The sequence below is a fragment of the Falsibacillus albus genome, assembly GCF_003668575.1.
GTDB lineage: Bacteria > Bacillota > Bacilli > Bacillales > DSM-25281 > Falsibacillus > Falsibacillus albus.
In genome coordinates, this window is the sequence record NZ_RCVZ01000008.1 from 1 (window position 1) to 115,343 (window position 115,343).

The 115,343-nt window shown below is 41.1% G+C and carries 104 protein-coding genes, 2 pseudogenes and 1 riboswitch; of the genes and pseudogenes, 84 read left to right on the plus strand and 22 right to left on the minus strand.

The genetic code is table 11. The features are described 5' to 3' along the window. The 4 genes from D9X91_RS22890 to murA form a co-directional block, all read left to right on the plus strand. On the plus strand, window positions 1-226 hold a 226-nt coding region (locus D9X91_RS22890), incomplete at its 5' end, for a hypothetical protein (protein ID WP_233569783.1). An 85-nt stretch (window positions 227-311) separates the two neighbouring features. Then, window positions 312-563, plus strand: coding sequence for a DUF1146 family protein (locus D9X91_RS12180; RefSeq protein ID WP_121680910.1), 252 nt, complete (start codon window positions 312-314; stop codon window positions 561-563). Window positions 564-734: 171 nt separating this feature from the next. Continuing rightward, window positions 735-1,496 (plus strand): YwmB family TATA-box binding protein, encoded by a 762-nt coding sequence (locus D9X91_RS12185; RefSeq protein ID WP_158598301.1) that lies wholly within the window; start codon window positions 735-737, stop codon window positions 1,494-1,496. Window positions 1,497-1,528: 32 nt separating this feature from the next. Next, entirely contained in the window at window positions 1,529-2,833 is a 1,305-nt protein-coding gene (murA, locus tag D9X91_RS12190; RefSeq protein WP_121680912.1) for a UDP-N-acetylglucosamine 1-carboxyvinyltransferase, read from the plus strand. A gap of 236 nt (window positions 2,834-3,069) precedes the next feature. Here murA and D9X91_RS12195 read toward each other — a convergent pair whose 3' ends face one another. After that, complete coding sequence (locus D9X91_RS12195) at window positions 3,070-4,704, minus strand: M4 family metallopeptidase (protein ID WP_121680913.1); 1,635 nt, start codon at window positions 4,702-4,704, stop codon at window positions 3,070-3,072. A 534-nt stretch (window positions 4,705-5,238) separates the two neighbouring features. On the opposite strand from D9X91_RS12195, the gene spoIID reads away from it, so the two are divergent. The 17 genes and pseudogenes from spoIID (at window position 5,239) to D9X91_RS12275 (ending at window position 17,425) form a co-directional block, all read left to right on the plus strand. Then, the gene (gene spoIID / locus D9X91_RS12200; protein WP_121680914.1) at window positions 5,239-6,264 is read left to right on the plus strand and encodes a stage II sporulation protein D; all 1,026 of its coding nucleotides are present in this window, start codon (window positions 5,239-5,241) and stop codon (window positions 6,262-6,264) included. A 188-nt stretch (window positions 6,265-6,452) separates the two neighbouring features. Next, a complete protein-coding gene (locus D9X91_RS12205) occupies window positions 6,453-7,391 on the plus strand; it encodes a M23 family metallopeptidase (protein WP_121680915.1) in 939 nt (312 codons plus the stop codon). Between the two features lie 151 nt (window positions 7,392-7,542). After that, window positions 7,543-8,154: a pyroglutamyl-peptidase I gene (pcp, locus tag D9X91_RS12210; RefSeq protein WP_121680916.1), complete on the plus strand. Its 612-nt coding sequence runs from the start codon at window positions 7,543-7,545 to the stop codon at window positions 8,152-8,154. Between the two features lie 34 nt (window positions 8,155-8,188). After that, window positions 8,189-8,371 (plus strand): hypothetical protein, encoded by a 183-nt coding sequence (locus D9X91_RS12215; RefSeq protein WP_148709073.1) that lies wholly within the window; start codon window positions 8,189-8,191, stop codon window positions 8,369-8,371. A 131-nt stretch (window positions 8,372-8,502) separates the two neighbouring features. Then, window positions 8,503-8,646, plus strand: a complete 144-nt coding sequence (locus tag D9X91_RS22510) for a hypothetical protein (protein WP_158598302.1) — start codon at window positions 8,503-8,505, stop codon at window positions 8,644-8,646. A gap of 408 nt (window positions 8,647-9,054) precedes the next feature. Further along, window positions 9,055-9,270: a hypothetical protein gene (locus D9X91_RS12220; RefSeq protein WP_121680918.1), complete on the plus strand. Its 216-nt coding sequence runs from the start codon at window positions 9,055-9,057 to the stop codon at window positions 9,268-9,270. A gap of 23 nt (window positions 9,271-9,293) precedes the next feature. Further along, complete coding sequence (locus D9X91_RS12225; RefSeq protein ID WP_121680919.1) at window positions 9,294-10,295, plus strand: nuclease-related domain-containing protein; 1,002 nt, start codon at window positions 9,294-9,296, stop codon at window positions 10,293-10,295. 489 nt (window positions 10,296-10,784) lie between these two features. Beyond that, complete coding sequence (gene spoIIID, locus D9X91_RS12230; protein WP_121680920.1) at window positions 10,785-11,057, plus strand: sporulation transcriptional regulator SpoIIID; 273 nt, start codon at window positions 10,785-10,787, stop codon at window positions 11,055-11,057. 327 nt (window positions 11,058-11,384) lie between these two features. Next, window positions 11,385-12,386: a rod shape-determining protein gene (gene mreB, locus D9X91_RS12235; RefSeq protein ID WP_121680921.1), complete on the plus strand. Its 1,002-nt coding sequence runs from the start codon at window positions 11,385-11,387 to the stop codon at window positions 12,384-12,386. A 225-nt stretch (window positions 12,387-12,611) separates the two neighbouring features. After that, window positions 12,612-13,481 (plus strand): flagellar hook-basal body protein, encoded by an 870-nt coding sequence (locus D9X91_RS12240; RefSeq protein WP_121680922.1) that lies wholly within the window; start codon window positions 12,612-12,614, stop codon window positions 13,479-13,481. A gap of 27 nt (window positions 13,482-13,508) precedes the next feature. Continuing rightward, window positions 13,509-14,366 carry a flagellar hook-basal body protein gene (locus tag D9X91_RS12245; RefSeq protein ID WP_121680923.1) on the plus strand — a complete coding sequence of 286 codons (858 nt, stop codon included), beginning with the start codon at window positions 13,509-13,511 and terminating at the stop codon, window positions 14,364-14,366. A gap of 15 nt (window positions 14,367-14,381) precedes the next feature. After that, window positions 14,382-14,666: a DNA-directed RNA polymerase subunit beta gene (locus D9X91_RS12250; RefSeq protein ID WP_121680924.1), complete on the plus strand. Its 285-nt coding sequence runs from the start codon at window positions 14,382-14,384 to the stop codon at window positions 14,664-14,666. Between the two features lie 195 nt (window positions 14,667-14,861). Then, entirely contained in the window at window positions 14,862-15,296 is a 435-nt protein-coding gene (gene fabZ / locus D9X91_RS12255; RefSeq protein WP_121680925.1) for a 3-hydroxyacyl-ACP dehydratase FabZ, read from the plus strand. Between the two features lie 252 nt (window positions 15,297-15,548). Next, complete coding sequence (locus D9X91_RS12260; RefSeq protein ID WP_121680926.1) at window positions 15,549-15,947, plus strand: hypothetical protein; 399 nt, start codon at window positions 15,549-15,551, stop codon at window positions 15,945-15,947. Window positions 15,948-16,352: 405 nt separating this feature from the next. Then, a pseudogene (locus D9X91_RS23135) lies at window positions 16,353-16,487 on the plus strand (S-layer homology domain-containing protein); the annotation flags it as partial. Beyond that, window positions 16,475-16,765: an S-layer homology domain-containing protein gene (locus tag D9X91_RS12270; protein ID WP_267900815.1), complete on the plus strand. Its 291-nt coding sequence runs from the start codon at window positions 16,475-16,477 to the stop codon at window positions 16,763-16,765. The pseudogene D9X91_RS23135 and the gene D9X91_RS12270, both read left to right, overlap by 13 nt. Before the next feature lie 425 nt (window positions 16,766-17,190). After that, window positions 17,191-17,276, plus strand: a riboswitch (cyclic di-GMP riboswitch). Window positions 17,277-17,308: 32 nt separating this feature from the next. Continuing rightward, window positions 17,309-17,425: an anti-repressor SinI family protein gene (locus D9X91_RS12275; protein ID WP_121680929.1), complete on the plus strand. Its 117-nt coding sequence runs from the start codon at window positions 17,309-17,311 to the stop codon at window positions 17,423-17,425. A gap of 16 nt (window positions 17,426-17,441) precedes the next feature. Here D9X91_RS12275 and D9X91_RS12280 read toward each other — a convergent pair whose 3' ends face one another. Together D9X91_RS12280 and D9X91_RS12285 are read right to left on the minus strand one after the other, a co-directional pair. Continuing rightward, window positions 17,442-17,762, minus strand: coding sequence for a helix-turn-helix domain-containing protein (locus D9X91_RS12280; protein WP_121681067.1), 321 nt, complete (start codon window positions 17,760-17,762; stop codon window positions 17,442-17,444). 113 nt (window positions 17,763-17,875) lie between these two features. Then, window positions 17,876-18,310, minus strand: coding sequence for a YwpF-like family protein (locus D9X91_RS12285; protein WP_121680930.1), 435 nt, complete (start codon window positions 18,308-18,310; stop codon window positions 17,876-17,878). Between the two features lie 242 nt (window positions 18,311-18,552). Between D9X91_RS12285 and D9X91_RS12290 the strand changes: the two genes are divergently transcribed. From D9X91_RS12290 to D9X91_RS12310, 5 genes are all read left to right on the plus strand, one after another. Beyond that, window positions 18,553-18,921 carry a single-stranded DNA-binding protein gene (locus tag D9X91_RS12290; RefSeq protein WP_121680931.1) on the plus strand — a complete coding sequence of 123 codons (369 nt, stop codon included), beginning with the start codon at window positions 18,553-18,555 and terminating at the stop codon, window positions 18,919-18,921. Window positions 18,922-18,965: 44 nt separating this feature from the next. After that, window positions 18,966-19,172, plus strand: a complete 207-nt coding sequence (locus D9X91_RS12295; RefSeq protein ID WP_121680932.1) for a hypothetical protein — start codon at window positions 18,966-18,968, stop codon at window positions 19,170-19,172. A 385-nt stretch (window positions 19,173-19,557) separates the two neighbouring features. After that, window positions 19,558-21,084 carry a hypothetical protein gene (locus D9X91_RS12300; RefSeq protein WP_121680933.1) on the plus strand — a complete coding sequence of 509 codons (1,527 nt, stop codon included), beginning with the start codon at window positions 19,558-19,560 and terminating at the stop codon, window positions 21,082-21,084. Between the two features lie 103 nt (window positions 21,085-21,187). After that, complete coding sequence (locus tag D9X91_RS12305) at window positions 21,188-22,615, plus strand: hypothetical protein (protein ID WP_121680934.1); 1,428 nt, start codon at window positions 21,188-21,190, stop codon at window positions 22,613-22,615. A 140-nt stretch (window positions 22,616-22,755) separates the two neighbouring features. Then, window positions 22,756-23,346, plus strand: coding sequence for a hypothetical protein (locus tag D9X91_RS12310; protein ID WP_121680935.1), 591 nt, complete (start codon window positions 22,756-22,758; stop codon window positions 23,344-23,346). A 60-nt stretch (window positions 23,347-23,406) separates the two neighbouring features. Here the strand turns inward: D9X91_RS12310 and D9X91_RS12315 are convergent, their stop codons facing one another. Together D9X91_RS12315 and D9X91_RS12320 are read right to left on the minus strand one after the other, a co-directional pair. Then, a complete protein-coding gene (locus D9X91_RS12315; protein ID WP_121680936.1) occupies window positions 23,407-26,223 on the minus strand; it encodes a DEAD/DEAH box helicase in 2,817 nt (938 codons plus the stop codon). Beyond that, a complete protein-coding gene (locus tag D9X91_RS12320; protein ID WP_121680937.1) occupies window positions 26,216-27,805 on the minus strand; it encodes an SWIM zinc finger family protein in 1,590 nt (529 codons plus the stop codon). The genes D9X91_RS12315 and D9X91_RS12320 overlap by 8 nt, the downstream gene beginning before the upstream one ends. 469 nt (window positions 27,806-28,274) lie before the next feature. Here D9X91_RS12320 and D9X91_RS12325 point away from each other — a divergent pair, with 469 nt between their 5' ends. Next, window positions 28,275-29,447 (plus strand): polysaccharide deacetylase family protein, encoded by a 1,173-nt coding sequence (locus D9X91_RS12325; RefSeq protein ID WP_121680938.1) that lies wholly within the window; start codon window positions 28,275-28,277, stop codon window positions 29,445-29,447. Window positions 29,448-29,504: 57 nt separating this feature from the next. On the opposite strand, the gene D9X91_RS12330 is transcribed toward D9X91_RS12325, so the two are convergent. Then, on the minus strand, window positions 29,505-31,148 hold the full coding sequence (locus D9X91_RS12330; protein WP_121680939.1) for an alkaline phosphatase: 1,644 nt from the start codon (window positions 31,146-31,148) through the stop codon (window positions 29,505-29,507). Between the two features lie 135 nt (window positions 31,149-31,283). Between D9X91_RS12330 and D9X91_RS12335 the strand changes: the two genes are divergently transcribed. The 8 genes from D9X91_RS12335 to murQ all read left to right on the plus strand — a co-directional run bounded on the left by D9X91_RS12335 (window position 31,284) and on the right by murQ (window position 39,008). Beyond that, a complete protein-coding gene (locus tag D9X91_RS12335; RefSeq protein ID WP_407644190.1) occupies window positions 31,284-32,438 on the plus strand; it encodes an exo-beta-N-acetylmuramidase NamZ family protein in 1,155 nt (384 codons plus the stop codon). Between the two features lie 136 nt (window positions 32,439-32,574). After that, window positions 32,575-33,435 carry a MurR/RpiR family transcriptional regulator gene (locus tag D9X91_RS12340; RefSeq protein ID WP_233569784.1) on the plus strand — a complete coding sequence of 287 codons (861 nt, stop codon included), beginning with the start codon at window positions 32,575-32,577 and terminating at the stop codon, window positions 33,433-33,435. Between the two features lie 9 nt (window positions 33,436-33,444). Beyond that, a complete protein-coding gene (locus D9X91_RS12345) occupies window positions 33,445-34,506 on the plus strand; it encodes a serine hydrolase domain-containing protein (protein ID WP_121680942.1) in 1,062 nt (353 codons plus the stop codon). 89 nt (window positions 34,507-34,595) lie between these two features. Next, window positions 34,596-35,858 carry an ABC transporter substrate-binding protein gene (locus tag D9X91_RS12350; RefSeq protein ID WP_121680943.1) on the plus strand — a complete coding sequence of 421 codons (1,263 nt, stop codon included), beginning with the start codon at window positions 34,596-34,598 and terminating at the stop codon, window positions 35,856-35,858. Between the two features lie 105 nt (window positions 35,859-35,963). Continuing rightward, on the plus strand, window positions 35,964-36,149 hold the full coding sequence (locus D9X91_RS22365) for a hypothetical protein (RefSeq protein WP_148709074.1): 186 nt from the start codon (window positions 35,964-35,966) through the stop codon (window positions 36,147-36,149). A gap of 105 nt (window positions 36,150-36,254) precedes the next feature. Next, the gene (locus D9X91_RS12355; RefSeq protein WP_121680944.1) at window positions 36,255-37,235 is read left to right on the plus strand and encodes a carbohydrate ABC transporter permease; all 981 of its coding nucleotides are present in this window, start codon (window positions 36,255-36,257) and stop codon (window positions 37,233-37,235) included. A 10-nt stretch (window positions 37,236-37,245) separates the two neighbouring features. Beyond that, window positions 37,246-38,082: a carbohydrate ABC transporter permease gene (locus tag D9X91_RS12360; RefSeq protein ID WP_121680945.1), complete on the plus strand. Its 837-nt coding sequence runs from the start codon at window positions 37,246-37,248 to the stop codon at window positions 38,080-38,082. Between the two features lie 26 nt (window positions 38,083-38,108). Continuing rightward, on the plus strand, window positions 38,109-39,008 hold the full coding sequence (gene murQ / locus D9X91_RS12365) for an N-acetylmuramic acid 6-phosphate etherase (protein WP_121680946.1): 900 nt from the start codon (window positions 38,109-38,111) through the stop codon (window positions 39,006-39,008). 62 nt (window positions 39,009-39,070) lie between these two features. Here murQ and D9X91_RS12370 read toward each other — a convergent pair whose 3' ends face one another. The 10 genes from D9X91_RS12370 to D9X91_RS12415 form a co-directional block, all read right to left on the minus strand. Then, window positions 39,071-39,898 carry a creatininase family protein gene (locus D9X91_RS12370; RefSeq protein ID WP_121680947.1) on the minus strand — a complete coding sequence of 276 codons (828 nt, stop codon included), beginning with the start codon at window positions 39,896-39,898 and terminating at the stop codon, window positions 39,071-39,073. 42 nt (window positions 39,899-39,940) lie between these two features. Next, entirely contained in the window at window positions 39,941-41,116 is a 1,176-nt protein-coding gene (locus D9X91_RS12375) for a M20 family metallopeptidase (protein ID WP_121680948.1), read from the minus strand. After that, window positions 41,117-42,127, minus strand: a complete 1,011-nt coding sequence (locus tag D9X91_RS12380; RefSeq protein WP_121680949.1) for an ABC transporter ATP-binding protein — start codon at window positions 42,125-42,127, stop codon at window positions 41,117-41,119. Beyond that, the gene (locus tag D9X91_RS12385) at window positions 42,124-43,086 is read right to left on the minus strand and encodes an ABC transporter ATP-binding protein (protein ID WP_121680950.1); all 963 of its coding nucleotides are present in this window, start codon (window positions 43,084-43,086) and stop codon (window positions 42,124-42,126) included. The genes D9X91_RS12380 and D9X91_RS12385 overlap by 4 nt, the downstream gene beginning before the upstream one ends. Window positions 43,087-43,089: 3 nt before the next feature. After that, window positions 43,090-43,962 carry an ABC transporter permease gene (locus D9X91_RS12390; protein WP_121680951.1) on the minus strand — a complete coding sequence of 291 codons (873 nt, stop codon included), beginning with the start codon at window positions 43,960-43,962 and terminating at the stop codon, window positions 43,090-43,092. A 10-nt stretch (window positions 43,963-43,972) separates the two neighbouring features. Beyond that, entirely contained in the window at window positions 43,973-44,947 is a 975-nt protein-coding gene (locus D9X91_RS12395) for an ABC transporter permease (protein WP_121680952.1), read from the minus strand. 393 nt (window positions 44,948-45,340) lie between these two features. After that, window positions 45,341-47,137 carry an ABC transporter substrate-binding protein gene (locus D9X91_RS12400; RefSeq protein ID WP_158598303.1) on the minus strand — a complete coding sequence of 599 codons (1,797 nt, stop codon included), beginning with the start codon at window positions 47,135-47,137 and terminating at the stop codon, window positions 45,341-45,343. A 17-nt stretch (window positions 47,138-47,154) separates the two neighbouring features. After that, complete coding sequence (locus D9X91_RS12405; RefSeq protein WP_121680954.1) at window positions 47,155-48,105, minus strand: S66 peptidase family protein; 951 nt, start codon at window positions 48,103-48,105, stop codon at window positions 47,155-47,157. After that, the gene (locus tag D9X91_RS12410; RefSeq protein WP_121680955.1) at window positions 48,089-48,889 is read right to left on the minus strand and encodes an IclR family transcriptional regulator; all 801 of its coding nucleotides are present in this window, start codon (window positions 48,887-48,889) and stop codon (window positions 48,089-48,091) included. The genes D9X91_RS12405 and D9X91_RS12410 overlap by 17 nt, the downstream gene beginning before the upstream one ends. Window positions 48,890-49,103: 214 nt before the next feature. Continuing rightward, window positions 49,104-49,448 carry a hypothetical protein gene (locus D9X91_RS12415; RefSeq protein ID WP_121680956.1) on the minus strand — a complete coding sequence of 115 codons (345 nt, stop codon included), beginning with the start codon at window positions 49,446-49,448 and terminating at the stop codon, window positions 49,104-49,106. Window positions 49,449-49,733: 285 nt separating this feature from the next. On the opposite strand from D9X91_RS12415, the gene D9X91_RS12420 reads away from it, so the two are divergent. The 3 genes from D9X91_RS12420 (at window position 49,734) to D9X91_RS12430 (ending at window position 53,344) form a co-directional block, all read left to right on the plus strand. Further along, on the plus strand, window positions 49,734-50,306 hold the full coding sequence (locus tag D9X91_RS12420; protein WP_121680957.1) for a sigma-70 family RNA polymerase sigma factor: 573 nt from the start codon (window positions 49,734-49,736) through the stop codon (window positions 50,304-50,306). Further along, window positions 50,296-51,693, plus strand: a complete 1,398-nt coding sequence (locus tag D9X91_RS12425; protein WP_121680958.1) for a hypothetical protein — start codon at window positions 50,296-50,298, stop codon at window positions 51,691-51,693. Before D9X91_RS12420 ends, D9X91_RS12425 begins: the two co-directional genes overlap by 11 nt. Before the next feature lie 229 nt (window positions 51,694-51,922). Continuing rightward, entirely contained in the window at window positions 51,923-53,344 is a 1,422-nt protein-coding gene (locus tag D9X91_RS12430; protein WP_121680959.1) for a hypothetical protein, read from the plus strand. Window positions 53,345-53,412: 68 nt separating this feature from the next. On the opposite strand, the gene D9X91_RS12435 is transcribed toward D9X91_RS12430, so the two are convergent. Continuing rightward, a complete protein-coding gene (locus tag D9X91_RS12435) occupies window positions 53,413-54,210 on the minus strand; it encodes an SGNH/GDSL hydrolase family protein (protein ID WP_121680960.1) in 798 nt (265 codons plus the stop codon). A 196-nt stretch (window positions 54,211-54,406) separates the two neighbouring features. Here D9X91_RS12435 and D9X91_RS12440 point away from each other — a divergent pair, with 196 nt between their 5' ends. From D9X91_RS12440 to D9X91_RS12580, 29 genes and pseudogenes are all read left to right on the plus strand, one after another. Then, window positions 54,407-55,150 carry a YveK family protein gene (locus D9X91_RS12440; protein WP_121680961.1) on the plus strand — a complete coding sequence of 248 codons (744 nt, stop codon included), beginning with the start codon at window positions 54,407-54,409 and terminating at the stop codon, window positions 55,148-55,150. Next, window positions 55,140-55,841 carry a CpsD/CapB family tyrosine-protein kinase gene (locus D9X91_RS12445; protein WP_121680962.1) on the plus strand — a complete coding sequence of 234 codons (702 nt, stop codon included), beginning with the start codon at window positions 55,140-55,142 and terminating at the stop codon, window positions 55,839-55,841. The genes D9X91_RS12440 and D9X91_RS12445 overlap by 11 nt, the downstream gene beginning before the upstream one ends. A 105-nt stretch (window positions 55,842-55,946) precedes the next feature. After that, window positions 55,947-56,711 carry a tyrosine-protein phosphatase gene (locus tag D9X91_RS12450; RefSeq protein WP_121680963.1) on the plus strand — a complete coding sequence of 255 codons (765 nt, stop codon included), beginning with the start codon at window positions 55,947-55,949 and terminating at the stop codon, window positions 56,709-56,711. A 494-nt stretch (window positions 56,712-57,205) separates the two neighbouring features. Beyond that, the gene (locus D9X91_RS12455) at window positions 57,206-59,026 is read left to right on the plus strand and encodes a polysaccharide biosynthesis protein (RefSeq protein ID WP_121680964.1); all 1,821 of its coding nucleotides are present in this window, start codon (window positions 57,206-57,208) and stop codon (window positions 59,024-59,026) included. Window positions 59,027-59,041: 15 nt separating this feature from the next. After that, entirely contained in the window at window positions 59,042-59,935 is an 894-nt protein-coding gene (gene galU / locus D9X91_RS12460; protein WP_121680965.1) for a UTP--glucose-1-phosphate uridylyltransferase GalU, read from the plus strand. A 274-nt stretch (window positions 59,936-60,209) separates the two neighbouring features. Next, a complete protein-coding gene (locus D9X91_RS12465; RefSeq protein WP_121681068.1) occupies window positions 60,210-61,325 on the plus strand; it encodes a DegT/DnrJ/EryC1/StrS family aminotransferase in 1,116 nt (371 codons plus the stop codon). After that, a complete protein-coding gene (locus D9X91_RS12470; RefSeq protein ID WP_325050520.1) occupies window positions 61,325-61,972 on the plus strand; it encodes a sugar transferase in 648 nt (215 codons plus the stop codon). The genes D9X91_RS12465 and D9X91_RS12470 overlap by 1 nt, the downstream gene beginning before the upstream one ends. Continuing rightward, entirely contained in the window at window positions 61,969-62,592 is a 624-nt protein-coding gene (locus tag D9X91_RS12475) for an acetyltransferase (protein ID WP_121680966.1), read from the plus strand. The genes D9X91_RS12470 and D9X91_RS12475 overlap by 4 nt, the downstream gene beginning before the upstream one ends. A 30-nt stretch (window positions 62,593-62,622) precedes the next feature. Beyond that, a complete protein-coding gene (locus D9X91_RS12480; RefSeq protein ID WP_121680967.1) occupies window positions 62,623-63,882 on the plus strand; it encodes a glycosyltransferase family 4 protein in 1,260 nt (419 codons plus the stop codon). A 16-nt stretch (window positions 63,883-63,898) separates the two neighbouring features. After that, the gene (locus tag D9X91_RS12485; protein WP_121680968.1) at window positions 63,899-65,758 is read left to right on the plus strand and encodes a heparinase II/III domain-containing protein; all 1,860 of its coding nucleotides are present in this window, start codon (window positions 63,899-63,901) and stop codon (window positions 65,756-65,758) included. 6 nt (window positions 65,759-65,764) lie between these two features. Continuing rightward, on the plus strand, window positions 65,765-66,985 hold the full coding sequence (locus tag D9X91_RS12490; protein ID WP_121680969.1) for a nucleotide sugar dehydrogenase: 1,221 nt from the start codon (window positions 65,765-65,767) through the stop codon (window positions 66,983-66,985). Between the two features lie 12 nt (window positions 66,986-66,997). Beyond that, window positions 66,998-68,098 (plus strand): non-hydrolyzing UDP-N-acetylglucosamine 2-epimerase, encoded by a 1,101-nt coding sequence (gene wecB, locus D9X91_RS12495; protein ID WP_121680970.1) that lies wholly within the window; start codon window positions 66,998-67,000, stop codon window positions 68,096-68,098. Between the two features lie 40 nt (window positions 68,099-68,138). Beyond that, window positions 68,139-70,241, plus strand: coding sequence for a bi-domain-containing oxidoreductase (locus D9X91_RS12500; protein ID WP_121680971.1), 2,103 nt, complete (start codon window positions 68,139-68,141; stop codon window positions 70,239-70,241). A 21-nt stretch (window positions 70,242-70,262) separates the two neighbouring features. Next, window positions 70,263-71,390 (plus strand): N-acetyl sugar amidotransferase, encoded by a 1,128-nt coding sequence (locus D9X91_RS12505; RefSeq protein ID WP_121680972.1) that lies wholly within the window; start codon window positions 70,263-70,265, stop codon window positions 71,388-71,390. Window positions 71,391-71,411: 21 nt separating this feature from the next. After that, window positions 71,412-72,047, plus strand: coding sequence for an imidazole glycerol phosphate synthase subunit HisH (gene hisH, locus D9X91_RS12510; RefSeq protein ID WP_121680973.1), 636 nt, complete (start codon window positions 71,412-71,414; stop codon window positions 72,045-72,047). Then, a complete protein-coding gene (locus D9X91_RS12515) occupies window positions 72,029-72,817 on the plus strand; it encodes an AglZ/HisF2 family acetamidino modification protein (RefSeq protein WP_121680974.1) in 789 nt (262 codons plus the stop codon). Before hisH ends, D9X91_RS12515 begins: the two co-directional genes overlap by 19 nt. Before the next feature lie 181 nt (window positions 72,818-72,998). Beyond that, window positions 72,999-74,051, plus strand: coding sequence for a glycosyltransferase family protein (locus tag D9X91_RS12520; protein WP_121680975.1), 1,053 nt, complete (start codon window positions 72,999-73,001; stop codon window positions 74,049-74,051). Between the two features lie 96 nt (window positions 74,052-74,147). Continuing rightward, window positions 74,148-75,197, plus strand: coding sequence for a glycosyltransferase family protein (locus tag D9X91_RS12525; RefSeq protein ID WP_121680976.1), 1,050 nt, complete (start codon window positions 74,148-74,150; stop codon window positions 75,195-75,197). A gap of 2 nt (window positions 75,198-75,199) precedes the next feature. Then, window positions 75,200-76,732, plus strand: coding sequence for a hypothetical protein (locus D9X91_RS12530; RefSeq protein ID WP_121680977.1), 1,533 nt, complete (start codon window positions 75,200-75,202; stop codon window positions 76,730-76,732). A gap of 139 nt (window positions 76,733-76,871) precedes the next feature. After that, window positions 76,872-77,975 (plus strand): polysaccharide pyruvyl transferase family protein, encoded by a 1,104-nt coding sequence (locus D9X91_RS12535; protein ID WP_158598304.1) that lies wholly within the window; start codon window positions 76,872-76,874, stop codon window positions 77,973-77,975. Next, window positions 77,972-79,282 (plus strand): lipopolysaccharide biosynthesis protein, encoded by a 1,311-nt coding sequence (locus tag D9X91_RS12540; protein ID WP_121680979.1) that lies wholly within the window; start codon window positions 77,972-77,974, stop codon window positions 79,280-79,282. The genes D9X91_RS12535 and D9X91_RS12540 overlap by 4 nt, the downstream gene beginning before the upstream one ends. Before the next feature lie 162 nt (window positions 79,283-79,444). After that, on the plus strand, window positions 79,445-80,815 hold the full coding sequence (locus D9X91_RS12545) for a sugar phosphate nucleotidyltransferase (RefSeq protein WP_121680980.1): 1,371 nt from the start codon (window positions 79,445-79,447) through the stop codon (window positions 80,813-80,815). An 85-nt stretch (window positions 80,816-80,900) separates the two neighbouring features. After that, window positions 80,901-81,719, plus strand: a pseudogene (locus D9X91_RS12550) (phospho-sugar mutase); the annotation flags it as partial. A gap of 529 nt (window positions 81,720-82,248) precedes the next feature. After that, entirely contained in the window at window positions 82,249-82,554 is a 306-nt protein-coding gene (locus tag D9X91_RS12555; RefSeq protein ID WP_121680982.1) for a magnesium chelatase domain-containing protein, read from the plus strand. Window positions 82,555-82,681: 127 nt separating this feature from the next. Beyond that, window positions 82,682-84,232: an IS21 family transposase gene (istA, locus tag D9X91_RS12560; RefSeq protein WP_121681070.1), complete on the plus strand. Its 1,551-nt coding sequence runs from the start codon at window positions 82,682-82,684 to the stop codon at window positions 84,230-84,232. After that, entirely contained in the window at window positions 84,232-84,996 is a 765-nt protein-coding gene (gene istB / locus D9X91_RS12565; RefSeq protein ID WP_121681071.1) for an IS21-like element IS643 family helper ATPase IstB, read from the plus strand. The genes istA and istB overlap by 1 nt, the downstream gene beginning before the upstream one ends. Before the next feature lie 72 nt (window positions 84,997-85,068). Then, window positions 85,069-86,289, plus strand: coding sequence for a YifB family Mg chelatase-like AAA ATPase (locus D9X91_RS12570; protein WP_233569785.1), 1,221 nt, complete (start codon window positions 85,069-85,071; stop codon window positions 86,287-86,289). Between the two features lie 26 nt (window positions 86,290-86,315). Continuing rightward, the gene (locus D9X91_RS12575; protein WP_121680983.1) at window positions 86,316-87,101 is read left to right on the plus strand and encodes a transposase; all 786 of its coding nucleotides are present in this window, start codon (window positions 86,316-86,318) and stop codon (window positions 87,099-87,101) included. A gap of 1 nt (window position 87,102) precedes the next feature. Next, complete coding sequence (locus D9X91_RS12580) at window positions 87,103-87,291, plus strand: hypothetical protein (RefSeq protein WP_121680984.1); 189 nt, start codon at window positions 87,103-87,105, stop codon at window positions 87,289-87,291. A gap of 55 nt (window positions 87,292-87,346) precedes the next feature. Here the strand turns inward: D9X91_RS12580 and D9X91_RS12585 are convergent, their stop codons facing one another. From D9X91_RS12585 to D9X91_RS12595, 3 genes are read right to left on the minus strand one after another with little or no spacing between them, the layout of a single operon-like run. Further along, a complete protein-coding gene (locus D9X91_RS12585; protein WP_121680985.1) occupies window positions 87,347-88,156 on the minus strand; it encodes a hypothetical protein in 810 nt (269 codons plus the stop codon). Further along, the gene (locus tag D9X91_RS12590; protein ID WP_158598305.1) at window positions 88,140-89,966 is read right to left on the minus strand and encodes a dynamin family protein; all 1,827 of its coding nucleotides are present in this window, start codon (window positions 89,964-89,966) and stop codon (window positions 88,140-88,142) included. Before D9X91_RS12590 ends, D9X91_RS12585 begins: the two co-directional genes overlap by 17 nt. Before the next feature lie 49 nt (window positions 89,967-90,015). Next, window positions 90,016-92,064, minus strand: a complete 2,049-nt coding sequence (locus D9X91_RS12595; protein ID WP_121680987.1) for a hypothetical protein — start codon at window positions 92,062-92,064, stop codon at window positions 90,016-90,018. A 331-nt stretch (window positions 92,065-92,395) separates the two neighbouring features. On the opposite strand from D9X91_RS12595, the gene D9X91_RS12600 reads away from it, so the two are divergent. The 9 genes from D9X91_RS12600 to D9X91_RS12640 all read left to right on the plus strand — a co-directional run bounded on the left by D9X91_RS12600 (window position 92,396) and on the right by D9X91_RS12640 (window position 105,003). Further along, on the plus strand, window positions 92,396-93,361 hold the full coding sequence (locus D9X91_RS12600; protein WP_121680988.1) for a hypothetical protein: 966 nt from the start codon (window positions 92,396-92,398) through the stop codon (window positions 93,359-93,361). Window positions 93,362-93,394: 33 nt separating this feature from the next. Beyond that, on the plus strand, window positions 93,395-95,392 hold the full coding sequence (locus D9X91_RS12605; RefSeq protein WP_158598306.1) for a dynamin family protein: 1,998 nt from the start codon (window positions 93,395-93,397) through the stop codon (window positions 95,390-95,392). Between the two features lie 13 nt (window positions 95,393-95,405). Further along, window positions 95,406-97,202, plus strand: a complete 1,797-nt coding sequence (locus D9X91_RS12610; RefSeq protein WP_121680990.1) for a dynamin family protein — start codon at window positions 95,406-95,408, stop codon at window positions 97,200-97,202. Between the two features lie 255 nt (window positions 97,203-97,457). Further along, on the plus strand, window positions 97,458-98,000 hold the full coding sequence (locus tag D9X91_RS12615) for a helix-turn-helix domain-containing protein (protein ID WP_121680991.1): 543 nt from the start codon (window positions 97,458-97,460) through the stop codon (window positions 97,998-98,000). 107 nt (window positions 98,001-98,107) lie between these two features. Further along, window positions 98,108-100,153 carry a hydantoinase/oxoprolinase family protein gene (locus D9X91_RS12620; RefSeq protein WP_121680992.1) on the plus strand — a complete coding sequence of 682 codons (2,046 nt, stop codon included), beginning with the start codon at window positions 98,108-98,110 and terminating at the stop codon, window positions 100,151-100,153. Window positions 100,154-100,156: 3 nt separating this feature from the next. Further along, a complete protein-coding gene (locus D9X91_RS12625; protein WP_121680993.1) occupies window positions 100,157-101,902 on the plus strand; it encodes a hydantoinase B/oxoprolinase family protein in 1,746 nt (581 codons plus the stop codon). A gap of 1 nt (window position 101,903) precedes the next feature. After that, on the plus strand, window positions 101,904-102,236 hold the full coding sequence (locus tag D9X91_RS12630) for a cupin domain-containing protein (RefSeq protein WP_121680994.1): 333 nt from the start codon (window positions 101,904-101,906) through the stop codon (window positions 102,234-102,236). A 79-nt stretch (window positions 102,237-102,315) separates the two neighbouring features. Then, window positions 102,316-103,671 carry a purine-cytosine permease family protein gene (locus tag D9X91_RS12635; RefSeq protein WP_121680995.1) on the plus strand — a complete coding sequence of 452 codons (1,356 nt, stop codon included), beginning with the start codon at window positions 102,316-102,318 and terminating at the stop codon, window positions 103,669-103,671. Between the two features lie 366 nt (window positions 103,672-104,037). Then, the gene (locus D9X91_RS12640) at window positions 104,038-105,003 is read left to right on the plus strand and encodes a DUF2628 domain-containing protein (protein WP_158598307.1); all 966 of its coding nucleotides are present in this window, start codon (window positions 104,038-104,040) and stop codon (window positions 105,001-105,003) included. A 348-nt stretch (window positions 105,004-105,351) separates the two neighbouring features. On the opposite strand, the gene D9X91_RS12645 is transcribed toward D9X91_RS12640, so the two are convergent. After that, window positions 105,352-106,452: a ThiF family adenylyltransferase gene (locus tag D9X91_RS12645; protein ID WP_158598308.1), complete on the minus strand. Its 1,101-nt coding sequence runs from the start codon at window positions 106,450-106,452 to the stop codon at window positions 105,352-105,354. Between the two features lie 455 nt (window positions 106,453-106,907). Here D9X91_RS12645 and D9X91_RS12650 point away from each other — a divergent pair, with 455 nt between their 5' ends. The 8 genes from D9X91_RS12650 to D9X91_RS12685 all read left to right on the plus strand — a co-directional run bounded on the left by D9X91_RS12650 (window position 106,908) and on the right by D9X91_RS12685 (window position 114,122). Next, a complete protein-coding gene (locus tag D9X91_RS12650; RefSeq protein ID WP_158598309.1) occupies window positions 106,908-107,822 on the plus strand; it encodes an ABC transporter ATP-binding protein in 915 nt (304 codons plus the stop codon). A 15-nt stretch (window positions 107,823-107,837) separates the two neighbouring features. Beyond that, on the plus strand, window positions 107,838-108,614 hold the full coding sequence (locus tag D9X91_RS12655) for an ABC transporter permease (protein ID WP_121680998.1): 777 nt from the start codon (window positions 107,838-107,840) through the stop codon (window positions 108,612-108,614). A 94-nt stretch (window positions 108,615-108,708) separates the two neighbouring features. Then, window positions 108,709-108,957 carry an acyl carrier protein gene (locus D9X91_RS12660; protein ID WP_121680999.1) on the plus strand — a complete coding sequence of 83 codons (249 nt, stop codon included), beginning with the start codon at window positions 108,709-108,711 and terminating at the stop codon, window positions 108,955-108,957. A gap of 2 nt (window positions 108,958-108,959) precedes the next feature. Beyond that, window positions 108,960-109,949, plus strand: a complete 990-nt coding sequence (locus D9X91_RS12665; RefSeq protein ID WP_158598310.1) for a TOMM precursor leader peptide-binding protein — start codon at window positions 108,960-108,962, stop codon at window positions 109,947-109,949. Continuing rightward, window positions 109,942-111,228: a YcaO-like family protein gene (locus tag D9X91_RS12670; RefSeq protein WP_121681001.1), complete on the plus strand. Its 1,287-nt coding sequence runs from the start codon at window positions 109,942-109,944 to the stop codon at window positions 111,226-111,228. The genes D9X91_RS12665 and D9X91_RS12670 overlap by 8 nt, the downstream gene beginning before the upstream one ends. Window positions 111,229-111,252: 24 nt before the next feature. Further along, on the plus strand, window positions 111,253-111,999 hold the full coding sequence (locus tag D9X91_RS12675; protein ID WP_121681002.1) for a SagB/ThcOx family dehydrogenase: 747 nt from the start codon (window positions 111,253-111,255) through the stop codon (window positions 111,997-111,999). Between the two features lie 613 nt (window positions 112,000-112,612). Further along, the gene (locus D9X91_RS12680) at window positions 112,613-113,605 is read left to right on the plus strand and encodes a BtrH N-terminal domain-containing protein (protein WP_158598311.1); all 993 of its coding nucleotides are present in this window, start codon (window positions 112,613-112,615) and stop codon (window positions 113,603-113,605) included. A 4-nt stretch (window positions 113,606-113,609) separates the two neighbouring features. Next, on the plus strand, window positions 113,610-114,122 hold the full coding sequence (locus D9X91_RS12685; protein ID WP_148709075.1) for a M50 family metallopeptidase: 513 nt from the start codon (window positions 113,610-113,612) through the stop codon (window positions 114,120-114,122). Window positions 114,123-114,235: 113 nt separating this feature from the next. On the opposite strand, the gene D9X91_RS12690 is transcribed toward D9X91_RS12685, so the two are convergent. Next, window positions 114,236-115,126, minus strand: coding sequence for a helix-turn-helix domain-containing protein (locus tag D9X91_RS12690; RefSeq protein WP_158598312.1), 891 nt, complete (start codon window positions 115,124-115,126; stop codon window positions 114,236-114,238). Window positions 115,127-115,343: the final 217 nt, after the last annotated feature.

Sequence of the window (115,343 nt, forward strand, 5' to 3'; positions counted from 1 at the left end):
ATTATCGCCGGAAGTGATGGATAAAAAGCGATTAGTGATGGATAAATCGGCAAAAGTGATGGATAAATCCCCGGAAGTGTCGGAGAAACTCAGCTTAGTGATGGAAACACCGCAAATAGAGAAGAAATCCCTAATCCAGGGTGACATCCAGGGTGACAGGCACCATCCAGAAAATGGATGGTGCCTGTCACCCTTTCCACCCTTAAAAATTTTTCCCCCTGGTTGAAATCTTCTAATATTTTCAATTATTATGTGATACAATGAACAATGGGTCGAAATTTAGCGAATATTAGAGAAAAAGGAGGAGTAGGATGGTTTCGGATTTTGGTCAGCATGCATTGATCAGCATTATTTCGCACCTCGTGTTTATCGGTATTACGTTTTGGGCGCTTCAAGCATTGAATTTTGAGAAATTCATAAGGGCGAATCACGTTTTCCAAGCCCGTTTATTATATATATTATTGACCATTGCGATCGGGTCTACGGTAAGTAATTTTTTCCTTGATTACCTGCTATGGTCCCAGCAGCTTCCGTTGATGCTGCAACTTGTCACACTTCTGTAAAAAATAGGTCTTCCTGCATGTTCCCAACCGGAATATAATTGATTATGATTTGTTTTGCATTGATTTTTTAGACGTAAAAAACAGCCCGTTTACATATGTCTAAATGTGACGAGAATTCCCATGTATGCTCTGATTCTTAGTGGAAAGAATGGTACTAAGAGGGGGAGAAACATGTATAAAAAATGGAGAAAAGCAGTCATTATTCCTATAGCGGCAGTGACTTTAGGTTTTATATATTTTTTATTGGGGAATACAACAACCAATGCAGCAAAACAAGGCATAGATCTTTGGCGAATGGCAGAGGCGGTTCAACATGACAACGGGAAGGTCATTGAATGGTCTCTACATACAAGAGAAACGTTAAACATTGAGAACGCTGGGCAATTCCGTGCAAAAATGGAAAAGCTTCAGGAGACATTTCCTCAATGGGACTGGAAGCAAGATGAAAAGAAAGACCGCTTTGCGGCGGTGGGAACTTCAGTTTCAGCAAATTCCAACTTCCATGAAAAAATTCAATTGCTCTCGACCCTCAAAAATGGACAACGGTTTTCGTATATTCTCTATGAGGTCTCGGGTCAAAATTGGAGTAAAGAAGAAGCCCAATTGATCAAAGAAAAATTCCCGAAGCAATTGGCTCTAATTTACAAGGAAAAACCTGTGATTTTCTCTTGTATCAAAGGCGAATTCAATGATAAGATTGATCATGTTTTATCGAAATACGCCAGTGATATGCTCAAAGAATTCCATGCCGAAGAAAAAGAATCTTTGAAAGAAAAGGATTTCTATTCTGTTTCTGCATATTCACCAGATTTTACGCAAGCCGTTCCTTTAAGGAACACCGAGATGAATGTACAAATTGGCCTTAGGAAAAGTGGAATGGGCGCTAAGACGACCATCGTTATTGGCACACCCATCCTTACGATTGAATATTAATATATAGAAATTGGACGCGGAGGGGAATACTCTTGGAAAAGATCATCGTCCGCGGTGGTAATCAGTTGAACGGTACGGTAAAGGTTGAAGGAGCAAAAAATGCCGTATTGCCTGTTATTGCCGCAACATTATTAGCTAGTGAAGGTAAAAGCATTATACGTGATGTACCTACTCTCTCCGATGTATATACAATTAATGAAGTATTGCGCTCTTTGAATGCGGACGTTGCGTTCAAGGATGATTATATTGTTGTGGATGCATCAAGAGAGTTGAATATTGAAGCACGATTCGAATATGTACGCAAAATGCGCGCTTCCGTCTTGGTCATGGGTCCTCTTTTGGCCCGCCAAGGAAAAGCACGTGTGGCGCTGCCAGGCGGTTGTGCAATAGGATCACGTCCGATTGATTTACACTTAAAAGGCTTTGAAGCAATGGGAGCGAAAGTGAAAGTTGGAAATGGATTTATTGAAGCCGAAGTCGAAGACAGACTTCACGGGGCGAAAATCTATCTTGACTTCCCAAGTGTTGGAGCTACACAGAACATCATGATGGCTGCTGCTATGGCAAAAGGCACATCTACGATTGAAAACTGTGCAAAAGAACCTGAAATTGTTGATTTAGCTAACTATTTAAATAAAATGGGTGCCAAAGTGAAGGGCGCAGGTACGGGAACCATCCGTATCGAAGGTGTGGATCGTCTCGTTGGTGCCGATCATAACATTATACCTGACCGCATCGAAGCAGGAACGTTCATGGTAGCGGCAGCTGTGACAGGCGGAGATGTCCTTGTTCAAGGTGCAGTGCCTGAACATCTCTCTTCCCTTGTGGCAAAAATGGAAGAGATGGGTGTGACCATCATTGAAGAACAGGATGGATTGCGCGTCATCGGTCCGGATAAACTGAAGGCAGTCGATATCAAAACGATGCCTCACCCTGGATTCCCGACAGACATGCAGTCGCAAATGATGTCCCTTTTGCTATGTGCAGAAGGAACCGGCATGATTACAGAAACTGTATTTGAAAATCGTTTTATGCATGTGGAAGAATTCCGCCGCATGAACGCAGATATTAAAATCGAAGGCCGTTCCGTCATCATGAATGGTCCAAGTCAGTTGCAGGGTGCTGAAGTTGCCGCAACGGATCTTCGCGCAGCAGCGGCATTGATCATTGCAGGATTGAAAGCGGATGGCTACACACGTGTAACCGAATTGAAGCACTTAGACCGCGGTTATTTGAATTTCCATAATAAACTGGCTGCGCTTGGTGCAGACATCGAACGCATCAATGAAGCAGACGAAACGGTAAAAACCGATTATGTAAAAGACTTAAACGCATAAAGAGAAACATCTCAGAACTTCATCGACGATGGATATCTGAGGTGTTTTTTTATTGCTTGCAATCTATGAAACTATTGATTGAAACGAAAATCAATTATTCTACTAAAAATAAAAAAATCCGCTGTCGCCAGCGGATTCCACATCTATAGTATTTTTAGGGAGAATACTAGTTTTGAAGTCAAAATTGTAGGAAATTTATCAGAAAAAAATTACTTGTTATGCTTATCAATCAAGTCTTATTGAATACCGACCGCATCAAACGATTTATTGACGGCGTTCACTTCTGCAGATCCTGCACCGTATAAATCGGTCGCTGCTTGGACAGCCGCAGCACGTGCCTGGCTGAACGTCGCATTGGATGTTAAGTAGACGGTATTCATGCGGTAGTAGATCGCGCCAAGCTTGTCACGGCCGATTCCAGGTACCGTCACGCCGTATTGAGAGCCGCCTTCGCTAAGTAAATAAGCGGCTTTGTTGATAATGCTGCTGTTCGTATGAACACCGCCATTATCATCCGTACCCGTGTAGCGTTTGGAGTAATTGTCTGGATATCCATATTTCGCGGGATCGCTCATGGAACGAAGGGCATCGTTTGGAACACCCGGCGTATAAATATCCTCGCCAATCTCGAAATCTGGGTTTTTGCCATTATAGAACTCTATCAACGTACCAAACACATCGGATAATGCTTCGTTCAGTGCACCGGATTCGTTTTGATAGACAAGTCCGGAGCTGGATTCAGTCACAGCATGCGTAAGCTCATGACCGACAACATCGATTCCGCCGGAGAAGAAAGTAAAGTTCGTTCCGTCGCCATCACCGTAAACCATTTGCGAACCATTCCAGAACGCGTTGTTATAGTTGTTTCCATAATGGACGGATGATTTGATTGCAGCGCCGTGATTATCATAAGAATTGCGTCCAAATTTCTTTTTATAATAATCATACGTCACGCCAGCATAGTAGTGGGCATCCACAGCGGCCGCATCGGCTGACGCATTATAGACGTTGTCGCTATCTTTCCAAAGGGTGCCCGGCAGGAATAGATCAGGGAGCAGCCAATAGCTTGACATATCATACGTGAAAATGCCCGATCCCCTTGTGTTATCCTGCAAGTAATACATACCATTGGACAGTGTCGTATTCAGTGATTTTGTATCACCAAGCACACCTTTGCCTGTTCCGACGGCATTCGTGCCAGACACTTCATCCATATTATTGAACTTGTTTAAAATCGTTCCATCGTTTGCGTCAATGAAATAGTTCCAGTTCCCAGGTTCAGGTGAAAGGAAATTCAAGTTAACCAGGTAAGCATAGTGCGCCGAGTCATCCTTTGTATAGACAACAAGCTCACCTTTCGGCTCTTTCTCAAGCTTTGGCTCGAAGCCGAGATCTTTTTTGGCGATCTTCACGGCCTTTTTGGCGTTCACTTTTTTCGCTTCCGTCAAAGCATGCTTTTCCTCCAACTGCGGCTGAACCGTCCCGGAGACGACATTCAACACGCCTTGATCATCGACGACGCCAACTTGCGTCGATCCCCAAACAGGAACTCCGTTGTAAAGCTGCTGGAGACGGACAACCGTTTTACCGAGCGAATCCTTGGAGACATCCAATACTTTGAATGAATCCTTCGCTGCTTTGGTTCCAAAACGGAACTTGTCCTTATGCATGTCCAAATATTGAAGGACGACCTGCTTTGCATCCAAACTAGTCGGAGACGTCAGATCACCGGATATAAATTCAGGTGAACCGATATGCTGATTCATTTTTACTTTTTCAGCACCATTCTGAGCTGCAAAAGCATGTGGTGAAAAGCTGCTGGAAACAAGTCCTAAAGCCAGTCCAACTCCCAGCCATTTCTTTTTGTTCATTGGCTGCATCCACCCCTTTTCTGGAAAATATTTATATTCGAAAAAAATCATATCACGTCGAAATGATTATTCATATAATTCCGATAACAATTGATAGGATGGTAATGATTTGCCCTATGGTGGATGGTGGAAACTAGTGCAGCGGGCAGGGGACAAGCTTGAATTCAATGGGAGGATAGAATGGAAAAATATTCTTTTGATAATAAATAAAAGGGATAAAAGCGGAGAAAAAACGTGAAATAGGTCGTTTGATGGACGGGAAAATCGTCGAATCATAAAATTTTTTTGAAAAATATCTATTAAATGATTCGTTTTTCTGGCATAAAAGCTTGTCCGCAGCCATATGTTGAAATGAGGGTTGGGCAATGGATTTGCTTATACCCTTAAGGCTGTTTTCTTCATGATCATCGCTTTAATAAAAGGTGGTGCAGCAGCATCGACCGCAGCACGCGGCCGATTTGAACCTGTCCTTTTTTAAGGCGTCACATCAATGAAACCACGCCTACCTCAATATCTGTATTGGAGGCATCAAGCATGAAACAAAACAAATTTATCCTTTTAATCGTCGCGGTCTTACTCGTCCTAACATTTGCTGTTCCATCCCTGCTCGTTCTTCCTTTCTCAGATGGAAACGCGAATGGCAAGCTTGATGAACGTCTATCACTGAAATCAAAAAAAGCTGATAACAGCTGGATGACGAAGGGTCCGGCCGTAGCCGTATTTCGATCGGAACAGAAAAAGGTAGAGAAGCTGCCCATCGAAGAATATGTCATCGGGGTGGTGGCATCCGAAATGAGCGCTGAGTTCGATGAGGAAGCATTGAAGGCGCAAGCGCTTGCCGCCAGGACCTATATCATCAGCCATCTCATGAACAAGGATAGCGGCGGAGTCCCCGATGGCGCGGACGTCACGGATACCGTCCAACATCAAGTATACAAAAATTTGGATGACTTAAAACGAATTTGGGGCAGCGACTACGATTGGAAGCTGAAAAAAGTAACCTCAGCGGTCAAAGCCACTGCCGGACAAATCATTACGTATAAAGATGAGCCGATCAATGCAGCCTTTTTCTCGACGAGCAACGGCTATACAGAAAACTCGCAGGATTATTGGGAAAACACAGTACCTTATCTGCAAAGCGTAGCGAGCCCGTGGGATAAAGAATCTCCTAAATATACCGCACAGAAGACGATAAGCATCAGTGACTTTGAAAAGGAACTTGGCGTGAAGCTTGGTAACAGCGGATCCGTCGGCACCATCACTTCCAGAACACCAGGCAAACGCGTCGGCACCATCGAAATCGGTGGGAAGAAATTCACAGGACGCGAAGTCAGGGAGAAACTGGCATTGAACTCATCGGACTTCAGCTGGGTAAGAAAAGGCGATCACCTCATCATCACCACCAAAGGCTATGGCCACGGGGTCGGCATGAGCCAATACGGCGCCGACGGCATGGCCAAACAAGGAAAAAACTACAAACAAATCCTCGCCTACTACTATAAAGGCATCCAGATCACCTCAGACGACAAATACGTAACCAAAGTCACAGCCAGCAAATAACAAAACTAGGGTGACAGGCACCATCCATTTTCTGGATGGTGCCTGTCACCCTAAATCTTTTTTAGATTTTTTTCCGAGTTTATACATATATAAATGGGTTTTGTCGAAAACTAAGAACTAAAAAATTTTTTTGAAAAATGTATATAATTTCTCACACCTGTTCAGAATGATTGCTGAGGTGATGGAAAATGAGAGAGGAAGAAAAGAAACGATCTTCTCAAAGCTTCTTTAAAAAACGTTGGGTATTCCCAGCAATGTATCTTGTAAGTGCAGCGATCCTAATTACAGCAATCCTATGGTATCAAGCTGCCAATAATGATGTCGCTCAGCCAAAGGGTAACGGGGATGACCAGTTAGCAAACAATGAGTATAACAATCCATCGGTAGAAGTTAATAGTGCTTTAGAAAACTTCAAAATGCCAGTGGAAGATCAAGACGCAGCAGTCATCGAAAAGCAATTCTATGATTACAATGCATCTGAAGAAGATCAGGAAGCAGCACTCGTTGTCTACAACAATTCGTATCATCCAAACCGCGGAATCGATATCACAATGAAAGACAATAAAGGCTTCGATGTGGTAGCGGCCATGAGCGGTACAGTTACAAATGTTAAAGAAGATTCGTTATTAGGAAACGTCATAGAAATTGAGCATGAGAAAGGCGTAGTGACTCAATATCAATCCGTTAAGGACTTCAAAGTTCAGGTTGGCGACCAAGTGAAACAAGGCGATGTCATCGCGAGTGCAGGAGAAAGTTTATACAATGAAGAAGCAGGTACACACGTACACTTCGAAATCCGTAAAGACAACAATCCTGTGAACCCAATTGAATTCTTTGGCAAATCTCTTGCTGATTTAGACGCAAAAGTGAAAGAAGACGCTGAAAAAGCAAAAGCCAATGTAAAAGAAGACCAATCAACTGGAAGCCAAACATCTGACGACCAATCCGGCACTGATCAATCTTCAGATAAAAAATCAGATGATCAATCAGGCCAAACCGGAGATCAAAAATCAGATGACCAAAAGTCCGGTGATAACGCTGACCAATCTGGCACAGACAACTCTGGTTCAGACAATGCTGGCCAAGACAACGGCGCATCAGACGAAACACAAGACAGCGGCAACTAATAACATCAAAATTAAACTTACCTGATTCACCAGGGTGGCCCCCTGGTGACAGGCACCAAGGTAGATAGGTTAACCGAATGCGGTGGCTTATCTACCTTTTTTATTGTGAAAATATGGTATAGTGGTGGAAAAAGAGGGGGGAGAACTTTCAATGAAAACACTGCTATTAACGGGATTTGAACCATTTTTGGGCCATCCGATCAACCCAACAGAACAAATCGTGAAGGAGCTGGATGGAAAAGAAACCGGAGACTATCAGATTAAAGGCAAGCTGCTGCCGGTCGATTTTGCGGAGGCGCAGGGACAGTTTGTTTCTTATATGAATGATCTTCAGCATGACGCGGTGATCTCGCTTGGGCTGGCAGCGGGCCGCGAATGCATCACTCCAGAGCGAGTTGCCATCAACATTCGCGACGGCGAACCTGACAACAAAGGAAATGCGCATCAGGACGCTCTCATTGAAGAAAATGGACCGGCTGCCTATTTCTCCACGCTGCCAATTCGAGCAATGGTCGAAGAATTGAATGCTGCAGGACTTCCTGCCAAAATCTCCAATACAGCAGGCACCTACCTCTGCAACAACATCATGTACTCCATGCTCCATGAGTTAGAATCCCGCAATATGACCGTACCTGCAGGGTTCATCCATGTTCCGGCCTCACATGACCTTGTCGTCAAAGGCTCCAGGGCTATGCCAAGCTGGTCTCAGGCTGATTTGACGAAAGCGATTGAAATAATGATTGGTGTTTTAGCCGGTCCCTGAGGGGACTGGCTTTTTTATTTTGGAGAAAAATGAATTGGGGAAGGAGGTGATTGAAAAATTGCGGATAGTGATGGAAATATCGCCGGAAGTGATGGAGAAAATCCCGATTGTGATGGAGAAAATGGGTTCTGTGATGGAATTATGGCTGAAAGTGATGGAATCGACTCAAAATCGTCCCCGATCCGACGCAAATTCGCATAAATTTGTCTATTACTGAAGGTGGAGACTTGGGAAATTTCATTTAAGATGCAAATGGAGTCGATCCGGAAAGAGGTTTTCATCAAAATGCTTTTGGACAAATTGAGGTGTGCCTCCAGGAGAAGCGAAATCGGTGGAGTGATGGAATAAATGGCGGATAATGATAGAAATATCGCCGGAAGTGATGGAGAAATTCCCGATTGTGATGGAGAAAATCGGTTTTGTGATGGAATTATGGCTGAAAGTGATGGAATCGCCTCAGAATCGTCCCCGATCCGACGCAAATTCGCATAAATTTGTCTATTACTGAAGGTGGAGACTCGGGAAATTTCATTTAAGATGCAAATGGAGTCGATCCGGGAAGAGGTTTTCAACCAAAAAGTCCTTGGACAAAATGAGGTGTGCCTCCAGGAGAAGCGAAACCGGTGGAGTGATGGAATAAATGGCGGATAGTGATGGAAATATCGCCGGAAGTGATGGAGAAAATTGGTTTTGTGATGGAATTATGGCTAAAAGTGATGGAATCGCCTCAAAATCGTCCCCGATCTGACGCAAATTCGCATAAATTTGTCTATTACTGAAGGTGGAGACTCGGGAAATTTCATTTAAGATGAAAATAGAGTCTATCCGGGAAGTGGTTTACATCAAAAATGCCTTTGGACAAATCTGAGGTGTGCCTCCAGGAGAAGCGGAATCGGTAGAGTGATGAAAAAAAAGCGGATAGTGATGGAAATATCGCCGGAAGTGATGGAGAAATTCCCGATTGTGATGGAGAAAATCGGTTTTGTGATGGAATTATGGCTGAAAGTGATGGAATCGCCTCATCATTCATCACGGAATCCCCTTCCCCAACTTGTTCCTCTGGATTTTTTTGAGAGAAATAAAGGAATTTCATCAGCATTTAAAGAAAATAGATGAAAAACAATTAAAGGAGTGATGATTTGATTGTAAAAGAGCTGCAAATCCCACGGAAGGTGATCATACTTGAAGCCTTACTAAGAAGACTTCCAAAAACCCATCCCCAAAGGTTGAAAATCGAGGAAGAAAGAGCTCGGAGTATGGCTGGATACAAGGGGGAGCAGACAATTGACTATCATCTTAGAAGTTTGGAAGACCAGAAATACTATATTTTTCATGATGTTCGGCTAAAGGAACGTAAAGACTACTATTTTCAAATTGATATCCTCATCCTTTCCCCATATTTCATCCTCATTCTTGAGGTCAAAAACATTTCCGGCACATTGACGTTCAATCAAAATTTTAAACAACTCATCAGAACAACAAGCGATGGGGTGGAAGACTGTTTTCCAGATCCGATCCTTCAGGTATCCGAACAGGAATATCAGTTGAAACATTGGCTTGAACAATTTAACTTCGCCTCCATTCCCGTCCTATCCCTCATTGTCATCACCAACTCATCTTCCCAAATCAGAATGGAGCCTTTTGATAAAAAGGTGTTGAACAAAGTGGTCCGTAATAAAATGCTTCGGACGAAAATAAATGAATTTGAAAAGATTTATCGAGACGAAAAATTCTCAGGAAAAGAGATGAGAAAGATAAAAAAGTTAATCTTAAAGCACCATACAGAGTACGATTACCCGGCTTTGGAAAAGTTCAACATTTCGCCATCAGAGCTTATCACAGGTATACATTGTCCGCATTGTTCAACATTGCCGATGGTCAGGGAAATGAGATCATGGTCCTGCAGCCATTGCCATCATCAATCGAAGGTGGCATTTTTACCATCGATCATGGATTATGTGCTGCTCGTAAAACAGGAATTCACAAATAGAGATATCCGATATTTCCTCAATATCGCTTCAGAACAAACCTCCCTCAGACTATTGACCTCAAACGGACACATTAAACCCATCGGCGACACAAAAAACCGAAAATATCATATGAAAATCTCGCCAACTCTCGACACATTTCTCAGGAAATAAACATGAGCTATGCTCCTAGGTGCCTGTCACCAGAAGGGCATAGCTGCCAAATAACGACTTCAGCCCTGTACCAAAGTGACAGGCACCACCATTCAGCCCCACCACTTGGTGCCTGTCACCAAAGTGCCACCCTTAAGGCTATGATGAGAAAAAGATTAAAAATTTTCTAATAATCCTTGTCCTTATTGTGCTTTTCGTGCATATATCGTCAACCAAGCTAATAAACTGATACAAACCTGACAATAAAAAGAGAGTGTTTGAGGTGAAGAGTCGTTAATAAGCAGAGCTCATTGGGTCGCAGACATGTTTAATCCTTGTAATGACAGAAGGTTCGATCACTTCTGCCGCATACATATTTCGAAGTCGCTCCACCCCCATTTTTGATTGGGAGGGAGAAATGCTTCGTCAATGCGGGATACAGTACTCCGTCGAAGTGAAAGCGGGTCTCATTTCACACTTCTCACATCCAATTTAGGGAGGTAGAGTGGTGTGCACGATTACATCAAAGAGAGAACTATCAAGATTGGAAAGTATATCGTGGAGACGAGAAAAACAGTTCGCGTGATTGCGAAGGAGTTTGGCGTGTCCAAAAGTACTGTCCATAAAGACCTCACAGAACGGCTGCCGGAAATTAACCCGGAGCTTGCCAACGAAGTAAAAGTGATCCTCGATTATCATAAATCAATCCGTCATCTACGTGGAGGCGAAGCTACAAAACAGAAGTATGCAAAAGAAGAATTTGAAGGGGAAGCAGTAAAATGAGAAAAGGGAGGCAAACCGCGATTCGGCGGAATGCTCCCTTTTTTATTTATCATAGATTGTTGTTTTACAAGTTATTTCGATTGGTGAGGTATGTGCGAGGCTTCGAAAATCAACAACCTTAACCTCTCACTCATATCAATAAAAACTTCAAAGTAACACAATTGTGAACATATTGAAAAATATTTGTCAATTCATTCCTCTAAGACATAAATTTGTGATAAAATGTTCAATTAGGGAACTAAACTTCTTTCATTGAAACAGAACATTAAAAAACAAATCATACCCTATAGATAAAGCGTTGATATGATCAGGAAGGAGCACTTTTGGATGTTTGCAAAAGATATTGGAATTGACTTAGGAACTGCGAATGTTTTGATTCATGTAAAGGGCCGCGGAATTGTTTTAAATGAACCATCTGTCGTTGCAATCGACAAAAACACAAACAAAGTTTTGGCCGTCGGAGAAGAGGCGCGAAGAATGGTAGGGCGTACACCAGGGAACATTGTCGCCATCCGTCCATTGAAGGATGGGGTCATTGCAGACTTTGATGTAACCGAATCCATGTTGAAGCACTTCATTAACAAATTGAATGTAAAAGGATTTTTATCCAAGCCCCGCATTTTGATTTGCTGCCCGACGAACATCACAAGTGTTGAGCAAAAAGCAATCAGGGAAGCGGCTGAAAAAAGCGGCGGAAAGAAAATTTATTTGGAAGAAGAACCAAAAGTGGCTGCAATCGGTGCTGGAATGGACATTTTTCAGCCTAGCGGAAACATGGTCGTCGATATCGGCGGCGGAACGACGGATATCGCCGTTCTTTCCATGGGTGACATTGTCACATCGGCCTCCATCAAAATGGCCGGAGATAAATTCGACAGTGAAATCTTGAGCTATATTAAAAAACAGTACAAGCTTCTGATCGGTGAACGCACGGCAGAAGACATCAAGATGAAAATCGGTACGGTCTTCCCAGGCTCCCGTTCGGAAGAAATGGAAATCCGCGGCCGTGACATGGTGACAGGTTTGCCGCGCACGATCACAATCCATTCCGAGGAAATTGAAGGGGCTTTGCGTGAATCTGTAGCAATCATCGTTCAAGCCGCAAAGAATGTGCTTGAAAAAACTCCTCCTGAACTATCAGCGGACATCATTGACCGCGGCGTAATCGTAACTGGCGGCGGAGCACTGCTGCACGGCTTCGACCAGCTGTTGGCAGAAGAATTAAAAGTTCCAGTTCTAGTTGCAGAAAATCCGATGGACTGTGTCGCGATCGGAACAGGCGTCATGCTCGAAAACATGGACAAACTCCCAAGAAAATCATTGGCATAAACTTAAATGAACGGACAAGCAGGAAAACTGCCTGTTCGTTTTTTTGTTCAGCCCTACCCCTTTGGTGCCTGTCACCAACTCCGCTCCATCTTTCGATCGGAAACTTCACCTTTTCGCCAAAAAATGACAGAAGCAGTTGAAAAAAGGCAAATTTTCTGTGTCTTTGTCGACATCTATCCTTTATAATGGAAGGTAGGATATTTAGAACGTGTATGAGGTGAGAGGATGCTTCGAGGATTTTATACGGCAGCTTCAGGAATGATTGCGCAGCAGAGAAGGACCGAAATGTTGACGAATAATATGGCGAATGCAAACACCCCTGGATTCAAAGCAGATCAGTCATCGATGAGGGCTTTTCCGGAGATGCTTTTGAGCAGGATTGAAAATGCATCGATCCCGACTGAGAAGACATTGAATTTGATGACTTCCAATCGACTTGATACCGGCAAGGATGGAACGGGGTTGAATCTGGGAGTTTACATGCAGGAGGCGAATCCTTTATTCAGTCAAGGCGACCTGCAATCGACGGACCGCACTACCGATTTGGCCATTGAGGATATCAACATGCCAATGAATCAGGACACCGATAGACCTGGCAGTGTCTTTTTTGCCGTGCAAGATGCGGACGGACACCCCCGCTACACGCGAAACGGCAATTTTACAATTGATGCCAAGGGATTTTTGACGACGTCCAATGGGCTCTATGTCCTAAATGATCAAGGGAAGCCGATCCAGCTCGACAGCGATCAATTCACCATCAATGAAAACGGCCAAATTGCAGCAAACGGCAAGAGTTACGGCAGAATCGGCATTGGCTACTCAGATAACCCTGAAATGATGAATAAGCAGGGGGACGGACTATTTTATCTGGATAAAAATGCAGCGCTGCCTTCTGCCTACGATCCAAAGAAAGCACCGAATGTTGATTTTCAAATCAAGCAGGGCTTCATAGAGGGTTCGAATGTGGACTCATCGAAAACGATGACCGATCTACTGACGGCATACCGCGCTTTTGAAGCCAATCAAAAGGTGCTGCAGGCTTATGATAAAAGTATGGATAAGGCGGTCAATGAAGTGGGCCGCGTGAACGGATAATAGTTGAAATGAAGGGAGGCGATCGGTTTGAATAGACAAATGATCACCGCGACAAATACGCTTGGACAAATCCAGAAGCAGATGGACATCCTTTCCAACAATATGGCCAACCTCCAGACGAATGGCTATAAAAAACGGGAAGCATATTTTTCGGATATGCTGTTTCAACAATTTGATAATCAGCCGACTGAAAAAGATGAAGTTGAACAAGGCCAGAGCAAACGCCGGACTCCACTCCAAATCCGGCAGGGTACCGGTGCTAGACTGGGACAAGCGGAGATGAACATGTCGCAGGGAGCCCTGAAAGCAACCGATCGTCCGCTTGATATTGCTTTTACAAAAGCCGATCAGTTCTTGAAAGTACTGGTTCAAGACGATAAAGGGAGTAAGGTGCAGTTCACAAGGGATGGCGCACTGCAGCTTTCGCCGGTCAGTGGAAGCGAGACGATGCTGGTGAACAGTGACGGCAGACCGGTGCTTGATGAAAAGGAGCAGCCGATCATCATCAATGGCAGTGTTAAGGATACAAAGTTTACCGAGAATGGAGAGTTCATTGTCCATTTGGATTCGGGGCAAACGGAATCGTTCCAGCTTGGCGTGATTTCGGTGAAAAAACCGCAGTTCCTTGAGCAAAAGGGAAATAATTTAGTGGGGCTGCCGGAAAACATGAATTCATTAGGCGTAAAAGCAAATGATATATACACAGATATGACAGGTAACAATCGCGGGAGTATTGCGATTCAACAAGGCAGCCTCGAGCAGTCGAACGTTGATTTAAGCAAAGAAATGTCACAGCTGATCAGTTTACAGCGGTCCTATCAGTTCCAGGCAAGGGCGATCACGATGGCCGATCAAATGATGGGATTAGTGAATGGCATACGTTAGAAGGAGTTTTGCAATATGACAGTCAAGGATATCCAACCACAGCAAGAATCAAAAACAAGGGAAGAGCATAGAAAACAATCCAAAAATACAGAGAAAACCGAATCAGCGAACCGCCGGAAAAAAGTGCGGATCCGTTTGATTCCTATTTGGCTGCGGATCATCATTGTCATCCTTCTCATTCTTCTTAGCGTTGGATCAGGCGCCGTCGTCGGATATGGAGTGATAGGGGACGGCAATCCAAAGGACACATTTAAAAAATCCACATGGACTCATATATACGACCTAGTCAACAAAAGATAAAGGGAGGCCCGCCGCCTCTCTTTATTTATGGCGGCGGAATGGTTAAGGGGTGGCCCTTTGGTGACAGGCACCAAGGTACATAGCTACCTAAACCGTTTTTTGATACAATAAGATAAGTCGAATCTAGGGTGACAGGCACCATCCAATTTCTGGATGGTGCCTGTCACCCCCTTACAAAATCAGGAGGTTACATACATGCTAGATATTCAGCAGATAAAAGAGATTATCCCTCATCGTTATCCGTTTTTGTTAGTGGATCGCATTTTAGAGGTTGAAGAGGGGAAAAGGGCGATTGGCCTGAAAAATGTATCGGCCAATGAGGAGTTCTTTAATGGCCATTTTCCGAATTACCCTGTCATGCCGGGAGTACTGATCGTGGAAGCGTTGGCTCAGGTTGGTGCCGTTGCGATGCTTAAAAAAGAAGACAATCGCGGCCGATTGGCGTTTTTCACGGGCATTGACAACTGCCGCTTCAAAAAGCAAGTGAAGCCTGGCGACCAGCTTCGTTTAGAAGTGGAAATGGTGCGTGTCCGCGGACCGATTGGGAAAGGAAAAGCCGTGGCAACCGTTGACGGCGAAATCGTCTGCGAAACAGAGCTCATGTTTGCCCTCGGGGATAAGCAGGAATAATAAGCTATGCACCCGGGTGCCTGTCACCAGGGTGCAGGGCTGTTGAGTGCCTGTCACCAAAGTGCCAGGGTTGATATTTGTATTGCTCATTTTGTGAATTTACAGTAAAATTCAATAATGGATTAAAAATTCTATTCTTCCATAATTTTTATGGTTGCACTTCTGTCTGTTTATGCTCAGGCAGGTTTACATATATGATATAGTAATAATAAATTTGCGTGGATAATATTTTAATAGGGGGGTACTTTACAGATGTTTAAAGGTTTATCTCAGGGTGTTAAGATAAGTATCACTCGCTCAATTTCAACCGCGTTTGAACAATATATGTCGAGAATTGAATGGGCTGAAGATAGATTCAATCTACAGGATTTTATTCAGGACTGGAAAGAGTACATACATACAAATTCCTCATGGTACGGCAAAATTGATGAGCAAACCAAGAATGACCCTGTCTTTCATCAGGAATTAGCCAATAAAATCAACGAGACGATCGAAAAGATTCTTTCCGAAGAACCTACCAAGGAACAAATTGAAGAAATTGAAGAACTCCAATCGCAATCGGGGAAAGAATTTTCTTATTCCTGCAAAGCAGAAGCGAAATATGTGGCTGAGCAGTTGAATGAGGAATTAAAAAAAAAGCAGAACAGCTAGGGCCTGCCTCTGAAACGGATCTCGATTATGCGTCGCTTTTATATAATCTAATATACGGCGAAGAACTGCCTCAAAGAAATTATCAACAAAGAGATATCCAATATATTATTAAGATGCTTTTACACAATCATAAATTTAATGAGGATCAGTTGTATTCAAGTGTTGTTCATTAGATTTAAGCATGCAATATGTTAAACAGCTGTCATCAATCAAGAAGGCAGCTGTTTTTAGTTAGGCTTGATTTTTTGTGGTCTGGTTGGGAGCCTCCTTGGATAAGAGCTCCAGGTTTTCATGACTCTGCTTTTTCTCTACGACAATCACTCCAATAAACAGCGGAAACGGGCAAAATATCAACACCAAGCTTTAACATAGACTTAAATTAAAGGAATATACCAGTGGTCTTTAATGCAGGAACTGCCGTTTTCGGACGTAGATAATAGGGCAAACTGGGTGGAAGCATATATTGAGAAACTTGCTTCCAAAGGAATCGTCTTTGGAAAAACAGCATCCAACTATGCTCCATCAGTATCAATGACCAGAGGAGAACTCGCAGTCATCAGAAACTTTCTGATTATCAAGATCACAACAGCTTTCCTGCCTGGGCAACAAAGGATATTGAAAAAATGCTTCAATTTAATATCATGACAGGTCACGCAAATGGGACTTTTAGTCTTTATGAAAATACCGATCGCGCGCAAATGGCCAAAATCATTGCTCAATTCCTTGAATTCTGGAATACCTGCCGTCATTTACTAGATGGCAGGTATTTATTTATGATAGAATCAATAAAAATCAAAAAACAAATGGAAATTTTTTGATATTTTATAAGAAATAATTCATAATAGATAGTAATATGTAACCTGTTGAAATGAATTGATAAAAAGGAGGATTTCATTTTAAAGAATAAAAACCTGTGTGAAAATCCTGATTCAAAGATTGAATAAGTTGATTTCATTTTACATTTATTGAACAAGAAAATAGAAAGGGAGAATGCAGGCTGAATTGATTGAAGAGGATGATGTGAATTCCATAGGTAAAATATACTGAATATTTCGCCTTATTCCTCCAGTATTCTACAAAAAAAATTTCCCGTTAGTACAGTTGCCTCCACAAGTTACGTTTTAGATTGTTTTTTAAATGGTTATTGTCAAAAAATACAATAAAAAAATGTTTTTTGGATGACAAAAAAGAACAAAAATCGAACGCGTATTCTTTTATAATTAGTAAAAAAGTGGGACGAGATACCAGAAAAAGGCAAACTTATTGAAAAGTAAGGACGCAAAGCTACAGATCTAAGGTGGTAATCACTAGGATGGCTGAGCTGCCTGAAATACTATAAGTATTTTAGGAGGGGAAAACCTGTGGAGATAAAAGAACTGGATAAGGAATGGGTCGCATTGATTGATGAAGCATTGAAGATAGGTCTGACGGAGGAAGAAATTCGTTCTTTTTTACAAACAGCTGCATTAAAAAAGTGAGGGGGTGAAATGCCCCTCACTTTTGATTTTGCTTCCATTTATTGAATTCAATGAATTCCTTGAATTCCTGTTTGGAAATCCCAGATTTCATAGCATCCTCTACGAGTCTCATCCAATCAGAATCCAAATCCTTTTCGTTGACTGTCTCTTGGATAAGTGAATCGATTGGCACATATAAGGCTGCTGCCACTTTTTCTAAAAATTGAACAGAAGGATTCGTCTGCATATTCCGTTCAATAGAGCTAAGATAAGACTTCGCCACACCCGCTTTTTCAGCCAGTTCAGACATGGACATTTTTCTCTCTTTACGCAATTGGTTGATACGATCTCCAATCATCATGGTCCATCATCCTCATTCCCTTTTTTTGTTAACTTAAATTTTAGCATAGAAAACATAGTTGTTCTATATATTGAACGATAATTTTACAAAAATATTTCCAGAATCGAAAGTTATTGTTTGACCTTTTTAGGGATTTTTGGTTTTGAGATCATTTTTTCCTTGAATTCATGCAAAAGTTCGTCTCCACTATATCCCCTTTCCATGAGATCCCCCAAAAGCAGTTCAGCATATTCACTGCGCGGCTTCTTCAAATGACCTTCTAATAACACGCTGATATCGCCGTCCATTTTTTTGATGCATTGGATATGCATACTGAAAAAAGCCGGGTCGTTGGCTGGGTGTGTAATCACGACTTGAACATCGAGATCTTCGGGGTTTTCCTGAAGATCTCGAAAATAATCATAATGCTCCCCATCAAGGAAAGCCTCTGCAAGCCATGTATGATGCTCGTCCTCTTTATTGATGATCAAACCATCCTTGATCGGCAATTCCAAAAAATCTCCGTCCTCGGCTAATTGCAGCGTAATTAATTTAAAGGTTTTCATAGCGCTGAACCCCCAATGATTGATTTATAAAAATTATACCACACCGATTTCTCTAGAAAAAATTTTGTAAAACATGAAAATTGTATTATGAGTATTGTTTTGTCCATTATTTTTACTTTTTCCGTTCTAAAATGCAAGTATGTGCAGTTTTCCATATCCCAAAATTCAATTATCGCAATTTTACGAGGAAGTCCAAACTCGGTAAGCTAGTCTTACATTCTGAGAAAGGAGTTGAACCGAGTTTGATTAACCAAGTGACGTTAGTGGGAAGGTTAACCAAAAAGCCGGATCTTAGGTACACCTCGGAAGGGAAGGCGGTTTTGAATGTAACGCTAGCGGTCAACCGGCCATACCGGAATAGCCAAGGGACTTCAGACGCGGACTTTGTGTTATGTACGTTGTGGAACCGTACAGCAGAGAACACGGCCAAGTACTGCAATAAAGGCTCTGTCCTGGGTGTGACCGGAAGAATACACACGAGGCACTATGAAAATTCACAGGGAAAACGGGTTTATGTGACAGAGGTGCAAGCGGATTCGGTTAAGTTTCTGGGAGGGAGACCCGCCGAAGACCGCGAGCTGCAGTCAGTGATGACGGATGTGAAGAGGTGAATAAGATAAAAGCTTGGCTTCAAGAGCATATAGGAGGTGGCTGGTTGGATAATCGACAGTATCAGCAAATAGCCAGAATCGAACATTTAATTGAGGAACTCATCAGAATCATCGGCAATTCCAATCAACAAATTCATCAATTAACCTGCAAAACTCAGCTTCTGGAACAGGAGCTGCTTCACTTGAAACAAAACCCCATGAACCACAAACAATCATTTATGATGAAACCACGTCAAGCGCGAAAAATTTAGTAAAGGAGTAAGCTTTACCGCCATTTGTCCACGGCGTTAAAAGGACACCCCGCATTACAAACCAATCAACGAGACCCCCGACATAAAATTGCTGTACCCCCAAACCAACCTCAACCATTTAGCCGGTAATCGTGCCCGGCTATTTTTTTGTGTTATTTTGGGGTAAAAAAAGGTGACAGGCACCATCCAGAAAATGGGTATTAGAACGATTTATTGAAAATTAAAAAAGTGTGAGAAATTACGATTGTTCTTGATTAAGAACGAAAAAATAGATAAAACGAACGAAATTCGCCTGATTTGGGATTTTGATATTTATGAAAACGAGAATATACTATTTTTCGGAAGTGTATTCCATATATTATATCGATTCCTGGAGGTATGAAGTATGAAAAAAAAGGTTGGCAGTATTGTAGGTGTTAGTGTTTTAGCGATTTCCATGATGGGAACTTCTGTGTTTGCAAATGAATTGGATTTAGTAAAACAAAACCAAAATTCAAATTATGGCTACGATATTTCATCACATTTCAATGGATTGAATGTTCACCAAAAGCAAGATGGATACAGCCAGGTAGAGGAAAATCAACATGTAAGCGGCTTGGTATTTGGTTCACAAAATCAAAAGTCAACAGATTATTCAGTTGGTTCTCAAAATGCTGACTCCAAAAATCAGGAAGATAGCGAAATAACACAAAGTCAGAAATCACAAAGCTATAAATCCCAATCGGAAAGTACAGAAGGTTTCTTATTTGCATCAAGGCAAAATCAACAGAGCGAGAATACTTCTTTTGCAGATCAATATGCTAAAGGAAAAGCTGATAATCAAAAACAAACAGCATTCCATGATACAATGCAAAATGCTGCAAACTTTGGAATGTTTGGCATGGCTGATCAAAGGCAATCATCGATAAATGTTATGTTGGGTGAAGATGGCCAACCTGGACAAAAACAAATTGCTAGAGGTTCGCACGATAACCAGGCACAATCCAACGTCAATTTAACTTCACAGGAAGCTTTAGCTGCATCAGGTTTAGGCATCACAAAGCAAAACCAAGGGTCATATAATGAATCGTCTGAAACGCAAAAGGCAAAAGGAAAATATAATTCACAAAAACAAAACACTCTAAATGTGACTTCTCAATCTGCAGCTGGAGCGGGAATCATATTTGGCGGCTCAAATCAAAGCCAGCAGTCTAGCAATTTTACGAAACTTAAACAAACTGCGAATGGCATGAATAATAATCAAAAACAAAATACCATGAATGGAACCAGCCAAACGGCATTAGGGGCGGGAGGACTGTTAGGGCTAAATGAGCAATCCCAATCTTCGATGAATGCAGGGCAACAGAAGCAAAAGGCAAAAGGAAATAATATTAATCAAAAACAAACTGGCATTAACGAAACATCCCAAACAGTACTAGGGGCGGGAGGTTTATTCGGGGCTAGTAAGCAATCCCAATCCTCAATGAATTTAGGAGGACAAAAACAGTATGCAAATGGTTCTAACATCAATCAAAAACAAACTGGCATTAATGAAACTTCTCAAACTGCAATGGGAGCAGGAGGATTAGTTGGTGCTAACAAACAAAATCAATCCGCAGCCAATGTTGAATGGGATAAGCAAACAGCTACTGGAGTCGGGAATAAACAAAATCAAAATAGTTGGAATAATACTGAACAAAATCAAGTAGATTTAGCTATCGGTGGCTTAAATAAACAAAACCAAAATGTTGATAACTATGCTGAGAAAAAACAAAAAGCGGATGGAATGGGAATTAATCAAAATCAAGGTTCAATGGTTTATAATTCTCAGTCCCAATCCGGGGTAGGCGCTGGAAGCACTCAATCACAAAATTCCAGTTCAGTGGTAATCCAGAATCAATCCGCATCCAATACAGGGCTAATATTAGAATAACTCTGGAAATCCCCTGATAGGGAAAAAATTTTTAGACGAATCGTTCTTATTAAAGAATGATTCGTCCTCAATAAAGACAAATTATAAGAGATAGGTGAAAAATTTGATCAAACGTTTGCTGGCAATCTTATTCTCATTTCAAATCGTTTTTTATGGAGCAATATCTGCTTCAGCTGCCGAACCACCAGGAAATTCACAATCACAAGAGAAGGATGCAGTCTCTGCTCAAAATACGAGCACCACGCTAGACAATGGCAGTCAAGTCAATCAGGGTCAAGATACAAGTTTAAATGCCTCCCAAAACCAATCATCTAATTCAAGTGATCAAGGAAACTCACAAAATCAAACTGTGAACAGTGGGATAATACAGGATCAGCAAAGTGATGGAAGCCAGGCTGGCCAGGGGCAATCCACTGGAGTTGTTGCCGGGCAAGAGCAGATGATCCACTCAAATGATAGTACAGATGCAGATCAAAACCAAAACGTTGAAACCAACTCTACACAAAACCAGGAAGTTTCGAATGCAACTCTTGATTCTGAAGGACAACAAACATCCATTAAGACTGGCCAGGGCCAGAATGTCACTACTGAACAGGGTGCGAGTATTGGTCAGATGCAGGTAACTGGGATCAATAATACTCAAATTCAAAATACAAACGGGAGTCAAGCGAATCAAAATCAAGAAAGCAATGCGGTTCTGTTCGAGCAGCAATATACTGCTACTGATGGAGCGGCATCGCTGGAGCAGAAGCAGTCATTGGAAGCCGCTTCAGAAAATGGCACAAGCACATCTTCCAAAAAGGCATCAGCTGAGATCAAAGCTGAAACAGAAAATAAATTGGATATTGTAAAATCTGCTGTCGACACAACGATTAAAGTTTTACAAGCGATAAAAATCAATGGTTCCGTGACCAAATGGTTTGAAAAGGAGTTCACACTTGGAGGCGATGAACAAAATTTTCAGCAGGAATATCGCCAAAACTATAATTGGGGATATTTATTGATTAGAAATATTGCTTCTGTGAAAAAGTTAGAAGATGATGCGATAGAAGCCCTTATGGAAAGTCTAATTGTGTTAGAACGATTCAAACCAGTTTCCCCAAGAGCAGTAGATAAATGCAGTATGGATAATGACAATGACTTATTAAATAATTGCTTGGAAGAGACTTATGGAACTGATCCAAATAAAGCTGATTCGGATGGGGATGGTTTGACTGATGGTATGGAGATATTGATCTATAAAACAAATGCATTGAAAAAGGATACAGATGATGACGGCTTAACAGATTACTTTGAAGTTCAATACTATTTGCAATGGAATGGAAGCTTTGACAAAGAGAAAGGGTTCTTGCCAAATGCCCCATTCAATCCATTAAAAGTTGATGCAAATAATAATGGAATAGCCGATGGAAAAGACGATGCAGATGGGGATGGAGTCCAAAACTCGCTAGAACAAAAATTCAAAACCAACCCATTGAAAACTGACTCAGACAACGACGGAATCACGGACTATGATGAAATATTTATTTGAGTAAAGAGGGGTAGAAAAGGCGACAGGCGCCATCCAGAAAATGGATGGCGCCTGTCGCCTTTATCAGAAATAGTTCTTTATAACGAGACGGACAAATAGTAAAATATTATTAAATAACTAGAATTAGGTGGAATTAGGGTATGCATGGAATAATCATTGGGAAGGCAAAGGAGTTGCTCGTCCGCTCCTTTAGATCGTCTTTTATTCGGTATATGGCAGGGAAAGATTGGGTCAAAGAAAACTATCGGTTTGAAGAGTTTTTTCTGCAATGGAAGGAAGAAAGCTTGAAGAATGACAAATGGCATAAGTTGATTGCAGAAGAACTTAAGACACAGGCCACTTTTTTTGCAGAAGTTATCGGCGCCTATGAAGAGACGGTATCGGGCATCTTTACAGAACAGCCTACAAAAAGGCAGGAAAGGACAATAAGCAGTTTGTCTGAAAAATTAAGGCAGGAGCCCACGTCATGCTTTTGCATGGAGCACGCTTCTTACATGATCGCCAAATTGAAAAAGAAGCTGTTTGAATTGGAAAAAACGAAGCCTGCTGACAAAAAAGACTTGGAATATGCTTCAAAGCTATATCGCTATGTCTATAATCAAGGGTTGCCGAAGAGGAATTATCGAAACGAAGATATTCAATTCATAACAGATGAGCTGAAGAAAATCATTTTCCGCACAATCGACGTCCATTTCAACGACCCGTTCAAAAACTACGAAACCGTTCATTAGGTTTAAAAAAGGTGCCAGGCACCATCCAGAAAATGGATGGTGCCTGGCACCTTTATATTGTCATCCCAACGAAAGCAGATCCCGCAAATCGTGGTCGGAGAGTTCGGTGATCCATTGGTCGCTTTGGATGATTTCGTCGTTGAGCGCCTGCTTTTTCTCGAGCATGGCGTCGATTTTTTCTTCAAGTGTACCAGTGGTGATCAGCTTGTGCACATGGACAAAGCGTTTCTGGCCGATCCGGTACGCACGGTCGGTCGCCTGGTTCTCGACGGCTGGATTCCACCAGCGGTCGTAGTGGATGACGTGGTTCGCTGCGGTCAGGTTCAACCCGGTCCCGCCGGCCTTCAGCGACAACAGGAAGATCGGAAATTCGCCGTCCTGGAAACGCTGGACATAGTCGTCGCGCTGTGCTTTCGGCATGCTTCCATTCAAGAATGGGATCTTCACCTTCAGGCGCTTCTCCAATATCCCGCGGATCATTTCGCCCATCGCCAAATATTGTGTGAAGATCAGGCAAGCTTCCCCGGCGTCGCGGAGGGCATCGACGAGATCGACCAATTTATCGAGCTTCTCGGATCGCTCGAGCACCATCCGGGGATCCTCTTCCTTCAAATAAAGGGAAGGATGGTTGCAAAGCTGCTTCAACCGATTGAGCATCTGCAAGATCAAGCCCTTGCGCTCAAAGCCGTTCAGCTTCTCGAGCTGAGCGAACGTATCCTGCACAAGCTGCTGATAAAGCGAAGCCTGCTCAGCGGTCAACGGCACATATTCCTTCTGCTCCAATTTATCCGGCAGATTCAATTCCACATCAGGATCCTTTTTCGTCCTGCGCAGCAGGAACGGACGGATCATCCCTTGGAGCTGCTTGATTTTCCCTTTTGCTTCATCCTTTTCAATCGGCAGGATAAAGCGCTTCTGGAACTGGCCGAATGTCCCTAAATATCCGTGGTTGGTAAAATCAAAGATCGACCAAAGCTCGCTCAAACGGTTTTCCATCGGCGTCCCGGTGAGCGCGATATGGTGCCGGCCGTGCAGCTTCCGGATCGCGCCAGACTGCTTCGTCTGCGAATTCTTGATGTTCTGCGCTTCATCAAGCGAAATCGATGACCATTCGACCTCGGATAATTCCTCGAAATCCAAATGAGAGATGCCGTAGCTCGTCAAAACGACATCCATCCCATCAATCGCCCCGGCAAAAGCTTCGCCTTTCGCACGATTTCCTCCGTAATGGAGCATGACCTTCAAGGTCGGAGCAAAGCGTTCGATTTCTTTTTGCCAGTTTCCGAGCACCGACGTAGGCGCTATGATCAGCGCTGGTGCTTCCGGCCTTTCGTGCTCCTTCACATGCAGCAGGTACGTGATCAGCTGCACCGTTTTTCCAAGTCCCATATCGTCGGCCAAAATCGACCCGAATCCGAATTCGCGCAAGAACAGCATCCAGCTCATCCCTTGCTGCTGATATGGCCTCAATGTCCCTTCAAAATAAGGGGAGACCATGACAGACGGAATCTCGGAAAAATCGCTGAGCTGGGTCATCATTTTCCGCATCGAACGGTTCAACTCGATCTGGACCTGTGCAAACGCACGCGGATCGAACTCTTCGTCCTCAGCACCATCCAGTTCACCCATCTCCTGCTGAAAAAGATCTTGAACGCGCAATCCTTCCTGTTTTGCCCGCTTCATCAAATCCTGGATACGCTTGATCATATCGGGATCGAGCTTCATCCACTCACCGTTGATCTTCACAAGCCGGCGCTGCTGTGCGACCATGTCGTGAAAATCATCCTCTGTCAGCTCGGCGCCGTTCATCGACAACCGCCAATCAAAATCCAGCATTGCATTCAGCCCGACAAATGATGGACGGTAGCTCGTATTCGTCGAGCGGATTTTCGCCTTCAAGGTCAGCTTCTCATCCTGCATCGCCTGCCACCATGCAGGGAGGAGGATTTCCACCCCAACCTGCAGCAGCTTTTCGCTTGCATCCGTCAAGAAATCCCATGCTTCCATCTCGTTCAGCTCACGGCGGATCATGCCATCCTCACCAAGCCATGGAATCAAACGGATCCAGCGTTCTTCTTCATCTTCGACTTCTGCCAAATATAGACGCCAGCTTTTCGGAAACGGACCTTCTTCCTCTACACCGATCAAAATCGTCGGATCCTTCACGTCGCGCAGCACCGTTTCGAGCGTCCACGGCTCCTCGTCGACTTCAGGCTCAGTCAGGCGCAGCCCGATTGTGAATGGAATGGTTCTTTCCGCGAATCCACTCCATTCGCTGAAGCGCTCTTCATCAAAATACGCGGCAAGCTCCGCATTCGTCAGCGGCCCATTTTGCAGCCGCTCAAGCTTCTCTTTCAAATCCGCCCCCTCGACGCTGTTGCCGATATAATGGGAAACAGCATGGTGAAAGAAGTCTTCGATCATGTCGGAAGCGGTCATCCCATCGACATGCTGCTCCCAGAAATCCGCGCCGAACTCATCCATCACCATCTGGGGCACTCGCCAGCGAATGGCCTTTTCGACATCTTCCATAAAGCTTGGCTGCCATTTTCCTTCGACAACCGCTTCATACATGATAGGGGCAGCAGCCAATAGCACCTCGGCTTTTTCATCCCATTCCCAAGTGAACAGCGAATTAAATCCTTCTTTTCCTAAAAGGGAAAGGAGGCACCAGCTGTCGATGCGCAGCCCAGGCACATGCTGCTCGGTCCCCATTTCCAATGTCGTCCCGTAATAGGACTCCTCATGCCACATGAATAATTGCCTGCGCCAATTGGCTGGGTCCTGCACGAGGCCGTTTTCATCCAGCAGCGAAAGATGATGGTACCCATTATCCAATTTTTCAAGGTTCACCGAAAGTGTACGAGTCTTAAGCATTAATCAATTTACCCTTTCTGCACTCCTCGTGAAAGGCACGAAGACGTTTCGTTTTGTCCAGCAGCGAATCCATGAAGTACTCCCATTGCTCCATCTTTTTCTCTTTCCGGTACAAAGCACGCAGCTTTTTCAGGTGCTTCACGGCTTTTTTATAAGACTGGCGGTTCCGTTCCTCCAGCGCGCGGTCGATCGTCTCGTGGTACATCGGCATCAACAGCCGCGGCGCCTCGGTCGAAATCACCTTAATATCGCTTTTATCCAGGTCCTCAATGGAATTGCCGATATACTGCTCAAGTTCCATCCATTTTTTAAAATCCTTTTTGATGAGCAAAAATTCACTGTAATAGCGATAGCTATATGGCAGCAGCTGCAAATACAGCTTCTCCAAAAATCCGGAATCTTCTTTTTCCAAAAAACCTTCATCTATTGTATCCAAGAAGAACCTTGTGAAAGAAATCCGGTTATAGTCCGTTTCAAACCCGCCAAAGAAAGCGGGGATCAAGTCGATGCTGAATTGAAGCAATTGTTTATAGCGGCGCGCCTGCCCCAATCCGCCGAGCCATTTCAGCCAGAAGGGGACATACGGCATCGATTCTGCCCCGATTTCCTTCAGCAATGCCATAGCCTGATCATCTTCGCGCGACAATATATAATGATGGGAAAGCGCGACTTTTTCCTCAAAAGTCGTCAGATTCAGCTCGTCAAGCCGCTCCAGTTCTTGTTTTCGCCAGGAAGCCTTCTTGAACAGAGATGTCCACATCACCCGGTAAAGTTCAAGCGTCTCAAAAGGGAAGACCGCTTGATCGTCAATGAGCGTCGCCGTGTCGTCCTTCAAAAATTCGATATACTCATCAAACGCAAACGGCATCGTCGTCACCGTCAGCCTGTAGACGGCGTCCTCCGCCTCGTCGAGCATATATTGGAAGAAGGAAAGAAGGTGGGAAAGGTCCGAACGATCCTCGACCTCCAAACCAAGTGCGATCTCATTCAATTTTTTAAATGAAAAATAAGAAGTGAACAGCTGATACAGCGGTTTCCATTCCCGTTCCACCGGCTCTTTCCGCATCAAATTCCGGTAGGTGTTCTGGGCATGGAGCTCGATCAAATAAAGGTTGCGGGTATCCAAGGACTTGAACGCTTCCTCGTAATGAGAGATCCATTTTTGATAACCGGTCAGCTGCGTCTGCTTCAGTAAATCCGATCCACGCTTCAGCCCTTTGATCATTTCGAGGGCCTGGGCCGATTTCCAGCGGTCCATCCATTGGGACACGCTATGAAATTGCGCAAACACAGCAAAAAAGACCGCCATCTGATGCCGGCACATTCCTTCTTGTGGGCAAGAGCACGTGTTCAAAACAGGAAATGTCAAATCAAGCGTGACCTCGACGGGGGTAACGTCCTGTACCCGGCCGTCGATGCGGCTGTCCGAAGGCTTGATCTGATACACAAGCTGCTGGCGGTATAAGTTCAGCCCTTTTTTGACAGTCTTTTGCATCTCATCCTTGGATGAATCAAGGAAATCCAATAGCTGTTCACTGTAGTGCTCCACCTGGTGTTTGATCTCTTCAAGCTCGACAGGCATAGCGAAACCTCCTAAATAAACAATCCGTACAGGTAAAAAACCATATTCTTTTATTATATCGCAAATCGGTGTTTTTTAGGACCGTGGAGAAAAAAATGTGAGGATTTGGATTAGCGGGGAGTTTAAATAGTAAAGGAGATACTGTTTAAAAAGGACCGCAGCCTGAATACACTTCGATTTCCGTGGGAGCCCTGTGAGCCTCCTCGGCTTCGGGGTCTCATCTTGCCCGCTGATCCACCCAGAGTCTCGCACCTTCCGCTCCAATTAAAAACATATGAACCAAAATCATTGAAGAAATAGAATTTTAACAGGCAACCCTGCGTGGAAACCAGGTCTTCCATCATGCAGGTTTTTTGTCCACGTTTATGACAGGTGAAGCATTTCCGAAAATTGTCGAGAGGTCATGCCTCATTTCGAGTACTTTTTCAAAGAAAATTTCATAGAGTAGATTTAGGGGGCGGATCTATCTATGAAAAAGATAAAAAAGATATTAGCAGCAGCATTATTATTCGTCATTGCAGGCACATTGTTGTGGTCGAAAGCAAGTGCATTGGAGCCGGTCAAAATGATCGCGGTAGGTGTGAATGATAGGATGGCAGCATTCCCGGATGCAAAGCCATACATAAAAGGTTCCACTGCGTACGTGCCCATCAGGTTTTTGGGAGAAGCATTTGGAGGCAATGTTACATATGATGCCAAAACGAATTCGGTTATCTATCAAAATAAAGAACAGAAAATGATTTTTGATATAAGGGGACAAAAAATCATCTATGGCCAAAAAATCATTTCGTGCAAGATTTTCGATCAAAATGGAAGAACGTATGCGGAACTGAGGCTAATGGGAGAAACTCTAGGTTACAAAGTTGATTATTTGTCGAAGCATCGTGTTGTACGACTCTACAATAGCGAGCCTCACCTCAGCCATCCAGGTTTCATATCCCAATGGGGAAGCCGTATTCATGATTACATATATTCAAAAGGGCCGGTGGTGGTGCCACCGAGCAAACCAGCCAGCCAAAAGACCGTCTATTTAACCTTTGATGACGGTCCGAGTAAATTTACGAGTGAGCTGATTGCGATTTTGAATCACAATGATATACATGCAACGTTTTTTCAAATCGGCCAAAATGTAAAGGAATATCCTTCTGCAGCCAAAAAAGTCGCCGATAACGGCAACTATATCGGGATCCATACGTATACCCATGATGCATCCAAACTTTATCATGGAACGGCTGGGTTTATGAATGAAGTCTCCATGACCCAAAAGCTGATCAAACAAACGACAGGGGTGGCGACATCGTTAGTCCGGGCGCCGTATGGCAGCAAGCCATACCTGACCCAGGCTTATCGGGATCAATTGGCGGCAGGTCATTATAAATTATGGGATTGGGACATCGATACGCGGGACTGGGAAGTAAGGGACAGAAGTGACCTTGTCCTAAATAATGTAAAATCAGGCGTGGTCAGCATCCAGCACAGGAGCACGAAAGAACCTATGGTCATCCTGATGCACGAAAAATCCGTCACCGTTTCGATCCTGCAAAAAGTCATCGACTATTTGAAAACACAGGGCTACACCTTCGAAAAATACGACCCGGCCCACCACATCGTCAAAAACTTCTGGAACGACAAACGCCTTTGACAAGCCCACCCCTTTTGGTGACAGGCACTTCGGTGCCTGTCACCAAAAGTACATAGCCTAATCCATCGGAACGAAGAAGTCCCGGCCGTTATAGACATTGACGCCGTTTAGTTTTTTTATTTTGCCGTTTTTGATCATGATGTTTTTGTTTTCGGGGTATTCGATTTTCAACTTTCTTTTCTTGGCCATGAATACCGGATTCTCTTCGTCCGAGCGCTCGATTTTTATCATGAATCCTTTCCTCCGATAATACTCGGCTGCATTGACAAAGCGTTTTTTCGTTGTCATTGCTAAGTCGATCTGCAAATATTTGGCCATATACTTCGAAATGTCGATGTTATTGACGAGTCCCGTTGGCTTCCCTGGGCCGTAAGAATAAAGGAAGACGTCCTCGCCGGTGTGGCCATGGGTCGTGAATCCGAGGTGCGCACGTGCGGCAAGGAGCTTCACCATTTCGCCTTCTACATCAACTGAACTTTCCACTTTCTTCATTTCCCCATTGGTTAGATCGTCCAACCCATATTCCTTCAATACCCCTTCAAGGTTGCTGCGGTCCTTCTTCAGCTGGGAGACGGCGCCGCTGACTGTAAGCTTTGCCTTTTTCAATGGGTTGATCACTTTGTCAATCGGCGTGTATGCATACGTTTTGTTGGTCGTTTTGGCCCCGATCGTCAGGCCGCTGTTCCCATGGTCGGTCACGGCGACGACCATCGTTTGCTTGTCTTGCTTGGCAAACTTCATCGCTTCGCCGACTGCGTGATCAAAGGACAGCACTTCACTGATCATCCCGACCGGGTCGTTTTTATGCGCAGCCCAGTCGATTTTGCTTCCTTCAATAAAGAGGAAGAATCCTTTGTTCTTTTGTGACAGGACATCGATGGCTTTCTTCGTCATATCAGAGAGGGATGGCTGGTCCGGTGCAAGCTTTTTCCGATCGAAGTCATAGGCGATATCGCCGTAAGCGAAGCTTCCCCACATTTTATCCCCCGGCATCCGCTCCATGTCCCATTTATTCTCCACATACGTGTATCCGTGCTTTTTGATGACATCGATCAGGTTTTCGTGATCCTGGCGTGCCTCCTTCACACCAAAAGGAACTTTTTTGAGCTTGTCATCCTTTAAAATCGAAGCCGGGGCGAGCGATTGCTTACCGCCGCCGAGCACGACGTCCATCCCTTGATACACCTGCTGCTCGCCGATGTCGTCGAAGTCATTCCGCTTCACGGCATGGGCAGAGAATGCGGCGGGTGTCGCATGTTGGATAGGGGAGGTGGACACGATCCCCGTCGCCAGTCCTTTCTCCTGCGCGGCTTCCAATAAATTCGCCACAGGTTTGAATGTCCTTGGTGCTTTTTCACCGCTTGGCGGAAGGGCAGGATTTACCTCATTCGGCACCATTCCGATCGCATCCGTCACGGTTTTCTGGCCAGTCGCAAGCGCCGTACCGGCAGCCGCAGAGTCCGTGATGGATGATTCCAGCGAATACGTTTTCACCCCGCCGTTGATCAAATGGTCCATATTGAGCGACCTCCCGTTATACCAGCGGGCAAGCGTCACCACATCCGAATTCGTCCCGTCCATGACAAGGAAAATCACATTGCGGGGAACCGCCTTCGCCCCCTTGACCCCGACATCCGTCTTATGCGCCGTCAACGAAAAAATCAATATCACACACACCACACTGCTCAAAATCCATCTCATTGCCAAAATCCCCTTCAAAATAAGTTACCCTCAGTTTTTGAAGAAAAAGGGAAAATATGTAGGGTGACAGGCACCATCCAAAAATTGGATGGTGCCTGTCACCCTAAAGGTGTATATTGATTGTGAGAGGAGTGGATGGATTTGAAGCTTGGGTTGGAGAATTTTTTGGAGCATCATGTCAATGAGTATAAGGGGAAGCGGATCGGGCTGGTGACGAACATGACAGGAGTGGATCATCGGTTGACGCCCACAATTGATTTGTTTCATCAGCACCCTGACATTCGATTGACCGCTCTGTTTGGCCCGGAGCATGGTCTGCGCGGAGATGCGAAAGAGGGAGCGAAGGTCGGGAATGAAGTCGATCCGAAAACGGGCCTCCCTGTCTACAGCTTGTACAGCGAAACACGCATCCCCTCAAAGGAAATGCTCGAAGATGTCGATGTGGTATTTTTTGACCTGCAGGATATCGGCGCCCGCTACTACACATTCATTTACACGATGGCCAACGTGATGGAGGCATGCGGGACATGCGGCAAGGAATTTGTCGTCCTCGACCGTCCGAATCCCATCAACGGAGTACAAGTCGAAGGGAATCTGGTGGAATCCGGTTTTACTTCCTTTGTCGGTCAATATCCATTGCCGAATCGGCATGGCCTTACGATCGGGGAGCTTGCCCATTGGTTCAAGCATGAAGGCCATATTTCATGTGATCTAAGGGTCATCGAAATGACGGGCTGGAAGCGGGAGCAATATTTTGACCAAACCGATCTGTTCTGGGTGCAGCCGACGCCGAATACGACGACGATGGACATGATGCTTCTGTATCCAGGCACATGTTTAATCGAAGGGACAACGCTATCGGAGGGAAGAGGGACGACGAAGCCGTTTGAATACATCGGGGCGCCTTGTATCGATGGGTATGATCTGGCAAAAAGGATCAATCAAACGAACATCCCATCGATCATTGCCAGACCGGTTTCTTTCGTACCAACTTACCAAAAGCATATGAACGAAAGATGTGAAGGCGTGCAGCTTCATATCACGGACCGCCGCCGATTGAAATCTTTTTCAACGGGTCTTAAAGTCATCGAAACCATCGCAGAACTCTATCCGAAAGAGTTTGCATTCCGTGAGAAAAACGAGGAAGGCTTGGATTTCTTTAACCTGCTTGCCGGTACGGACCGGCTGAAAGACATGATCACCAACGGTAAAGTGGATGATTTTTTGGAAGAATGTGAAGAACTGTCTGCCGCCTTCAACAAAGAAGCAATAAAATATCATTGTTATTAAAAAGGGCAAAAGTTATGCCTATTTTGAAACAAAAGTTTAAAATTTTCAAAATATATTGACATAAAATTTCAACTTCTTGTATGATTAGTTATAAATAATTATCGGAAAATTCTATCAAAAAGATAAAAGGAATGAAATGATGATCAACGGTGGATTATCCCTGATCAGGGAATCAATTTCAACATTAAACAAACCAGAACAGCGGGCAGCCCAATATATTTTGGAGCAGCCACAGGAAATCGTGCGCCTTTCCATCCAGGAATTGGCGAAGCGAAGCGATTCAAGCTCGTCTGCCATCATCCGGCTTTGCAAAAACCTTGGCATGGATGGCTTCCGTGAATTGAAGCTCAGGGTGACAGGGGATCTGCAGCAGTCCGGAAACGGTGGGGAGGAATTCAAGGAAATCCAGCCGAACGATGATATCCCGACGCTGATTGAAACGATCACCAACAACAATATGTACTCCTTGAAGGAAACGATGAAGGTGCTCGATTCCTTGAAGGTCGAAAAAGCAGTGGAGGCGCTGTACAACGCGAAGAGAATCGACTTTTACGCAGCGGGTGCATCCCAATTGGCGGCATTGGATGGACAGCATAAATTCATGCGGATCAACAAGCACTGCACGGCCTATGCCGATACGCATCTGCAGCTGACGTCCGCTGTGACATTGGGGCAGCAGGATGTGGCGATCGGGATTTCCTACTCCGGTGAGACCGTCCATGTCATTGACGCGATAAAAGAAGCGAAAAGCAACGGGGCCATCACCATCGGCATCACGAAATGCGGGGCCAACGGGCTTTCCAAAGAAGTCGACATCCATCTCGAGACGATTTCATCCGAATCGGACATGCGAAGCGCCGCGACTTCCTCCAGGATCGTTCAGCTCAATGTGGTCGACATTTTATTCATCGGGGTTGCCGGCAAAAACTTCGACGATTCGATCGCTTATTTACGAAAATCAAGGCAATCGCTGCAGCAAACATATCGAAAAAAGTGAGGTGAGACCATGAAGCTCATTCCGGAGCGGGTGGAAAAATTAAACGCTTTTATCCAGCAACAGATTGACGAAAAGCAGATTCCCGGAGCGGCCGTGGCCATTTTGACAAAAGATCAAGTTTTAATGGAAAACTATTATGGACTGGCCCATGTGGATCAAAAGCTTCCAGTTCAGCGGGACACGATCTTTGACCTTGCATCACTGACGAAGGTGTGCGCCACACTTCCTGCGATTCTATCATTAATCGAATCTGGGAATCTCGATATACATGACCGGCTATCGCGATATCTTCCGGAGTTTGCCGATCAGCCAATCACGATCAAACATTTATTGACCCACACGAGCGGACTGCCCGCCTCGCTGAACTTTTATCGAAAAAACTACACGATTGAGGAAGCCGTCAGTGATATCGCGGAGCTGCACAAATCGATTGGCCCGGATGAAAAGGTGATTTACAGCGACTTGAACTTCATCCTGCTCGGGCATCTCGTCAAGGTGATCACATCGATGAAACTCGATGCCTTCACGCAAAAATATGTGTTTGATCCATTGGAAATGAAGGATACATATTTCAATCCGCCGGACCACCTTCAAAACCGGATTGCTGCCACCGAGTATCGCGATCATCTGCAGGATTATCAATGGGGCACCGTCCATGACGAGAATGCCAAAGCGTTCGGCGGCGTCAGCGGACATGCCGGCTTGTTCTCGACACTCGGCGATTTAGCCAACTATGCCAGCTGCCTGTTGAACAATGGCACCTTCAAAGGGAAGGAGATCTTTTCTTCGGCCACACTTCAGGCAAGCTACCGCAATTATACGAAAGGGCTGGAGCTGAACCGCGGGCTTGGCTGGCAGCTCGTGGATGAAGATGTATCTCCGGTCGGCGCCATTTTCCCGCAGGACAGCGTCGGCCACACCGGGTTCACGGGGACGTCCCTCTGGTTCAATCCTGAGCGGGAATTTGCCGTCATCCTGCTGACGAATCGCGTCCACTTTGGCCGTCAGACCGATATCATCCGATTTCGAAAGATCGTCCATTCATTAGCGGCGATGTCCATAGCTTATTGATCAAAGCCACTTGAAAGGGGTGATGGTTCAAGGGGGAAGGGCTTCACAAAGTTCCAAGATGACAAGATTCAAAACAAGGGGGAAATAGGATGAAGAAATGGCTCACACTTATGCTTGCAGCAATTCTGGTCATGGCATCGATTGCCGGCTGCTCCAGCAAATCTTCGGGGGAAAAAGACGGCAAAACGGTTACGGTATGGAGCTGGCGTAAACAGGACAAAGACTTATGGGCAAAGGTACAGGAAAACTTGAAGAAAGATGGAAAAGATATCACGATCAAATTCCGCGGCGTCACACCTACTCAATACGACGCAACGCTGCAGACAGCCATGAACGGCGGGAAAGGACCTGACATCCTGACACTTCGCGCAGGAAGCGGCATCACGAAGTATTCCGATGCGAAGCAAATCGTCGCACTCGATGAAATCGACGGCTTGAAGGATTTTTCAAAAGGGATCATCTCCCAGGTTCAATCCAATGGCAAAACCTATGCAGTACCGTTCGCGGTGCAAACCTCACAATTTTTCTACAACAAAGACATCTTCGACAAATACAATCTATCAGAACCAAAAACATGGGATGAACTCGTAAGCGATTTTAAAACGTTGAAAGAAAATGGCGTTACACCGATGGCGGTTTCCGGACGTGAAGGCTGGGCGCTTAATTTGATCGTCGATGCCGTCGGAGCAACTTCTTTAGGCGACGACTGGGTCAAGGATTTGATCGCAGGTAAGAACAAGTTCAACGATCCTAAATTCGTCGACGTCCTCAAGCGGATCAATGATTTGAAGCCGTACTTCCAGGACGGATATTCCGCTTCAAGCTATGAAGATATGAAAACGTTATTCACGCAAGGGCAAGTCGCTGTCATTTTGGATGGAATCTGGTCGGCTGGTGAATATACGAAGCAAAATCCTGATTTGAAATTCGGCAGCTTCATGGCGCCGCCGGTGAATGCAGGGGATGAACCGCATATCTATGCCTTCCTCGATGGCGGATACGGCTTGAATGCGAAAGCCAACAACAAGGATAAAGCCATGGAAGTATTAAAATATGCAGCAACAAAAGATTTCGGCCAGCTTTACACGAACACATTCGGTGAAATCTCTGCCTATCCGGGCGTGAAAGCGGAGAATGCTTCAGAAGCGTTGACGCAGGCAATGGACCGATTCGAGAACAACTCGATCAACCAGCTTTTCCGAATCCGTTCACCATTTGACACAGGAGATCCAGGAATCGCGACGATCCTTTCAGCAGGCATGCAGTCCATGCTCGCGGGCAAACAAACGCCGCAGCAGCTGGGCGACAAAGTGCAGAAGGATCTATCCAAGTGGTATAAGCCATTTAAATAATCGCTCTTTTCGTAATTGTTGCTATTCATCAAAGGTTGTGTAAGGTTGATTTTCGCTGCAGGATGCTCGCTTTCCGAGGGGCCTCACACGAAGTGAGGTCGTTCGATGTTGGCACACGACGTGCCGAACTTAATCGAACATCCGCCTGATATCTCCTCGCTTCGCTGCGGGGTCTCACTTGGCCCGCTGTTCCCTCCGGAGTCTCGCACCTTCCGCTACAATCAACAACATATGATGAGTTATTTTAAAGAAAAACTGTTAAAAACAACAATCTTTGAGAAAAGAGCCTAAATAATTTCAGTTAAAATCAATAACTAACCTTGCAATCTTAACGAGGCTGGTCCATCGGGATCATCCTCGTTCTCTTCTATATATTCACCGAAAGGAGGAAAGGAAATGGCAAATCCGGTTGAAGTGAATACGAGCCGACAGGTGAAGACGAAGCCGAAAGCAAAGCGGTCGTTTGGCGCCTTTATCAAAAACTATGCGTTTTTGCTCATGCTGCTGCCGGCCCTCGTCCTTTACGGGCTGTTTATCATTTATCCCTTCGTAAGCAGCATCATCATGAGCTTTTTCCAATGGAGCGGGATCGGCCCGATGAATGATTTCGTCGGCTTTGACAACTACGTGAAATGGCTGACGGAGGAACCGTTCTCGACGATGTTCTACCGCGCGCTCGGGCACAACATCATTGTCTTTATCATCAATATCATCATCAGCATCTTTTTCGGGATGTTCATTGCCTATTTACTTTCTCAAAAAATCAGAGGGGCAGGCATTTATAAAACATTGTTCTTCATGCCGCACACCCTATCATTGGCGGTTGTCGCGTTCCTATGGGGCCTCATGCTGAATCCGCAGTGGGGCGTCATCAACAAATTATTGAAAGCAGTCGGCTTGAACGATTTGGCCCTGCCATGGCTTGGCGGAGAGCATACTGCGCTGCCGGTGATCATCTTGATCGGTCTTTGGCACAGCCTTGGATTCCCGATTCTCGTTTTCCTGGCTGCGATGATCAGCATTCCACGTTCCTTGATCGAAGCTGCGATCGTTGACGGGGCTTCATCGTTTAAAATTTTCACCAAAATTGTCTTCCCATTATTGATGCCGCCATTATTGACGATTGCCGTGCTGACGTTCATCGGCAGCTTCGGGACATTTGAACTCATCTTCCTTCTTGAAGGGGCAGAGGCTGGCCCGTTTTATTCGACGGACGTATTGGGGACGTTGTTCTACCGGACGGCATTCGGCGGGATGGGCAGCACCGGGACCGGAATGGGGCTGGGCGCTTCATTGGCGACGATGATGTTCGTCATGGTCGTTCCTGTATCACTGCTGGCCGTGTATCTTCAACGAAAATACGATGTGAAATATTAGGGGTGGTTAGATGAATAGCTTATCTAAGAAAATCAAATTCAATTGGATCGTCGTCCACCTCTTATTGATCGCGTATTCATTGACGGTGGTCTATCCAGCGATCCTGGTCATATTCAACTCATTCAAATCGACGAGTGAAATCTTTGCGTCACCATACGGCCTGCCAAAATCATTTTCTTTCACCAACTATATCAATGCCTGGAATGAAGCCAATTTTGGTGTTTATTTTAAAAACAGCATTTTCGTCACGGCGATATCCGTATTTCTGGTCCTGTTGATCGCTTCGTTGGCAGCGTATGTATTGGCCCGCTTCAAATTCAAAGGGAGCTTCGTCATTTACTTCCTATTCCTATTGGGCTTGATGCTGCCGATCAGGCTGGCGATCATTCCGCTTTATATTTTGATCCGCGACCTTGGACTGCTCGATACGTATACCGGGCTGATTCTGGTGTATGTCGCAAGCGGGCTTTCCTTCTCCATTTTCATTTTGTACACCTTTTTCAAAAGCATCCCGGATGAAATGGTGGAGGCGGCTCGGATCGAAGGGGCGAATTCCTTCCAGATCTATTATAAAATCATGCTTCCGTTAGTCCGGCCAGCATTGTCGACGGTAGCCATTTTCAATTTCATGTCCTATTGGAACGACTTTTTCTTCCCGTACATCTTGATCAAGGATGAAAGTCTATACACCGTCCCGGTCGGGATATCGAATTTCTTCGGCGAGTATACAACGGACTGGAGCTTGTTGTTTGCGGCACTTGCGCTATCCATCATACCGGTCGTGATCGTCTTCTTCGTGATGTCGAAGCAATTCATTGAAGGCTTGACGGCAGGAGCGATGAAATAAAATTTCAGGGAGAGAGAGCATATGTTATGGAAGTGTTGAATCGATTAGCGACAGAAAGAAGAGATAACGAAACCAAATATATCGATCGGCAAACAACCGAAAATATACTTTACTCCATCAATAAGCACGATGAAACGGTGGCAGCGAAGGTGAAGGAAGAGATCCCAAAAATTTCGATGGTGGTCGATGCCATCGTCGGCGCCTTCCAAAAAGGGGGCAGGCTCCTATATGTCGGGGCTGGGACGAGCGGCCGACTCGGGATCCTGGATGCTTCGGAGTGTCCGCCGACGTTCGGGACCGGACCCGATATGGTCCAGGGCCTGATCGCCGGCGGGCCACCCGCCATTTTGACGGCAGTCGAAGGGGCAGAGGATAACGAGGAGCTTGGAAGAAAGGACATTGCGGCAAAAGAAGTAGACAGCCGTGACATCATCGTCGGGATCGCGGCGAGCGGCAGGACGCCTTATGTGATCGGGGCGCTGAAGGAAGCAGGGGAACGAGGGGCTAAAACCGTTTCCTTTTCCTGCAACCGGAATGCAGCGATGAACGAATACAGCGACCACCAAATCAATGTCGAGGTCGGGCCAGAGGTCATCATGGGTTCGACGCGCATGAAGGCCGGGACCGCGCAAAAGCTCGTCCTTAACATGCTCACGACCGCCTCGATGATCAAAATGGGCAAAGTATACGAAAATCTCATGGTCGATGTCCAGCCCACCAACCAGAAGCTGGTCGACCGCGCCAAACGCATCATCCAATTGGCATCAGGATGCACCCCGGACGAAGCCAAAGAACTATTCGATCGGGCAGGAGGCAACCTGAAAGCCGCCATCATCATGCACAAAACGAAATGCAGCAAACCAACAGCAGAATCCCTCCTCCGCGAAGCAAACGGCTTTGTCTACCACGCGCTTGAAGGAATCTAAAAGGTTTTTAAAAGGTGACAGGCACCATCCATTTTCTGGATGGTGCCTGTCACCTTTTTTCTTCATTCGTGGTGGTTGACTCTTGGCGGGTTGGGTTCTCGTTCTTTGTAGATTTGGATGAATTCGATGAGGCCGTCGACGGCTGCGTCCATTAGTTTTTCGCCTTTTTCTTTGGTGGAGGAGGTAGGGTCGCCGAGTGTGCCGGTTTCGGAGATGGAGCTCCAATAAGGGACCATGACGACCGGTCTGCCTTCCCCGGTGCCGACGAGGTCAAGCCAAAAGTATTTGGACATTTGATATTTATCGATGTCGCGGACGGCTTTATCCATTTGCACCAAGTCCTCATGGATGGCCAAGTACATGGATGTTTCGAGCTCGCAGGCATGGTTGATGCCGCCGGGGTTCTCCGACTCGCGGATTTCAGCCGACAGCTTGACGACAGGCTCGAGATCCCAGTGTGAGATCGAAGCGCACTGCACATCAGGATAGTCCAGGATGGTCTGCCGTGCCGCGACCTTCAGCAAGGAAACGTTGCTGCCGTGCCCATTGAACAGGAGAATCTTTTTGAACCCTTGATGGGCGAGGCTGTTGCATACATCCACGACATATCTGATGAACGTGTCGCTGCTGATGGAAATCACCCCTGGAAAGTCCATTTGATGGGGGGCATACCCATGATTGATGGCGGGAACGACCACCATTTCATAGGGGATTTTCCTGCCTGCGCGTTCACAGATTTCATTGGCTAATACTAGATCTGTATCTACGGGAAGGTGATGCCCGTGTTCTTCGATCATCGCGACAGGAACGACGGCAACCCGTTCTTCCTTCACGACCTGCTTGATTTCCGGCCAAGTCATTTCACCAAATCGATATTTATCCGTCTTCATTTTAAAACAACCTTCCCTTAAGAAATTTCCTCTTGGATTGGATTATGCGTGTGCAAAAGAATGAGCAAATTCATCTTTGATCTTTTTCTGAAGCTTCGGGTCCTGCAAAACGTGCCATGTCGTCAAGGCCATCGCTTCGCCAGCGAGCAGCATCGTTTCATAGGCTTTATCGGAATTGCATAAATCAGCAAATTCCTTTGTATGGCCCGGAACCAATTGATCGGTAAGCGATAAGACAGGATGGATCGAAGGGACGACCCTGCTGACATTCCCCATGTCGATCGAGCCCATGCCTTCTTTATGCTTGGCAAGGTTGACGAAGTCCAGGTCGTCCAGAGATTGTTTGAACAACTCGACCAATGCCTGATTGCTGACCATCGCGTCATACGGATGACCGACTTGCTGGATTTCGAGCTCTGTCCCGCTCGAGATCGCGGCACCCTTCGCACAATCGATGACTCGATCGACGACTTCCTGGAGATACACATTATCCTCTGAACGGATACAAAATTCCGCCACGGCCCGGTGGGGGACGACATTGGTCACCTTTCCGCCTTCTTTGATGATCCCGTGTATCCTCACATCCGGTTTGACATGCTGCCGCAGACAATTGACGGCATGGAAGGTGAGCGAAACCCCGTCCAGTGCGTTCCGTCCGAGCCATGGCTCCGATGCGGCGTGTGCGTTCTGTCCGTGGAAGATAAAATCAAAGCTTTTAAAAGCCAACGACTTTACGTCAATGATCGTGTCGTAGCCAGGGTGGAACATCATCGCCATGTCCACCTTGTCAAAGATGCCTTCATTGATCAAATCGATCTTCCCGCCGATGCCTTCTTCATCATGTGTGCCGATCACGGTGATTTTACAAGGGAGATCGATGTCCACCTTGGAGAGGGCGACACCGGCCGCAACGCTCGCCACCCCGATCAAATTGTGTCCGCACGCATGGCCGACATCCGGAAGGGCATCGTACTCTGCGCAAAAAGCAGCGTGAAAGCCACCTTCACCACGTTGATAAGAGGCAACGAATGCCGTCTCGAATTCACCCACACCGCGCTGTACGTCAAATCCTTGTTCCTCTAAATAATCACACAGCAGCTTGGACGCGAAATATTCGCTGCCTCCCAGTTCGGGGTTCTGCTGGATGCTTTTGCTTAAACGGATCAAATTCTCCTTTTCCTCTGCAATCGCAAATCTTAATTGCTCCAATATCTTCATTCAACTAACCTCCTCTTTCAGTTCCTCGACAAAGTGGCAGGCCACATGGTGTCCATCGCCGAAGTCGCGGATCGATGGCTCGGATTGCTTGCACTTTTCCTGTGCAAATGGACAGCGCGGATGGAAGCGGCACCCCGAAGGAACATTGGATGGATCGGGTGTCTCGCCTGTCAGAGTGAGGCGCTTTTCCCTTTTCTTCTTCACTTCCAATCGCGGCATCACGTTGATGAGCGCCTTTGTATACGGGTGCAGGCTCGCGTTCATGATCTTGTCATAGCTCCCGACCTCGACGATTTTACCCAAATACATGATGGCAATCCGGTCGGAGATGAGCCAGGCAAGGGAAAGGTCATGGGTGATGAACAAATAAGATATGTCCTTATGATCGCGCAATTGGATCAATACCCGCAGGATGTCGGAGCGGACGGACATATCCAGCATCGAAACCGGCTCGTCGGCGATGATCAATTTTGGATTCAAGATCAAGGCTGCCGCGATGGCAACGCGCTGCCTTTGACCGCCGCTCAGCTCATGGGGATATTTGGCCAAATATTTTTCAGCCGGCTTCAAACCCGACGATTCAAGCGCTGTCTTCACCTTTTCTTCCTTTTCTTGTTCAGAGCGGGCCATCTTGTTGACGACCAAAGGTTCTGCAACAATATCAAAAACGCGGTCTTTCGGATTCAAAGATTGATAGGGATCCTGATAGATCATTTGTGCATCCTGGCGAAATCCCTTTAACACCTTTTTCTCTTTCGTCGGAAGGGAAGTGCCGTTAAACTCGATATCGCCCTCCACGTTATCCAAAAGCTGCAGGATCGCTTTGCCGGTGGTCGTCTTTCCGCTCCCGCTTTCACCGACAAGTGTCAGGATTTCACCTTTATGAATCGTGAAGTCTACGCCATCGACCGCTTTGACATAGCTTTTTTCCTTGCTGAACAGCTCCTTGAACCAGCTTTGATGGAGATCATATTTCACTTTCAGATTTTTGACGGTCAATAGCTCGTTCATGCTAACTCTTCCTTTCTATGACAGGCTGCAAAATGACCTGCTCCCACCATTTCCAGCTTCGGAATCGCAGATCTGCACCTTTCTTCAGCGAATGCACAGCGATCGTGGAAATAACAGCCGGAGGGAGGTTCTGATAAATCAGGCGGGGTGCCGGGGATCGATTCAGGCAGCACTCTTTTGCCTTTCATATTGGGAAAAGAGCTGATCAATTTTTTCGTATAAGGATGGGTGCCATTCTCGATGATCTGCTGAACGCTGCCGATTTCGACAATCTTCCCACCATACATGACGGCCGCTTTGTCGCACGTGTCGCTCATCACCGAGAGATCATGGGTGATCAAAATCATCGCCATCTTCAGCTCCTTGCGCAAACGTTCCAGCAAATCGAGAATCTGTGCCTGAACCATGACATCCAGTGCGGTCGTCGGTTCATCCCCGATCAAGATTTTCGGGTCGCATGCCAGCGACATCGCAATCATGGCACGCTGCTTCATCCCGCCGCTGAATTCGTGAGGGTATTGGTCAATCCGCTTTGGATCGATTTCGACCAGTTCAAATAATTCCTTTGTCCTTTTCCGTGCGGCGGCATAGGACTTCCCGTGGTGATACATGATCGATTCGATGACTTGATCGCCAACTTTCATGACGGGATTCAAGGCATTCATCGCCCCTTGAAAGGCGATGGCGATATCGTTCCATCGATGGCGCCGCATTTGATTTTCGCTTAATGACAGAAGATCTTTCCCGTCCATCCGGACCGAACCGCCGATGACCCGGCCGTTGTCGGGCAGAAGTCTTGTGATCGATAAGGCCGTCGTGGTTTTGCCGCACCCCGATTCACCGACCAGCCCGATCGCTTCGCCTTCTTCAAGCTCGAAGCTGACCCCGTCGACGGCTGTTACGACGCCTTTTTTTGTCTGGAATTGTGTGGTTAGATCTTGCACTTCTAATAGACTCATCGTTTATCTCCTCTGTAGTTTTGGGTTGAATATTTCATCAAAGGCGTAGCCGATAAAAGTGAACCCGAGAACGGTCAGCACGACGCAAAGCCCAGGCGGGATCAAGTACCAATAGGCACCGAGGCTTGCTGCACCCGATTCGAATGCGTAGTGGAGCATCATGCCCCAGCTCGGCGTCGTCGTATCCCCCATTCCTAAAAAGCTCAATGTCGTCTCCGATAAAATCGCAATCGCTGATACAAGCACCGTATTGGCAAAAATCAGCGGGAACACATTCGGCAGGATATGCTTCCGCATGATATACCCTGGGCTCGATCCGATCGCTTTCGCCCGTTCGACGAATTGCCGTTCACGCAATGTCAACGTTTGTGAACGGACAATGCGGGCAGTCCCAGGCCAGCTCGTCAAGCCGATGACGAGGATGATGTTCCACAAACTCGCGCCTAAAATGGCTGTCAGTACCAATGCGAGCGGGAGCCATGGGATGACGAGAAAAATATCCGTCAATCTCATCAATACGGAATCCGCCCGTCCCCCGTAATAGCCCGATGCAATCCCGACGAGCGTCCCGATGATCATGGAGAGAAGGGTGGAGAGCACGCCGACGAGAATCGAAATCCTCGCACCGGAAATGACTGCTCCCAGCACGTCCCTCCCCATATCATCCGTTCCGAGCCAAAAGGAATGGGCAGGGGGGCTGAAAATGGGGCCGACCCCGTAATTCTTCGGATCGTATGGGTATAATAAGGGGCCGAAAATGGCCATCAGGACAAAGAATCCCAACAAACAAAGCCCTGCCAATCCCATTTTATTTGTGATAAACGTCTTGAATAATCGACTGGTTTGTTTGATAAAATTTGTTTTTTTATAATCCATCATCATTCTCCTACGTACTGCTTTTTATCCGTGGATCTAAGAAACCATAAATGATATCAGCGATGAAATTGGCCAGAACGACACAGATGCTGACGATCAAAAAGATTCCTTGAAGCAATGGGTAGTCGCGGTTGTTCAACGCTTCGTACATGAGCCTGCCGAGTCCCGGCCAGGAAAAGACCGTTTCGATTTGAATCGCGCCGGCAATCATGAATCCGATATTGATGGCGATGATCGTCACCATCGGAAGCATCGCATTCGGCACCGCATGTTTCCTTGTCACAAGCTTTTCAGAAAATCCCTTCGCACGGGCCGTCGTGATATAGTCTTCGGTAAACACATCAAGCAATGAATTCCGCATGATCAACACGAATTGCCCGACCAGCACCAAGCTGAGCGTCAATGCCGGCAAGAAGAGGTGCTTGGCGACATCCAGCATATGGCCGAACGAGCTCGAAAACACTTTGCCCGGCGTCGCCATCCCGCTTGTCGGGAATAGATTCAAGGAGACGCTTAAAAAGATGATCAGGACGATCCCGAGCCAAAATGTCGGCATCGAATAAGTGAAAAGGGAGAGTGTCAGCGAAATGACATCGATTTTCTGTCCCCGGCGGGAAGCGGCCACGATTCCGATGTAAATCCCGACGACGATCGCGAGGATCGTTGCCACGCCGACCAATAGAATCGTAGGGAAGAGCTTTTCCCCGATCACCTGGATGACGGGCTGCTTGAACATGAAGGACATCCCGAGGTCGCCGTGAAAGAGCTGCTTGAAGTAAAGGTACAGCTGCACATACATCGGCTGGTCGATCCCGAACAGCTTTTTGATTTTCTCGATCGCCTGTTCCGAGGCGTTCGGGTTCCTCATGATGGTTGAGAGGGGATTCCCCGGCATGACCCTGAATAAAAAGAAGTTGAATATGATCACGACAAAGATCGTAAACAAGGACTGAATGAACTTCTTGAGCATATAAAGTTTTTGCATGATCTTGTTATCACCCTTTGTTTGTGGACTCTATTTCCTTGCTGGTCGATGGGGCAGGGGACCGCTCTTGATCCCCTTGCCGCCATGAACCAAATTTTTAATAGAGTATTTTTTGAAGGCGTATTTTGCATAAATAAAAATAGAGTGCAGGTTGATTTCCGCAGAAGGATGCTCGCTTTCCGGGGGGCCTCACACGATGTGAGGTCGTTCGATGTTGGCACATGGACGTGCCGAACTTTATCGAACATCCACCTATTATCTCCTCGGCTTCGCTGCGGGGTCTCAACTGTCCCGCTGATCCCCCTGGAGTCTCGCACCTTCTGCTCCAATCAACCTATTGTAAGCTGGTGATTCCCTCTAGAGATCTCACCGAGCCCCTAATTCTTTCAGTGATTACATATCATCATCAATCGTCGTACCTTTTCTCCGTCTTGCGAATAAGAAGACAATGAGTCCGATGACGATGACGCCTACAATGATGGATACGACTGCGGTTGTTGAGCTGCTGCTGTCTTTGCTTGTGCTTGAGGAAGATGAGCTTGCTTTCGTGTCTTCCTTGGCAGCGGCGCTTTCGGTTTTTGGTTTGACGTTTAAATAGTTGCTGTTATTGAAGGAATAGAAATAGGTGCCCCTTACTTTTGTCCATCCGTCCCATTTGTCGGTGCGGACGGCTTGAAGGGCGTTGTCATATGTCAAGATGATATAAGGTGCTTCGTCATAAAGGATCTCCTGCATGCGATCGACGACTTCCTGCCGCTTTTGGCGGTCGAGAATGGTCGCCTGCTGTTCGAGCAGTTTGTCGTATTCGCTGTTGGAATAATAGGAATCACTTAAATTACCGATTTGCGAAGTAGACATAACCCGCAAAATTGTGGTCGGATCTGCATCCGTTCCCCAGCCCCAGATGAACATATCGAAATTGGCATTGTCGTAGATCTTATCCGAGAGCAAGCCGTCATCGACTGTGTCGATATCGATGGCGATGCCGACATTCTTCAGCATGCTTTGGATCATTTGCCCTGCGCGGACTTCTTCCGCTGTATCAGCCCTTAAATATAAACGGAACTTCAGTTTCTTCCCGTCGGAGCTTTCGCGGATCCCGTCATTGTCGGTATCTTTGTAGCCGGCATCATCGAGCATTTTTTTCGCTCTATCGGCATCGAATTCTCTCAATTCGTCCTTGGTCGGCTTGTAATGCCAGAAGTCCAGGCTTGGAGGGATCAGCGTGGTGCCCGGAGTCCCTTGCCCGGAGTACGCGACATCGATGATTTTCTTTTTATCCAGCGCGTAGCTGATGGCTTGGCGGATGCTTTTGTCTTTTAAAAGTGGATTTCCTTTCGACTTTGGATCCCCCCAAGTATTGATGGCAAGCTCCGTGAATCCATGTGTGGATGCTGTGGCAACGTCGATGGAATCATCCGCTGAAAGGGGCTTCACTTGATTGGCATTGATGTTGATCGATGCATCGATTTCGCCTTTTTTCAGTGATTGAACCATCGTGTCATTGTTGGCATAAAGAACGAAAACGAGTTCGTCGATGTGAGGTTTTTGATAAAAATAATCTTCATTTTTTGATAGCTTGATATATTCGCCTTTCTTGAACTCTTCAAATTTGAAAGGACCGGTCCCGATCGGCTTGTCATTCGGCCATTTTTCCAAATCCTTCATCGATACATCTTTCCAAATGTGTTCCGGCAGGATCGGGGTCGTCATTTGCAGCATGTTCGCCTTTGGATCCTTCGTCTTGATGACGACCGTATAATCATCAGGCGTTTCAATGGACGTGATGCCATCCAAATAGCCGGCATATAGACCCAATCCGCTCTTCTGGATCGTTTCGTAGGTGAACTTGACATCCTTGGAAGTGAATGGGACGCCGTCATGCCATTTCACATCTTTTTGCAGATGGAAGGTCCACGTCAGGTGATCGTCGCTGACGTCCCAGCTTTTCGCGAGTCTTCCTTCCGGCTCGACCTTGTCGTTGAAGGCAACCAATGGGTCATAAATCAGCTTGAAAATTTCCGTGGACGAAATGCTGTAGGCGATGAACGGGCTGATGCTGTCCGGCTCTGCCGTCCAACCGACCTTCAAGGTGACGGGATCTGCGGCTTTCGTCGTCATGCTCGCGAATGAGCTGAAAGTTGAAAAAAGTAGTAAACACATAATCATAATGGCAATCTTATTTTTCATCCTCATTTTCCCCCTCATTAAGATACCCCTGTTTCCGTGACAAAGAGTTTTCCATTTGTTGCTTCAAGCCGTGCACCGACGCCGATTGGCAAGGTCGCCAAATCTTTCGTATGGCCGATCGGCAGTCCGTGGATGGCAGGGATCTTCAACGGCTCTAAAAATTCGTAAAGAATATCCTCTAGACTGAACGTGACATGGAACCCTGGATTATGCTTGAATGGCTCACAGTTGGTGCATTCCCCGATGACAATGCCGGCCGCTTCCTGCAATTTTCCGGCATTCAGGAGATGTGTGAAGGAATGGTCGAGGATCCAAGGCTCCGTCCAAACCTCCTCAAGGAACAAAATTTTCCCCTTTGTATCGATTTCGAATGGGGTTCCCAAAGAGGCACATACAAGAGAAAGATTACCGCCGACAAGTTCTCCTTCTGCGTCCCCCTTGTTGATGATATTGATCCACTTTTTCTTGTCGGAAAGCGAGATTTCCCCGATGGGTTCTTCCTTTGTCAACGCCTTGAATAGGTGGTCCTTGCGGTATTCAGAAAGATCTTCCGGATTGAATCCAGCCATTCCGGGTCCGTGGAAGGTAACAAGATTTGTGAATTTATGAATGGCCAAGTGAAGGGAAGTGATGTCACTATAGCCAATGAAGATTTTGGGGTTTTGGCGGACGAGCTCGAAATCGATATACCTCATCATCCTGGCGGAACCATATCCGCCTTGGGTGACGAATATCGCATCGACTTCGGGATCGGCGAACATCTCATTGAAATCATGGGCACGCTCTTGATCGGTACCTGCCAAGTATTCGTATTTGTTGTTCACATTTTTCCCGACTTTGACACGGAATCCCCACTCTTCAAGGGTTTGGATTCCTCTCGTCAAATCGCTGCGGTTATACAAGGGGCTTGCGGGGGCGATAATGCCCACTGTCTGTCCTTTTTCCAGTTTCTTAGGCTTTATTTTCATTATCTGCTCCATTCCATTCTAGAATTTTTTGCTTCCCTCCAAGGCTGTTGGAAATATCATGCGCGGCCATCAGGAGAAGCTCCAGGAATTCCGCTTTCTTTTCTTCGGTAAAATAGTGCTTCGGTCCGGAAATGGCGATGCCGGCGACCATTTTATCTTCATAGTTGAAGACCGGCGCCGCGAAGGCCAGCACCCCAAGGGCAAGCTCTCCTTCTGATTTTGAATAGCCTTTTTCCCTGATGTCGTTCAAGTCCTGTAAAAGTTCTTCTTTTTGGGAAATGGTGATCGGTGTGTATGTTTTGAGGTCTGTCGTTAAGATGTCGATTTCTCTTTGGGGTAGGTAAGCAAGGATCACCTTGGATAAAGCGCCGGCATAGATCGGGATCTTTTGTCCGACCTTGATTTCATAGCCGAAATGATGAAAGGATTCAAAGTTGATGAGGCAAAGCGCTTCTCCTTCGTCATAAATGCTCAGGTTGATGTTCATTTCCGTCTGGCTCGATAATTTCTGCAGATGCGGGGTGGCCTTTTGGATCAGGTTGTACCCTTGGATGACGACCCCGGCGATGCGGACAAATTGTATGCCCAATCGATACTTGCCGGTGCTGCTGTCCTGCTCCAAATACCTCCGCGCCGTCAAGGTCTGCAGATTCCGGTGCACAACCGCGAGCGCCAGGTCCGTCCGGGTCGAGATCTCCTTAAGGGAGAGCTCCTGATCACGATTCGTGAAGCATTCAATGATGTCGAATGCCCGCTCGACCGCTCGAATTCGATTCTCTGTCACTGTTTCACCTGCCTTTCGATATCAGTGTTTCCGTACAGCGGAAACACGTTTTCATTTTTAGCATATTAACCTACTTCAACAAAAATGCAGACAATCCTCTAAATTTTCTGAATTTATTTGATATTTAAGTGAAAAGATCATGAAAAGGTGACAGGCACCATCCAATTTTTGGATGGTGCCTGTCACCTTTTTAGTTATCTTTTTATTCAACATATTAATCTTCCAATGGCCGCCATATTAGCCTGTTTAATAAATTGAGATTGAAATAGATGATGGCTAACAAGCATATAAGAAGAAGCAGCTGAAATCCAATGAGATAGAATAGTCGTTTTGGTGCCAAACGCATCCTGTGGAATACGTACGTCACTGGTACAGCGACAATCAAGCTGATAAGGATCACCCATACATCAAGGTTTGAGAAAAGATGAAAATAAAAATCCGGAAAAGCGCTTTGCAATTGTTGAGCGAAAAAGGAAAATAACAGCACAACTAAAGCAAACACAATTAAGGCATTAATGATGAATATAAGAAAATAAACAGGTAAAGAGTTTCTTTTCATGTTCCATCCTCCCTAGTCGATATTATTGAAGCCACCTTGTTACAGATATTACCACAAACAAAATCTCTTCCATATACTTACACGCATTGTAATACTTGATAAGATTGAAAAGAATGGAAATTTATAGGGTGACAGGCACCATCCACTTTCTGGATGGTGCCTGTCACCCTATACAACCCGATACATACCACGTGACCTACGAAACTTTAAAAAATTCCCTTTTTTGAGACGGTTTTCTTGGATGATGCGTCTAAGGGTCAGAGATCAAAAAAGGAAGTGAAGGGATTGTTCAGCGCTATGCAAAGCAGCGGGTTAAGCAAGGGGGCAGATGTGGAGCTGGATGCAGCAGCGATGCTGGAAAGCTTGATTGACCAGTACGAACGGGCAGTGACACAATTCGCTTATACGTATGTGAAGGATTGGGGAGCGGCCCAGGATATCTCACAAGAGGTCTTCATTAAAATCTATGAGAAATTGGATTCGTTCCAACATCGTTCGTCCATGAAAACATGGATTTTCAGCATCACGGCCAACCAATGCAAAGATTACTTAAGAAGTCTAGAGGGGAAAAAGAGGAAGCTTTCCTCTTTCGTTCAAAATATATTTACACAAAATGATGAAAAAACGCCAGAGCAAATCATAGAAGAGAAACAATCAAACGACAGCCTGGCGCAGGACGTTTTATCACTCCCGGTGAAATATAGGGAAATCATCATTCTATACTATTATGAAGAACTCAATACGAATGAAATCGCAAGCCTGCTAGACATCAGCGGATCCACCGTCAGGACAAGGCTGGACCGGGCACGAAAGCAGCTAAAGGACCTGAACGAAGGGAGAGAAGGTAATGGAAGATAAACTTCAGAGGTTAAAAGAAGAACTATATGCAGAAGTATTCGCGAAAATGCCGAACGAATCGCAAAAACGGCAAATCATCAATAAAATTCAACGAAAACAAAAAAAGAAGTCCTTCCTGAATAATAAATGGCTTTATCCGGTCCTGGCAGTAGCAGCGATTTTTATCGCCGTCATCATGGCTTATCCGATGCTGAAGGAGCAGACCCCGAATTCTGCAAAGCAAACACCCAAGCCAAACCCGAATCCGGATCATCATGTGATCCTCCCTGATAAAGAAATGCCAAAAGAACATAAGGACGAACCGAAGCAGGAACAAAAACCGCCGGTGAAGCATGAAAAAACAGCAGAAGAGTGGAAGCAGGAGTTCAGGCAAATTTGGACATCCGAGCGTGAGCCATTTGATAAATTATTGATCAAATATAATCGGGATCGTCTAAATTACGGCGAGCATTACTTCCACGAAATGCAAGTGAAAAGCGAATTGCGGAATGGTGATATATTTGCGAGAGTAGAAGGCTATAACAAAAATGTAGGAAATATTAAAGATCCCTTTGGAAGTATTATTAAAAATGACACTTTATATGACCTCAATCCACATGCTGAGACAAAGACATATGAGGTGATCAAGTTGGAAGGATCGGCAAAAGACATTTTCAACTCACCGGAGTTCTCAAGTCCATACCCGCTCTTTCCTTCAGGAGCTGACTTGACCAGTGAAAGGTTCAAATGGACTGTTGATCGATACAATGAAAAGGAACATTGGATAAAAATTTCAGCAGAAAATACCAAGCCCAAAGAAGGACAATCCGAATTTGCGGATGAAGCCCGCTTCACAGCAGAGGTTGATACAACTTACGGAATCCTGATGGATTTGAAAATGTACGATGAGCAAAATCAGCTCATTGATAATGTAAATGTGACGGAACTGAAAGTAAACAATGAAGTGCGAAACTTGAATCTTGATCTCAACATCCCAGCAGGGTATAAGAATATAGAAGAAGCCATGAAAGAAAGAGTAAAAATTAATGACAATTGGGTCCAATCTGCCAAAGCGAAAATCCAAAAAAATCACCCTGAAGTCAATGATGTCACCTATTATGGTGAAGGAGGTGCACTCGTCTTTGCCATAAATTTTAAAGACAATACCGATTTAGACAAGGAAAAAACCATTGCGCAGGAATTCTCGGACCAATTCACGATCAATGCCAATGCCTCCGAAGAATATAAATCACGCAACAACACCGTTTGGGGAAAAGGACAATATGGTCTGAATGTCATGATCAGTAACAGCCTTATACGATGCCAAGGAATGGGAAGCGGAAAAGAAGACGCATCTGGCACACCTCTTTTGAAATGGGAAGAACCAGATAAAATAATAAGCCATTAAGAAAAAGGTGACAGGCACCATCCAGAAAATGGATGGTGCCTGTCACCTTTTTAAATTTATTACAATTTCACCCATTTTTATGAGACGCTTTTCACCCCCGCTTCGTCTAAGGGGTGAAAGATATAAAGCAAAAAAAGGGATTGGTCGATTTTATGCATGACATCTTTCACTTACACAGGAACATACAAATATACAGTCACGGAAACAAGGATCTAAAGGGGATGAAATCATGAAAGAAAAGAACAAAATGAGCAGATCAGAACGAAAGCAGAAATCTCCATACAAGAAATGGGGATATCCCTTCGCGGGAGCAGCCGTGCTGGCGATCGGGGCCATCACCGCTTATCCAATGATCCATACCGACAAACCGACAACAGCAACGAAGTCGGCCTATGAAAATAGAGTGGTGTCGAATCTTATGCAGCCCATCGAGGCAGCACCTTCAAACAACGCCGCACCGAAACCGGAACCAACAACTGAGAAACCAGCCGGATCCGGGCAAGAAAATATCTCAAAACCCGAAGGAAAAACGGCACCTGACAAAGCCGTAAAGGAACAACCGAAAAAAGAAACACCCGACCAAACAGAAGCGCCCTCGATGACAGCGGATCAATGGAAGAATAAATTCAAAGAGCTATGGTCATCCCCGCGTGAGCCGTTTGAGAAGCTGATATTGGCATACGATAAGGACACCCTTGCCCAAGGGCATCACTATCTATTTCAGGGAGAATTCAAATCGGAAATGAAAAATGGCCAATTACAAGCGGTATCCGAATACCAACATAATAAGGAAGGTGTAATGACGAATCCTTCCCGCCTCATCTTAAAGGATCAGACGCTCCTACACTTGCATCCTAATATTAAAAAATATGACAAACAACAGGTGAAGGGAATGGCCAAGCAAATCTACAATTCAGCTGATTACTTTCATCCCGTACCGATTTTCCCTGGAAACTATGCACTGGCGAATGATAACTTCCACTGGACGGTCGTCGAAAATAACGAAAATGAGCATTGGGTCAAAATCACTGCCAAAAACACCGAGCCTAATAAAGCGCCCGATGCTCCTTTTGCCTATAAGGATCATTTTACCGCCACAATTGATACGGACAATGGAATATTGCTCGACCTGAAAATGTACGATGACCATAACCAAATCATCGAAAGCCTCAATGTGACCGAATTGAAAATCAATGATGAAGTGCAGAATTTAGATATGGACTTCACCATTCCATCCGACTATATGAATATGGAAGACTATTGGAACAACCTGGTCGAGTTTGATGACAACTGGTTTGGCACTGCAAAACAAGCAATCATGAAAGAATACCCTGTAGTCGAAGACGCATTCTATTCCGGTGAAGATGGAAATATCAGCTTTGTTCTATCCTTAAAAGACGGAATAGACCCTGAAAAAGGAAAAGCCATCGCAAAAGAATTTATGGAAAAAGTGACTGAGAATGCCAACACTTCCGAAGGATATCAAAAACGAGGCATCACCATCTGGTCCAAAAACCAATACACATTCGATGTCCGGATCGATGTAGATCAACAAAGCTATGACGCCTATATCACGGAACACAACGATCAAACCGGTCTTCCGCCAATGAAATGGAACAAACCAACCAAGCGGCTATCCCCGAAAATATAAAAAAAGGTAACAAAAAAGGTGACAGGCACCATCCAGAAAATGGATGGTGCCTGTCACCCTTTTCAATATCATTCAGCAATAAAATACTTTTCCAAATACTCCGCCCACAGTTTGTGCCCTTTTTCGTTCGGGGCGCTTTGCGAAGGTGTCAAATCTTCCTTCACGGCCGCAGTCGCCGGATCTGGCCAGGCTGTCCAATGATCTAAGTACGTAATAGATTTCGACTCGGCGAATTTCTTAATCGCCGCGACTTGCCTAGGGTAGTAAGTAGATTGATAGATCGGATGAGGCGGCTGCAGAATCATCACGGCATCACCTAGCGCTGCCTGGAACTTCTCAAAATTTTTCTCTTCACTCTCCACCGGCACATACCCATTATCATTCAACGTGAATGGCTCAAACAGCACCATATCCGGTTTGAAATCGGCAACCTCTTGATAATCGCTATACTTAATAAACTTGCTGGACCGAATACTATCATACTCAAAGATCTTCACCTGCAGTACATCGCTTCCAAAGGCCTGCTCCATTTTCGTCTTCAATTGCACCGACCATCCGTTAACATCCTTCCCCAATGACTGTGAACCCACAATACCCATCAAAAAGGGCTGATTGCTTTTCATCTTCGACTTCAAAGCTTCCTGTGCTTTCAATGACCAATTTTTAGCCAACATGATAGCCCGTTTCTCTTGTTCAGACAATTCGAATTTATTAGGACTATCATCCGGAAGAGAGGGGGTGGTTCTATCATCATCATTTTCTGATCCGGCTGCAGCCACACTCTCATTCCAATGAAGTGTCCCTAGCGCCAAGACTCCAACAAAAATGATGAGCAGCACACTGATTAGTAATATCTTCAATCGCATAAATATCCACCTCATTTGAAATTTATTCCATGACGTAAAAAGGCATCCTAAATTATAAAAATTTGTTATTATTAATAAATAAAGGACATTTTGTAACAAATCTATTAAAATTATGACAAGGTTACACGAAAAATACAATGTAATATGGTATAATTCATCAATAATTTCCAATTTATTCATAGTTTAGGAGGCACTTATGGAAGAGACGATCAGTTTAAAAGAATTGATGCAGACATTAAGAAAGAGATTGGCTCTTATCACAACGATCACGCTTGTGGCAGCAATCGTCAGCGCAGTTGTCAGCTTCTTTGTATTAACCCCGATCTACCAAGCGTCCACACAGATTTTGGTGAATAAGACGAACGACCAAAATGCAATGTACAACACGAATGAAGTGCAGACAAATCTCCAATTGATTAATACATACAATGTCATCATGAAAAGTCCCGCCATCTTAGATAAAGTCATCGACCAATTACATCTAGACATGACCGCTGCCCAGTTAAATGGAAAAATCACGGTCCAAAGCGAAAAGGATTCGCAGGTGGTCAACGTTTCCGTGCAGGATCCAGATCCGAAAAAAGCTGCAACAATCGCGAATAAAATCGCAGACGTATTCCAAACAGACATCGTACACATCATGAATGTCGACAATGTCAGCATCCTTGCCAAAGCAGATGCGAAAGGGAAATCCCCCATCAAACCGAAGCCGCTGCTGAATGTTGCGATTGCGATTGTCGTCGGCCTGATGGCAGGTGTCGGACTCGCCTTCCTATTAGAGTACTTGGATAACACAATCAAGACCGAGCAGGATATCGAAAGGGGATTGGAGCTCCCTGTATTGGGAGTCATTGCGAACATTCCGGATACCGACTCCACGCACGAATTGTCGCGTTCCGAGCGCAAGTCGAAAGTAAGGGGTGAAAGTTTTGGCGCCTAAGAAATCAAAGAAAGACGTGCTGAACAATAAGCGGAAGCTGATCACGAAGAACGAACCAAAATCTCCTGTATCGGAGCAATATAAAACAATCCGGACGAATATTCAGTTCTCTGCTGTGGATCAGGAAATGAGATCGATCATGGTCACATCTGCAGGGCCTGGGGACGGGAAATCGACAACGGTCGCGAACCTTGCCGTCGTCTTTGCCCAGCAAGGAAACAAAGTCCTGCTCGTCGATGCGGATTTACGAAAGCCAACTGTGCACTACACATTTGGGGTGACGAATGTCCGCGGCTTGACGAACGTGCTTTCGAATCAGTTGGAAATCGAAGATGCCGCAGTTTCCACGGAAGTGGATGATCTTTTCATCCTGACGAGCGGTCCGATCCCGCCGAACCCTGCAGAACTGATGGGCTCAAGGCTGATGAAGAATTTCTTGGAAAAAGCCTATGAGCAATTTGATATCGTCCTCTTCGACACTCCGCCTGTCCTGGTCGTAACGGATGGTCAGGTGTTGTCCAACCATTGTGATGGAACGGTGTTGGTCGTTTCAAGCGGACGGACAGAAATGGAAGCAGCGGGAAAAGCGAAGGATATACTCGAAAATACGAAAAGCAAGCTGCTTGGTGTCGTATTGAATAACAAAAAAGCTAAAGATACGTCATATTATTACTATTATGCTACCAAATAGGCAAAAATCGACAAAATACACCCGTTTACAAAAAAAGTAAACTTGATAGTATTAGATTATAGGAACTTAAGACTATTGATTTGGAAATAAAAAGGAGGGGTTCGTATGATTGATTTGCACTGCCATATCTTATCAAACGTTGACGATGGCGCCCAGAACATGTCTGAAAGCATCGAAATGGCGAAAGAGGCTGTTCGGGAAGGGATCCATACCATCGTTGCAACCCCTCATCATAAAAATGGAAGAGACGAGAATGCCGGTGGAGATATTTCGGCAGCAGTCAGACAGCTGAACGAAGTCCTTTCCGAGCAGCGGATTCCATTGACGGTGCTGCCAGGCCAAGAAGTGCGCATCTACGGCGAGCTCCTTGATGATCTTCATGACAGTGTCATCCCGTTGAATATCACCTCACAATACATATTTATTGAATTGCCTTCCAACCATGTTCCGCGCTATACGGAGCAGCTCTTCTATGACATTCAGATGCAAGGACTTGTACCGGTGATCGTTCATCCGGAGAGAAACGCAGAAATCATCGAGAACCCGGACAAACTTTATAAACTTGTCAAAAAGGGATCGTGCACCCAAGTGACAGCTTCAAGCGTCGTAGGGAGATTCGGGAAAAAGATCCAAAGATTCACCCATCATTTAATCGAAGCAAACTTGACTCATTTTGTCGCTTCCGATGCCCACAACGTTACGACCAGAAGCTTTCATATGAGAAAAGCCTATGACCTGATTGACAAAGAATTTGGGACACAGATAAAGTTTATGCTTATGGACAACGCGCAGCTTTTGATTGATGGGCACAACATTTATAGGGATGTGCCGGAACGCATCAAGAGAAAGAAATTTTTAGGAATCTTTTAATGTGACAATAAGGGATTCTTTTTGTTTTGAATCTTTTTATATACGACCAAGGGTATAGAAAATATTGGTAATGCCTCCTCACCACTATCAATGGAGGCACTCGGCCATGCTGTGGGCCACAGCAGACCTTAGACGCGAGTCGTCGAGAGTATGGCGTGAGGGAGGGTTGGATGCCCTGAATTTTCAATATTCCGAAATGAATATTTAATGAAGCTACCTGTCAAGACGCATGTCGTTTCATTAGATATTTATTTTTGAATGTCGATTTTATTTTAGTAGAGCAATAAAGAATGCTGTTTTTAAAAAAAATGTTTTTTTATGAAAAATGTGCATTGTTGATTTACGCGGAGAGGTGCTCGCTTTCCGCGGGAGTCTCGCACCTTCCGCTCCAATCAGCCAACAAAACTAGTACCTATCCATGTTAAAACACATAAAACAACATTCTTTTAAAAAATGTTATAAAGAAAAACTTTTTAGAAAAGAAGGGATATTAGTTGAGCTATGAAAAGCGATTATCATTGTTGATCCTTTTGGATTCGATTATCGTGCTGACGGCCATATACATTGGCTATTTTACTCTTCACCCCTATTTAAGCTTTTATACATTCCCGGTGCTGGTGATGAGTTCGATTACCCTATTGATTTCTCATCATGTATTTGCCTTTATTTATCGTTTATATCAAAAAGCATGGGAGTATGCGAGTGTGGGGGAAATGATGGCGATCATCCGGGCGGTCACGCTCTCGATCATTGCTACCGGCATCGTTCAATACTTGCTGAATGGGGATATTTATATCCGTGTCCTGGGCATCACGTGGATGCTGCATGTCATCCTGATTGGGGGATCAAGATTTTCTTGGCGGATGTACCGGGATCACTACATAAAACAAAAAACAGACAAAAAACGATCACTGATCATCGGGGCAGGGGCGGCAGGGACGATGCTTGTCCGTCAGCTGTTAAAAAGCAATGATACCGACATGCTGCCAGTAGGATTTGTCGATGATGATCCGATGAAGCAGAAACTGCAATTCTACGGTGTAACGGTTTATGGGAAAACAAAGGAAATCCCTATGATCGTTGAAAAACATAATATAGAGAATATTGTTATCGCCATTCCTTCGATGGGGCGAAAAGAGATTCAAAGAATATATCAGGAATGCAGCAAGACGAATGCAAAGACACAGATTATGCCGATGATCGAAGATATCGCCTCTGGGAAAGTGTCCGTCAATCAATTCCGCGATGTACAGGTTGAGGACTTGCTTGGCCGTGAGCCGGTGGAATTGGACATACAGAGCATATCCAAGAGACTGGCGGGAAAGACGATTCTGGTCACTGGGGCAGGTGGTTCGATCGGTTCGGAAATCTGCCGCCAGGTAAGCAGATTCAAACCGAAGAAACTGCTCCTATTAGGTCACGGAGAATATTCCATCTATCAAATCGATATGGAGCTCAAACAAAAACATCAATCCGAATTTGAAATCATACCTATTATAGCTGATGTACAAGATAGAGCCCGTATTTTTGAAGTGATGGAATACCACTCCCCGGATGTTGTCTACCACGCAGCTGCCCATAAGCATGTACCGCTAATGGAATTCAATCCGAAGGAAGCCGTCAAGAACAACGTAATCGGAACGAAAAACGTGGCAGAAGCGGCAGATACGTTCGGTGTAAATACATTTGTCCTTGTGTCATCTGATAAAGCCGTAAACCCGACAAACGTAATGGGTTCGACGAAGAGGATCGCGGAAATGGTCATCCAAAACCTGGACAAACAAAGTCAGACGAACTTTGTCGCCGTCCGATTCGGGAATGTCCTAGGCAGCCGGGGCAGCGTCATCCCACTATTCAAAAAGCAAATCCAGACGGGCGGTCCCGTGACGGTCACCCATCCGGAAATGACGCGATACTTTATGACGATACCGGAAGCATCCAGACTTGTCATCCAGGCAGGCGCACTGGCGAAAGGCGGCGAGATCTTCGTCTTGGATATGGGAGAACCGGTAAAGATTGTAGATCTTGCCGAAAACCTGATCAAATTATCGGGATATACAATGGACGAAATCCCGATCAAGTTTGCCGGCATCCGTCCCGGGGAGAAGATGTTCGAGGAGCTGCTCGGTTCTGAGGAAGTCCATCCGCAAGAAATCTTCCCGAAAATTTTTGTCGGGAAAACGGTGGAGTTCGATTATTCCAGAGTCGATCATTTAATAGAGAAATATGCAGGGGAAAGTTCTGCTGCGATTAAGGAATATGTACTGGGGCTGGCGAATAAGAATGAAAAGCTGCTTGTCAAATATGTAAATTAAAGGAGGATTGGTGAAATGCAAAAAATTAAAAAAGCAATCATTCCGGCAGCCGGCTTAGGGACGCGCTTCCTCCCGGCGACCAAGGCACAGCCGAAGGAAATGCTGCCAATCGTCGATAAACCGACGATCCAATATATCATCGAAGAAGCCGTTGCGTCCGGCATCGAAGACATCATCATCGTCACGGGCCGCGGCAAACGGGCGATCGAGGATCACTTTGATAAATCGTATGAATTGGAAGAAACGCTTGCCAAGAAGGGGAAGCTTGAGCAGCTGGAAGAGGTCCAGGGCATATCGAAGATGGCCAATATCCATTACATACGCCAGAAGGAACCGCTGGGCCTCGGCCATGCCATCGCCTGCGCTAGCCGCTTCATTGGGGACGAACCTTTTGCCGTTCTTTTAGGGGATGATATCGTCCACTCACCGGATAACCCGTGCTTGAAGCAATTGATCGATGTGTATAGCCGTTATAATTCGACGGTCATCGGTGTCAAAGAGGTGCCGGAAGAAGAAGTATCCAAATATGGCGTCATCTCGATTGCAAACAGCGGAAGCAATCAAGGTGTGTTCCACATTAATGATCTTGTAGAAAAACCTAAACAGGAAGAAGCACCATCCAACTACGCCATCATGGGCCGTTACATCCTAAGACCGGAAATCTTTGACCTCCTTGATAATTTAACCCCGGGGGCAGGCAGCGAAATCCAACTGACCGATGCGCTCAAGAAGTTGAACGAAATGCAGATGGTCGTCGGCTGTGAGTTTGAGGGTCAGCGTTATGACGTCGGGGATAAGCTCGGCTTCATTAAAGCGACGGTAGAATTTGCCCTGCAGCGGGATGATTTGAAGGACGATGTGCTGGATTATTTTAAGAGTATTTTGAGTAAGGAGCAGGTGCAAAAGTAGGTTCTACACTTTAAATAGGTTGAGCTAAGAGAATGAGGCTGGAGCTTTGAGGGGATTCGGCCTTTTTTCTTTATTTGATGCTGCACATAAAGAAGGCGTTGATTGAATTGGTATATATAATAGGAAGAAACTCGGATAAAAGTGCTTATAGAGTTAATCGGATTTGTGGATTAGTAGTTGGTTGGATTAGAAGTTTGAAGATTCCAATCAAGTACTAATCTACTAAATAATGATCCATATGAGGAAGGAAGACATGAAGATGGAAACGACAAAATTGAATGAAAGAATATTTCTTTCATCTCCACATATGAGTGATGAAGGTTATGAAATGAAATATGTCAAAGAAGCTTTTGATACAAATTGGATTGCTCCTCTTGGAGAAAACGTGAATGAATTTGAAAAAGAACTGGCGGCTAAGGTTGGTTCGAAAGCGGCTGCTGCTCTATCTTCTGGTACGGCAGCAATTCATTTAGCATTAAAAGGAGCAGGAGTTGGAGAAGGGGATGTTGTTTTCTGTCCGACCCTCACTTTTTCCGCAACTGCCAATCCGATCATCTATCAAAATGCTAAACCGGTTTTCATCGATAGCAATCATGAAACATGGAATATGTGTCCAAAGGCTTTAGAAGAAGCGTTCGAGAGATATCCAGAAGTGAAAGCTGTCATCGTTGTTCATCTTTACGGTTTATCTGCTGACATGGATAAGATAATGGAAATTTGTAAGAAACATAATGTAGTGGTAATAGAGGATGCTGCAGAGTCACTTGGAGGGTATTATAAAGGTCAGCACACGGGGACATTTGGTGATTATGGTATCTTCTCTTTTAATGGAAACAAGATCATTACTACTTCCGGTGGTGGTATGCTGGTTTCAAATGATGAAAAGAAGGTGGCAAAAGCAAGATTCTGGGCTACTCAGTCGAGAGATCAAGCTAGGCATTATCAACACTCTGAATTAGGGTTTAATTACCGTATGAGCAATATTGTTGCAGGGATTGGTAGAGGGCAGCTAAAGGTATTAGATCAGAGAGTGGAGAAGAAAAAATATATTTTTGAGTTTTATAAGAGAGAGCTTAGTGACATAGAAGGAGTGCAATTCATGCCTGTTAATGATTGGGATGAACCGAACTATTGGTTAAGTTCCATGACATTAAATGGCCAGGTTAGGCCGAATGATGTTATGGAGGCTCTTGAAAAAGAGAATATCGAATCGAGGCCAATTTGGAAGCCGATGCATATGCAGCCGTTTTTTATAGAGTATGATTTCGTTGGAACGGATGTTGCTGAAGAGTTATTCGAGAATGGTATATGTTTACCCTCTGATACTAAGATGACGGATGTAGATTTGAAAAGGATCGTTAAGATCATAAAAGGGTTGTGGTTAGATTAATGAATAATACAAAAGTTGGGATCTATAGAAGATTTTTAAAAAGGCCAATAGATTTCATTTTATCTTTAATTGCTATCATTTTTCTTATTGTCATTCCAGTACTTCCTACAATAGCAATCCTAGTGAGAGTGAAGTTAGGGAGCCCCATATTATTTAAGCAAAGTCGGCCAGGACTTAATGAAAAGACTTTCATGATGTATAAATTTAGGACGATGACAGATGAAAGAGATAAGGATGGGGAATTACTTCCTGATCATATTCGTTTGACGAGGTTTGGAAGTTTTTTACGTTCTACATCACTTGATGAGCTTCCAGAACTTTTTAATATTCTCAAGGGGGATATGTCGATTATAGGACCAAGACCATTATTGGTTCAGTACCTTCCACTTTACAATAAACATCAAAAAAGACGACATGAAGTTAGACCGGGTTTGTCCGGTTTAGCTCAGGTGAGCGGAAGGAATGCAATTAGTTGGGAAGATAAATTCTATTATGATGTCGAATACGTGGATAATATAAGTTTCAGAAACGACTGTAACATTATTTTATTGACCATTAAGAAGGCTTTTGTAAGAGAAGGTATCAACTCCGAAACTGCAGCTACGATGGAAAACTTTAAAGGGACAAAGAAGGAAATGAAAATATGAAAAACAAACTTTTGATAATTGGGGCCAGTGGACATGGGAAAGTTGTTGCCGACATTGCAATAAAAATGAATAAATGGAAAGAGATTTTCTTTCTTGATGATAATGAAAGCATCACTTCCTCAATGGGGATAGAAGTGATCGGAACCTCAGATAAAGCATTCGATTACATAGACGAGTTTGAAATTTTCGTCGGTATAGGTAATAACTCTACTAGAGAGAACGTTCAAGAGAAGCTGGAAACAGCTGGTGCCAGCATCCCTATTTTAATTCATCCAAGTTCAGTGGTCGGAGAACAAGTGGAAATCGGGAACGGGACAGCTGTAATGGCAGGGGCCGTTATTAACTGCTGCACTAAAATAGGGAATGGCTGCATTGTTAATACAGGTTCTACAATTGATCATGATAATTGTATCGAGGATTTTGTACATATTTCACCAGGATCACATTTGGCAGGGACGGTCAAAGTTGGAAAAGGATCTTGGTTAGGAATTGGAAGTATTATAAGTAATAACCTTAACATTACTAGTGATTGCCAAGTGGGAGCTGGTTCTGTTGTTATTCAGGATATTACTGAAACAGGGGTTTATGTTGGTGCACCAGTAAGAAAAATAGGCTCTTAATCATAATTGTTGTAACTGAGGTGTAAAGAATTGAAGAAAAAAATATGGTTGTGGAATCATTACGCGACTGATATGTACAAAAATCGTGGAGGAAGGCACTATTGGTTTGCAGAGAACCTAATTAAACAAGGTTACGAACCAACGGTTTTTTGTGCAAATACTTTTCATAATAAATCAGATTTTATCGATACAAAAAATAAAAAATATACTATAGATATCCTAGATAATATCCCCTTTGTTTTTGTTAGGACGACTACCGCATTAGGTAATGGCATTGATCGAGTGAAAAATATGGGGTTATTTTATTTAAACTTATTTTCTGTAGTAAAAGAATTTGTAAAGCTTAACGGTAAGCCGGATGTAATTCTTGCCTCTAGTGTACACCCATTAACTATGGTTGCAGGAATAAAAATTGCTAAAAAACTTGGTGTTCCTTGTATTTGTGAGATTAGGGACTTATGGCCAGAGGCTATCTTTTCATTTAACAAAGCAAAGGAAAGAAGTCTATTAGGACGAGTCCTTACGGCTGGTGAACATTGGATTTATAGAAATGCAGCTGCTCTGGTCTTTACTAAAGAGGGAGATACTGATTATATTCTTGAAAAAAATTGGGATACCGCACAAGGTGGAAAAATAAATCTTTCAAAATGCCATTATATTAACAATGGTGTAGATATAAATGCATTTGAGATTGCTTCTTCAGAAAATAAAGTTGATGATGAAGATTTATGTGCAGATAAGTTCAATGTTGTCTATGTAGGAACAATTCGACCTGTTAATAATGTAGGGAACCTACTAGATGCTGCCGCACTACTAAAAGATGAAAACAATATTCAATTTTTAATATACGGTGACGGTAATCAAAGAGAAATGTTAGAAAAAAGAATTGCTGATGAAAATCTAACTAATGTAAAAATGAAAGGCTTTGTAAATAAACGTTCCATACCATATATATTGAGCAAATCATCGGTGAACATCCTTAATTATTCACATACACAATACAACTGGGCAAGAGGTAATAGCTCTAACAAATTATTTGAATATATGGCATCAGGAAAACCTATTATTTCAACTGTGAAAATGGGGTATTCAATATTAGAAAAGTATAAGTGTGGAATAGAACTCGAAAATAGTAATCCCCAAGAACTAGCAAAGGCAATTTTAAATATAAAAAATATGTCCAAAGAAGAATATAACGTTATAGGTTCAAATGCTAAGAGGGGTGCAAATGATTTCGATTTCCAAAAGTTAACTAAAAAATTGATAGATGTTGTTGAAGAAGTAGACTAAAAAATGAGGTATTGCAATGATTAAATCTCTAATATCTGAATATGGATTGCCGTGGATTATTAACCGCTCACTATACTCAGCAAAACTGAAGATGATGAGAACAATGCCCAGCAGTGAAAAATTGTTTGAAAAAAGTACCGATGTTAAAAGAGTAGATATTTATAATATAGATGTACAGTTAGTTGAGGACTTTTTAAATGAATTACCTGATGAAAAGAAAAAGGCAATATTATTAACAGCTGATGAGGCAATAGAAGGAAAGATAATGGGTTTTTCATCAATTAAACTAGATTATGGAAACCCGATTAAATGGCATTATAACCCTATTACTAAAGCGGAAACAGATAGCAAAATTAAATGGTATAAAATTTCTGATTTTGATCCTAAACGAGGGGATATTAAGGCTATTTGGGAAGTGTCTAGATTTACGCACTTTTTCTATTTTATAAGAGCTTATATGCTTACTAAGGATAGAAAGTATTATCATGCTTTTTCCAATCAGTTAAATAGTTGGTTTCAAGAGAATCCATATCCTTATGGTGCTAATTATAAATGCGGACAAGAAGCAACTTTAAGAATGATTAATTCATTAATGGCTTATTCAGCATTTAACTCATATGGTTTGACAACTTCCCAGGATGAAGAAAATGTTCGAAATTTAATAGACGGCAGCTATAAAAAAGTTTTGTCAAATTTCTTCTATGCTCATAAGTGTATTAAAAATAACCATACCCTTTCTGAGATAACAGGGCTTATTATTGGAGCTTGGGCCAGCAAAAATGAGAGAAGATTAAGAAAAGCATATAATTTGCTGAATAAAGAAATTGAGAAACAGTTCTTTCTTGATGGTGGATATATACAATACTCATTTAATTATCAGAGGTTTGCACTTCAATTAATGGAATTTGTAATAAAAATAAGTGACAGAACAAATATCCAAATATCAGATAAAAGTAAAGAATTAATAAAGAATAGTGCCCTACTTATATATCAAATGCAAGATGAAACGGGAGATGTGCCTAATTATGGTTCAAATGATGGTGCATTGATATTCCCTGTCACTTCTTGCGGATACCGAGATTTTAGGCCAGTAGTAAATACGGTTTTCTACCTTATTGATGGTAAAAGAATTTATGAACCTGGTCAATATGATGAAGAGCTAATTTGGTTTGGGAATAAAAGAGTAAGTAATATACCAGTTTCTAAGATTCAAAAAGGCAATTCTTCATTTAATAGCTCAGGTTATTATTCGTTAAGACATAATTCAGGGTTTATGATGACTGTTTTACAAGATTTTAAAACTCGTCCATTTCAAATGGATCAGCTTCATATCGATTTATGGCATAAAGGTATAAATGTCTTTTGTGATAGTGGCACATACTCCTATGCAGCTGATATCGGTAAAAAGATGGCATTAACTTCAGCTCATAATACCGTATTGGTGGATAAGAAAGAGCAGATGAAAAAACGCGAACCATTTCTGGTATATGATTGGACTAGGCGTAAAAATGTCAATCTTGTGGATGATAGTTTTACAGGGACAATGCTTTCCAAAAATGGCTATGAACATACAAGAAATATCCAAAAAACAGAGTCAGGATATTTAATCACTGAAAATGTTATCGGAGATGGTGAATACTGCGTTTTCTATTTTCATACACCATGTGAAGTAAGAAAAGGTGAGGAAGGCTTTACATTATACAATGATGGACAAGTCATTGGCAATGTGAAAACTAAAGGGGAAATAGAAATTAAAAAGGCTATCAGAAGCCTGTATTACTTAAAGAAAGAGGAAATTAACGTCGTTAGTATTAGGGTTAGAATGCAAGACAAGAAATGTAATATTAAATTTGGTGTAGAACTAATGGGAAGGTAGGATTGTATGATTAATATAGTTGGATTGGGATACATTGGTTTACCAACTGCCCTTATGTTTGCAAAAAGTGGACTTAAAGTAGTCGGGACCGACTATAATTCTGAGCTTGTTAATTCTTTAACAGAAGGTAGACTTACTTTTGAAGAGAAAGGATTAGAGGAACTATTTCAAGAAGCACTTTCTAATGGTATCGAATTTTCAACAGAATATCAGAAGACACATACTTATATTCTTGCAGTTCCAACTCCATATATAAAAGAGAGTAAAAAGTTGGATCCGAAGTATGTCATTTCTGCCTTAAATAGCGTGCTCGATGTTTGTGAAAGAGGAGCAGTAATAGTAATTGAATCAACAATCTCACCAGGGACAACTGATAGATATATACGCCCAGAAATAGAAAAAAGAGGGTTTGTAATAGGGGAAGATGTACATTTACTACATGCTCCTGAAAGAATTATTCCTGGAAATATGATTTATGAGCTTGAGAATAACTCTAGAACAATTGGTGCAGATGATAGAGAAGTTGGAGAGAAGGTTAAAGGGTTATATTTAAATTTCTGTAAAGAAGAGATAGTTGTAACAGATATAAGGTCTGCAGAGATGTCAAAGGTTGTTGAAAATACTTACAGAGACATCAATATTGCTTTTGCTAATGAGTTATCGAAAATTTGCCGTACAGATAATATGGATGTTTACGAGATTATTAGAATTGCAAATAAACATCCGCGAGTGAATATATTACAACCAGGGCCAGGTGTTGGTGGACATTGTATCTCCGTAGATCCATGGTTCTTGGTTGGAGATTATCCAGATCTAACTAATCTCATTCTAACTGCTAGAAAAATAAATGACTCGATGCCAAGACATGTACTGGGTCGAATACGAGATATTATGAGAGAGCACGGCATTAAGGATATATCAAAAGTAGGTTTATATGGATTAGCATATAAGGAAAATGTTGATGACACAAGAGAAAGCCCAACACTTCAATTATTAGAACGTATGGATGAACACTTAGCTTTTGGCGTCAAAGTTTTCGATCCTCATGTAAAAAAGAGAATTGTAGATCATCAATTTATGAACTTTGAAGACTTTTTAAATGAGATAGAAATTCTTGTTATTATGGTGGGACATAATCATATAAAAGATAATATGAATCTTATCAAGAATAAGTTTGTGCTAGATACTAAAAATATCTGTTCTATCCAAGGTTCATACAAACTATAAAAAGGTAGGGATATGGTGAATAAAAAAGTAATGGTGGTCTTCGGGACACGTCCAGAGGCTATAAAAATGTGCCCTTTGGTAAAAGAGTTGAAAACTCGAAATAAATTAGAAACGGTTGTTTGTGTCACAGGGCAGCATAGAGAAATGTTAGATCAAGTACTAAGTGCGTTTGATGTTCGACCAGATTATGATTTATCTATTATGAAGGCAAAACAAACATTATTTGATGTTACAGTGAATATTCTTGAGAAGATGAAGAATGTATTAGAGGATGTAAAGCCAGATGTGGTATTGGTACATGGTGATACTTCAACTACATTTGTGACAGCTTTAGCTTGTTTTTACTTACAAATCCCAGTTGGTCATGTAGAGGCTGGACTTAGAACTTATAACGTTTATTCTCCTTATCCTGAGGAATTTAATCGACAAGCGGTAGGTATAGTATCAAAATATAATTTCGCTCCTACTGATGTGTCAAAAGAAAATTTATTAAATGAAGGGAAAGATCCTTCATCTATATATGTAACTGGTAATACTGCAATAGATGCACTTAAGACTACTGTTAATGACCATTATTCTCATGCCCAACTTGATTGGGTTGGCGATAATAGGTTAATTATGATAACTGCTCATAGAAGAGAAAATCTAGGTGAACCTATGAGAAATATGTTTAAAGCTATCAAAAGGATAATGGATGAGTATCCTGATATAAAAGCTATATACCCTATTCATATGAACCCTGTAGTTAGAGAAGCAGCTAATGAAATTTTAGGAAACAATGACAAAGTAAGGATTATAGAGCCATTAGAGGTATTAGATTTCCATAATTTCCTCTCGCAATCTTATTTAATACTAACAGACAGTGGTGGAATTCAAGAAGAAGCACCAAGTTTAGGAAAACCAGTTCTTGTTATGCGTGATACGACAGAGCGCCCTGAAGGTGTAGCAGCAGGGACACTAAAATTAGTCGGAACAGATGAGCGAAACATTTATAAAACTTTTAAACTACTTTTAGAAGATAAAGAAGAGTATAAAAAAATGAGCCAAGCTAGTAATCCTTACGGTGATGGATTTGCTAGTAAGAGAATAGCAGATATATTAGAAAATCAATGAGTATTTGGGCTTTATTTGTAGATGAAAAGAGGATGTTTAAATGAAACAATTATTTTTGATGGTAAGCGATGGCTCAGTTAAATTAATAGATACTCCCCCTCCAACAGTAAAAGAAAATCATGTCATTGTTGAAACACATTATTCAATAGTAAGTGCTGGAACAGAAAGAAGTCTTACATCATTTGGTGGAAAGAACTTAATTCAAAAGGCATTAGAGAGACCAGACCAAGTAAAAAAAGTAACAGAAAAGATGTCAACAGATGGAATATTAACTACAATAGACTCTGCGTTTAATCGCTTAAAGGAGCCAATGCCAATGGGTTATTCTGGTGTTGGAAAAATAATTGCTTGTGGCAGAGGAGTAACAGAGGTAGAGGTAGGCGATACTGTAGCAATGGCAGGCCAAGCCTACCATAGTGAAGTAAATCGTGTAAATAGAAACCTAATTGCAAAAATACCAGAAGGGTTCGAAGATTATCGCCAAGGGGCTTTATGTGCTTTAGGAGGTATCGCATTGCAAGGAATTCATCAAGCAAATGTAGTACCAGGTGAAACAGTTGCTGTCATTGGACTTGGATTATTAGGACATATTGTATCACGTATATTAAACGCTTATGGTTGTGACGTAATTGGTTATGACGTAGTAGATAAATCACTACAGGGTACAAACCTAAAAGCTTTTGTAAACTCAAATGATGAAAATGCAGAAGATATAACAAAATCACTTACAAAAGGTAGGGGCGTTGATAAAGTAATTATTACAGCCGCTGCAAATAGTAACGGACCAATGGATTTAGCTGCAGCAATTGCTCGTGATCGAGGAACGATCTGCATGATCGGTGTAACACAAATGCATATTGATAGACGTCCATATTATGAAAAAGAGTTAACATTTACGATTGCCCGTTCATATGGTCCGGGAAGATATGATTCCAATTATGAAGAAAAAGGTATTGATTATCCAATTGGACATGTTCGATTTACTGAAGGACGCAATATCGAGGAATTTATCCGTTTAATAGTAGAAAAGAGAGCAGACTTCTCAGATTTAATCACTCATGAAATAGCCTTTGAAAAAGCTGATGACGCTTATGAAATTATCACAACAAATACTAATAAAGTGAAGTATATTGGTATTTTATTAAAATATGCACACAATGATGCGAAATGGAAAGGTACTGTAGGTTCTATTTCTAAAAAGGTAGTAGAAAAAGATGCCATTTCTGTTGGTTTAATAGGTGCGGGAAATTTTGCAAAAAATACTCTTTTGCCAATTATGAAAGAAACTGGGCTTTATCGTTTTAAGGGACTAGCAACCACAGGTGGTGTAGGGGCTGCACAGGCTAATCAAGTTTTTTCATTTGATTATGCTTCAAATGATTATACAAAATTATTAGATGATGATGAAATTGATTTGATAGTAGTTTCAACCCAACATAATAGCCATGCTAAGTTCATAATAGAAGCACTTGAAGCCGGTAAAAATGTGTATTGTGAGAAACCATTATGTTTAACGCTTGATGAACTTGAAAAAATAGAATCAACTTATAAAAGTTCAAAGGGTGAGTTATTCTGTGGTATGAACAGAAGACATGCACCAATTATCCAGCAAATCAAAAAAAACCTTTCTACAGATAAAATTCCAGCAATTTATAATTATATTTGTAATGCTGGGTACATTCCTGAAGAACACTGGACGCAAAATGAAAGTGTTGGAGGTGGGAGAATTATAGGTGAGGCATGTCATTTTATAGATGTAATTCAGTATTTAGATTCAAGTCAGTTATTATCCGTGGATGTATCTTTTGCCGCCAATAAAGCTTACTCGAAGAAAGACAATGCAATTATAACATTAAAGTTCCAATCAGGTGCCATTGCTAATATTGTATACACTTCTATGGGTTCAAAAAAGTATCCAAAAGAGCAACTCAGAGTATTCTCAAATGGATCTGTTTGCGAAATGGATAATTATATTAAGTTAAACCAGTATGGAAGTGTAAAGAAAACAAAAATGAAACTTAGACAAGATAAGGGTATAAAAAATGAGTATGAATATATTTACGATGTACTTAAAGGTAAACATGAAAATACAATAATTCAAGATGTACTTTTAAATCATAAATTATTGATTAAGAGTAAATAGGAACTAGGAAGAGGGAATAGGATGTCCAGAGAATTTCAAGTTTGTAGAAATTGTGTAATGGATACTACAGATCCAGATATAACATTTGATGAAAATGGTATCTGTGATTTTTGTAATGGATACAAAAAAAATATTTTGCCAGCTGTTGAACGAAATACTTTTGAAGATTTGGAAGAGATCGCTAAAAAAATCAGAGAAACGGGCAAAAACAACGATTATGACTGTGTAATTGGAATTAGTGGTGGTGTGGATAGTTCTTATTTAACGTATATTGCTAAAGAAAAGCTAGGACTACGCCCGCTAATTCTTACTGTTGATACTGGATGGAATTTAAATGTTGCAAATGAAAATGTATATAGATTAATTAGGAGTATGAATTTAGATTTGGAGACTGTAGTTGTTGATTGGGAAGAAATGAAAGATTTACAGTTAGCATTCTTAAAATCACAAGTTCCTTATCAAGATTTACCACAAGATCATGCTATATTTGCCGGTCTTTATAACTATGCCATGAAACATGGAATAAAATATGTATTAACAGGTGCTAACTTCTCTACTGAAGGAGTTAAGCCACCACAAGAGTGGACTTATGTAAATGATATTAGATTTATGAAAGATATTCATAAAAAGTTCGGTAAAACACCACTAAAAACATTTCCGTTATGTGGAATGATGAAAAACAGAGTTTACTATAGAATGCTTAGAGGGATGAAGGTTGTTCATCCATTAAACTATATAGAGTATGATAAAGATAAAGCAACAAGCGAATTAAGCGAAAAATTCGGGTGGCAAAAGTATGAAAATAAGCATTATGAGAATGTCTTTACTAGGTTTTATGAAGGATATTACTTACCAATAAAGTTTGGATATGATAAAAGAAAATGTTATTTCTCAAGCGAGATTCTAGCTGGGCAAATGTCTAGGAAAGAAGCATTAAATTTACTGTCAAGTCAACCGTATGATGAAAAAATTGCAATGGAAGACCTAGAGTATATAGCTGGCAAATTGGAGGTCAGTAAAGAAGAATTAATTAAAATAATACATGGTGAAAATAAAACATTTAGAGATTATAAAAATAGTAATACAATTTTAAAGTCAGCAATAAAACTTGCTATGCGTTTGGGAATGGAAAAGAGAAACTTTAGATAAATTGAAAAGAGGATAGCTTTTATGATAGTAATAATAGATTACAATATGGGAAATGTAGCATCTGTTAAAAATATGATAAAAAAAATTGGTTATGAAGCAATAGTTTCTAATGACATTTCAATAATAAAAAAAGCAACTAAATTAATATTACCTGGAGTTGGTTCATTCGACCATGGTGTTAAATCACTCAAAGAATTAAAGTTATTTGATGTAATTAAAGAAAAGATTTTGTTAGAAAGTACCCCTATTCTTGGTATATGTTTAGGAATGCAGCTTCTTACAAAGGGGAGTGAGGAAGGTGAACTTGGAGGGTTAGGGTTAATTGATGGCTTTACTAAAAGGTTTTCTAAACAAATTTTAGAAAAAAACCTCAAAATACCACACATGGGATGGAATTTTATAAAGTCTGAAAATGAAACCTTACTATTAAGTGATATGGAATTAAATAGCCGTTTTTATTTTGTACATTCTTATCATGTAGTTTGTGAAAATCCTATGAATAGTACTGCGATAACTCATTATGGATATGATTTTACATGTATGATTGAAAAAGAAAATGTGTATGGAGTTCAATTTCATCCTGAAAAGAGCCATAAATTTGGGATGAAGATTATAAAGAATTTTTTGGAGTTGGTAAAATGTACAGAAGTAGAGTGATACCTTGTCTTCTTCTAAAAGGTAAGGGCCTATATAAAACTACTCGTTTTAAAGAACCCCGTTATTTAGGAGATCCAATAAATACTCTTAGATTATTTAATGATAAAGAGGTTGATGAAGTAGTCTTGTTAGATATTTCTGCCACTGTTGATAATAATGGGCCAAATATTAATTATCTTAGAGGTATGGTAGCAGAATGTTTTATGCCTGTTTGTTATGGGGGGGGGATTTCTACTCTAAACCAGGTTGAAGCACTATACAAAATTGGAATAGAGAAGGTTTCTTTTAATACAGCACTATACAACAATCCAGAACTGGTAAAGGAAGCGGCAAAAACTTTTGGATCACAAAGTATAGTGGCATCATTAGACGTAAAAAAAAGTTTGTTTGGACCAAAGTCTATTTATATAAAGGGTGGAAGTCAAAAAATTAAAGAAAATCCTTTAGAATATGCTAAAAGAGTTGAGGAACTAGGGGTAGGTGAGATACTTCTAACATCAATTGATTACGAGGGAAAGATGAATGGGTATGACTATGAGTTAATTGAAAAAATTAGTTCAGCAGTATCTATACCAGTTATCGCCAATGGAGGAGCTGGTAATTTATCAAATTGTGTTGACGCTATAAGTGCAGGGGCATCAGCTGCAGCTGCTGGAAGTTTATTTGTTTATTACGGTAGTAGGAAAGCTGTCCTAGTTAATTATCCTACTCAAGAGGAATTAACAGAAGCATTTAAAAAAATTAAAACATATACTTCTATCCTAAGTTAATATTTAGGGGAATCAAAGATGTTATCTAAATAAGTACATTAGTTTTATAGAAATACTACCAACATTATTACCAATATTTAAGAGTTGCCTTTATTAAAGGTTAGATCTATTAAGTTTGTTTGAAAGTAGAATGTTCGAAATTAGTAGGTTTGTATATTATCTATATTAGGAAGGGATTATTATGAAAAAAATTGCATTGATTGGTGACTCTTCTATGCTGTATATGCCTTATGTTAGTAATTATGAAAAAGTTTTAGTGGATAATAATGCAGATTATTCCATTATTAACTGGGATAGATTCCAAATGGAAAATTTCGATAAGGAAAATAAATATAGAGATCAAAAAATTGGTCATAGAAGAAATTTTATAGACTATTATAAATATAGTAGATTTGTAATAAAAAAGTTGAGTAAAACTAAGTATGATAAGGTAATAGTATTTGGGATACCATTATCTTTTTTTTTAAAAGGATTTTTACTAAAAAATTATAAAAGACGTTATATTATAGATATAAGAGACTACCACAAGATTTTAAAAGTATTTAATACCTCGAAACTTATTGAAAATTCATTATTTACGGTGATTTCATCTCCAAAATATAAGGAATGGTTACCGAAAAATGATAGATATGAAATTAATTATAATACAAAAATAAAAAACAAAGAATCTTTAAAACCTGCAATTGTTAACTATAAAAAAAATACATTTAATATATCTTATATTGGGGCAACACGTGATTATGATATAAACACTGAGTTTATAAAAAATTTAAAAAACAAAGAAAAGTACAATATCTATTTTCACGGAGAAGGTGATATAAATAAGGATATTAAGAATTATTTAATTACCAATAATATTAAAAATGTAAAATTAACGGGAAGATACTACCGAGAAGACGAAGATAAATTATACCATACTAGTGATTTAATAAATGTACTTAGGTATAATGATGGAATTAATAATAAAACTGCATTGCCTAATAGATTGTATAACACGGTATTACACGGTAAACCAATGCTAGCTTTTAAGGGAACTTTTCTTGCTGAAATCATAAATGATTATAATCTTGGACTAGTTGTTGAGTCATTTGATGAAATCGATAAGGATATTGAAAATTATTTTAAAGGTTTCAATATAGACGAATACAATTTGGGTAGATGTAACCTTATTCAAGATATTATAAGAGAGAATCATAAGTTTATAAGAAACCTGGAGGAGTTTATATATATTTAGATAGAAATAAAATTCCATATACCTTTATTTAAAATTAATTACTGGATTTAAATCAAAGTCTCGATTACAAGTGTTATTTAGTTGGAGGAACTGAATTTGAATGTACTGTTTTTAGATTTTCTTTACCCTAAAGGGCACCAAAGGTTTAGTAAAGATCTTATTAAGTATTTATCCGATATATATGATGTTAATGTGATTGCCAAACAAGGGTATTATATTGATTTTACGGATGATTTACAAAAAGTGAATAAACTAGAAGAACATAACTTTAAAATCGGAGATAACTGGTTATTATCTAGAATAAGTTCCTTAAATGTCATGCTCAAGTCCGCTATTTTTATTAAAAAAAATAAATCTGATTATATTCTAGTATCTTCATTTGATACAATTACATTTGCAATTGGAAAAATATTTTTTAGAAATAAAGATAAGATGTATATAGTTCATCACAATAATGTTGATGAATTGGATAACAAGTATAAACTTAAAATATTTAAAAGTTATATGAACAATGTAAATCATATTGTCTTAGAGGGATTTATAAAGGATTATCTCGTTAATGAAATAGGTGTAAATAAAAAAAATGTTTTTGTTTTACCACATCCATTGTATATAAATGAAACATGTAAAGAACAACGTGAAAAATATTTATGTATTGGATTAAGTAATAGTAATGATGAATATTTTATAGAACAAATTATTAAAACAGAAAAAGAAAACAAGAAATTTTTAAATTCGAGAAAAAAAGTTATATTGAAGTCTAAAAAATATGAATTTGACAATGGTTATCTTAAAGTTGTTAAAGGATATTTAAAAAAAGAAAAATATGATGAATATGTATCCAATAGTGAATATATATTTATGCCATTTCCTGATACCTTTTGTTATAGAATGAGCGGAACTCTTATGGACGCACTTTCTAATAAAAAAATTGTTCTGGGAAGTGATATTCCACTAATGCGATACTATACAAGAAAATACCCTTCTATTTGCAAGATCATTAAAGATGCTTCTGCATTTTTTTATTTCTTACTTAACTCTGAACAAAACGCAACTAGAAATGCAAAGGAATTCCATTCTTTTAATAAATTTCATTCTAAGGAAAACATTACAAGGGTTCTATCTGATATTTTAAAGGAGAGATGATTATGTATAATGATACATTACAAAATAAAAATACTTCTTTAAAATATTCCAATAATAATCATTTTTTTAAGAGTAATATAATAAATATAAGACACGTATTACTTGCAGCAATTGTAGCTTCTTTTAATATTTTGTTTTACGATAATTTATTTGCTTCACTAATATATGTTCTTTTAGAATTAATTATCTTAGGGTATTATTTCACCAAGGGTGAGATAACAAAATATATTGGCAGTTATTTGATTTTTATGTGTTTAAGCCTTGAATTTGATGTGTTAGTAGGTACGGGTCATTTTTATGGCTTTAAAAATTTTCGAATATTTGGTTTTAACCTTGGTATTATTACTTTAGTTCCAATAGTATTATTAACGTTAAAAAAGGGAATAAATATAAAAAAAATAAAGGAAAATTATCCTTTAATTTTTAAGTTTGCAAGTATAATTTTTATAATGAATTTTACTGGTATTTTATTTGGATTGATTAACTTATTAGTTAATGATAACAATATACAAAATATTTCCAACTCACTTACAAGTTTTATTGGTAAGAGCTACTCTATGATTTCTTTTCCCCTTTTAATAATAATAGCCTTTGGATATTTGCTCACTTGGGAAAGCGATAGAGTTAAGGAATTAAATAGTTATTTGGTAGCTGTATTAATAGGTGTTGTTGTTTCAATGATGGTATCCTATGTAAGTGGGAATTTTGGTTATTATGATTTAAAAACGTTGTTGGTTACTAATGTAATACAATACCTTCCCTTTACATTATTAATTCCCTTTTATAAACACTTCAAATCTTCAAAAGTTATTGTTATTGCTGCAATAATTGGAACAGTTTTATCTTTGATGTATAATGCTCAAGGAAAGTTAATAATAATGTATATTTTTTCACCACTTGTTATTTGTATAATTCTTTGGAGAAAAAAAAGATTCCGATTCTTATTATTGGTATTATTGATACTTCCATTAGTTTTACTTTTTGTTATCAAGGTTTTTGGGTTATTAACTGAAACCAGTTTGCTATTTGAAATTAAGTTAAATCAGGCTTTATCACTTCTTAAAATATGGGAACCACATTGGCTCATTAATATGCCTATGTCACCTCGTATAAGAATAATTGAATTAATTAATATTTTATATGAATATAAAGAAAAACCCTGGATGCTCTTATTCGGTAAAGGATATATGGGATCAATTACTGATCATGTTGGTATGTTAGGGACAACATTTATAGTGGGGAGTTTTTCAACTGCCGAATGGGATAATGGTACATTTTATAACGTTCATGGAACCCTAAGTACAATATTTTTATATCATGGATTGTTTGGATTGTTTTTTTATTTATATATGATAAAAACTGTAATTACTAATGTAACAAAAAACCCCTGGATTTTGTTTGGGGGCTTTTGGTTTTTAATAAGCTATGGATTTTCTGCCACAATTTCTTCTTTTGGAATTGCTGCTCTATTATTAGGGTTTTTAGAAATAACCCAAAATAAGATTGCTTTAAATTCAAACTTGAATCAAAAGTGAGTAAAATTAGGTGATTATTTTATAAATAAAAACTAAACGTGAAGAAAAAATTCTTCCTAAATTCCTATATATAGCTTTAAAGTTTTTAAAAAGGGATACGGAAAGTTGAATGGATATAAAATTTATTGGGGGAAAGACAGTGAATGCAATAGTTGATGTATATTTAGATAACAATTTAGGCGATAATATTATGGGAGAAATGCTTATTAATTTTTTGCAAAAAAATGATATAAAATGCTACCTACTTATCAATAACGAGTTTACTTATTCTAATTTTATAGATAAATTCTCTGATGTAGATATAATTAATAATATTGATAAAGAAGTAATAAAAGAAAAAGCAATTGATTTTTATATTAGAGTAGGTGGGTCCATTTTTCCGCATAATACTGCTGCAGATGGAATTTTTCGTTATCATACACTGCTTCAATATAAAATGATGAAGCAAAACGGAGTAAAGATTTTTATTTTAGGGTGCAATGTAGGACCTTTTAAATCATCAATTGGTATTGGAGCCACAAAAGGGATAATTAAAACTTCTAATCTAATTACATGTAGGGATAAAAAAACTTATGATTTTATCTCAAAAATAAAAAAGAAAGATTTTTTTATCTTTCCAGATATAGTTTTTAGCAGGAAGGATTTAAGAAAAAAAAATAAAAAGGAAAATGATGTATTAGGTATTTCTACTTATACTGGTTATACAAAGGAACTTATTAAATATAATTATGATTATACTAAAATGATGTGCGGTATTGTTAATAAATATTTATTAGAAAAACGTAATGGTAAGGTAAAATTATTTGTATTTGATAGTGGTTATAATTCAGACTACCCTACTTCACATAGAATTTATGATAGTGTAAAAGATAAAAAAAGAATTGAGATTATTGATTTTAGTGGGAATATTTACGATTTTATGGATGAGTTTTATAAATGTTCAGTAATGATAGGTACGAGATTTCATTCTATTGTGCTGGCTCTATTATGTAATACGCCAATTCTTCCAGTTATTTATTCAAATAAAACGAGAAATTTGCTATCTGATTTGAATTACCAAGGTGAGATAATTAAAATTCAAAACTGTAGAGATGTGAATATTAATAGAGTTACTAATTCTATTATTAATGGTATTGGCTTATTAGATTCTATTGATAATAAAATACTGGAAGATTCAGAGGGGCATTTAAATATACTATATAGGTATATTATAAAAAATGTTGAAACAGTGGATAAGAAATGAATATAAAAATAATTGGGGAAAAGTTAGAAATAATAAAAAATATATTTATATATGAAATTATTTATATTTTTTCGGATATGTTAATAAAAGCAATTGCTTTTATCTCTATGCCATTCTTTTTAAATAAAATGAATCCAGATGAATTTGGATTATTTAACTTATACACTACATATATTGGCATCTTGGCTGTATTTATTGGTTTGAATGTATCTAATGCTATCGTAAGATACAAGGTAGAAAAAATAGATAAGAAGAAATATTTAGCAACTCCTATCTGGATTATTATTTTAAATGCAACAGTTTTATCTGGTGTTTTTTATATTTTCAGTAATTTTTTTCATTTTATTGAAATAAAAAAAGAAGTTATAATTGTGATCTTAATTAGTACTGTGTTCAGTTGCTTTATTCATGTCGGTCTTGAAATAATTCGCTCTGAAAAAAATGCAATATTATATGGTTTTGTTAGTGTTTTGCATAGTATTTTCTCTATAGGTCTTGGTTTAATATTTATTTATAAAATGGAGGATGACTTAGGTTTTTGGAGATTAGTGTCAATTTTTATTTCTAGTATATTGGTTGGAGGAGCTCTGGTTTTACGCATTGTAAATAAATATGGAATCAAAGGTAATATAAAAACAGCTAGATATTTACTTTCATATTCAATGCCTTTAATACCATATACATTTTCTACAATAATTTTATCACAAGTTAATATATTGTTTTTGTCAAAAGTAAGTTTATCCCAAGTTGGCGTTTATAGTTTTGCTTCAAATATAGGAATGATTGTATCTATTATAGCAATTGCTCTTAATCGTTCATTACAACCTAATTTATTTGAGGCATTACGAGATAATAGGAATTATAAAAATCATCTAAAACGAAATATTGGAATATTCTATTTTTTCTATATTACTTTTATAATTAGTACAGATCTTTTAATTTTTATATTTGGAAATAAATCGTACTTAGGGGCCGTAAATGTTGTACCAATTTTAATATTGGCTTATGGATACTTTTTTCTATATTCATTATTTATTAATTTTATGTACTATTATAAAAAGAATTTCAAGATATCATTATTTTCAATTTTAAGTGCAGGAATTGCTATTTTATCAAATTGGATATTAGTTAATCCTTTTGGATATATTGGAGCAGCATTAGCAACTTTAGTAGCTTATTTTTCATTATTTGCTTTCAGTTTTATTTATGTAACAAAAAAGCTAAATATTACTGTATTTAGTATAAAAACAATAATCTTATTACAATTACTACTTATCTTTCCAGTAATAATCAAAATATTTATTTAATCAATTTGTCCTTAAATTTATTATTGTTTCACATTGGATGTTCCAAAATTATGGAATTAAGTAGTGAAACTTTTTATTAATTGTTTTGAACTGATTTTATTACGATTATAAAATCAATATAAAATATGTATTTAATCTATATGAACCTGGAAGGAGATACGTATGAACTTAATATTATTATCTGGTGGGTCTGGTAAACGACTTTGGCCATTATCCAATGATTCTAGGTCAAAGCAATTCTTGAAGGTTCTGGAAAATGACGGTTTTTTGGAATCTATGGTTCAAAGAGTCTGGAGGCAGTTAGAAAAATTACATTTAAATAAATCAACTATAATAGCAACTAGTAAATCACAGTTGGATATGATCCATAGTCAATTAGGAAATGATATCCCATTAATCATTGAACCTGAACGTCGTGATACATTTCCTGCTATTGCTTTAGCAGCTACTTATCTTTATTCTGTAAAGGGAAGTAGTTTAAATGAAGTAGTTGGTGTTTTACCAGTTGACCCTTATGTAGATATTAGCTTTTTTGAAAGAATAAAAGATTTAGAGGGTGCATTAAATACTTCCGATGCTGACCTAGCATTAATGGGAGTAAACCCAACGTTCCCATCAGAAAAGTATGGTTATATAGTTCCGATACAAAATAATAATAATGATTATATTCAAGTAAGTCACTTTAAAGAAAAGCCATCAGAAACAGAAGCCAGAGGATTAATGAAAGAAAATGCTTTATGGAATTGTGGAGTGTTTGCTTTTAAACTTGAGTATATAATTTCTTTATTAGAGGCTAAAGGTTTACCAATTCAATATGAGGAGTTGGCGATGCAGTATCAAAATCTTGAAAAAATCAGCTTTGATTATGCAGTAGTTGAGAAGGCAGAAAAAATTGTTGCTCTTCCATATAGTGGGAGTTGGAAAGACCTTGGTACATGGAATACGTTAACAGAAGAAATGGGTACAAATCAAATTGGTAAAGGTACTATTAGTGACGACTCCACAAATACTCATTTAGTCAATGAATTAGATATTCCAGTCACAGTGTTAGGAATTAAGGATGCTGTCGTTGCAGTAAGCCCAGATGGAATATTGGTAACTGATAAGGTAGCAAGTCCAAGAATTAAAGAAGTTTTAAAAGGCTTTGAACAACGTCCGATGTATGAAGAAAGACGTTGGGGTTGGTATAGAGTTCTTGACCATACGAAGTTTGAAGAAGGAAATGAAGTCCTGACAAAGAGAATTGGTGTTGAAGCAGGGAAGAATTTAAGTTATCAGAAACATTATGCAAGAAGTGAAGTTTGGACAATCATTAAAGGTGAAGGTGAACTTGCTTTAAACGATGAAATCCGTGTGGTAAAGCCAGGTGATGTTTTAATCATTCCAGTTGAAGCAAAACATGGTATTAAAGCAACAACTGATTTAGAATTTGTTGAAGTACAAACTGGATCTCAATTAATTGAAGAAGATATTGTACGTATATTTATGACGTGGGATGAAGTAGAAGAACATTGTAAATCTGTCGTAAAATAATTATTTTATATACCCGTTTAGCTTAAAAGGCTAGGCGGGTATTTTTGTTTTTATTTTTTTCAAAAAAATTTTGTTGGAGGCTAATATGAACTGGAATGCAACATACCGAAGATGGACTAATGACTCTTCATTAAATAATGAAATGAAAAAAGAATTAGAAGGATTGAAAGGTAATGAAAAGGCTTTAGAAGATGCTTTCTATAAAAATTTAGAATTTGGCACGGGTGGAATGCGTGGAGAAATTGGTCCTGGTACAAATCGTATAAACATATATACAATAAGAAAAGCAACAGAAGGATTAGCTCGTTATGTTGTGGAATTTGGTGAAGAAGCAAAAAAACGTGGTGTAGTTATTGCTTATGACTCAAGGCACAAATCTTCTGAATTCGCACTGGAAGTAGCTAGTGTATTAGGAAGGCATAGTATTCAATCATATGTGTTTGACGAGCTTCGCCCCACACCGGAATTATCTTTTGCCGTTCGCTATTTAAATGCTTTTGCGGGAATTGTATTAACAGCAAGTCACAATCCTTCTGAGTATAATGGCTACAAAGTTTATGATGAAGATGGTTGTCAGCTAACTCCTGCTACTGCAAATGAAGTCATAGAAAAGTTAAATCAAGTTAAAGATGAACTTGCTGTTGAAGTTGCTAGTATTGAAAAGTTGAAAGAAACAGGTTTACTCCAAATGATAGGTCGATCAATAGATGAAGCATATTTGGAACATTTAAAGATTCTTCAATTGAATCGTAGTGTTGTTAAAGAAATGGCAGAAGAATTAAAAATTGTATTTACACCATTACACGGAACGTCCAATAAGCCTATACGAGCAGGATTGAATGCATACGGTTTTAAAAAAGTGATAATAGTAAAGGAACAGGAGCAACCTGATCCAAATTTTTCTGAGTTAACCGGGGACGGTTCCGATTCAACTTTTCTCATTTTGTGAAAAGTAGAATTGTATTAAAGCAAAATCAATTTAAATAGAATCATGAAACCAATCGGCTACTGCCATCTTATTTACCACTGAAAGCCACGAATTTTACCAAGCGTCGCCAACGAATGTACCAATGACCAAAGAACCTTACCGATTGCAACTTGTAGGGTTCTTTGATTCTTATAAGACTCTTTTCAACTGACTATGAAATATTTTGTAATTTTCAAAAATTTATGGTAGATTAATGTATAATAATTAGTATCATCCTCTAAGTTCCCTCTATCGTTTAATCGATTCCTTTCGTTTTACTTCCTTTTCAAATTTCAACCTTATACCGCACTCATCAAAATTCACGCGCACGCGAAAGTCATTCTACTCCCATAGACACCCCCTGCAAATGATCAATCCTACTCTTTTCTTCATTTAACATTTCCTTTCTTGAAATTTGTCTCTGAAAATATGAAAAATACATAATGAATCGGAGGACTGTCTCGTCATGTCTTATAAAGTAACAAGTATTGGTCTGAAAGGGCTGGAAGGCTACCGTGTGCAAGTGCAGGTCCAGGTGGTTGAAGGGATGGAGTCGATTGTGGTGGTCGGGCTGCCGGATGCTTCGGTGAAGGAATCGAGGGAGAGGGTATCGGCCGCCTTGAGGAGTTTGGGCTTTTCACTTGTGGATATGAAAGTGGTGATTAACTTATCCCCGGCAGAGCAGAAGAAAAACGGTCCGTTGTTTGATCTGGCGATTGCGATCGGAGTGCTGAAAAGCGGCAATTTCCTGAAGGAGGAGATACCGGTGTAAACGCTAGAATAAAGTTGACACTTTTTGCTCGATAGGATTTTACACTTTTGCTCAATCAACCTACTACTTTAGTAAAATAGATCATGACGTTATTTTACTGGAGGTTAGGGTTTTGGAGGAGAAGTTAGTGTTATATATTAAGATTCAGGAATTACATAAGAGAAAGTTTAAAGTAGCACAAATCGCTAAGGAGCTTAAGATCTCGAGACCGACTGTCTATAAGTATTTAGAAATGACATTCGATGAAGCAAAGGCCTATACTGAACAGCCCTTGGGCAAGAAGAAAAAACTAGATCACTATAAGGACTGGATACTTGCCTGGCTAGAAGAGTACCCTCACCTAAGCAGTGCTCAAATCCATGATTGGCTTCTAGAGAGATACCCCGACCTAGTAGTCGGCGGAAGTACCGTAAGAACATATGTGAGGGGTATTCGAGAAGTCTATCAGATTCAGAAAAAGGTGATTGTTCGTCAATACGAAGCAGTTCCTGAACAACCTTTGGGTAAACAACTCCAGGTAGACTGGGGAGAAACAAAACAGAAAACAGTGAACAATAAGGAAATCAAACTGTACTTTATTGCCTTTGTACTCGCTAACTCGCGACACAAATATATGGAATGGCAAGCACGTCCATTCACCACAAGAGATGCGATTCGTTGTCACGAGAATGCATTCGAGTTTTATGGAGGACGTACAGAGGAAATTGTCTATGATCAGGATCATTTAATATCGGTAAGTGAAAATGCAGGGCAACTGCTTTTAACAGCTGAATTTCAAAGCTATGTGAACGAGCGTAAATTCAAAGTTCACCTGTGTCGAAGGGCAGACCCAGAATCCAAAGGTATGATTGAAAATGTAGTGAAATACATAAAAGGAAACTTCGCTGACAGTCGTGTGTTTAGAGATATAGAAGATTGGAATGAACGGGCAAGACAGTGGCTCAAGCGTACTGGTAACCATCAGGTTCACCAGACAACGAAAAAAAGACCAGCAGAAGTGTTTCTCCTCGAAAAGCAACACTTACAGCCAGTCTCTTCGTTACTTTCATATGAAAGTACCAATAACCAAAGTATAACAAGAAGTGTCAGCAAGGACAACACCATCCGGTACAAGTCAAACCGTTACTCCGTCCCACTCGGGACTTATCAAAATATGAGTGAGAACCTTGTGTGGATTGAAATCAGGGAAGAAGATCACAACTCTCTAGTCATACGCAAAGAAGCAAATGGTGAAGTAATTGCCGAGCATATGATTAGCTCTGAAAAAGGAAAACTGATTCAAAACCGTCACCATACGCGTGATCGCTCCAATGGTGTGGAAGAGCTTAAGCAACGCCTCATCTCCCACTTTGAAGGTCAGGTTCAGGCAGCTGTATATTTAGATGAGATTAGCCAAAGATACCCGAGGTATCGGAGAGACCAGTTCACGATTATTTATAAGGTCATCCAACAATATCCGGATTTAATTGATATTGTTTTGACCAAGTGCACGACAGAAAAGCTCTACAATGCGAATGACTTTCGCGATATCGCTCATCACCTTGATGCTTTACGAGGTGAGCCGGCTGAGGTTGAAGAAGTACAATCTTTTTACACGAGTCGGCCAAAACATTCTCATATCAAAGCTTCTACCCGTTCTCTAGATGCCTATACTAGCATTTTGGGAGGTAGAGCATGATGAATAAAACTGTAAATGAACTACAAGATCAATTTCGGCAGCTACGCCTAGCAGAGACTGCGGAGGAGCTGCCACAGCTTCTTCGCGAAGCTGAAAAAGCATCATGGACCTACTTAGAATTCTTAGAGTCTATCACTCGATATGAATTAGCCAAACGTGAAGCGAAAAGTCTGGAGAAAAGAATGAAATGGGCACGCTTCCCTTTCGTGAAGTCATTAGATGAGTTTGAGCTGAAAGGACAAAACGTTCTGACAGCTCGTCAGCTTTCTCAACTCCGAGAATTAAGCTGGCTGGAGCAACAGTATAATCTTATTCTTTTAGGTCCTCCCGGCATTGGAAAGACGTATATCGCAATTGGGCTTGGACTTGAGGCTGTTTACAGAGGGTTCAATGTTTATTTCGCTACAATGGGCGAACTTGTGCAGCTTCTAAAATCAGAAGAATATCTGAACAAATCTAAAGTTCAGCTTAAAAGAATTAGAAATGCCGACCTAGTGATCATTGATGATTTGATGTATATGGCCATGGACCAAAGAGAAGCAAACCTATTCTTTCATTTAATTAATCATTTATACGAACGAAGTTCGATTATCCTGACATCAAATAAGAGTCCAGATGAATGGGGCAATTTAATCGGAGATCAAGGCATTACCACAGAGATTTTAGATCGCCTGCTTCATCGTGTGGAAGTGATCCATGGTGGTGAAGAAGAGGAAAGTCACCGGATGAAAAATCGAAAGAGCATTTTTTCAGCAGAAGTGTAAAAAGGAAACGAGCAAAAAGTGTAAAATTCAACTTGACGTCTACAACCGGGGGATGCGGGTTTTATAGGGGCATTGTCACTGGACGGTACGGTTCTTCCCGTTGAAGGGATGATCGCGGCCATCCTTGCTGCAAAGAAGTTGGAGTTGCGAAAGCTTTTTCTACCTTTTGATCCCTCCCTCCCGTCAATGGAGATACCCGGTTTGGAATTGGTGTACATCGAAACGGTCCAGGATGTGCTTGATGTCCTGTCCGGGCAGCAGCTGCTGCCGTTCGCACGGGGAGTTGAGGAGAAAGTGGAGCACCCAATAATAGAACGGAATTTTAATCAAATCATCGGACATGAATTTGCGAAGCAGGCATTGGAGATTGCCGCGAGCGGGGAGCATTTTGTCCTGATGGACGGTCCACCGGGCTGCGGGAAGAGTCTGTTGGCAGAAACGTTCTACTCGATTCTGCCGCCTTTGTCGAAAGAAGCACAGCTCGAAAAGATCAGTCTCTATCAATTGGCCGGTGCGCCGTATACGTCCATTACTCGTCCCCCTTACCGTCATCCCCATCATTCCGCTTCGGCCGTATCGATCATCGGAGGAGGGACGAATCCCAAGCCCGGTGAAGTGTCACTGGCCCACCGAGGCGTCCTGCTCCTTGATGAACTCGGGGAATTCTCAAAAAAGACGCTGGACATGTTAAGGCAGCCACTTGAAAACGAATCGGTTACCATCAGCCGGGCCCACTCCACCGTCAACTATCCTGCGACATTCATCTTTATAGCCGCAATGAACCCCTGCCCCTGTGGATATTACGGCTCAAAGGATCAATACTGTACCTGTTCGGACAAACAGATAAAAACTTATAAGGGCCGGGTATCCGGACCTACTTTGGACCGGATGGATCTCTTGCTTTCCTTGAAACCGGTGAATCTGAAAGATCATGATTTTGTCGGGATCGAGTCGTCGGAAGACATCATGAAACGGGTATGTGCTGCAAGGGAAAGGCAATATCTTCGTTATGGGAGGGAGATTTGCAACGGGAGTGTTCCGTTTGAAGAGCTGATCAATAAGAGCCCGTTAACTGCAGGCCAGCAGAACGAACTCCAGCGATTATGCATCAATCAAGGGCTCAGTAACCGGGTGCAGATCAAAATCATCCGGCTGGCCAGAACCATATCCGATTTAGAGGGGGAGGAGACAATAACCGAAGACGCCCTCACTAAATCCCTGTCCTTGCGAAAGCTTGTCCGGCCATCTCCAGCCTCGTTGACTGGGGAAGGGAATGGGATGGTTTATAAATAAAACGGTAACGGAACGGAGGTGCACCGGTGGCCCGGCAAGCACGGAAAAAGAGTAAAAGCGGAATCTACCATGTGATTATCAGGGGAGCGAATCGACAGGAAATCTTCCATGACGAGGAAGACCGCATCAAGTTCCTTGGTATCCTGCAAAAGGTGAAAACGAAATCAGGGCTGAAAGTGTATGCCTGGTGCTTGATGGGCAACCATGTTCACCTTCTGGTCAAAGAAGGCAGCGAAAGCATCTCGGTCGTGATGAAAAGGATTGGTGTGAGCTATGCCAATTATTATAACTGGAAATACAAAACCACCGGCCATCTCTTTCAGGACCGGTTCAAAAGCGGGAATGTCGAAACCGTCAACTATCTCCTCACCGTGACCAGGTACATCCACCAAAACCCCGTGAAAGCAGGCATCGCCCCGAGCCCTCAAGAGTGGAAGTGGAGCAGCTGCCGGGGGTATTACGGAGATTCTGTTTACCCTCCACACCTTCTTGATCCTGACTACCTATTACATATGTTCTCGCCTAAACGGCACATCGCCCAAGTGAGGTTCAAGGAATTTAATGAGCGAGTCAATCAGGACAAATGTTTGGAAGACCATGATGACTCCTGCCGGAAGCTCAGCGATGATGAAGCAAGAGTAGAGATCAGGAAGTGCCTCGGACCATTGGAAATCCCCCAACTGAAAAGTCTGCCGAAGGAGGAAAGGGATAAAATTTTAAGCAGGGTGAAGCGGATTGAAGGGGTGTCCCAGATGCAGGCGGCGCGGATTCTTGGGATTGCGGCTCATTTTTTGTATAAGGTGAGGGGGTAGAGTGAGAACCGTCCCTACTCAACCCCGGCGCGGACAGATCCTCGATCTACATAGCGGAGTCCTGAACCCTCCCGAAAACTGCGACTCGATTCTAAAAATGGGCTATTGGGAGGAGCATCCTTTAACTGCGGAAATGGAGAGAGGAGTGCTTGATACGGATGTGAGGATGATAAAGGGGTTTGTGAAGTGAAAAGAGCCAAGGGGATTCCTTGGCTCTTTCAGTTCATGTCATCCATTAAATTATTCTAATTCAGAAAAAATCCTATTACCTCCAAACAAATCTGAAGACCAACCCCGCAACCCACTATCCATCCAACCTTTTTAAGGTTTTGTTTTTGAATAAATACTTCTTCTTCGTGTGCTTGGTTATTTTGAGAGACAATCTTGATTGTCTCTTCTTGCTCTGATTTTAGTGCGGTAAGGCTGCCTTGTAGTTCTACAATCTCCTCTTTTAATGTGGATTCAAGCTCCATTGTCTTTTTATCGTATTTGTTCAGTAGAGTTGCAGATGCCTTTTGTAGCTGCTCGTCAAATTGGTGGAATTGTTCAGTCTGTTCTTTTTTTAATGAGTTGACAATATGGGCAGAGTGATCCTTCATATGATTGATTCCATTCTCTTGCTGCGTGAGAATGGAGTCCAATTGTTGAAGAACTTTTTGGTTGTTTTTAAGCAGAAAATTTAACGTTTCTTTAATCTGCTGTTGATCCTTCGCGAGTTCATTTATTCTTCCATCATTGAATTCTAATTTTTCCACAATAGCCTTTTTTGTCTCTTCAATTGAATCTGTATACATCTCTTGATAAGAAGCAAAAGAGGTCTCTAGTTTTTCTTCTACCTCCTTTTTCAGCTTGGCTATAGAACGCCTTGTAGTGGTTCTTACTTCGTCTACGGATTCTTCTAGGACGGAAAGAGTACTGACTCGTTTTAAGATTTTTTCATCCAAACCTTCAATCTTTACTAACGATTCACGTAATTCCCTAATAAAAATATCGTTCATAAGGTCTGCTAATTCTTTTTCAGCCTCTTCCACAATGGATTTATAGAGTGTTGTCATTTACCATCACCAGTTTCTTATAATCTTGTGTGAGTTTTTGTAAATTCATCAAATAATAAAACTTATCTGTCTGACTTTTTTCATCCGAATTGATGTATCCAATATAAAGGGAATATTCTTTATCAAAGGCAGCGGTAATATAGTTTAAAAATTGTTGTGAAAGCTCCAAGTCATCCTTGCTTCTTTTCATGAAGGCTTCTTTCTCGATCACCAAAACCAATCGTTTAAGTTGAACATCTTTTACTTTTTTTTGAATGGATAGTAGTTCATCGTTTAATGAGGATACGTAATTCTTCAGACTTGTCCTTTTTTGATGAAGTCTTTGGGTGTTTGCTTCTATTTCCTCTGATATTGATTGGCTTAACTCACAATTTAGCCCCTCTGTTACTTTTTTTAGACCAATATTGACCTTATTAATTGCTTTCTTCCAATTGCGTTGAAAAAAGTAATCTATAACTTTTCTTTGTAAAAATGAGAGAGTCGTTACAAGCTCTTCTTGTATTCGAACAGATGGAAAAGGGGGGAGGTTTAACGTTGTCCCAGTGTCTTTTAAATCCTCCTGGACATGTTTTATCAACCCGTCATATTGTTTTTGGATAAGTTCAAAATATGAATTGTCAGCATTTAAACCTAATACTTTGGTATAAATGGCGGAAGGTTTACGCTCACCTGTGTCCGTCACCTCTTGATAATGAAGGAGGTTTTGGTTAGCTTCATATTTCCTTAACAACATTTTTAAAACCTTACGTTGTTTATCTAGTACAGCGATTTCTTCTTCTAATTTCTTTATGGCGTATTCTTGATCTTGTATATAGTCGGTAAGCATATCTGCTCTTTTTTTTAAAGAAGCAAGCTCCTGATTGAACATATTCGTTTTGTGTTTAATAGTTTTATTCATCATTTGAAACATTCTGCTTCCTATGATAAGAGAATTAAATTTATGTTCAGTGTTGTTCAGGTCATGGATTAAATCTGTTAATACATTTCTAATAAGACTCTCAGTTTTCCCTTTTATATCCGATTCGGTCTTTTCCCAGGAATCCCCCATATCTACTGGATAAAGTTTTACCTCACCCGGCCAATTAGAAATGGAATGATGTAATTCTTTTTTATACAAATCAATGAACCACTCTGGAGTCACCTGTTGTTCGGCATAAATTTTCTTCTCAGTCGAAGCAGGGGAGACGGCATGGGTTAATACAAGTCGAAATAATTGTGGATTGAGCATCCAGTCTTTAAGAAAATCGGAATCGATACGATCGAAAAAGTTTTCACATCTTGATAATTGATCCGCTCTTTCTACCATCAGAATCAGACTTGCCTTTGGCAGTATTTGATTAATGATCCTGTTCACATGGCGATGCTCTTCCTCCGAACTGCTTTCTATACCTGGTAAATCAATGATGCTTAAGTCAATCGCATCGACCTTGGGATCACGATAGTTAGATGGAAGAAGCACTTCCACCAAATCAATTCCGATTCCTTTTTCCACTTGGTCACGAATGTGTGCTAGTGTTTCCATTAATGCTTCTTCTGAGGATAACATTACCGCGGTATCCTCATATCGGATGTGATAGTCTTCATCTTCGGAAAAAGAGTATTTCATAGCAGTGGAAGTGGAGGACGAACCTCTCTTTCTACCGCCTCTCAAGGCAGTAGATACTGCCTCGACATGCTCTTCTTTCAAACCTATCAATGAAAGAATGAGAGTGGTTTTCCCTACCTGTGATTTCCCAAATAGAGCAATCATCTTATCCGTATTGGCCTCTTCAAATATCCGTTTAAATTGAGTGGTTTTGAAGTCGGCCAAGAAGTCCCGTTTTGCTTCATATGCCCACTCTAACCGGTTTTGATGAAGATCACACCAAGTAGTCGAGATAGTCATCTATGGCACCTCTAACTTCTTTTCGGTAATCCTTCACATCATTTAACGCATGTAGAGCCTGATTCAAACGAAATACTTCACGATCTACATTGGTCGTCTTTCGCAGGGAATGTTCAATTCTTACTTGAACGTAGTCCATCATCTCATTAAATTTGTCTGTGTATGCCCGGAAGTGGTTATCCCGGATGGTGGTAATGAGTTGACTGGCGACATGCTCGTCAGCAAAGCTTTGCTTGCTCATTTGATTTAATATGTTCACGGAAAGGATAGCCAACGATATTCCTCCAAGTATCCCCACAGCAATAGAAGCAGAAGCCTTTGTAACCCCTATCCCTAGAGTGTTTAAGATATCCGGGATTGTATCAATCTGGCCATCGATTACCGCATCCAACCCCAGGACGGCAACGGTCCCTCTGATGATGTTTTGAGGAGCAGGCTTGATGGAAGAGAGCTTCTTCTGTAATTCTGCTTCTTCTTGTTCAGGTAATTGAGAAGCATTGGTCAGTTCATGGTCCACTAAAGACCATTTCATACTCTCCAGAATCAGAACAGGTATTAGTGAAAACACTTGTGTCATTTCTTCTTTTGCCGTTATCTCATAGGAAGATTCGCTGCTGAACAACGCATTTAAATTTTGAATATGGACTGGATCCAATTCATATTCAGAGGCTGTCTCACCATTAGGGAGGGAGTTTATCTTTCCATTACGATTAAACAAGGTCATCTCAAGCTTTAGTCTCTCATTAATCTTTTGGGCCGTTTGGATCGTCACATGATCTTTAGACCACGTCTCTTTAATCAGCTGTTCAAATTCGTATCGGTGCTTATACGGATTCCCAAGATTGGTGAAGAATCTTTTCACCCGATCATTGAAATCTCTTTCACTAATAGAAGAGGAGATGAGAGATACAGCATTGCTTGCATGCGTGTTTAATACCTCCTTGATTAATTTTTCAAATTGCTGGGTAACTTCCTTTCGTTTAGCTTGAAAACCATCCAAGTATTCCTTATGTAAGCTTGGTATTATATCCTGATCTCTGGTTATCCTTACTTTCCTGGATTGAATGTCAACTTCTTCTTCAATACTATCCAGTGTGATCTTCAAGTCTTTCAACTGTTTGTCTAGGTGTTCGAGCTGGTTCATTCTAAAGACTTTGGGAATGGAATTTGATGCCTCTATCCCTGTTACAAGGTCGTTTATCCATTCATTTCCGAAGGTCGACACTTTTCCAGTCTTGATCACGCGGTAATCTTGAGTGGCAGGAATTCGAAAATCCGACATTATCGATTGTCTTAGCTGCTCATTCCCATCCTTACTTTTATCCGAATAAGAAAGGGCGATAATCGGTTTTGCTTCTTTAAAATCGATGAGCATCTCTTGGAGGAAGTCCTTATTTTCTTTATTAGCAGCTGCTGTTTCATTAAGAACAAATACAAAGGTAGAGGACATCTTTAAAGAATGGCGCATAAACTCCTGCCAAGTCTCCGTCTCTTTGTCCCCTTCAAACCCGGGAAGGACAGCAATGGACTTGTATTCATTTCTAAAATACTTATAGGGTACGTGAAGTTCAAGCCACACATCGCTCAAGCCCGGGTGAAAAGCTTTGTGATGGAATTCTTCTACGGTAATCTGACGGTCCTGAATCCCAAGTTCATTTGTTCCATCTTCTTTCTTTAATTCACGGACGAAACAAGTGAAGTCCTGCCAATCTGCTTTTTCCGTGATTAGAATGGGGATCTTTTCTCCCCGGCCAGGATTCTCTGGAAGGTATGCATCTGGAATATCATACATTCTTTTGACGATGGTGGATTTCCCAACTCCCTGCAGCCCTGTCATACTAATGATTTGTCTATTAAAAAATGATTCAGCCAATATCATCTTTTTGTAAAAGTTCTTCATGGGCTCTTCTAGCTCCACATCTTTATCCAATGTTTTAATAGAAGAATAAAGATTTTTCAGCTTCCGGTTCAATTCATTGATCATTAATTCTGGTGTCATGGGCAATTCTTTTAATGCAGTCATATGTATCTCCTTTTATTGGCTATTACTTTTTTTAGAGTTTTTTACAATAAATATATAATTAAACAAATTATAACATCCATGCGTCTGTTTTTGTCATATTGGGTCGGGATTTGTAGGTGTGAAAGAAGCTTAAGGGTTCCAGAGGAAAGTTGAATGGTAAAAAGGGTGACGATAAAAAGGTGACAGGCACCATCCATTTTCTGGATGGTGCCTGTCACCTTTTTACAAAAACATATTTTTACATATTTTGCACTTTTTGCGGATTTTTCGCCTTGGATATGATACTTTTGTATCAAAACACTTAATTAGTTCTTTGGAGGGTGTAAGTCTATTGGCACAGGTATTGGATTCAGAAAAAGAGGTTGTACAAAATTATTCTGATATTGATGAAATGGAAGAGAACCTATTTATCGAATTTCAGAATATCGTTCATCAATTGAGTCATGAAATTACTGACAACGTCATGGCGAAGGTCGTATCAACACCATTGGACGAAATTTATAAAAAATATGAATCGCACTTCCCGAAGCTGGAGGTTTCAACAAATAAGATTCATGAGGTCTCGGAGCAGCTGCAAGAAACTAAAAAAGACTTATATGACAATATTTCTAACATCATTTCTGAAGTGAGCAACAAGGCAATAAGAGAAACAGTGTTTACGAGATTAGAAACAATAAAAGAAGGATATGAAAATCAGCTCCCCCTGATTGATAAAAATTCAACCAAACTAAGTGGTTTAATCAGTGAAATTGAAAATGTTAAAAATGACCTATATAAAAGTACCAACTCCATCATCAGTGAAGTGAGCAGTGAAGTATTAAAACAAGATGTGCTGTTGAAATTCGACGAACTCTTTAAACAACATGAAATTCAATTACCTAAAATCAAGGAAACATCTAATCAAATTGATGAATTGCTCATTAAGATCGAAGAAGCAAGGAAGCATTTATATACCAATATCACCAACGTTTATAACATGATGTCCAATCGCATGATCGACACGGTTAACGAAAAATTGAATACGATTTACGTGAGCTATAGCACGAAGGTTGAAGAAATTGAACGAGAGAACAAGATTTTGAAGACTACCATTGATGACCTGAATACTACGAAGGAAGAACTGAATGTGACTATTAATACCCTAAACGATGACATAAGGGATTTGAGACAAGAGGTAAGATCATTAAAAGGACAATCGAACAGTACCAAAACAATTATTGAAGAGAAATTTGATCATTTCAAGAAGGTATTGATTGGTGTCGGAGTGGTGGTTGTCGCGATATCCTTGTTTTTTTAATCCTATTTTACAAATGGAAAGGGGGGAATGGACGTGTTTAAGGATTCCGCTGCCAAATCTATCAAGACTGTTATAGCCAATAAGAACAGGCAAGTCATGAAAAATAGAATGAGAAACCATTTTCAACGTCTGCAAAGTGACATCAATCAAATATTAGATGACATTAACTTTGAAACAGGGAATGAAAATGCAAAGCTTGTACATCCGATCATTGATGAATTAAAGGCGTTAAACTTTAAAATGATTCAATTAACGGAAGGTCTTGATAAAACCTTTGAATTGTTTGTTGTAGGAATGGGGAATTACGGAAAATCCACTTTAATCAACGCTTTACTCGAACAGGAAGTAGCGGATATGGATGTAAGGCCAAAAACCTGGAAAGTGGATGTGTATGACGCGACGCTCTCTGATGATACGTGCTTGATCGTTTATCGCGATGGCGGATCGGAGCATAGGTCCCTTGAGGAGACGAAAATCTTCCTTGAAGAAGAAGAGAATAAGACGAAACGCAGTAGACAATTAGTGAAATCAGAATTGAAAAAGGTTTTGTCGGAATTGAAGACGAAAGAAGCGGTAAAGGAAACGGAAGAATATCTAAAGAAAGAGTTTTTATATCAATCAGATGTGGTGGAAGTAAGGTGGCCGATCAACCCCACTTATTTATCCAAAAGGTTTATGGTGGTCGATACTCCTGGTCTGGTCCAGGAAAATCTATCTGGAGATACGATTGTCAGTGTCCAAAAATATTATCATCAAGCTGACGGCGTGATCTGGATATTGGATGCAACGAAATTAGCGTCCAAAAAGTCCAAAGATATGGTTAACGAATTAGAGAAGTCTTTGAGCAAGATCGGTGGAAAAACAGACAATATCATAGCTGTTTTGAACCGGATCGATTTAGTTCGAAAAAATGGCGGTGAAGAAGCGGAACAAAAGGTACTCGACGAGGCGAATAAACATTTCGGCAAGTACTTTGAAAATTTTATATGCATTTCAGCCAAACAGGCTTTTAACGGGATCATGAAACGGGACAAGCAGCAAAGAAGTGAAAGCGGGATCGATTCATTAATCAATGCGGTTGATGCCAACTTCTACGAAAATGCCCAGAAGGTGCAATTACAGAGTCGAGAACTGAGTTATAAACAAATTATCCGTGAGGTTACAGAGGATTCTTACATAATAAAAGCTTACATGCAGAGATTGAGAAAAGAACAAGAAGAGTACATAGAAAGAAAAGAATCCATTATCAATAGGTTCAATAGGATCGGCCAAAATTACAAATCGGAATTCGAAAATATTACATCTTCATTTCTTGATAGTGTCGAAATTCGAGTGAACAATCATGCGCAAGTTTTATTTGATTTTGAAACAGATCGAGAGAGAGAGGAGTATATAAAAGATTATCTATTTTGTCTTGATGAATTCCAGACAAAGTTGGAAAAGTTCCATAAATTTTGGCTGGAGGAGATCGTAACCTCGATGAACCAACTAGCAGCAGAGACTGTCTTTACGGAATATAAACATATAGATCCCGAGGCCATTAATAAAATGTTTAAAGAAATAAACATGATGTCAAAAAATAATATTTCATACAGTCTCGACTCAGCAGATATTCAAACGGAAAATCTAAGTTTGGCTTCCGGGGCAGGGATTGCGGCCATCGGCGGCTTGATTTTTGGACCGTTTGGATTACTGTTGGCTGGTATAACAAGTTTCTTGGGGGTTAATAAAGGAATTGCGAAATTATTTAAAAGCGGCAATTTAAAAAGGAAATTAAATGAGACTATACAACGTCATGTGAAGGATATCAAAAAATCAATTCTTGATGATCTGGAATGCAAAAATAAAGAAGCTAAAGGAAACGTATTAAATGAGTTCATCCAGTCTTTCCAGATGCTTCACGGTCCTTATGAGTCAAGTTTGAAAATAGAAAAGTCTCTTAATGATCTTTATAAAGCCGTTGAAAGACCCATTATTTATCCAGACATTAAGTCGTTGATCGTTTACGAGAATAAGAAAATATTAGCATAATGAGGTGGATTAAATGAGCGATTTTCAGAAGTTATTAAAGGCAAAAGTATCAATGGATCATTCCCCATTAAAAAAGTTACAAAAAAGTGCGGTAGCTGCTCCAGTGATTATTGATCACAAATTGTTTAACGATGAGTCCAGAAAAATGGATAAGTTAATCGAGAACATGGATTCATCGCTAAAAGTCGTCATTATGGGGGAAGTAAAAGCCGGTAAATCAACGTTATTAAACTCGTTTGCCGGCAGAAACATTTCTCCGATGGATATTTCTGAGGCGACAGGTTCCATCATTGAAATCAAGTATCACCCCGAGCCATATGGAAAAATCATCTTAAGGGATTCAATCATAGAAGATAAACCGGACAAAATATTTGATGAGCTGCAAAACAATAATAACAACCAGGAGTTTTTCAAAACATGTGAAGGCATTGAATTTGGTTTTCCGATTTCGAACCTGAAAGATTTCACATTGGTAGATACTCCCGGATTGGAAACCATCACAGAGGATAATTCCAATCGTACAAAAGAATACATAGCTAAAACCGATGTTGTGATTTGGGTCTTTAATGGTCATCATCTAGGTCAGGCGGATGTCGAAGAGGCATTGATCGAAGTGAATCGTTTCGGCAAACCGATCATTGCGGTCATAAATCGGATCGATGAAATCGATGAGGATCCGGAGGTCTTGATTGATTATTTAGATGATGAAATCGGGATGTTTGTGGAAGAGATTATAGCCGTTTCTGCTTTCAAAGCAAACAATGCGGTCCTGTCAGGCGACGACAGTTTATTAACTGAATCCGGCTTCCAATCATTGCTTGAATATATAGGCGATAATATAAGTTCTAATTCGGAACAAGTAAAAAAAGATGTCGTCATCAACTCGGCGCAGGTCTTATTGAATCGTGATCTTCTCATTCATGAAGAATATATCAAAACGATTGAATTTTTACAGGCGCAAATGGAAGAAATAAAAAATAAAGTGAAAATGTCCAGCTCCAGAATTCATGATAATGTACTATACCAGTTTGAAAATTGGTACCAAAATGAATTTCTATCAGATGAAGCGGAAGAGCTGAAAAATATAATAAAACAATCCGGTTATTTCCAATTAAAGAATGATAAGAAAGAAGTAGAGTGTAAGCTTCAATCCATTTTCTCTGAAGAAAATATAAATAACAAATTAAGTGAGAGAATTAAGGATATGGATAAAACCTATATCAATGAATGGAAAGTAGCCGTCGATAAGATAAAACGGGAAATCCAAGTCGAAATAAATGATTTCAAAATTGAAGCTGAAAAAGAACTGGAATTAAAACTTAAACACAACAATAAGTTAAATGATGGAGATTCGGACTTTCTAAGCGGGGCATCGAAGGGAGCTTTGTTAGGGGGAGCAACGGGTGCAGCATCGGCGTTTTATGCTGCCGCATTGGGTCCGGCAGCGGCAACGGTAACAGCCGGGATGGCGCTCTCTGCCTTTATGCCGCCGATGTTACTAATCGGTGGAACAATCGGAGTCGTCTCAGCAGCATTGAAGTTTAAATCCGAAAAAAGCATGGCGGAAAAAAATATTGATGACATTTTCAAAAATGCAAAACAACAATTTAAAAAAGAGTTGTTCAATTCGATAAGTGAGAAATATGTGAAGCAAGATGAACAAATTTTAGAAAAAATCGATGCTTTGCTGATTAACTCTTTTGCCAATGGTGTCAGCACGGCTCAAATAGTATTCTTGAAGATGAAATTGGAAAAATATCTTTTTGAAGTAAAAAAGCATATCGAAGAGCTTAAATTGATTGAAGTATAAAGGATTTCTATACAATACTTTGATGACTTATGCAGCGTGCTCATCACCAAAACGGTGGTGGGCTTTTTTATTTGCTCAACTTCAAATAGATGAGTTAACTGGAGGGGCTATTGGACAACATCATAAAGGAATTAAAATTTAAATATTCTTTTAATTCAAAAAGTTTTGTGATATTATTTTAATTAATTACAGTATCACTTAACTTTATTACAGGTATATGAAAATTAATGCTGTAAGAATGTAAAGGAGTTCAGTATGGATGAAATTTATGGAATGATAAAAGATTTACGGTTAAAGAATGGACTTACGTTGAAACAACTAAGCGAGAAGACAGAGCTGTCTGTTAGTTTTCTTTCTCAAGTAGAAAGAGGGACTTCATCGCTGGCAATCACTTCATTGAAGAAAATTGCGGATGCCTTGGGTGTAAAAATCACCGAGTTTTTTGAAAGTGAAAGCAATCCAAATTACATGGTAAAGGCAAGTGAGCATAAGCCGTTTAAGATAGAACGGTCAGAGTTTACCTATACACGATTGAGCGGAGATTTTATGTCGAGGAGCATCGAGCCGCTGCTTGTCACGCTTTCACCAAATCAAAAACAGACTCAAGATTATAGCCATCCAGGGGAAGAGTTTTATTATGTACTGAAAGGTGGGGCTGTCTTTAACATCGATGGAACGGATTATTTTATGAGGCAGGGGGATTCCATTCATTTTCCGTCCAGCTGCCAGCATAATATTGAAAACCCATTCGCTGAAGAAACAGTTTTATTGTGTGTGCTAACGCCAGTCATTTTTTGATTGGGTGTAATAAACAAAGGCTCTTTTCTCAAACTTTGTTGTTTTAACAACTAAAATACAATCTGTATGAAAACAGCCTAAACAAAAGAGTTGAAAGGTGGATGAGAATGCGAGTAGCAACTGATATTGGCGGTACTTTTACTGATTTGGTTTATGTGGATGGCAATGGAGAAATTGGTGTAGCGAAAAGTCATACGACACCTCCTCGATTCGAGCAAGGTGTCATGGATGTAATTGAAAAAAGTGGAATCGATCCAAGTGCCATTCAAACATTCATTCATGGCACGACAGTCATCATCAATGCATTGACAGAAAGAAAAGGTGTGAAAACAGGGTTGATCACGACCAAAGGTTTTCGGGATGTTCTTGAAATAGCTCGAGGAAATCGCCCTGATTTATTTAATGTTCGTTATCAAAAGCCCGTTCCATTTGTTGAACGTTACTTGAGGCATGAAGTTGAGGAACGGCTAAATTACAAAGGGGAAGTTCTGACCGAGTTGAATATGGAACAAGTGAAAGAGGTTGTATCCATCTTTAAAAAGGAAAAGGTTGAAGCCATAGCTGTTTCATACTTGCATTCTTACATAAATCCGCGTCACGAAATTGAAACAGTGGAATTGATTAAAGAGCTTTGGCCCGAAATTGCCGTGACTGCTTCGCATGAGGTTACAAAGGAGTGGAGGGAATATGAGCGGACAAATACGACTGTCCTAAATTCATATGTTAAACCGATTGCTGCTTCTTATGTAAACCGCCTTCAGTCGAAATTGTCAGAAGGAAAAGCATACAGCCACAACTATATCATGCAATCCAATGGTGGTACGACGACCTTCGATAGTGCAAAGGAAACCCCGATTAATATGGTGGAATCCGGTCCGGTTGCCGGTATTTATGGAGCGGCGGTTCTTGGGGAATTACTGGGTGAAGAGAATATCATCGCCTTTGATATTGGGGGGACTACCGCTAAATGCTCGCTCATCAATAATGGAGAAGTGAAGGTCTCGACCGACTACTTTATTGAGAAAGATGAACGCAATGCCGGTTATCCCATTAAAGTCCCTGTAGTTGATATTGTGGAGATCGGGAATGGCGGCGGCTCCATCGCTTGGATTGATGAAGCCGGGTCATTGAAGGTTGGTCCGCAATCTGCAGGTGCACTTCCGGGACCTGTGGCATATGGATTAGGAGGGACAGAGCCGACGACGACCGATGCTAATTTAATCACAGGCAGGTTGTCCCCGGATAACTTTGACTACAATGTAAATTTGGATCTGGTGAAGGATGCCATCAAGAAAAAGGTTTCCGATCAGTATGACTTAACGGTTGAAGAAGGGGCACTTGGAATCATTCGAATTGCCAATTCCAATATGCTCAATGCTCTAAAGTTAATATCTGTTCGTAAAGGACATAATCCAAGAGATTTTGTATTGGTTGCTTTCGGCGGGGGAGGCTCCATGCATGCATTAGCTTTGGCAAAGGATCTGGGAGTGAAGAAGGTCATTGTTCCTGTTGCCTCGTCTGTCTTCTCGGCCTGGGGAATGTTGATGACAGATTTAAGACATGATTATATTCAAACTTTTATCAAGAGGCTGATGAATGTTGACATTGCTGAATTAAATAATGAATGGCGGACACTTGAGACAAACGCATATGAACAGTTTGACAACGAAGGACTTGAAGAAGGCAAGGTTTTGTTTACCCGTTTTGCGGACATGAGGTATCTGGGTCAGGAACATGCTGTCAAGGTTCCTGTACCGAACGGGGAATGGACAGAAGAGAGCATTACTGAAATCACTGAACGATTCCATCAACTTCATGAGAAGAATTTCACATTTAAATTAGAGGAAACCCCTGTAGAAATTGTCAACCTGCATTTAACATCATTCGGACAGGTGAAAAAGCCTGAATTGAAAAAGCTTGTTGGACTGACTGGATCGATTGAAGAAGCGATTAAAGAAGCTCGTCTAGTATACTACGAAAATGAGGGCTGGTTAACTACTAAGATTTACAAGCGAAGCTTACTGCCTCCTGGCGTTCAACTAGAAGGGCCGGCCATCATCGAAGAACCATCCGCATCGACTGTCATTTATCCCGATCAGACATTAACTGTAGACGAATATGGAAATTTACTAATTGATACAGGGGTGGAATAAGAGATGGAACAGCTTAAAACAAAGATTGATCCATTTACGTTGGAAATTGTGAAAGATTCATTGATTGCCATAGGGGATGAGATGTTCATAGCTCTTGCCAGAACATCCATGAGCCCGATCATTTATGAAGTATTGGATTATGCAAGCGGGTTGATGGATTCAAAAGGGCAATTGTTGACCCAAGGGAATGGTGTAACTGGGTTCATCGGGATGCTTTCGTTTATGGTGAAAGAAACTCTTAAGAAATTTGGGGCTGAAGATTTGAAGCCGGGTGACATTATCATTATCAATGATCCTTATGGCGGAGGCGGATCGCATCTGTCGGACGTAGGGTTGGTCATGCCGATTTTTCACGAAGGGGAGCTTATCGCGTTTTCAGCTAATAAAGCGCATTGGACAGAGGTTGGCGGGAAGGACCCAGGTTCATTCAGTAATGATGCGACAGAAATTTTCCAGGAGGGACTTCAATTTCCATGCCTGAAACTATTCAATGAGGGGAACGTCAATGAGGCGGTTGTCGATATTATCAGATCCAATGTCCGTTTTCCAGAACTTTCACTGGGGGATATGTGGGCACAAGTGGCCTCATTGAAAACAGGCGAGAAAAGAGTGATGGAATTATGCAGCAAGCATGGGAAGGACGTCGTTAAGAAATCCATTGAGCACCTGTTGAATCATGGGGAGAAAATGGCACGCAGGGAATTGAAAAAGCTCCCGAATGGAACGTATACAGCATCGGATTTCATTGATGATGACGGTTTTGGAAACGGCCCATTTGAAATCAAAGTAAAAGTTACGATAGGAGATGACAAATTCATTGCCGACTTCCGAGGGAGTCATCCTCAAGTGCCTGGACCCATCAACTGTTCCTACACAGCGCTCGTTTCAGCGGTCAGAACCATTTTTCTAGCGGTGACAAACCCTTCGCAGGATGTGAATGATGGTGTGTTCAGAACTTTGGAAGTGATCACAGATGAAAAATCTGTCCTTTCTGCAGAACGTCCGGCACCAGTATCGATTTATTGGGAAAGTATGCTTGCAGGAGCTGATTTAATCTGGAAAGCACTCGCGCCGGTGATACCTGAACGTTTATCAGCGGGACATTTATTATCCGTTTGTGCGGTCGTGTTATCAGGTCTTCATCAAGATACGAAAGAGCCTTTTCTGATTGTTGAACCTTCCGTTGGCGGTTGGGGTGCATCTGAGGGGCAGGACGGAGAGAAGGGGCAATTTTGTATAGGTGATGGAGAAACATACAATGTGCCGATTGAAGTAGCTGAAACCCGTTATGGAGTTATGATTGACGAATACAGTTTGAATACGGATGGGGCCGGGGCTGGTAAGTACATTGGCGGTTCAGGCGTTGTGCGATCTTATCGAGCCTTGACTGATAATCAGATGGCGTCTGTGACGTTTGGAAGAAATAAATTTTTACCGTGGGGATTCAACGGCGGCCATGAAGGATCAGGGAACAAATTTTTTGTCATCAAAGCGAACGGGGAAGAGGACGGCCCTCATGCCATTTATCCACGTTATCCTTTGAACAAAGGGGATGTTGTGAAGCTAGTGACCGCTTCTGGTGGAGGGTATGGAAATCCATATAAACGAAAACCTGAACGAGTTTCCCAAGATGTGAAAAATGGCTACATTTCTATTAAACAAGCAGAGGAAGTCTTTGGTGTAATTGTGAACCCTGAAAACTACACGGTGAAAGGCATAACAAAAGACAGAGAGAATATGGGGGCATAAAATGGACGTTTTAACGATCAATCAAATCAATCCCAGCCAAGAATCGCCAGTTCCTTTACGTACAGTCTTCGAAGAAAAAATAAGGGAAGGCATGGCGGTTTCGATGGGAACCGTTACAATTCCCCCTGGCAAAAGGGTTCCCCTCCAAGGGGTTTCCAATCACATACAGAATGAATATTCCATCATTGTAAAAGGGAGCATTTTAACCGAATGTGGTGGAAAAACATACCGGGTTTCCAGTGGTGATGCAACTTTTATCCGTGCTGGAGAAGAACATATCGCCTATAACGATGGAAAAGAAGATTGTGAAGTCATCTGGATGTTGGTCGGTTAATAGGGAAAGCCTTGGAAACAAGGTTTTTCTCTTGATAATAAATAACTGAAAATTAAGATTTTTTAGGAGGGGAAAATGATTGGAGTCCAAATCAAACAATGATTCTGTTTTTGGAAAAGATCAGGCTTTATCTGCTGTCCCGCGAAATGAAAGACAGCACTGGATGACGCCGGCCATGATTTTCGGCGGATTGGAGTTTACTATTCCGGTGTTAATGGTAGGGGCAACTTTGACAGCGAGCTTTGGAATGTCTCGGATCTTTTGGGTACTGATCGTTTCATTGATTGTTTTTCAATGGCTTGGAAATACGGTTTCAGGATATATCGGCGCTAAAACGGGCCGTTCTTCCTCAGTGATTGCAAGATCAAGCTTTGGAGCGAATCAAGCAAAATTTATAGTAGGGTTGACCATTTTTTTAGTATCGATGGGGTGGTGGGCACTGCAAACTGCAGTAGCCGGTAATGCGATCTCGGCTATGTTTGGAGTGGATTATAAAACGGAATGGATGACTTGGGCCATTATCACAATCGCTGCTGGATTATTGTTCGCACTCCCATCCATTATTGGCTATGCTTCGATGAAATGGACAGACTATATTGCGGTTCCAGCAGGACTTATCTTAATTATTGGCGGGATCTTCTATGCATTGAAAAACACGGGCTGGGACAAAATTTCAACTTGGCACCCTGAGCCGACAATGACTTTCTTGGCAGCTGTTAGTTTAATAATAGGTGTCAATGTATCACAATGGGTAATCGCACCGGATTACACACGGTATGCACAACCAAAGGTGAAAGATAACGTACTGATTCCATTGGGGATTGTGGCTGTGGGTTTCCCACTATTCTATGTGGGTGCCATTATGTCTGTCGGGGTAGGGGATGCTGACATTGTCAATGTTATGCTGAACCTTGGTTTTCCGATTTGGGGGTTCTTCATTCTCTGGTTTGCAACATGGACCAGTCAACTGGTGAACAACTACAGTATGGGTCTTGCACTGGCCAATATGTGCAATGTTAATTCTAATAAAGGGCGGGCACTCTTAACATTGGCAGGCACAATCATCTCCATTGTGATTGCACTTGCCGGCATATTGGATCACTTCATGGATTTCCTCTATATGACAGCACTTATTTATCCCGCTATTGCGGGTGTGATGTTCACAGATTTCTTCTTCATCCGAAAGCAGGAATGGGAAGATCATAAAGGTTGGAACTGGATGGCGACTATGTCATTAGTGGCAGGAACGTTATTAGGCTACCTTACCCAATATGTCCATCCTTTTGGACTGCCAGCTGTTCAATCTCTCCTTGCATCCGGATTTGTTTATTATGCCGCAATGAAAATCAAGGCAAAGCTGGCTCCAGACCATTTCACTGAGTGTATGAAAGATCATGGACGTGATGTTCATAAGAGTAAGGCCGAAATGATTTGATAAAATGATAATGCAGCATGAGAGAGCCTCATGCTGCATTTTTCTTCTAGTGATACAGTTCCACAGAGTAGGCAGATTCCGATATTAGGCAGTACAGAGAGGTAACATCATGCGCAACAAAGGAGCAGGGTTTCCTTGCTATCTTACCACTGATAATAAAATTAATAATAGGAGTCTATAATCCGGGTACAACATTTGCAGATGATGAGTTGCCGGATCCTCAGGATTATACTGTAAAAGTTATTTAGAAAACTAATTCATGAATTCTGGCCGTGTATATATTTAGGGGCATAAATAGCCACTTGTCATATCCCCCAAAAAGGAAAAATGATAAAATTATCCTATAAAAATTTTAGGGGGATTATGGTGTATTGTTCAAATTGTGGGAAGAAAAATGAAGAGAATTCGAAGTTTTGCTTTGCATGCGGTGCAAAGCTTGCGAATCCGGAAAAGCCAATTGGAGGTTTAGAAGGTGACGTTTCGGCTCCTGACAATGATTTATTGGATCGCAGTAAGCAGCATGCAGCAGGTGTTTCCGATGTCAGCGCTGCACCAGACGAAGGGACGAAGAAAGAAGAGATTACAAGAAAGCTTGTTGGGAAAAACTATTCTTATTATGATGCGAAATGGAATAAGCCTAAAAAAAACACCTTCAATGCTGCTGCTTTCTTCTTAAGTGTGTTTTGGCTCGGCTACCGCAAACAGTATAAGATGTTATTAATCATCACTGGTATTTTTCTGGCTTCAGACTTTTTATTATATTTATTTAATTACCAATACCAATCAGCTTTCAGCGATCCCGTTGATCGTGGTATTTCCATTGCAGTTTCCATTGCACTTGGCTGGTCCGGAAACACTTTATATAAACGTTATATCGATAAAAAGGCTAGTAAACTGCTGGCGGCCCAATATCGCCCTGAAGAGTTTGAGAGACGGATTAAAAAGCAAGGCGGGACAAGCTGGCTGGGAGTCGGCTTTACAGCAATTATCTTAGTTATATATAGTATTTTAAGTTCACTCCTATTTCCGACCAACCTTGACTACATCGACTCGGTTAAGAATGGTTCCTTTTACAATTATCCAAACGTAACGATCGAGCAAGGATTCGAGGATTACTTTACCGATGCCGATTGGGAATATGTCTCAAAGGATTCGCCCTACGATGTTGTGCGTTTCACAGGGACGAGCACTCATAATGGTCAAGATTTTGATGTAACTGTAGACTTCATCTTTAATGATGATAATGAATTCACCATACAAAAGATTATCGTGAACGGAAAGGAATTCACCTCGGATCAGGATGTGAATCAGTTTCTTGATGAGGTGTTTTAAGAAGTAAACTACTTAATAGTGGGGAATACATTCAACTACTTTGTGTGCGACATTTTACACAATTATCGATTAACATAAATCTATTATTTATATATTCTTTTAAAAAGTAAAAGCTGTCTTCCGAAAGGTCATTATAATGCCTTTTGGATGACAGCTTCTCATTTGTTCTAAGTAATTTTATTACCTGAATCCTGCTGGGTTGCCATAGTCACAAAAAATTAGTCTTACTTCTTCCTTTTTCTTCATTTCTTTCACTCCTTTTTAATGATTTTTTCATCACAAGAAAATATTACCTTTTATTACAATTAATGTCAACAATATTCTGAATAATTCGACTAGATTTTTAGATTAGGACTGTAATAAAGGTAGACTTCCATTTCTAATGCACGAGCAATGAGCATTGTCTATAGTAATTTCTTCAATCCCATAATTCGAAAAATTGAAAAATAGAACTTTGTCCATTAAGTACGGAGAGGTAGTTCCAGTAAGGAATTTAATAATTTCAAAAGAAGCGATACTGGATATAAATTCACTAATACTGCTATTTGAACTTACTTTAAACCCATTGTTTATTTCTCTGTATCCTTCAGTTGATTTACCTTCTACCCTTTGTAGATAATCGATAATACAATCATATTGGTGGTTGATATTAGGAATGATCACAGGAAATATTTTACCTGTATTCCCTGTGTAACCACCGGAGTATGAAACTGCAATTCCTGTATGGATGCTATATTTTTGTATAATAGTATCCACTTGTTGTTCATCACTTGCAACTACAATGATATCTACATCATCCATTACATTTAGGTCTTCAACACTAGTGATTTTTTTATTGTATATATCTATTTTGTTATTTTCTAATCGTTCCTGGATGAATTTTTTGGCTACTTCAACTTTACTCTTCCCAATGTCTTTCAAAGTAAAAGAACATTGTCTTGTTAAGTTAGTCCGTGAAACGACATCATTATCTACTAATACAAAATTACCTATTCCCACAGTCACTAGTTTTGAAATAATCCCCATTCCAATAGTTCCGCATCCAATAATCCCGACTTTTTTACTCATGATGCTTTTCTGAATATCATATCTGTTCATATCTTTTGTTTCTATCTCCCCCCAAAGAGGTATCAATCTTCCATAGATTTGTTCTATGTCTTTATATTTTTCATTTGCATTCTCTTCTTCATAACCTATATATTTCATACTCGTCAATAATTCTAATATCTCTTCGAATTCAGTTTTTTCATCTTGAGATTCTAGTTTTAAGTTCTCAATTAATTTTTGCCTGGAAATCCCTTGAACTAAATATCTTATCATTTCTAATCCCATATCACTCAATTCATATTTATCCCCATGGTCTCCATCTTTCATCGGCCTTGACAAGATTACTTCTTTATTTGACTCGTTCAGTAAAACCTTGACATATGGCTTAAATCTTATAATCACAATCCCCATCCCCTATCTTCATTAATATACAAAATATTACAATTCAATCATACCAGAGTCCAAGTTTAAAGGATATGAGTAAAAGTTGTGACCATAGGGAACTGCGAAAGGCTGTTATTTTCATCATCGTTTTTCTCATACAATATGCATAGTCCATCATCTGCTCTAACCGCAGCCATCCATCTATAGGATGGCTGTCTACATTTTATTGGTCATCTAATTTTTTAAGAATATAACTATTTTTATTTTCATTGGGCATTCCATGGAATTATTTAGATATATATAGCGTTCAAGGAGTCGAAATCAGACTATTCGGCGAATTCGTGCTTTTTATAGGTATTATAGACTGTTAATAGATAAAGGGTATTTACTCCTGTTTTTCACGAATCATTTCACGTTTGGAATTCAATATTGAGTGTTATTAGTGAAAGTTGTTTATAAAGGGGGGCATGGAGTTGCTTCAAGTAATGAATATTGGAAAGCATTTTAGAAAAAAACAGGAAATGTTTTATGCGGTGAAATCGGTCAACTTGTCAATTGTCCCAGGTGAGATTTATGCATTCCTTGGTCCAAATGGGGCCGGCAAGACCACTACAATCAAAATGATTGCAGGGCTCGTGCGACCGGATGAAGGGGAAATATTGATCGATGGACTTAATATTTCGAATCATAAGAAGCAGCTCAGCCAAATCGGGGCGGTCCTGGAGGGGAGCAGGAATCTGTATTGGAGGATGACACCTCTGGAGAATCTATGCTACTTCGCAGGGTTGAAAGGAATGAAGAAAAAGGATGCAATGGCTTATGGAAAAGAGCTGTTAACACTTTTTGACCTGGGGGACAAAATGAATGTGACTGTTCAGCGGTTAAGCCGTGGAATGCAGCAAAAGGTTGCCGTCTGTGCCGCGATGATTCATCGACCTAAGCTGCTGTTGTTGGATGAGCCGACATTAGGGCTTGATTTCGAAGCTTCTGAGAAGATAAAGGAATTAATTAAACGTATTGCCGATACAGGTGTCAGTATTCTATTGACGACCCATCAACTGGACATTGCACAGGAGCTGGCGGACCGCGTCGGCATCATCCGTCAAGGCTCATTGGTGCTGGAGGGGGATACCGATGAGATCCTTCAGAAGTATTCTAGGAATGAGTATAGCTTCAAGCTTGCGAATCCGCTTCCCCTTACGATTGAAGAACAGTTGATTGATAAAGGAGCTGTCTTCGTGGACAGTCTGTCATTCACAATGGACTTCAGTCAAAAGGCGGAAATCTACGAAGTCATTCACCTTTTGGCGCCGAATCCTCTTGTGAATATTTCACTTGCGGAAGGAAGCTTGACAGAGGTATTTAAAGAAATGATATCAGTTCAATAAAAAGGAGGGATCAATTTGATCTACACGACTTTTTTATCCGAATTTCGTAAAGAATGGATTGAAATGAAGAGGTATCCCCTGGAATGGATTAGTTCAATGATTGTATTGATCATCATTTTTTTCGGAATCTTTTTAGGAGCCAGTTACATCAGCGGGCAGCACATTCATGGGAAGAATTTATCCTATACGATTGTCAGTTTTGCACAATATATTCTTCTGATGGGGCCGATTTACTTAATGGGTCTAGGTATTGTCAGAGAGGCGGAGCATGGGACATTGGAACAGCTGTTTTTAACCCCTGTCGGTCCGGAAACGATATTGATGATCAGGGCGGTTGTTGCGTTCGTTTATCAAATCATATCGATGTTCATCATCTTGGAAGTGATTATGCTCCTCACAGGGCAGCATCTTGAACTGAACATCTTTATTGTCCCACCATTGATCACCACCTATTTGACTTCTATCGGCATCGGATACCTGATCACCAGTGTGGCAATTATATATAAACGTATTTCACAGTTTTTAGATTTGTTTCAATTTGTCCTGCTCTTCTTGGTCATGATTCCTTTTTCAGATTTTAAAGAACCATTCCAGTGGTTATCCATGATCGTTCCTTATGCAGCATCCAGTGGATGGCTGAGAGATGCGATGGTGCAGGGGGAAGTGAGCAATCATGTCTTTATCATCTCAGGAAGTTTTATAAATAGTCTGGTTTGGTTTGCGGCAGGAATCATTGTATTGAGGTTTTCTGTCCGATCTGCCAAAAAGAGAGCCTCTTTGTCCCATTATTAGAAAAGAGTCAGCGGTTTAATTAGCTATGAGACCAGCTTAGAAAAGAACCAAGAAACACAGGAGAAAGAAAAATTAACAATAAAAGGAGATTCATATGAAAGTAGAAGTTGATTTCGTAGCAGAAGAAGTGATGGAAATGCTTCAATCTAGGATTGCAGCTGATTTAAAAGTAAAGATTGAGCATGAGTTAAAGAATGATCTTGCCCTGGATTCTTTGGATATGCTGGACTTGGCCAATGAAGTGGAAACTTCATTCGATGTCATTTTATCCGATGATGCCATCTACGAGGTCAAGACGGTTTTGGATTTAATCCAGATGGTTAAATCCGGATTGGAGGAATGAACGTGTGGAGACCGATGCTTAAGCCATATTTGAAAATTTATAAAGACGGAAACGATGACAAGCTGATTGTGTATGGGCACGCTGAGCAAATATGGGAAATAGAGGGTGCTTCTGTTGTGGATTTGGTCGACCTGCTCCCTCATATTAATGGCATAAATACGATGGAACAAGCAGCCGAGGCGGCTGGAAAGGCACCTGAATTAGTAGAAGAAATCATTTATTATCTGAAAGATCAGGGGATGCTATGGAATCAAGAAGCAGATTGTGCATTCGAAGATCTGGAAATGTCATTAAACGGACATGAAATATTTTTATCAAGATACCTCGACCTACGTCAGGTGAAATCCCTTCAGGAAGTGAAAATAGCCATTGTCGAAAAATGCCCTCAATGGAAATATGATTTGATCGAAGGATTGAAAAAAATTGGAGTTAAGAATATCCAAGAGTTCGACGACATCACTTCCATTACAGGAACCTATCACTTGGCAGTCATCATGGATTCGGGGTTAAATGGGCAGTTATTCATAGAAGCGGAAGAAAGATTCAAAGAAAGTGGGACGCCTTGGATGAAAATTTCTGTCTTCAATGAGGAAATCGGGGTTGGGCCGATCTTTATACCGGATGCTACTGCGTGCTATAAGTGCTATAAACAACGTTTTTTAAGCAACAGGAAGAATCCGGAATATGCAGTCAGATTATTTAACGATTCGGTGAAATCCAGGGTGGATCCCATCGCCAATTCTTATGGGGGAGCAGGACAGTTGATTGGCGGCTACGGATCATTGGAAATCTTGAAATTCTTTACTGGTCTGCCTTGTCAAATTGTCGGAGCGGAATATTCATTAAATGTAATGTCCCTGGAGTGTACCTTATCTCCTGTATGGAAGGTGCCATACTGTACTTCCTGCGTCAGCAGTACGGATAAGGAACCTAAATATATTATGGAAAATTCCTTTGACCTGGCAATGAAAGGGGACTTTCTAGTTGATTGAATTAGAGATGAGGGAACAATCGGAGATGGGGAAGATGCAGAGGCTTGTTGATGGCAAACTGGGGATTATTAGTGAATTGGAACTGCTTCCGAATTATCATGATCTGCCGCAGATTTACCGAGTAAGAGCCTATAGAAATCCCCTTATCGATCGAAATGGCCGTGAAATTTCTCCTGCTGTTTCTGAAGGCTTTGGATTTAAAGAGGAGCTGCTGCCAGCAAAGATGGCAGCCGTAGGTGAAGTTATTGAAAGGTATTGCTCCACTTTTTATAAGAACCACGACATGGTTGTGAGTAGTTATCGGAATATAACCTCAGAGGCGATCAGTCCAGAAAGGATTGCTAGATTCTCGGATAGTCAGTATCAAAGGGAAGGATTTGTGTTTGAAAATGTGAATGAAGATACTGTCATCCCATGGGTCAGAGGAAAATCCTTGGTTGACAAGCGGTCCATTTGGGTCCCTGCCGATTTAGTTTTTTTGGTGCAGAATGAGCATTCCCATCCAATCAGGGATTACACATCAAATGGGCTTGCCTGTGGATCTTCATACTGGCAGGCGGTGTATGCCTCCCTTTGTGAATTGATTGAACGTGACGCATTTTTCCTGACATGGTTGCTGAGGCTCCCTGCTCCGAGGATCAAGTACACGAGTCTAAGGGGCAAGTCGATTCACAAGCTTTTAAAGGTTTATCAAGAGCATGGCTATCGAATCGTCATTAACGAATTGACGACAAACCTGAATGTACCGACCTATCTTGCAACCGCAATATCTGAAACAAAATGGCCGCGTGTAGCCGTGGCTGCGAAGACGTCTTTGAATGCGGAAAAGGCAATCAAGGGGGCACTTGAAGAGTTGGCGGGTGTTATTTCGGGTTTAAGGGATGACCGGGATAGAAGGCCTGAATTCAATCCCGATTATTTAGGATCACATGCTTTTTATTATGCAGATGGGGAACGGACAGAGTTATTGAATTTTTATTTGGAATCAGAGGAAATCGATCTTGCAGTAAATGAGTTTGGGCACTTGACCGGCCATGAAGCCGTGGAAATGATCCGGCGGGAATTCAATAAGGCGCAGATTGATGTGGCTATAGTCGACTTGACCACGGCAGACATCAGGGAAGCGGGCTTATCCGTTACACGCGCCATTGCACCGGAACTGCAATCCCTCTACATAGGGCAACCTTATTTGCAAAGTCGACGGCTTTGGGATTTGGCTGCTAAGTACGGGATCAGGAAAGTAGAAGATCTTAATCTCGAGATCCATCCATTTTCTTAATCGAGATAAGAGAGGTGAATAGATTTGAAGCTTACTAATAGCAAACTTGTGAAAAAACAAGCTGATTTGCACCAGTGGTACCATCAAAACAGTAAAATAACGGGTGCGGATCAATACAGAGGATTGAGCGAATTCTCCATCGTTCCACCCCAGAAAGACTACCGTTTTGCTGAACAATTGAATTTGGATTTTCCGGAAGAATGTAGTGATATTTCCTTGCTGGATAGTATGCTGCAACGAAGAAGTGTAAGAAAATTCAGCGGCGAACCTGTTGGTTTGAGTGCTCTTTCCACACTTCTGTACTACTCACATGGTGTAAAAAACCGAATTGGAAGCTTGCACTCAAGGTCATATGCTTCTGCTGGCGGCAGGTATAGCTCGGAAGTGTATATTCTCGTGAAGAATGTAGAGGGCATGAAACCAGGTGTGTACCATTATGATGGTGTTCAACACAAGTTGGATGTCATTCATCATAACCCAGTGAATGATTCATTTTTAATCAATGAACAAGAGATGGGAAATTATTCTTTCTTGATTTGCATCGGCTCTTATTTCGATGGAATGACTCAGAAATATGGAGAGAGGGGATATCGGTATTGTTTGTTCGATGTAGGACAGATCTGCCAGAATGTATATTTGCTGTCTACTGCCTTAGAAATAGGGTGTTGTGCAATCGGGGGATTCTATGATGATGAATTGAATCGGGCATTGGGGTTGGATGGACATAAGGAAAGTTCCATTCTTGTCATGGCTGTCGGTAGGCAAGGATGACAGATTGGATCATTAAAGGAGGTGATCAAAATGAAATTGGAAATTAAAGAAGTAAAGCCACAAGTGAAGACACAACAAGCCGGTGTTTATGTTTGCTGTACAACAAAAATCCAGAAATAATATATGGGTTGAAAAGGAGGTGGCAGCATGCAATTGAGAATTAAAGAAGTGAAGACTCAAAAGAGAATTCAAAAAGCAGGCATCAAGCTGTGCTGTTCAACAATGGTAAAGAAATAAAATAAATACAGTTTAATAGGAAAAGGAGGTGAGCAGAATGCAATTGAAAATCAAACAAGTGAAGGAAACTAAAGCTGTAAAAAAAGCTGGCGTTTGGCTATGCTGCGATACACAAATCACTAAATAATATAAATTCCCTCAAAGTATTTTAATTAATATAGTCACACATTCAACATGGCTGTTTCATGACGACAGCCATGTTTTTCATACACATAAGGCTGTTTTCGTAAAGAATATTGTTAAAATCCTAATGCCGATTTTAACGTAAAAATAGCTATTTTGAGGTTGAAACTTTGTATAAACAACCCTACCTTATGAGCTAAAGCAACAATGTATGAGAAAAGAGCCAAACATAAAGAGAAAAGGAGTGGAAAACATGACCAGGATTCTAATGGATTTTCCAAATCGACCGGGAATGCATTGTGCCTCAAAATCACTCAGGGATATAGGGGAATTTTATGGCCATGATTTATCAGAGGCAGAGATATTCGGGTTATCAAGTGGACTTGGAGCGGTATATATTAATTTATCTGAACCGATTGCGATTCGTCTCTTTGGGGGCAGGATACTCGATTTGGAAAGCGGGTTCTTCAAAAATATGGACATTCCGTTTAAATGGCGTTTTGGCCCAGTCTTCAGGTGGAATGAAATACGTTCTTATATCGATCGGAATATCCCGGTTATCGTTATAGCTGATTTGAAATATCTGGACTACTATCAAACCAATTCCCTGTTTGGCGGGCATTCCATGGTGATTATTGGTTATGATGACGTCTCGGAGGAAGTTTTCTTGGTGGACGTGAACCAACCGGACATACAACGGTTAAAATTAAGCAGCTTGAAGCGGGCGATGTCTTCATACGCTCCAGGATTCCCTTTTAAAACGAATCAATGGGCCCCGGTTGAACAGTTGCCATTACTACAAAACGCAAGCATGTATGCAAAAGCCATCGAACAGAATGCGTATCATCTGTTGAAAGATTGCAGGGAAACATTTGAAGCGTTTGCAGATGATATTCGAAAGTGGAATAGAATTGAGACGTGGAAATATTTCTCGATCACCCTATATGAAATGATCGAAAGGCGCGGCTCTGGAGGGGCGGCATTCAGGAATCTATATATAGACTTTTTAAGAACTTGGCATCGGAAATATGGAGATGATTATTCTGGATGTGAAGATGTGATCAGCGGGTTTCAAGCCAGTATCGATGGATGGAATGAATTCTCTTCTATTTTGCTTCAAGCAGCGAGAAGGGGAACTTCCTTTAAATTGAACCAAGCTGCAGACCGCTTACATGATATTTATGAGAAAGAGGAAGCTTGTTTTGTGCAATTGAAAGAACTGTTGAAAGCTCCAGCTGTGGGTTAAGGGAGTGGAAGCAAAATTGGTACATATCATATTTTTGATGTTTTTCTTTCTATTGAAATGTTCAGTGACAGTCATTGTCGCTAGTCTTCTTATATTCCTCCATGAGCTTGGCCATGGATTGACAGCGAAAGCAGTGGGTTGGGAGTTGAAAGAAATTCAAATCGGGAGTGGCAAGACTAAAACTTTCATTGATACTGGAGATTTCCAACTGAATATAGGTATCTGGTTCTTCGTATCAGGATGGTGCATATGGGAAGAGCCGATTGGCGATGAGCATGCCATCAAAAGAATCTTGGTCCTGTTAGGGGGGCCGATAGTCACAATCCTCCTTACGCTAGGATTGATGATTGGCGTTGCCAAGATAACCATACTGGATGATTGGCCATGGCTAATCACGATAGGTATTCTCAGCGTCCAATGCTTCTTTTCACTAATTCCAATGAAGTATCCTGGGACAGATCTCGATAGCGACGGAAAACAAATCTATCAGAATATTATCCATGTATTTAAAAATTGATGGTAAAGGCGACACAGTTAGATAAAAACTGTCGCCTTATTATTTTGGACCACCAGAAAACATGATGGAATTCGCATGGAATTTAGTGCAAGGTCAGTTTTAAATCAAAAGCCTCAAGGAGTGGTAATTTCATGAATGTCTTTAAATACATCGTAAAGAATATTTTTTGATTGTTCATCATTCAAAATGTTGAAAACCTGTTCAGCTAAAATGTAATATTCTTTGACACGTATAAAATTTTTAGATTTTTGATAGTTTAATGCTATTTGGAAGTATAGTTCGCCCAGTAAGTACATAAAATGATGCTTCTTATTTAAAATGATTCCTTTTTTGGCAAATTGATTTGATTTTTCATATTCTTTATTCTTCGTAAGGATCCTGGAATAATTATAATAAATCCTGATTGGGATTTTATTATCACTAATTCTAAGGATCAGTGACAATCCATGGATGATTTCTTCAAATATTTCTATAGAAGCAAGAATATCTTTCTCCGCCACGATTATGGCCTTGCTCAATAATATTTCCAATTCCCTTTCAGAATAGTTGTTTTTAGTCGTATATTCCATTCCCAAAGCTTCATCCATAAGTGATAGTGCTTTATCCCTGTCCTCGCCTAAATGAAATTCACAGATTCCTTCATGCCATTTAAAAAATTGTTGTACATGCATACTCGAAGAAAACAATGGATTATACTTTTCATTTTTAATTAATGATCTTACTTGAGTATAATTCCTTTTGCTAACCTCAGAACGTATATTTTCCATCGTTATTTGTATGTAATCATCTCGTTGAGACTCATAATATTCGAAGAAAAAGTTAATGTTTACGCCTAGTCTGCGTGATAGTTTAAAAAGAATATCTGCTGAAATATTTTTATCTCCTTTTTCTACCAAGCTGATATATGCTTGGGAACAAACCCCTTCACATAAACTCTTTTGTGAAATATTTAAGTATTCTCTTAAGTTTTTAATCTTAAATCCTATAGATTCACTAATAAGCAATGACATCACTCCATTATTAAATAGTTCAAATGTAATGGTATAATATAACTATGTTTATGGATATGTAAGGATATTGTCCTTTTATTATAAATTAACTGCAATCATTTTAGAATATCAATACATAGTCAAAAAACATGAAAGTTAAATAATTGATAATCTACTATTAACAATAATTTAATAAAGGGGAATGATATTATTATGAAACATATCAAAGGTT

Bases quoted from the DNA above. Each gene is read 5' to 3' on its own strand.
- D9X91_RS12180 (WP_121680910.1), top strand. From the start codon at position 312: ATGGTTTCGGATTTTGGTCAGCATGCATTGATCAGCATTATTTCGCAC.
- D9X91_RS12185 (WP_158598301.1), top strand. From the start codon at position 735: ATGTATAAAAAATGGAGAAAAGCAGTCATTATTCCTATAGCGGCAGTG.
- D9X91_RS12195 (WP_121680913.1), bottom strand. From the start codon at position 4,704: ATGAACAAAAAGAAATGGCTGGGAGTTGGACTGGCTTTAGGACTTGTT.
- spoIID (WP_121680914.1), top strand. From the start codon at position 5,239: ATGAAACAAAACAAATTTATCCTTTTAATCGTCGCGGTCTTACTCGTC.
- D9X91_RS12205 (WP_121680915.1), top strand. From the start codon at position 6,453: ATGAGAGAGGAAGAAAAGAAACGATCTTCTCAAAGCTTCTTTAAAAAA.
- pcp (WP_121680916.1), top strand. From the start codon at position 7,543: ATGAAAACACTGCTATTAACGGGATTTGAACCATTTTTGGGCCATCCG.
- D9X91_RS22510 (WP_158598302.1), top strand. From the start codon at position 8,503: ATGGCGGATAATGATAGAAATATCGCCGGAAGTGATGGAGAAATTCCC.
- mreB (WP_121680921.1), top strand. From the start codon at position 11,385: ATGTTTGCAAAAGATATTGGAATTGACTTAGGAACTGCGAATGTTTTG.
- D9X91_RS12240 (WP_121680922.1), top strand. From the start codon at position 12,612: ATGCTTCGAGGATTTTATACGGCAGCTTCAGGAATGATTGCGCAGCAG.
- D9X91_RS12250 (WP_121680924.1), top strand. From the start codon at position 14,382: ATGACAGTCAAGGATATCCAACCACAGCAAGAATCAAAAACAAGGGAA.
- fabZ (WP_121680925.1), top strand. From the start codon at position 14,862: ATGCTAGATATTCAGCAGATAAAAGAGATTATCCCTCATCGTTATCCG.
- D9X91_RS12260 (WP_121680926.1), top strand. From the start codon at position 15,549: ATGTTTAAAGGTTTATCTCAGGGTGTTAAGATAAGTATCACTCGCTCA.
- D9X91_RS12280 (WP_121681067.1), bottom strand. From the start codon at position 17,762: ATGATTGGAGATCGTATCAACCAATTGCGTAAAGAGAGAAAAATGTCC.
- D9X91_RS12285 (WP_121680930.1), bottom strand. From the start codon at position 18,310: ATGAAAACCTTTAAATTAATTACGCTGCAATTAGCCGAGGACGGAGAT.
- D9X91_RS12300 (WP_121680933.1), top strand. From the start codon at position 19,558: ATGAAAAAAAAGGTTGGCAGTATTGTAGGTGTTAGTGTTTTAGCGATT.
- D9X91_RS12310 (WP_121680935.1), top strand. From the start codon at position 22,756: ATGCATGGAATAATCATTGGGAAGGCAAAGGAGTTGCTCGTCCGCTCC.
- D9X91_RS12315 (WP_121680936.1), bottom strand. From the start codon at position 26,223: ATGCTTAAGACTCGTACACTTTCGGTGAACCTTGAAAAATTGGATAAT.
- D9X91_RS12320 (WP_121680937.1), bottom strand. From the start codon at position 27,805: ATGCCTGTCGAGCTTGAAGAGATCAAACACCAGGTGGAGCACTACAGT.
- D9X91_RS12325 (WP_121680938.1), top strand. From the start codon at position 28,275: ATGAAAAAGATAAAAAAGATATTAGCAGCAGCATTATTATTCGTCATT.
- D9X91_RS12330 (WP_121680939.1), bottom strand. From the start codon at position 31,148: ATGAGATGGATTTTGAGCAGTGTGGTGTGTGTGATATTGATTTTTTCG.
- D9X91_RS12335 (WP_407644190.1), top strand. From the start codon at position 31,284: ATGGATTTGAAGCTTGGGTTGGAGAATTTTTTGGAGCATCATGTCAAT.
- D9X91_RS12340 (WP_233569784.1), top strand. From the start codon at position 32,575: ATGATGATCAACGGTGGATTATCCCTGATCAGGGAATCAATTTCAACA.
- D9X91_RS12345 (WP_121680942.1), top strand. From the start codon at position 33,445: ATGAAGCTCATTCCGGAGCGGGTGGAAAAATTAAACGCTTTTATCCAG.
- D9X91_RS12350 (WP_121680943.1), top strand. From the start codon at position 34,596: ATGAAGAAATGGCTCACACTTATGCTTGCAGCAATTCTGGTCATGGCA.
- D9X91_RS22365 (WP_148709074.1), top strand. From the start codon at position 35,964: ATGTTGGCACACGACGTGCCGAACTTAATCGAACATCCGCCTGATATC.
- D9X91_RS12355 (WP_121680944.1), top strand. From the start codon at position 36,255: ATGGCAAATCCGGTTGAAGTGAATACGAGCCGACAGGTGAAGACGAAG.
- D9X91_RS12360 (WP_121680945.1), top strand. From the start codon at position 37,246: ATGAATAGCTTATCTAAGAAAATCAAATTCAATTGGATCGTCGTCCAC.
- murQ (WP_121680946.1), top strand. From the start codon at position 38,109: ATGGAAGTGTTGAATCGATTAGCGACAGAAAGAAGAGATAACGAAACC.
- D9X91_RS12370 (WP_121680947.1), bottom strand. From the start codon at position 39,898: ATGAAGACGGATAAATATCGATTTGGTGAAATGACTTGGCCGGAAATC.
- D9X91_RS12375 (WP_121680948.1), bottom strand. From the start codon at position 41,116: ATGAAGATATTGGAGCAATTAAGATTTGCGATTGCAGAGGAAAAGGAG.
- D9X91_RS12380 (WP_121680949.1), bottom strand. From the start codon at position 42,127: ATGAACGAGCTATTGACCGTCAAAAATCTGAAAGTGAAATATGATCTC.
- D9X91_RS12385 (WP_121680950.1), bottom strand. From the start codon at position 43,086: ATGAGTCTATTAGAAGTGCAAGATCTAACCACACAATTCCAGACAAAA.
- D9X91_RS12390 (WP_121680951.1), bottom strand. From the start codon at position 43,962: ATGGATTATAAAAAAACAAATTTTATCAAACAAACCAGTCGATTATTC.
- D9X91_RS12395 (WP_121680952.1), bottom strand. From the start codon at position 44,947: ATGCAAAAACTTTATATGCTCAAGAAGTTCATTCAGTCCTTGTTTACG.
- D9X91_RS12400 (WP_158598303.1), bottom strand. From the start codon at position 47,137: ATGAAAAATAAGATTGCCATTATGATTATGTGTTTACTACTTTTTTCA.
- D9X91_RS12405 (WP_121680954.1), bottom strand. From the start codon at position 48,105: ATGAAAATAAAGCCTAAGAAACTGGAAAAAGGACAGACAGTGGGCATT.
- D9X91_RS12415 (WP_121680956.1), bottom strand. From the start codon at position 49,448: ATGAAAAGAAACTCTTTACCTGTTTATTTTCTTATATTCATCATTAAT.
- D9X91_RS12425 (WP_121680958.1), top strand. From the start codon at position 50,296: ATGGAAGATAAACTTCAGAGGTTAAAAGAAGAACTATATGCAGAAGTA.
- D9X91_RS12430 (WP_121680959.1), top strand. From the start codon at position 51,923: ATGAAAGAAAAGAACAAAATGAGCAGATCAGAACGAAAGCAGAAATCT.
- D9X91_RS12435 (WP_121680960.1), bottom strand. From the start codon at position 54,210: ATGCGATTGAAGATATTACTAATCAGTGTGCTGCTCATCATTTTTGTT.
- D9X91_RS12440 (WP_121680961.1), top strand. From the start codon at position 54,407: ATGGAAGAGACGATCAGTTTAAAAGAATTGATGCAGACATTAAGAAAG.
- D9X91_RS12450 (WP_121680963.1), top strand. From the start codon at position 55,947: ATGATTGATTTGCACTGCCATATCTTATCAAACGTTGACGATGGCGCC.
- galU (WP_121680965.1), top strand. From the start codon at position 59,042: ATGCAAAAAATTAAAAAAGCAATCATTCCGGCAGCCGGCTTAGGGACG.
- D9X91_RS12470 (WP_325050520.1), top strand. From the start codon at position 61,325: ATGAATAATACAAAAGTTGGGATCTATAGAAGATTTTTAAAAAGGCCA.
- D9X91_RS12475 (WP_121680966.1), top strand. From the start codon at position 61,969: ATGAAAAACAAACTTTTGATAATTGGGGCCAGTGGACATGGGAAAGTT.
- D9X91_RS12485 (WP_121680968.1), top strand. From the start codon at position 63,899: ATGATTAAATCTCTAATATCTGAATATGGATTGCCGTGGATTATTAAC.
- D9X91_RS12490 (WP_121680969.1), top strand. From the start codon at position 65,765: ATGATTAATATAGTTGGATTGGGATACATTGGTTTACCAACTGCCCTT.
- wecB (WP_121680970.1), top strand. From the start codon at position 66,998: ATGGTGAATAAAAAAGTAATGGTGGTCTTCGGGACACGTCCAGAGGCT.
- D9X91_RS12500 (WP_121680971.1), top strand. From the start codon at position 68,139: ATGAAACAATTATTTTTGATGGTAAGCGATGGCTCAGTTAAATTAATA.
- D9X91_RS12505 (WP_121680972.1), top strand. From the start codon at position 70,263: ATGTCCAGAGAATTTCAAGTTTGTAGAAATTGTGTAATGGATACTACA.
- hisH (WP_121680973.1), top strand. From the start codon at position 71,412: ATGATAGTAATAATAGATTACAATATGGGAAATGTAGCATCTGTTAAA.
- D9X91_RS12515 (WP_121680974.1), top strand. From the start codon at position 72,029: ATGTACAGAAGTAGAGTGATACCTTGTCTTCTTCTAAAAGGTAAGGGC.
- D9X91_RS12520 (WP_121680975.1), top strand. From the start codon at position 72,999: ATGAAAAAAATTGCATTGATTGGTGACTCTTCTATGCTGTATATGCCT.
- D9X91_RS12530 (WP_121680977.1), top strand. From the start codon at position 75,200: ATGTATAATGATACATTACAAAATAAAAATACTTCTTTAAAATATTCC.
- D9X91_RS12540 (WP_121680979.1), top strand. From the start codon at position 77,972: ATGAATATAAAAATAATTGGGGAAAAGTTAGAAATAATAAAAAATATA.
- D9X91_RS12545 (WP_121680980.1), top strand. From the start codon at position 79,445: ATGAACTTAATATTATTATCTGGTGGGTCTGGTAAACGACTTTGGCCA.
- D9X91_RS12555 (WP_121680982.1), top strand. From the start codon at position 82,249: ATGTCTTATAAAGTAACAAGTATTGGTCTGAAAGGGCTGGAAGGCTAC.
- istB (WP_121681071.1), top strand. From the start codon at position 84,232: ATGAATAAAACTGTAAATGAACTACAAGATCAATTTCGGCAGCTACGC.
- D9X91_RS12585 (WP_121680985.1), bottom strand. From the start codon at position 88,156: ATGACAACACTCTATAAATCCATTGTGGAAGAGGCTGAAAAAGAATTA.
- D9X91_RS12595 (WP_121680987.1), bottom strand. From the start codon at position 92,064: ATGACTGCATTAAAAGAATTGCCCATGACACCAGAATTAATGATCAAT.
- D9X91_RS12610 (WP_121680990.1), top strand. From the start codon at position 95,406: ATGAGCGATTTTCAGAAGTTATTAAAGGCAAAAGTATCAATGGATCAT.
- D9X91_RS12615 (WP_121680991.1), top strand. From the start codon at position 97,458: ATGGATGAAATTTATGGAATGATAAAAGATTTACGGTTAAAGAATGGA.
- D9X91_RS12620 (WP_121680992.1), top strand. From the start codon at position 98,108: ATGCGAGTAGCAACTGATATTGGCGGTACTTTTACTGATTTGGTTTAT.
- D9X91_RS12625 (WP_121680993.1), top strand. From the start codon at position 100,157: ATGGAACAGCTTAAAACAAAGATTGATCCATTTACGTTGGAAATTGTG.
- D9X91_RS12630 (WP_121680994.1), top strand. From the start codon at position 101,904: ATGGACGTTTTAACGATCAATCAAATCAATCCCAGCCAAGAATCGCCA.
- D9X91_RS12660 (WP_121680999.1), top strand. From the start codon at position 108,709: ATGAAAGTAGAAGTTGATTTCGTAGCAGAAGAAGTGATGGAAATGCTT.
- D9X91_RS12680 (WP_158598311.1), top strand. From the start codon at position 112,613: ATGACCAGGATTCTAATGGATTTTCCAAATCGACCGGGAATGCATTGT.